Annotated in this window: 94 protein-coding genes, 3 tRNA genes and 2 pseudogenes (1 of these 99 only partly in view); 51 read left to right on the forward strand and 48 right to left on the reverse strand. The window is 65.7% G+C overall.

The annotated features are described in order from the left end of the window. The 3 genes from LRR16_RS00530 to LRR16_RS00540 form a co-directional block, all read right to left on the reverse strand. On the reverse strand, positions 1 to 171 hold the 5' end (the start) of the coding sequence (locus LRR16_RS00530) for an aldolase (protein ID WP_232204348.1). 609 nt of this gene lie to the left of the window's left edge; only the first 171 of its 780 coding nucleotides appear in the window; its start codon is at positions 169 to 171; its stop codon lies off the left edge, out of view. A 98-nt stretch (positions 172 to 269) separates the two neighbouring features. Beyond that, the gene (locus LRR16_RS00535; protein ID WP_232204349.1) at positions 270 to 1,163 is read right to left on the reverse strand and encodes a LysR family transcriptional regulator; all 894 of its coding nucleotides are present in this window, start codon (positions 1,161 to 1,163) and stop codon (positions 270 to 272) included. Between the two features lie 86 nt (positions 1,164 to 1,249). Continuing rightward, on the reverse strand, positions 1,250 to 2,275 hold the full coding sequence (locus LRR16_RS00540; protein WP_232204350.1) for a GlxA family transcriptional regulator: 1,026 nt from the start codon (positions 2,273 to 2,275) through the stop codon (positions 1,250 to 1,252). A 78-nt stretch (positions 2,276 to 2,353) separates the two neighbouring features. Here LRR16_RS00540 and LRR16_RS00545 point away from each other — a divergent pair, with 78 nt between their 5' ends. Continuing rightward, on the forward strand, positions 2,354 to 3,046 hold the full coding sequence (locus LRR16_RS00545) for a DJ-1/PfpI family protein (protein ID WP_232204351.1): 693 nt from the start codon (positions 2,354 to 2,356) through the stop codon (positions 3,044 to 3,046). Next, complete coding sequence (locus tag LRR16_RS00550) at positions 3,043 to 4,032, forward strand: tripartite tricarboxylate transporter substrate binding protein (protein ID WP_232204352.1); 990 nt, start codon at positions 3,043 to 3,045, stop codon at positions 4,030 to 4,032. Before LRR16_RS00545 ends, LRR16_RS00550 begins: the two co-directional genes overlap by 4 nt. A 51-nt stretch (positions 4,033 to 4,083) precedes the next feature. Here LRR16_RS00550 and LRR16_RS00555 read toward each other — a convergent pair whose 3' ends face one another. From LRR16_RS00555 to LRR16_RS00570, 4 genes are all read right to left on the reverse strand, one after another. Continuing rightward, positions 4,084 to 4,398, reverse strand: coding sequence for a non-heme iron oxygenase ferredoxin subunit (locus tag LRR16_RS00555; protein ID WP_232204353.1), 315 nt, complete (start codon positions 4,396 to 4,398; stop codon positions 4,084 to 4,086). Positions 4,399 to 4,412: 14 nt separating this feature from the next. After that, complete coding sequence (locus tag LRR16_RS00560) at positions 4,413 to 4,883, reverse strand: aromatic-ring-hydroxylating dioxygenase subunit beta (protein ID WP_232204704.1); 471 nt, start codon at positions 4,881 to 4,883, stop codon at positions 4,413 to 4,415. 2 nt (positions 4,884 to 4,885) lie between these two features. Beyond that, a complete protein-coding gene (locus tag LRR16_RS00565) occupies positions 4,886 to 6,139 on the reverse strand; it encodes an aromatic ring-hydroxylating dioxygenase subunit alpha (protein WP_232204354.1) in 1,254 nt (417 codons plus the stop codon). A gap of 63 nt (positions 6,140 to 6,202) precedes the next feature. Further along, complete coding sequence (locus LRR16_RS00570; protein ID WP_232204355.1) at positions 6,203 to 7,198, reverse strand: 2Fe-2S iron-sulfur cluster-binding protein; 996 nt, start codon at positions 7,196 to 7,198, stop codon at positions 6,203 to 6,205. 139 nt (positions 7,199 to 7,337) lie between these two features. Here LRR16_RS00570 and LRR16_RS00575 point away from each other — a divergent pair, with 139 nt between their 5' ends. The 6 genes from LRR16_RS00575 to LRR16_RS00600 all read left to right on the forward strand — a co-directional run bounded on the left by LRR16_RS00575 (position 7,338) and on the right by LRR16_RS00600 (position 22,911). Next, positions 7,338 to 8,243 carry a LysR family transcriptional regulator gene (locus LRR16_RS00575; protein WP_232204356.1) on the forward strand — a complete coding sequence of 302 codons (906 nt, stop codon included), beginning with the start codon at positions 7,338 to 7,340 and terminating at the stop codon, positions 8,241 to 8,243. Positions 8,244 to 8,747: 504 nt separating this feature from the next. After that, positions 8,748 to 19,421: a hemagglutinin repeat-containing protein gene (locus LRR16_RS00580; RefSeq protein WP_232204357.1), complete on the forward strand. Its 10,674-nt coding sequence runs from the start codon at positions 8,748 to 8,750 to the stop codon at positions 19,419 to 19,421. Further along, positions 19,418 to 19,675, forward strand: a complete 258-nt coding sequence (locus LRR16_RS00585) for a hypothetical protein (protein ID WP_232204358.1) — start codon at positions 19,418 to 19,420, stop codon at positions 19,673 to 19,675. The genes LRR16_RS00580 and LRR16_RS00585 overlap by 4 nt, the downstream gene beginning before the upstream one ends. Before the next feature lie 251 nt (positions 19,676 to 19,926). Next, positions 19,927 to 21,702 carry a ShlB/FhaC/HecB family hemolysin secretion/activation protein gene (locus LRR16_RS00590; protein WP_232204359.1) on the forward strand — a complete coding sequence of 592 codons (1,776 nt, stop codon included), beginning with the start codon at positions 19,927 to 19,929 and terminating at the stop codon, positions 21,700 to 21,702. A 48-nt stretch (positions 21,703 to 21,750) separates the two neighbouring features. Next, the gene (locus LRR16_RS00595) at positions 21,751 to 22,350 is read left to right on the forward strand and encodes a hypothetical protein (RefSeq protein WP_232204360.1); all 600 of its coding nucleotides are present in this window, start codon (positions 21,751 to 21,753) and stop codon (positions 22,348 to 22,350) included. Between the two features lie 12 nt (positions 22,351 to 22,362). Then, positions 22,363 to 22,911, forward strand: a complete 549-nt coding sequence (locus LRR16_RS00600; RefSeq protein ID WP_232204361.1) for an AAA family ATPase — start codon at positions 22,363 to 22,365, stop codon at positions 22,909 to 22,911. A 300-nt stretch (positions 22,912 to 23,211) separates the two neighbouring features. Here LRR16_RS00600 and LRR16_RS00605 read toward each other — a convergent pair whose 3' ends face one another. Next, the gene (locus tag LRR16_RS00605) at positions 23,212 to 24,327 is read right to left on the reverse strand and encodes a restriction endonuclease (RefSeq protein WP_232204362.1); all 1,116 of its coding nucleotides are present in this window, start codon (positions 24,325 to 24,327) and stop codon (positions 23,212 to 23,214) included. Positions 24,328 to 24,783: 456 nt separating this feature from the next. Between LRR16_RS00605 and LRR16_RS00610 the strand changes: the two genes are divergently transcribed. Then, entirely contained in the window at positions 24,784 to 25,461 is a 678-nt protein-coding gene (locus LRR16_RS00610) for an alpha/beta hydrolase (RefSeq protein ID WP_232204364.1), read from the forward strand. 19 nt (positions 25,462 to 25,480) lie between these two features. Here the strand turns inward: LRR16_RS00610 and LRR16_RS00615 are convergent, their stop codons facing one another. Beyond that, the gene (locus LRR16_RS00615) at positions 25,481 to 26,446 is read right to left on the reverse strand and encodes a LysR substrate-binding domain-containing protein (RefSeq protein WP_232204366.1); all 966 of its coding nucleotides are present in this window, start codon (positions 26,444 to 26,446) and stop codon (positions 25,481 to 25,483) included. 105 nt (positions 26,447 to 26,551) lie between these two features. Continuing rightward, entirely contained in the window at positions 26,552 to 28,387 is a 1,836-nt protein-coding gene (locus LRR16_RS00620; RefSeq protein ID WP_232204368.1) for a CocE/NonD family hydrolase, read from the reverse strand. A 389-nt stretch (positions 28,388 to 28,776) separates the two neighbouring features. Between LRR16_RS00620 and LRR16_RS00625 the strand changes: the two genes are divergently transcribed. Then, on the forward strand, positions 28,777 to 29,748 hold the full coding sequence (locus LRR16_RS00625) for a tripartite tricarboxylate transporter substrate binding protein (RefSeq protein WP_232204370.1): 972 nt from the start codon (positions 28,777 to 28,779) through the stop codon (positions 29,746 to 29,748). Positions 29,749 to 29,837: 89 nt separating this feature from the next. On the opposite strand, the gene LRR16_RS00630 is transcribed toward LRR16_RS00625, so the two are convergent. Together LRR16_RS00630 and LRR16_RS00635 are read right to left on the reverse strand one after the other, a co-directional pair. Beyond that, positions 29,838 to 30,362, reverse strand: coding sequence for a YtxH domain-containing protein (locus tag LRR16_RS00630; RefSeq protein WP_006575534.1), 525 nt, complete (start codon positions 30,360 to 30,362; stop codon positions 29,838 to 29,840). A 389-nt stretch (positions 30,363 to 30,751) separates the two neighbouring features. Further along, positions 30,752 to 30,828 (reverse strand) — tRNA-Val (locus tag LRR16_RS00635). A gap of 151 nt (positions 30,829 to 30,979) precedes the next feature. Between LRR16_RS00635 and xth the strand changes: the two are divergent. From xth to LRR16_RS00650, 3 genes and pseudogenes are all read left to right on the forward strand, one after another. Further along, a pseudogene (gene xth, locus LRR16_RS00640) lies at positions 30,980 to 31,783 on the forward strand (exodeoxyribonuclease III); the annotation flags it as partial. A gap of 212 nt (positions 31,784 to 31,995) precedes the next feature. Continuing rightward, positions 31,996 to 33,135: a MerR family transcriptional regulator gene (locus tag LRR16_RS00645; protein ID WP_232204374.1), complete on the forward strand. Its 1,140-nt coding sequence runs from the start codon at positions 31,996 to 31,998 to the stop codon at positions 33,133 to 33,135. 120 nt (positions 33,136 to 33,255) lie between these two features. Continuing rightward, positions 33,256 to 34,146, forward strand: a complete 891-nt coding sequence (locus LRR16_RS00650; RefSeq protein ID WP_232204378.1) for an SAM-dependent methyltransferase — start codon at positions 33,256 to 33,258, stop codon at positions 34,144 to 34,146. Between the two features lie 52 nt (positions 34,147 to 34,198). On the opposite strand, the gene LRR16_RS00655 is transcribed toward LRR16_RS00650, so the two are convergent. Together LRR16_RS00655 and LRR16_RS00660 are read right to left on the reverse strand one after the other, a co-directional pair. Continuing rightward, on the reverse strand, positions 34,199 to 35,053 hold the full coding sequence (locus tag LRR16_RS00655) for a D-amino acid aminotransferase (RefSeq protein WP_232204385.1): 855 nt from the start codon (positions 35,051 to 35,053) through the stop codon (positions 34,199 to 34,201). 377 nt (positions 35,054 to 35,430) lie between these two features. After that, positions 35,431 to 36,465: an alpha/beta hydrolase gene (locus LRR16_RS00660; RefSeq protein WP_064576251.1), complete on the reverse strand. Its 1,035-nt coding sequence runs from the start codon at positions 36,463 to 36,465 to the stop codon at positions 35,431 to 35,433. Between the two features lie 210 nt (positions 36,466 to 36,675). Between LRR16_RS00660 and LRR16_RS00665 the strand changes: the two genes are divergently transcribed. The 5 genes from LRR16_RS00665 (at position 36,676) to LRR16_RS00685 (ending at position 44,574) form a co-directional block, all read left to right on the forward strand. After that, a complete protein-coding gene (locus LRR16_RS00665) occupies positions 36,676 to 38,682 on the forward strand; it encodes an alkaline phosphatase (protein WP_232204389.1) in 2,007 nt (668 codons plus the stop codon). A 255-nt stretch (positions 38,683 to 38,937) separates the two neighbouring features. Next, on the forward strand, positions 38,938 to 41,640 hold the full coding sequence (locus tag LRR16_RS00670; RefSeq protein ID WP_232204399.1) for a pitrilysin family protein: 2,703 nt from the start codon (positions 38,938 to 38,940) through the stop codon (positions 41,638 to 41,640). 144 nt (positions 41,641 to 41,784) lie between these two features. Continuing rightward, positions 41,785 to 42,516 (forward strand): glutathione peroxidase, encoded by a 732-nt coding sequence (locus LRR16_RS00675; RefSeq protein ID WP_232204400.1) that lies wholly within the window; start codon positions 41,785 to 41,787, stop codon positions 42,514 to 42,516. Positions 42,517 to 42,665: 149 nt separating this feature from the next. Further along, on the forward strand, positions 42,666 to 44,066 hold the full coding sequence (locus tag LRR16_RS00680) for a dihydrolipoyl dehydrogenase (protein WP_232204401.1): 1,401 nt from the start codon (positions 42,666 to 42,668) through the stop codon (positions 44,064 to 44,066). Positions 44,067 to 44,271: 205 nt separating this feature from the next. Next, a complete protein-coding gene (locus LRR16_RS00685) occupies positions 44,272 to 44,574 on the forward strand; it encodes an H-NS family nucleoid-associated regulatory protein (RefSeq protein ID WP_006575547.1) in 303 nt (100 codons plus the stop codon). Positions 44,575 to 44,853: 279 nt separating this feature from the next. On the opposite strand, the gene LRR16_RS00690 is transcribed toward LRR16_RS00685, so the two are convergent. After that, on the reverse strand, positions 44,854 to 45,183 hold the full coding sequence (locus LRR16_RS00690; protein ID WP_232204402.1) for a DUF2917 domain-containing protein: 330 nt from the start codon (positions 45,181 to 45,183) through the stop codon (positions 44,854 to 44,856). A gap of 203 nt (positions 45,184 to 45,386) precedes the next feature. Between LRR16_RS00690 and LRR16_RS00695 the strand changes: the two genes are divergently transcribed. Beyond that, on the forward strand, positions 45,387 to 46,307 hold the full coding sequence (locus tag LRR16_RS00695; RefSeq protein WP_064576387.1) for a LysR substrate-binding domain-containing protein: 921 nt from the start codon (positions 45,387 to 45,389) through the stop codon (positions 46,305 to 46,307). Positions 46,308 to 46,331: 24 nt separating this feature from the next. Here the strand turns inward: LRR16_RS00695 and LRR16_RS00700 are convergent, their stop codons facing one another. Beyond that, positions 46,332 to 47,420 (reverse strand): porin, encoded by a 1,089-nt coding sequence (locus tag LRR16_RS00700; RefSeq protein ID WP_232204404.1) that lies wholly within the window; start codon positions 47,418 to 47,420, stop codon positions 46,332 to 46,334. A gap of 237 nt (positions 47,421 to 47,657) precedes the next feature. Beyond that, a complete protein-coding gene (locus tag LRR16_RS00705; protein ID WP_232204406.1) occupies positions 47,658 to 48,581 on the reverse strand; it encodes a LysR family transcriptional regulator in 924 nt (307 codons plus the stop codon). A 206-nt stretch (positions 48,582 to 48,787) separates the two neighbouring features. Here LRR16_RS00705 and LRR16_RS00710 point away from each other — a divergent pair, with 206 nt between their 5' ends. Together LRR16_RS00710 and LRR16_RS00715 are read left to right on the forward strand one after the other, a co-directional pair. Beyond that, positions 48,788 to 49,213 (forward strand): OsmC family protein, encoded by a 426-nt coding sequence (locus LRR16_RS00710; RefSeq protein ID WP_006575552.1) that lies wholly within the window; start codon positions 48,788 to 48,790, stop codon positions 49,211 to 49,213. A 144-nt stretch (positions 49,214 to 49,357) separates the two neighbouring features. Further along, entirely contained in the window at positions 49,358 to 50,095 is a 738-nt protein-coding gene (locus LRR16_RS00715) for a BON domain-containing protein (protein ID WP_006575553.1), read from the forward strand. 54 nt (positions 50,096 to 50,149) lie between these two features. Here the strand turns inward: LRR16_RS00715 and LRR16_RS00720 are convergent, their stop codons facing one another. Then, the gene (locus LRR16_RS00720; RefSeq protein ID WP_232204705.1) at positions 50,150 to 51,178 is read right to left on the reverse strand and encodes a GlxA family transcriptional regulator; all 1,029 of its coding nucleotides are present in this window, start codon (positions 51,176 to 51,178) and stop codon (positions 50,150 to 50,152) included. Positions 51,179 to 51,453: 275 nt separating this feature from the next. Between LRR16_RS00720 and LRR16_RS00725 the strand changes: the two genes are divergently transcribed. From LRR16_RS00725 to LRR16_RS00755, 7 genes are all read left to right on the forward strand, one after another. Further along, a complete protein-coding gene (locus LRR16_RS00725) occupies positions 51,454 to 52,734 on the forward strand; it encodes a M20/M25/M40 family metallo-hydrolase (protein ID WP_023263270.1) in 1,281 nt (426 codons plus the stop codon). A gap of 277 nt (positions 52,735 to 53,011) precedes the next feature. Beyond that, positions 53,012 to 54,187 (forward strand): hypothetical protein, encoded by a 1,176-nt coding sequence (locus LRR16_RS00730; RefSeq protein WP_006575556.1) that lies wholly within the window; start codon positions 53,012 to 53,014, stop codon positions 54,185 to 54,187. Between the two features lie 84 nt (positions 54,188 to 54,271). Continuing rightward, entirely contained in the window at positions 54,272 to 55,021 is a 750-nt protein-coding gene (locus LRR16_RS00735) for a DUF892 family protein (protein ID WP_006575557.1), read from the forward strand. A gap of 82 nt (positions 55,022 to 55,103) precedes the next feature. Beyond that, a complete protein-coding gene (locus LRR16_RS00740; RefSeq protein ID WP_006575558.1) occupies positions 55,104 to 55,427 on the forward strand; it encodes a hypothetical protein in 324 nt (107 codons plus the stop codon). Further along, on the forward strand, positions 55,424 to 55,702 hold the full coding sequence (locus tag LRR16_RS00745; protein ID WP_006575559.1) for a DUF2795 domain-containing protein: 279 nt from the start codon (positions 55,424 to 55,426) through the stop codon (positions 55,700 to 55,702). The genes LRR16_RS00740 and LRR16_RS00745 overlap by 4 nt, the downstream gene beginning before the upstream one ends. Before the next feature lie 152 nt (positions 55,703 to 55,854). Further along, positions 55,855 to 56,100, forward strand: coding sequence for a type II toxin-antitoxin system Phd/YefM family antitoxin (locus LRR16_RS00750; protein ID WP_174779809.1), 246 nt, complete (start codon positions 55,855 to 55,857; stop codon positions 56,098 to 56,100). After that, a complete protein-coding gene (locus LRR16_RS00755; RefSeq protein ID WP_232204408.1) occupies positions 56,097 to 56,483 on the forward strand; it encodes a type II toxin-antitoxin system VapC family toxin in 387 nt (128 codons plus the stop codon). The genes LRR16_RS00750 and LRR16_RS00755 overlap by 4 nt, the downstream gene beginning before the upstream one ends. A gap of 30 nt (positions 56,484 to 56,513) precedes the next feature. On the opposite strand, the gene LRR16_RS00760 is transcribed toward LRR16_RS00755, so the two are convergent. Beyond that, positions 56,514 to 57,479, reverse strand: a complete 966-nt coding sequence (locus LRR16_RS00760; protein WP_064576263.1) for a LysR family transcriptional regulator — start codon at positions 57,477 to 57,479, stop codon at positions 56,514 to 56,516. Between the two features lie 317 nt (positions 57,480 to 57,796). On the opposite strand from LRR16_RS00760, the gene LRR16_RS00765 reads away from it, so the two are divergent. The 4 genes from LRR16_RS00765 (at position 57,797) to LRR16_RS00780 (ending at position 65,225) form a co-directional block, all read left to right on the forward strand. Continuing rightward, positions 57,797 to 58,717, forward strand: a complete 921-nt coding sequence (locus LRR16_RS00765; RefSeq protein ID WP_006575562.1) for an alpha/beta hydrolase — start codon at positions 57,797 to 57,799, stop codon at positions 58,715 to 58,717. A 193-nt stretch (positions 58,718 to 58,910) separates the two neighbouring features. After that, positions 58,911 to 60,158 (forward strand): efflux RND transporter periplasmic adaptor subunit, encoded by a 1,248-nt coding sequence (locus LRR16_RS00770; protein WP_006575563.1) that lies wholly within the window; start codon positions 58,911 to 58,913, stop codon positions 60,156 to 60,158. A gap of 251 nt (positions 60,159 to 60,409) precedes the next feature. Next, positions 60,410 to 63,610, forward strand: a complete 3,201-nt coding sequence (locus LRR16_RS00775) for an efflux RND transporter permease subunit (protein WP_232204410.1) — start codon at positions 60,410 to 60,412, stop codon at positions 63,608 to 63,610. Positions 63,611 to 63,737: 127 nt separating this feature from the next. Beyond that, entirely contained in the window at positions 63,738 to 65,225 is a 1,488-nt protein-coding gene (locus LRR16_RS00780) for an efflux transporter outer membrane subunit (RefSeq protein ID WP_064576265.1), read from the forward strand. A 98-nt stretch (positions 65,226 to 65,323) separates the two neighbouring features. On the opposite strand, the gene LRR16_RS00785 is transcribed toward LRR16_RS00780, so the two are convergent. Continuing rightward, a complete protein-coding gene (locus LRR16_RS00785) occupies positions 65,324 to 66,085 on the reverse strand; it encodes an SDR family NAD(P)-dependent oxidoreductase (protein WP_006576615.1) in 762 nt (253 codons plus the stop codon). A 148-nt stretch (positions 66,086 to 66,233) separates the two neighbouring features. Between LRR16_RS00785 and LRR16_RS00790 the strand changes: the two genes are divergently transcribed. Both LRR16_RS00790 and LRR16_RS00795 read left to right on the forward strand, forming a co-directional pair. Beyond that, a complete protein-coding gene (locus tag LRR16_RS00790; RefSeq protein WP_006576616.1) occupies positions 66,234 to 67,169 on the forward strand; it encodes a LysR family transcriptional regulator in 936 nt (311 codons plus the stop codon). A gap of 68 nt (positions 67,170 to 67,237) precedes the next feature. Then, a complete protein-coding gene (locus LRR16_RS00795) occupies positions 67,238 to 68,182 on the forward strand; it encodes a cation diffusion facilitator family transporter (protein ID WP_006576617.1) in 945 nt (314 codons plus the stop codon). On the opposite strand, the gene LRR16_RS00800 is transcribed toward LRR16_RS00795, so the two are convergent. Beyond that, positions 68,179 to 68,391 (reverse strand): DUF3820 family protein, encoded by a 213-nt coding sequence (locus tag LRR16_RS00800; RefSeq protein ID WP_006576618.1) that lies wholly within the window; start codon positions 68,389 to 68,391, stop codon positions 68,179 to 68,181. The two genes, LRR16_RS00795 and LRR16_RS00800, sit on opposite strands and share 4 nt — an antisense overlap. Positions 68,392 to 68,522: 131 nt before the next feature. On the opposite strand from LRR16_RS00800, the gene LRR16_RS24460 reads away from it, so the two are divergent. Then, positions 68,523 to 68,924, forward strand: coding sequence for a nucleotidyltransferase domain-containing protein (locus LRR16_RS24460; RefSeq protein ID WP_369118716.1), 402 nt, complete (start codon positions 68,523 to 68,525; stop codon positions 68,922 to 68,924). After that, the gene (locus LRR16_RS00810; protein ID WP_232204416.1) at positions 68,824 to 69,330 is read left to right on the forward strand and encodes a DNA-binding protein; all 507 of its coding nucleotides are present in this window, start codon (positions 68,824 to 68,826) and stop codon (positions 69,328 to 69,330) included. Before LRR16_RS24460 ends, LRR16_RS00810 begins: the two co-directional genes overlap by 101 nt. On the opposite strand, the gene LRR16_RS00815 is transcribed toward LRR16_RS00810, so the two are convergent. Continuing rightward, positions 69,299 to 70,489 (reverse strand): MFS transporter, encoded by a 1,191-nt coding sequence (locus tag LRR16_RS00815; RefSeq protein WP_064576388.1) that lies wholly within the window; start codon positions 70,487 to 70,489, stop codon positions 69,299 to 69,301. The genes LRR16_RS00810 and LRR16_RS00815 overlap by 32 nt on opposite strands. Before the next feature lie 166 nt (positions 70,490 to 70,655). Between LRR16_RS00815 and LRR16_RS00820 the strand changes: the two genes are divergently transcribed. Next, complete coding sequence (locus LRR16_RS00820) at positions 70,656 to 71,582, forward strand: LysR family transcriptional regulator (RefSeq protein ID WP_174779816.1); 927 nt, start codon at positions 70,656 to 70,658, stop codon at positions 71,580 to 71,582. A gap of 115 nt (positions 71,583 to 71,697) precedes the next feature. Here the strand turns inward: LRR16_RS00820 and LRR16_RS00825 are convergent, their stop codons facing one another. The 11 genes and pseudogenes from LRR16_RS00825 to LRR16_RS00875 form a co-directional block, all read right to left on the reverse strand. Then, a complete protein-coding gene (locus LRR16_RS00825) occupies positions 71,698 to 72,051 on the reverse strand; it encodes a hypothetical protein (RefSeq protein WP_006576622.1) in 354 nt (117 codons plus the stop codon). Between the two features lie 145 nt (positions 72,052 to 72,196). Next, a complete protein-coding gene (locus LRR16_RS00830) occupies positions 72,197 to 73,945 on the reverse strand; it encodes an FAD-dependent oxidoreductase (RefSeq protein ID WP_232204418.1) in 1,749 nt (582 codons plus the stop codon). A 23-nt stretch (positions 73,946 to 73,968) separates the two neighbouring features. After that, on the reverse strand, positions 73,969 to 76,194 hold the full coding sequence (locus LRR16_RS00835) for a xanthine dehydrogenase family protein molybdopterin-binding subunit (protein WP_232204425.1): 2,226 nt from the start codon (positions 76,192 to 76,194) through the stop codon (positions 73,969 to 73,971). 51 nt (positions 76,195 to 76,245) lie between these two features. After that, positions 76,246 to 77,229 (reverse strand): xanthine dehydrogenase family protein subunit M, encoded by a 984-nt coding sequence (locus LRR16_RS00840; protein WP_232204427.1) that lies wholly within the window; start codon positions 77,227 to 77,229, stop codon positions 76,246 to 76,248. Continuing rightward, entirely contained in the window at positions 77,229 to 77,909 is a 681-nt protein-coding gene (locus LRR16_RS00845; protein WP_006576624.1) for a (2Fe-2S)-binding protein, read from the reverse strand. Before LRR16_RS00845 ends, LRR16_RS00840 begins: the two co-directional genes overlap by 1 nt. Before the next feature lie 201 nt (positions 77,910 to 78,110). Further along, the gene (locus tag LRR16_RS00850) at positions 78,111 to 80,813 is read right to left on the reverse strand and encodes an ATP-binding protein (RefSeq protein WP_370646741.1); all 2,703 of its coding nucleotides are present in this window, start codon (positions 80,811 to 80,813) and stop codon (positions 78,111 to 78,113) included. Then, positions 80,705 to 81,085: a response regulator transcription factor gene (locus tag LRR16_RS00855; RefSeq protein ID WP_006576626.1), complete on the reverse strand. Its 381-nt coding sequence runs from the start codon at positions 81,083 to 81,085 to the stop codon at positions 80,705 to 80,707. The genes LRR16_RS00850 and LRR16_RS00855 overlap by 109 nt, the downstream gene beginning before the upstream one ends. Positions 81,086 to 81,115: 30 nt before the next feature. After that, positions 81,116 to 81,784, reverse strand: coding sequence for a response regulator transcription factor (locus LRR16_RS00860; RefSeq protein WP_174779823.1), 669 nt, complete (start codon positions 81,782 to 81,784; stop codon positions 81,116 to 81,118). Positions 81,785 to 81,803: 19 nt separating this feature from the next. After that, a complete protein-coding gene (locus LRR16_RS00865) occupies positions 81,804 to 85,760 on the reverse strand; it encodes an ATP-binding protein (protein ID WP_232204428.1) in 3,957 nt (1,318 codons plus the stop codon). A 189-nt stretch (positions 85,761 to 85,949) separates the two neighbouring features. Continuing rightward, positions 85,950 to 87,446, reverse strand: a pseudogene (locus tag LRR16_RS24465) (serine/threonine protein kinase); the annotation flags it as partial. 68 nt (positions 87,447 to 87,514) lie between these two features. Then, entirely contained in the window at positions 87,515 to 88,363 is an 849-nt protein-coding gene (locus tag LRR16_RS00875; protein ID WP_232204431.1) for a hypothetical protein, read from the reverse strand. A gap of 231 nt (positions 88,364 to 88,594) precedes the next feature. On the opposite strand from LRR16_RS00875, the gene LRR16_RS00880 reads away from it, so the two are divergent. Then, positions 88,595 to 89,644, forward strand: a complete 1,050-nt coding sequence (locus LRR16_RS00880; protein ID WP_232204433.1) for an AraC family transcriptional regulator — start codon at positions 88,595 to 88,597, stop codon at positions 89,642 to 89,644. 262 nt (positions 89,645 to 89,906) lie between these two features. Then, a complete protein-coding gene (locus LRR16_RS00885) occupies positions 89,907 to 92,762 on the forward strand; it encodes a winged helix-turn-helix domain-containing protein (RefSeq protein WP_232204435.1) in 2,856 nt (951 codons plus the stop codon). A 12-nt stretch (positions 92,763 to 92,774) separates the two neighbouring features. Here LRR16_RS00885 and LRR16_RS00890 read toward each other — a convergent pair whose 3' ends face one another. The 3 genes from LRR16_RS00890 to LRR16_RS00900 form a co-directional block, all read right to left on the reverse strand. After that, positions 92,775 to 93,368 (reverse strand): AAA family ATPase, encoded by a 594-nt coding sequence (locus LRR16_RS00890; RefSeq protein WP_174780824.1) that lies wholly within the window; start codon positions 93,366 to 93,368, stop codon positions 92,775 to 92,777. A gap of 73 nt (positions 93,369 to 93,441) precedes the next feature. Beyond that, entirely contained in the window at positions 93,442 to 93,894 is a 453-nt protein-coding gene (locus LRR16_RS00895) for a M23 family metallopeptidase (protein WP_157071884.1), read from the reverse strand. Between the two features lie 139 nt (positions 93,895 to 94,033). After that, positions 94,034 to 94,435, reverse strand: a complete 402-nt coding sequence (locus LRR16_RS00900) for an OsmC family protein (RefSeq protein WP_232204437.1) — start codon at positions 94,433 to 94,435, stop codon at positions 94,034 to 94,036. On the opposite strand from LRR16_RS00900, the gene LRR16_RS00905 reads away from it, so the two are divergent. After that, positions 94,434 to 94,916, forward strand: a complete 483-nt coding sequence (locus LRR16_RS00905; protein WP_232204448.1) for a hypothetical protein — start codon at positions 94,434 to 94,436, stop codon at positions 94,914 to 94,916. The two genes, LRR16_RS00900 and LRR16_RS00905, sit on opposite strands and share 2 nt — an antisense overlap. A 325-nt stretch (positions 94,917 to 95,241) precedes the next feature. Here the strand turns inward: LRR16_RS00905 and LRR16_RS00910 are convergent, their stop codons facing one another. From LRR16_RS00910 to LRR16_RS00930, 5 genes are all read right to left on the reverse strand, one after another. After that, complete coding sequence (locus LRR16_RS00910) at positions 95,242 to 97,458, reverse strand: amylo-alpha-1,6-glucosidase (protein WP_023263282.1); 2,217 nt, start codon at positions 97,456 to 97,458, stop codon at positions 95,242 to 95,244. Positions 97,459 to 97,477: 19 nt separating this feature from the next. Next, positions 97,478 to 98,596, reverse strand: a complete 1,119-nt coding sequence (locus tag LRR16_RS00915; protein WP_006576637.1) for a glycosyltransferase family 4 protein — start codon at positions 98,594 to 98,596, stop codon at positions 97,478 to 97,480. A 255-nt stretch (positions 98,597 to 98,851) separates the two neighbouring features. Next, complete coding sequence (locus LRR16_RS00920; protein ID WP_232204450.1) at positions 98,852 to 99,346, reverse strand: GFA family protein; 495 nt, start codon at positions 99,344 to 99,346, stop codon at positions 98,852 to 98,854. A gap of 161 nt (positions 99,347 to 99,507) precedes the next feature. Continuing rightward, positions 99,508 to 99,584, reverse strand: a tRNA-Asp gene (locus tag LRR16_RS00925). A 37-nt stretch (positions 99,585 to 99,621) separates the two neighbouring features. Then, a tRNA-Glu gene (locus LRR16_RS00930) sits at positions 99,622 to 99,697 on the reverse strand. A gap of 155 nt (positions 99,698 to 99,852) precedes the next feature. On the opposite strand from LRR16_RS00930, the gene LRR16_RS00935 reads away from it, so the two are divergent. From LRR16_RS00935 to LRR16_RS00945, 3 genes are all read left to right on the forward strand, one after another. Then, complete coding sequence (locus LRR16_RS00935; RefSeq protein ID WP_197498343.1) at positions 99,853 to 100,248, forward strand: TM2 domain-containing protein; 396 nt, start codon at positions 99,853 to 99,855, stop codon at positions 100,246 to 100,248. A 38-nt stretch (positions 100,249 to 100,286) separates the two neighbouring features. Next, positions 100,287 to 100,754, forward strand: a complete 468-nt coding sequence (locus LRR16_RS00940; RefSeq protein WP_232204452.1) for a DUF2127 domain-containing protein — start codon at positions 100,287 to 100,289, stop codon at positions 100,752 to 100,754. 165 nt (positions 100,755 to 100,919) lie between these two features. Further along, on the forward strand, positions 100,920 to 101,516 hold the full coding sequence (locus LRR16_RS00945; RefSeq protein ID WP_232204707.1) for a phosphatidylcholine/phosphatidylserine synthase: 597 nt from the start codon (positions 100,920 to 100,922) through the stop codon (positions 101,514 to 101,516). An 85-nt stretch (positions 101,517 to 101,601) separates the two neighbouring features. On the opposite strand, the gene LRR16_RS00950 is transcribed toward LRR16_RS00945, so the two are convergent. From LRR16_RS00950 to LRR16_RS00965, 4 genes are all read right to left on the reverse strand, one after another. Continuing rightward, entirely contained in the window at positions 101,602 to 103,095 is a 1,494-nt protein-coding gene (locus tag LRR16_RS00950; protein ID WP_232204454.1) for an aldehyde dehydrogenase family protein, read from the reverse strand. Positions 103,096 to 103,234: 139 nt separating this feature from the next. Then, complete coding sequence (locus tag LRR16_RS00955; RefSeq protein ID WP_370646728.1) at positions 103,235 to 105,052, reverse strand: hybrid sensor histidine kinase/response regulator; 1,818 nt, start codon at positions 105,050 to 105,052, stop codon at positions 103,235 to 103,237. After that, on the reverse strand, positions 105,049 to 105,699 hold the full coding sequence (locus LRR16_RS00960; RefSeq protein WP_043436556.1) for a response regulator transcription factor: 651 nt from the start codon (positions 105,697 to 105,699) through the stop codon (positions 105,049 to 105,051). The genes LRR16_RS00955 and LRR16_RS00960 overlap by 4 nt, the downstream gene beginning before the upstream one ends. 321 nt (positions 105,700 to 106,020) lie before the next feature. Further along, positions 106,021 to 106,701 (reverse strand): flavodoxin family protein, encoded by a 681-nt coding sequence (locus LRR16_RS00965; protein WP_370646729.1) that lies wholly within the window; start codon positions 106,699 to 106,701, stop codon positions 106,021 to 106,023. A gap of 134 nt (positions 106,702 to 106,835) precedes the next feature. On the opposite strand from LRR16_RS00965, the gene LRR16_RS00970 reads away from it, so the two are divergent. The 8 genes from LRR16_RS00970 to LRR16_RS01005 all read left to right on the forward strand — a co-directional run bounded on the left by LRR16_RS00970 (position 106,836) and on the right by LRR16_RS01005 (position 113,003). After that, on the forward strand, positions 106,836 to 107,720 hold the full coding sequence (locus LRR16_RS00970; protein ID WP_232204463.1) for a LysR substrate-binding domain-containing protein: 885 nt from the start codon (positions 106,836 to 106,838) through the stop codon (positions 107,718 to 107,720). Positions 107,721 to 107,835: 115 nt separating this feature from the next. Then, a complete protein-coding gene (locus LRR16_RS00975; RefSeq protein ID WP_232204709.1) occupies positions 107,836 to 108,624 on the forward strand; it encodes an alpha/beta hydrolase in 789 nt (262 codons plus the stop codon). Between the two features lie 103 nt (positions 108,625 to 108,727). After that, positions 108,728 to 109,093 carry a glyoxalase superfamily protein gene (locus LRR16_RS00980; protein ID WP_232204465.1) on the forward strand — a complete coding sequence of 122 codons (366 nt, stop codon included), beginning with the start codon at positions 108,728 to 108,730 and terminating at the stop codon, positions 109,091 to 109,093. A 124-nt stretch (positions 109,094 to 109,217) separates the two neighbouring features. Beyond that, positions 109,218 to 109,895, forward strand: a complete 678-nt coding sequence (locus tag LRR16_RS00985) for a response regulator transcription factor (protein WP_231906481.1) — start codon at positions 109,218 to 109,220, stop codon at positions 109,893 to 109,895. Next, positions 109,892 to 111,718 carry a hybrid sensor histidine kinase/response regulator gene (locus tag LRR16_RS00990; RefSeq protein WP_232204467.1) on the forward strand — a complete coding sequence of 609 codons (1,827 nt, stop codon included), beginning with the start codon at positions 109,892 to 109,894 and terminating at the stop codon, positions 111,716 to 111,718. The genes LRR16_RS00985 and LRR16_RS00990 overlap by 4 nt, the downstream gene beginning before the upstream one ends. Before the next feature lie 58 nt (positions 111,719 to 111,776). Next, on the forward strand, positions 111,777 to 112,283 hold the full coding sequence (locus LRR16_RS00995; RefSeq protein WP_006576650.1) for a GNAT family N-acetyltransferase: 507 nt from the start codon (positions 111,777 to 111,779) through the stop codon (positions 112,281 to 112,283). Between the two features lie 32 nt (positions 112,284 to 112,315). Then, positions 112,316 to 112,708, forward strand: coding sequence for a GFA family protein (locus LRR16_RS01000; protein WP_232204469.1), 393 nt, complete (start codon positions 112,316 to 112,318; stop codon positions 112,706 to 112,708). Positions 112,709 to 112,823: 115 nt separating this feature from the next. Further along, positions 112,824 to 113,003 carry a hypothetical protein gene (locus LRR16_RS01005; RefSeq protein WP_064576286.1) on the forward strand — a complete coding sequence of 60 codons (180 nt, stop codon included), beginning with the start codon at positions 112,824 to 112,826 and terminating at the stop codon, positions 113,001 to 113,003. A 13-nt stretch (positions 113,004 to 113,016) separates the two neighbouring features. On the opposite strand, the gene LRR16_RS01010 is transcribed toward LRR16_RS01005, so the two are convergent. The 3 genes from LRR16_RS01010 to LRR16_RS01020 all read right to left on the reverse strand — a co-directional run bounded on the left by LRR16_RS01010 (position 113,017) and on the right by LRR16_RS01020 (position 114,966). Next, positions 113,017 to 113,919 carry an NAD(P)/FAD-dependent oxidoreductase gene (locus tag LRR16_RS01010; RefSeq protein ID WP_232204471.1) on the reverse strand — a complete coding sequence of 301 codons (903 nt, stop codon included), beginning with the start codon at positions 113,917 to 113,919 and terminating at the stop codon, positions 113,017 to 113,019. Then, positions 113,909 to 114,373, reverse strand: coding sequence for an Rrf2 family transcriptional regulator (locus LRR16_RS01015; protein WP_232204473.1), 465 nt, complete (start codon positions 114,371 to 114,373; stop codon positions 113,909 to 113,911). Before LRR16_RS01015 ends, LRR16_RS01010 begins: the two co-directional genes overlap by 11 nt. Before the next feature lie 191 nt (positions 114,374 to 114,564). Next, positions 114,565 to 114,966 (reverse strand): cupin domain-containing protein, encoded by a 402-nt coding sequence (locus tag LRR16_RS01020; protein ID WP_232204475.1) that lies wholly within the window; start codon positions 114,964 to 114,966, stop codon positions 114,565 to 114,567. Positions 114,967 to 115,014: the final 48 nt, after the last annotated feature.

The following is a 115,014-nucleotide window of genomic DNA, read 5'->3' on the forward strand; positions in this document are numbered from 1 at the left end:
ACGGACGCTGATTTGTCCGGCCAGTCCGGCTTCCTGTTCTGTCATGGCGAGGATGCGGCAGGCATAGGCCATGGTTTCCTGCACGCTGCGCTCGACGGCGTGCAGGTGCTGCGCCATGTCGCGTGTCGCGCGGGCATCGAAATAGGCCTTTTCTCTGAAGGCGGTGCTCATACTGTCTCCTGGTCATGGATGGATGCGGAACGCTGTCGTTCCAGGAGCGAGTATGAAAAGCGAACGCCATGGGAGCCATGCAGCTCAGCTCATAGCTGCTATTCCAGCGGATTGGGCGGCAGTTTGGCCGAGATGCGCATGGCGCAATCGAGCAGATCGGCAGTCAGCGGCAGCGGCTGACGGTCGGCGCGCAGGATGGCGACGACGCGGCGATGCAGCGAGGGCCGTTGTATCGGCACCTTGCGCAAGCCATAGTCCGTCAGCAGCTTCTCGGGAATGCGGTTGGGCGGGATGCACGCGCCGACGCCGGAAGAAACCAGCCTGAGCATGGCATCGATCGTTTCGGCTTCGGCCACGAATTCCGGATTCAGTCCGCTGCTGTGAATCATGCGGCGAAGGGCGTAGTGCGGCGGAAATCCGACCAGCCGCAAGGCCGAGTCGGTCAGGTCGCTGGCCTGCAATGTCGACGTGTCCCGCACGATCAGGCACATGGCATCGTCGAACAACACATGCGATACCAGCCCACCGGAATCGACGGCGGCATCGTAGACGAAGCCCAGGTCCACCTTGCCCGCCTCGACCAGCGAGACAACTTCCGGAGAGCTGCGGCCCAGCAGCGACAGGTTGACGCTCGGATGGGTGCTGACGAAGGCCGCGACCACGTCCGCGGTGAAGTAGTAGCTCAACGTATGCACGGTGGCCAGCCGAACCGTGCCCTGGCTGACGCCATGCCGCAGGCGAATGGCGTCGACGGCGCGATCGATGGCGCCATAGGCCGGCAGGACCGCCTCCTGCAGTTGCCGCCCCGCCTCGGTCAGCTCGACGCCGCGTCCGGTGCGCACAAACAGCGGCTTGCCGAGGCTGGTTTCCAGGGCGGCAAGCTGCTTGCTGATGCCGGACTGCGTCTGATCCAGTTGCTCGGCGGCCTTCGACAGCGATTTGAGTTCCGCGATCCGGAGGAAATAGCGCAGTTGGCGGTCCATGGCTTCCATGGCCGCCGTGTGCGCCGGCAAGGGCCGGGCTGTCTCTCGGGGTTTGTCAGCAGCGGGGCGGTTGGCGTCAGGCAGGCGGCCCGCTGTTATGCGGTCTCGCGGCGATTCCCGCTCGTGGCCCGCACGATGCTCGACGGCAGACAGCCGGCGACCCGCAGGAACGACCGGCGCATCGCCTGCTCGGAAGTGAAGCCGCTGCGGCGTGCGACTTCCTTCAGCGAGGCTGCGGTCGTTTTGAGCATCGCCGTTGCATGTTCGACGCGAATACGCTCCAGCGCCGCCGATGGCGATTCCTGGGTCTGCTCCATGAATTTGCGATAGAACGATCGCACCGAATGTCCGCTGTATTCGGCCATGTCCTCGGCGCGCCATGGCTCCGCCGGCCGCGCCGCGATCTGCGCAAGCAGCTCCCCGAAGGCCCCGGCGCTGCTGGTTTGCAGGCGCAGCGCATCGCTGTATTGCGCCTGACCGCCAGGCCGGCGCATGTGCACGACCAAGCGTTTGGCAACGGCCGCGGCGCAGCTGGTGCCGGCATCCTCTTCGATGAGCGCGAGTGCCAGATCGATCCCCGCGGAAACGCCCGCGGAGGTGTAGACGTTGCCATCGCGCAGGTAGATCGGGACCGGGTCGACCCGCACGCCCGGATAGGCGCGGGCAAGCCGGTCAGCCGCACGCCAATGAGTGCAGGCGGCACGTCCTTCCAGCAGTCCGCTGGATGCCAGCAAGAACGCGCCCGTACAGACCGAGCAGACCCGCCGCGCGCTTGCCGCCAACGCGGTCAACGCGTGGCGCAACGCCGGTTCGTCGCAGGCCGTGTCGACGCCCGGTCCGCCGGGCACCATCAGGGTATCGACCGGCAGCGACAGCTCGCTCCAGGGTTCGGTCAGCACGGCCAGCGGTCCGGTGCCCTTCACCGGGCCACCCATTGTGCTGACGATGCGGACGTCGTAGGCGGGGCCCCGCTCGCCCGCGGCGGTCACGAAGGCCTGCACCGGGCCGGCGAGGTCAATTGCCTGGAAGCCGGGGTAAACCAGCAGGGCGACCACCGGTGACGCCGACTTCGGCGCGGGCACGGCGGCTGGCAGCGGTTGAGGGCAAGTTGGCAGGGCCATGGGGAAGGGCGCTCCTAGTATGACTGGACGTCGTGTCCGCTGAAGCAAGCGTCGCCACGCGTTCTTGGGAGCTATCCGATGCTGGTGAATTTTGCGTTATTCGAAGGTGTCACACAACTGGACCTGACGGGGCCGTATGAAGTCCTGGTTCGCGCGCCGGGCTTTCAATGCGAGCTGGTCGCCAAGCAGGCCGCACCGGTTCGGTCCGATCGTGGCCTGATGCTGGTGCCGACCACGATCATCGCGCAGGCCTCGCCTTGCGACCTGCTGGTCGTGCCCGGCGGCCCGGGCACCGATGCCGCCCTGGTCGATCCCGAGTGGATCGCGTTCGTGCGTGAGCAGGCCGAGCAGGCGCGTTGGGTGTTCGGCATCTGCACGGGATCGCTGCTGCTCGGCGCGGCGGGTTTGCTGCACGGGCGTCGCGCCTCCGGCCACTGGCTGGCCCGCGATCTGCTGACTCAGTTCGACGCCATCCCGATGGACGACCGCACCACCATCGACGGCAAGTACTTCACGTCCGGTGGCGTGACCGCGGGCATCGACATGGCCTTGCGCGTGGTCGCCAACGTGCTCGACCAGGAGGCGGCCGAGCAGATCCAATTGCAGATCGAGTACGACCCCGAACCTCCTTTCGTTGGCGGCACGCCATTTACCGCTCGGCCGGAGATCATCGCCCGCTGCAGGAGTGCGGGCGCGCAGCGGCGCAGACTGCGCGAGGTCGCCGTACAGGAAGCCGCGCAGCGGCTGGCCCTCGAATGGAGCCGGCAATGAACGCCGCGGCCATCCGTCTTCGCCGTGCCGCCGTTGTCGTCGCTGCGATCGCGGGCATGTTCCATGGCGCGGCAGCACGCGCGGAGGCGTACCCGGCTCGGCCGGTGACCATTGTGGTGCCGTATGCAGCCGGAGGACCGATGGACCTCGTGGCGCGCCAACTCGCGGTGGTTCTGAAGGACCGGCTCGGCACCACCGTAGTGGTCGAGAATCAGGGCGGGGCCGGAGGCACGATCGGATCGCAGCGAGTCGCGCGCGCTGCTGCCGACGGCTACACGCTGCTGCTGCATCATGTCGGGCTCGCGACCGTGCCGGCGCTGTATCCGTCGCTGAAGCTCGATCCGCGGCGTGACCTGGTGCCGCTGGCGCTGGTATCGGAAGTGCCGATGATGATCGTCGTCCCATCGGGTTCATCGATAGCGGGAATCGAACACCTCGCATCCAGGAGTCGTGGCGGCCAACTGAACTGGGGAACCGCGGGGCCCGGCTCGGCCTCGTCGCTTTGCATGCGGCTGGTCGGGGCAGCGATGCGCGGCCGCGATACCGAGATCGCCTACAAGGGCACAGGGCCTGCGCTGATCGACCTGATGGCAGGACGCGTCGATGCGATGTGCGATCTGGTCACCAACCTGAAGCCGATGCTCGATAGCGGCAAGGTCGCCGCAATCGCAACGGTGTCGGAACGCCGCAATCCCTTGTTCCCCTCAGTGCCTTCGCTCGTCGAGCAAGGCTTGCCAGTGGCCAGTTTCGCGGTGTGGTACGGGTTGTTCGCCCCGTCCGGCACATCCACGGCGGTCGTGCAGGCATTGCGCCGTGCCAGTGAGGCGGCGGTGGGCGATGCTGCGTACCGCACGGCGCTGGCCGGCGCCGGGGCCGCTGTACCGAACGCCGGCGACGCTACGGGGAATCGACTCGGTGAGCGGTTGCTGCAGGACATAGCCCGGTTGCGCCCTTTGCTGACGGCTGCCGCGGAGGGCCGTCAATAGGGAAGCCGGGGACGCCGTCCCGCGAGTCGAGGCGGCAATCGTTGGCAGCGGCTATCCCAGATCGACCAGGACCTTCCCTCCCTCGATGCGCACCGGATAGCTGCGAATGTTTTCCGTCACAGGCGCGCACACCGCCGCGCCGGTCCGCACATCGAACTTGCCCTGATGCAGCGGACATTCGATCTCGTGTCCATCGAGAAAGCCGTCGCACAGCCGCGCGTGTCCATGCGTGCAGAGATTGTCGGTGGCATAGATTTCGCCATCGACGGCGTAGAGTGCAATCTCCCGTCCGGCCACTTCGACAGCGATCACGTCGTCCTGCGGCACGCTGGAAAGTGGGGCCGCTTCGGTCCAGGTTTCGGTCATCGTTCGCTCCAGGATCAAATCGGATAGATCAGCGAGTTTGGAATTATCTCGCTGTCGAAGATGCAAAGCCGCGAGGCGAAACGCAGGCCGCCCGGCGTGCGCACCACCGTGTCCAGATAGCGGCCGGTGTTCAGCACATCGGTCAGCTGATCGGGCTTGGTGCGCAGCACCGCGTAATTGGCCTCGGACACGATGCGCTCGCCGTCGGCGCTGCGCACCAGCGGTGCGCCGACGATGTGGCGCTGGTAGTAGGGATCGTGGAACAGCGTCTCCCGAATGCCGTAAATGCGATCCCGCAGCATGGCCTTGCTTTCGAACGACAGCGTCGCCAGCGGCAGGCCGCGTTCGTGGTTTTCGCGCGGCTGGACCCTGTAGAGGCAGTCGTCGGTGAAGAACTCAGGCCAGCGGTCCCAGTCGCCGTTGTCGACGACGCTGGCGTAGTCGGCGTACAAGGTCAGCAGCGCGTGGTAGTCGGCGAATTCCATCGTCATACCTCCATCACCTTGCGCCAGTAGGCGTACATACCGCGAATCAGCGTCTCGGTGACCATGTGGTCGGTGTTCTCCGCGGTGAGGCCGCCGAGTTCGGCGAGCACGCGGTGCCAGGGCTTCTGCGCGAAGCCTTGCTGCGAGCATTCGATCGCTTCGCCGTCGTCGGCCGAGACGAAGCCGGCGGGGCCGAACAGATTGGCCTGGCGTAGCCGGCGTCGCGTCATGGCTTCATCGTCGTCCTCGAAGCCGAAGTGGGTCCAGACGAAGTCGAACGCATCGGGTCCTCTCGGCTGGATATGCCGCGTCGATACCGAATTGACTTGCTGCTGGAAGATGACGCTGGGGAATATCGTCATCATCACGGCCGTGGGTTCGCCCCACCAGGGCTCGTGCACGATGTCGAGCAAGCGGTCGTCCTGCAAGGCCATCTGGTCCTTGAAGCTTGAGACACCGGTGGTGACCTCGCTTTTTCCGCCCTGTCCGCGTGTGGAAACCATCGCGGCATGACGCAAATGCGGATCCATCACGAGGCGTGCCTTGTTGTCCGCGCGCCAGAGGCCGAAGGTCACGAACCACGTATGCAGCAGTCCCGGATGGTACGGGTCCTTGATGTTCTCCTGCATCAGCTTCCAGTTGCCTGGAATGCGCTGTTTGTTGTAGCCGAGCAGCTTCAACTTGCGCCCGCTGAACAGGCGGTCGAAGTAGCCGAGGATGTCCGGGCCGAGGTAGGTCTCCAGCGATTCAACGTCGTGATCGAACGACGCGAATACCACGCCGCCGCGCGTGGCCACCTTCAATTTGGTCAGGCCGTGTTGCTCCGGCCGGAAGTCGGCGGGCATGCCCCCATTGACCTTGCCGTCCTGCTTGACACCGCGACGAAACGGCACGCCCTGTAGATTCCCTTTCAGGTCGTAGTTCCACTGGTGATACGGGCAGTGGAAGTCCTTGCGGTTGCCGCTGCGCTCGCGGCAGAACTTCATGCCGCGATGCGCGCAGACGTTTTCGACCACGTTGATATCGCCGTCCGCATCGCGTATCACGATGACGGAGCGCTCGCCAATCGCGGTGCGCTTGAAATCGCCGGGATTCTGTATCTCGGCTTCGAGGGCGACGTAGTTCCAATGACCGCGATAGAAGCAGCGCTCCAGTTCCCGCTGGTAGAGCTGCTGGTCGGTATAGACGCGGAACGGGATGCGGCTGATGCCGTCGTCGGGCCATATCGGCTCGGTGCATGCGGCGTGGATATTCATGTTTGGTCTCCCTATTTTTTTGGTCCGGTTTTCCCGGCGCCCATTTCTGAAGCGATCGAATCGTCAACCGCCCGACGCGTAGAAAGCATCGGCGTAGATGTGCTCCGTGCGGACGCCGCGATCGCGCAGCAGTACCGTTGCGGCTTCGACCATCGGCGGCGCGCCACACAGGTATGCCCGCCAGCCGGTCAGGTCGCCGTAGTCCTGCTCGACCGCCTCCGTAACAAGCCCGGTACGCAGATCGCGGTCGCTGCCCGGCAAAGTCGACACCACATCGATGCGCAGGCGAGGATGCCGCTGGGCAAGCTCGTTCAACCAATCGAATCCGTAGGCATCCCGCGGCGATCGAATGCCGAAGTACAAATGGATCGGGTTGGTCAGCCCGGCCGCAATGGCGCCGCGCACAATGGCGAGCACCGGCGCGAGGCCTGTCCCTCCGGCAATGCAAAGAATCGGATCGTCATTGCGCGTGCGCAGATACGAGGTGCCTAGCGGCCCGCTGACGCGAACGGTGTCGCCCACCTTCAGCCGATCGCAGATATATCTGGTGACGCGACCGTCCGGAACCATGCGCACATGGAATTCCAGTTCGCCTTCACCCGGCAGCCGCGCCATCGAATAGGGGCGGATATGGTGCGGCGTGAACTGCAGCATCGCGTATTGGCCCGGGGAGAACGACAGCGGCTTGGCCGGTGCGAGCCGGATCAGCTTGATGTCGTGCGTCAGGTCTGCGAGCGCCGTCACCGTGCTCCTCACGATGCGAGCGGGGTGGACGACGATCTCGTCCGGCTCAGGGATCTCGATGGTGCAGGGGCCCATCACCACGGACTGGCAGGCCAGCAGAGGGCGAGGGTCTTGCTTGCCGATGCCGCCGTTGCTGGTATTGCCATCGACGGCGTGACGCACATCGCCCTCGACCAGCCGACAGCGGCATGTGCCGCAGCGTCCCGCCATGCAGCTGTACGAGATTGGCACGCCATGCTGCTGGAGGGCGGTCAGCAAGTTCTCGCCCTGCGGTACATCGAGACGCTGTCCGTGGGGAAGGACGCGCACTTCCATATCGTCTCCGGTTCGTTGTTGTTGTTCTCGTTCTCGTACTGTCCGGCCCCCATCTTCGGGCATCGGCACAGATAAACCAATAGAATCCGCCTTATATGACCCATTCACCAAAGTGATAATGAAAAAGGAGGGGGGAGACATGCGGCTGCAAGACGTCGATCTGAATCTGCTCGTCGTGTTCGAGCACCTGCTGCGATTGCGTACGGTATCGGGCACCGCGCGCGAACTGGGCCTGACGCAACCGGCCGTCAGCAATGCGCTCGCGCGACTGCGGCGAATCTTCGACGACCAGTTGTTCGTACGCAGCGCCAAGGGGATGCTGCCGACGCCAGTGGCTGAGGATCTTGCCGAACCGGTCGCCTATGCACTGGACGCGTTGCAGTCGGCCTTGAACCGCAAGGTCGCCTTCGATCCGCTGCGCAGCGATCGCCGATTCCAGCTGGCAATGACCGATATCGGCGAAGTGCATTTCATCCCCAGGCTGATGAGCGCATTGCGGGAGCGCGCTCCCGGCGTGTCGATCGCGACCGTGCGCAATACCGCGATCAACCTGGCAGAGGCAATGAGCTTGGGGCAGGTCGATCTCGCATTGGGCCACCTGCCCGAGCTGCCATCGGAGTTCTACCAGCGCCGGCTGTTTCGCCAGCGCTATGTCTGCATGTTCCGCGCGGGCCATGCGCTGGACAAACGCATCGTGCGGCTACAGGACTTCGAGCGTGCCGACCATGTGGTGGTAACGGCCGCAGGCACTGGCCACGCGCGCGTCGATGAAATCCTGGCCAAGCTCGGAGTACGACGCAACATCCGCCTGCGCGTACCGCACTTCGTCGCACTGGCCGATATCGTCGCCACCACGGACCTGGTGGCCACCGTCACCGAGAAGTTCGCAGAGCGCAGCGCGGCATATTTCGGTCTCAAATCGATCCGCCATCCGGTCGATCTCCCGGATATCCAGATCAATCTGTTCTGGCATGGACGCTATCACCGCGATCCCGGCAATCAGTGGTTGCGGGATTTGATTTTTGAGTTGTTTGCGGAGGGGTGAGGCGGCGTGCCGACTGTCGGTCCAATGGGCAGGCCGCTGAATGGAACTCGTCCCCACTTCGGTAGGGATCAATTTCATATCCAATGGACCGTTAATCAACCGGTGACAACGCGATCTGCCGGTTGGATGTGCGTAGGAAGCGAATCAATAAAACAGACCCGCCAGTTCCGCTGCGCACTTGTATAACGCCGATGTTGCGTAATCCCACTCATTGGGGGTGTCGCCTTCCGGTGCCTTGCGCGACCATTCCGCGCTTGCTTGTTACCCACGCTGTTCTTCCCGTATTCCCCTGCTTGGGTTCTACGTCGCGGCGTGTGTCAATAGGAATGCGCAGATAGTAAGAAACTTTATTAACTGAGTTAAAAAATACTAAATTCGTCGTTTAATTAGAAATCGAGAAATTCCTCTAATTCGACGGAAATCCTAAAGAATCAATCTTTGACATCTGGCCTGCGAGTTCCTCGCTATAGTGCGCCAGCCAATCTCTTCCGCATCGTCATCTCCATGAACCGCCGCTGCTATCGCCTCGTCTTCAATCAACATCGCCGCATGCTGATGGCGGTCGAGGAGTCTGCCGCCGGCATGGGCAAGGGACGCCACGGCGCATCGCGCGCGGAACGCGCCACGGCTAATGGCGGGACGCATCAGGTCGTCGCGCGCTTCGGGTTGCCCGCGGTGACATTGGCGGCGTGGCTTGTTTGGGGACTGCCGGTGCATGTCCGGGCGCAGGTGGTGGCGGATCCTAACGCCGGTGCTCACCGGCCCACGGTCGTACAGACCGCCAATGGCCTGAATCAGGTCAATATCACTCGCCCATCCGCGGCAGGGGTGTCGACCAATGCGTTCACGCAGTTCGATGTTCCCCGTGCGGGGGTCATCCTGAACAACTCGCCGGAGATCATTGCGACGCAGCAGGCCGGCTATATCAACGGCAACCCGAACCTGTTGCCCGGCGGGTCCGCGCGCATCATCGTCAATCAGGTCACCAGCGCGTTGCCCAGCCAGTTGCGCGGATACCTGGAAGTCGCGGGTCCACGCAGCGAGGTCATCGTCGCCAATCCAAACGGCATCCTGGTGGATGGCGCAGGATTCATCAATACCAGTCGAGCCACGTTGACCACCGGAGTGCCGATGTTTGGGGGTAGCGGTAGCCTGGATGCGTATCGGGTTACCGGCGGGCAGATCAGCATCGATGGCGCCGGCCTGAATGCCGCCAACGTCGACCAGGTTGATCTGATCGCGCGCGCGGTGAGGACGAACGCAGCGCTCTACGCCAATCAGTTGAACATCGTCGCCGGCGCAAATCGCGTGGAACGCGGAACGTTGGCGACGACGCGCATCGAAGGCGTCGGCGGGGCGACCGCGCTTGGCATCGACGTCAGCCAGCTGGGCGGCATGTATGCCAACAAGATCCTTCTGGCGTCCACCGAACTGGGGGTCGGCGTTTCCAACCGAGGCGTCGTGGCGGCGCAGGCCGGCGAGCTGACGCTGACGACCGAAGGCCGACTGGTATTGGGAGGACAAACGAACGCGGGCGGTAGTCTTGTCGCCCGAGCGCGCGACGGGATCGATAACAGCGGCACCACTTATGGTGCTGGCGCCGTGTCGATGGAGACTGGCGGCGCATTGTCGAACAGTGGAATGCTGGCGGCGCGGCAAGGACTCGCCGTCAATGCCGGCGGTGTATCTTCCAGCGGCACGCTCGGCGCTGGCGTCGGCAGCAATGGATCCGTGGGGACGGACGGTGACCTGACTATCGTGTCGACCGGCGCGCTATCTGCGACGGGCCGAAATGTGGCTGGCGGCAGTGTCACGCTGCAAGGTAGCGCCTTGAATCTGGCCGGCAGTCAGACGGCCGGCAATCGTAACGTGAACCTGACCGCAGCCGGTGGCAATCTCGATCTTGCCGGCGCGGCGACAAGCGCCGGCGGTCGTATCGACGTCCAGGCGCAAGGTGCCCTGATCAACGATCGCGGCCGACTATCGAGCGGGAATGCCGTCACGGTGACCGCCGGCGCAGTATCGAATCAGTCCGGTCAGATTCTGGCGCAAGGGCCGATGATCATCCGGTCCAATGGAGCAACCAATAACACCCAAGGGGCGCTGCAATCCGCTGGTGCTCTGACAATCTCTACTGCGAACTCGCTCGATAACGCCGCAGGCCGGATTGTCTCCGTCAACGGCGATGGCTTGTCGATCGATGCCGGCACAATCGTCAATGCCGGCGGCAACACCGCGACCGGCGAAGAAGGGGGCGTGATCGGAAGCAACGGCAACGTTCGCCTTGCCGCCCAGTCGCTGGGCAACCATGGCCGGATCGAAGCAAGCGGTGACGCCAGCCTTGTCGCCGGTTCGCTGAGTAACGACAGCGGAAGCATAGCGGCGGGCGGCGCATTGACCGCCGATGTCACCGGCTCGCTGACGAACCGTGGCGGCAAGCTGGTAGCGGCGACCGCGACCGTCTTGGCCAATGCGTTGGACAACTCGGCCGGTCGCATAGAGGCGGCCCATGTAGCGATTGAGACAAAGGGTGACCTTGCCAATCGTGGCGGCGTCATCAGCCAGTACGGGCAGGGCGACACCAGGGTTGGCGCGGGTGGGGTGCTGGACAACAGCGGCGGGACCTTCGCGACAAACGGCCAGAACCTGACTATAGCCGCCGGTGCCGTCGACAACAGCGGCGGCAAGATCGAGCAAGCTGGTACGGGCGCGCTGATGTTGTCCAGTGCGGGCCTGGTCCGAAATGAACAAGGCACGATTCAGACCAATGGATCTCTGCTGACGCAGGCGGGCGCGATCGGCAATCGGACTGGCACGCTGTACGGGCAAGCCGGTCTCGTACTGCGCAGCAATGCAGATATCGACAACACCGGCGGCGACATCCAGACTGCGGGAGATTTGACGGTCTCCGGAAGCGGTGCGCTGAGCAATGCCAATGGCATGTTGGCCGCAAACGGCATGCACAGCGCGATGGCGGTGTCCGCGAACGGCATCGACAACAGCGCTGGCCGACTGGTCAATGCCGGCGACGGCGCCACGGCGGTGACGTCGAACGGCGATCTCGGTAACAACGGCGGGGTGCTCGGCGGCAACGGCGACACGACGATCGTTGCGCAGAGCCTCGCCAATGCCTCTGGAGGCAAACTCACATCGGCAGGTGCGCTCGCCCTCGAGGTCGCACGAAATCTGGACAACCGGGGCGGCACGCTGTATGGGCAGACACGGCTGCGGATTTCCAGCGGTGGGGACTTGGACAATCGTGGTGGCAACACGCAAACCGCCGGCGACCTTTCCGTCGCGGCGGGTGGTGCGCTGGTGAACGCGGCCGGCACGCTGGTCACCAACGGCTCACGCAGCACCATGCTGGTGTCAGCGGATCGTCTCGACAATAGTGGCGGCAAGCTGACCAACGCCGGCGATGGCGCCACGACGTTGACCGTCGCGGGATTGCTGGGCAACGCCGCCGGTGTGCTCGGCGGCAATGGCGATACTTCTGTTGCTGCACAAGGGCTCGTCAATACGTCGGGCGCCAGCCTGGTGGCAGGTCGAACGATGACGCTGGACGTCGATGAGAACGTCGACAATCGCGGCGGCTCGATATACGGGCAGACCGGCCTCAGTGTCAGCAACGGTGGCGTCTTCGACAACACCGGCGGCGATGTGGAAACCAATGGAAACCTCGTCGTCACGGTCGGCGGTGCATTGAACAACACGGATGGCACGCTGGCGGCAAACGGGGTCCACGGTGCCATGGCAGTATCGGCTTCGAGCATCGACAATAGCCGCGGCAAACTTGCCAATGCAGGCGACAGCACGACCACCGTGACGGCGACAGGTACGCTGACCAACGGTCGGGGCGTACTGGGCGGCAATGGCGACACCACCATCGCGGCGCGTGAACTGGTCAATACCGATAACGGCAGCGTCATCGCCGCCCGTGCTCTGAAACTGGAGATCAAACAGTCGCTGAACAATCGTGGTGGAGCGCTGTTCGGGCAGACTGGCCTGACCCTGAGCACGGGTGCTGGCATCGACAATGCCGCGGGCGATATTGAGACTAGCGGCGATCTCGCCATTACCGCGCTCGGTGCAATCAGCAACGTCGGCGGTACGCTCGCCGCCAATGGTCAGCACAGCGCCATGACCGTGTCTGCGGCCGGTATCGACAATAGCGGTGGGAAGCTCGTCAATGCAGGTGATGGAGCGACGGAAGTCGCTTCCGTGGGCGCGCTGGCGAACACGGCCGGGGTGCTTGGAGGCAACGGCAATACCACTGTGACCGCGAACGGCCTGATCAATACGTCGGGCGGCAACATCGTCGCAGGTAAAGACCTGGCTTTGCATGTCGTGCAGAACGCCAATAACAGCGGCGGTACGCTCTATGGCCAGACGGGTTTGGTCGCATCAAGCGGTGCGGGCTTCGACAACAGCCACGGCGATATACAGACTACGGGCGACATGACGCTGTCGGCGGGCGGCGCGCTGTCGAACGCGGGCGGCACCCTTTCCGCCAATGGACAACACGGCGCCATGTCGGTATCCGCAGCATCCGTGGACAACAACGCCGGACGGGTGGTCAACGCGGGCGACGGTACAACGAACGTCAATACCGCCGGTGTCATCTCCAATTACGCAGGGGTGCTTGGCGGGAATGGCAACACCACGATAGCCGCGCAAGACCTCCTCAATACCGGTGGCGGCAATGTGACCGCGGGCCGTGATCTCGCGCTTCACGTCGCGCGTACCGTCGACAATCGCGGGGGAACCGTCTACGGCGGCACTGCGCTGTCGTTGTCGCAGGCAAGCGCTTCCCTTGACAACCAGGGTGGCACATTGCTGGGCGGGCAGGATGTCATCGTCAAGGTTGCTTCGGTAGGTAATGCCGGCGGTATTGTTCGTGCCAATCGTGATATCGGTGTCGAAGGCGCCGTTGGCGGCAGCGGCGAAATGACGGCAGGCCGCAATCTGACGCTGGCCGTGACGGGCGACTACCTGAACGATGCGGCCAACAAGCTGAAGGCAGATGGCGAACTTCGTCTATCCAGCACAGGCACGCTGACCAACACCGGCACACTGGCTGCCGCCGGCAATCTCTCGGTGACGGGCACGAATGTCGTGAACGGCGCTGACGCTGTCCTCACAGGTGCATCCACCACGGTCAATGCGGGCAATGCGATAGCGAACGCGGGCCGCATTGATGGCGACACCGTGCATACCACCAGCGCCTCGCTCGACAATACCGGCACGATCATCGGCTATACGGTGCAGGTCCAGGCAGGCGACATCCTCAACAACGGACCCGCGGCCATCATCGCGGCCGCGCAGGACCTCAGGCTCTACGCCGGCAATTCGGTATCGAACCTGGACGGCGCGACGATCTATAGCGCAGGCAACCTGCAGATCGGTCGCGATGGCACGCGCGACGGTAGCGGGATGCTCGCGAACCAGACCGGATCGCTGCTGAATCGGTCGGCCACGATTGAGGCGGATGGAGATGTGGATATTGCCGCGCGGTCGGTGACGAATTCGCGTGCAAGCGTGGTGACGGAGGCGGGCACGTCGACGTCTACGACTCAGACGCTCAAGGCATGGCTGGCTGGCTTGCCAGACTTCGAGTTGACGGGGCACCAGAGCATTACCTTCCCACAATGGCGATGGCCTGGTGGCGCCGCAAAGATCAGCGCGGCAATGATGCAGGCGCTGCGGAACCCGATCACGATTGAAGTACCGAAAGCCGATGTCACGAACGTTGATACGGCCAACAAGACCCTTTCATTTACGAAGGCACCGATCGAGGAGTTCTACAACAGGGCGCCCAAGATTTGCGACGACAATAACTGCCAGCCTTGGGAAGAGGTTCTGACGCGGCCGCTCACAACTCAATCGACACAGCATTACGAGTCTATCGAAGACACAGGCGCCAGCTACAAGATAACGTTCTGGCCGGACTACGACCCCGCCCGCCATATTCGACCCGATCAAGTTCGGATTCGCTTCGACCTCGGAGTCGACAATCACGACTACAGCGAGATCGAGCGAACCACCACGACCTCGGTCAGTACGGATCGCCTCGTCAGCGCGACCGCAGCTGGCATTGTCCGAGCACAAGGCGCCATCCGCATCAATAGCGATGGCGGCGCCATCCTGAACCAGTCGTCCACGATGGCGGCCGGCGGCGATCTGGTCCGCCGCGCCATCGGTGGCTCCGTCGGCGACATCGGCACGGCGCTGCAGCAAACCACCACCACGACCGACACCTCGACTTTCTATTGGCATCAGAAGTCGGGCGGCAATAGCGACACCAAGGTGGTGCCCTATCCGACCATTCCCGTCGCTTCGACAACGGTCATGGCACTCCCGGCGATTGCATCGTCCAACCAGTCGGTGCAGACGACGGCCCGCGATGTATCGGTGACAACGGTGGATCGTGTGGGCAACACAGTGACCGGTAGTGGTGTCGCCGGAGCCGGGAAGACGAACGGTGGTGTTTCGGGTGGAAACGCGACCGCTGGCAGCGTCAGCGGCGGTGATACGACGGCCGGCGGTGTCACCGGCGGGAACATGAGTGGCGGCAATGTCAGTGGTGGCGGAGCAGTAGGAGGCCAGGTTGGCGGTGTATCCGGTCAAGCGGTCCGTCCGCAGACCGTTGGTACGGCGCAGGGCGGTCTTCCCAACCTGACGCTCCCGACGAACGGATTGTTCCGGATCCAGCCTGCACCCAACGCAACTTACCTCGTTGCCACTGATCCTCGTTTCACCCAGTACAAGTCCTTCATCTCCAGCGACTACATGCTGGGCGAACTTGGGCTGGATCCCCACAAGGTGCAGAAGCGGCTTGGCGACGGTTTTTATGAAGAGAAGCTGATACGCGACCAAGTGACGCAGCTCACTGGCCGAACCTTCCTGGCCGGCTATTCCGACCAGATGGAAGAGTACAAGGCGCTGATGAACAATGGCGTCGCTTACGCCAAGGCGTTTGGGCTGACGCCGGGGATTGGGCTGTCCGACGAACAGATGCAGCAGCTGACGACGGACATGATCTGGCTCGTTTCCCAGGACGTGACGCTATCCGATGGGACCACCCAATCGGTGCTGGTGCCGAAGCTCTATCTGGCGCAGGCGAATACGGTCAATCTGAACGACACCGGCGCCTTGGTGACCGGCAAAACCGTTTCCATCGACGCCAGCGGCAATGCCGACAATAGCGGACGCATCGTCGGCGACGTCGCAACCCAGGTCCTTGGCAATAACATCGTCAACCGCGGCACCATCGGTGGTGCCGGCAGCAACACCGTAGTCCAGGCGGCGCTCGACGTTCTGAACAAGGGCGGAACCATCACGGGCAAGGACGTCGTAGTTAGCGCGGGCCGCGACGTGGTCAATGAAACGCACGCCATCACGGCCTTGCGGACGCTTTCCAACGGCTACAGCGCCGGCGGCACCGGCATCGGGTCCGTTGCTTCCATCTCGGCCAGCGGCACGACCGCCGTACTGGCGGGGCGCGACATCAATATGAGCGGCGGCCGCGTGGACGCAGGCGAGAATGCGCTGCTTGCAGCCGGCCGGGACCTGAACATCGGAACCGTAGCGCTTGGCACCACCCAGGACGCCGTGTCGCGCGGCGGACAGAGCTACAGCCACGATCAGGTCGTGACGAACGCCGGAAGCACGCTTCACGCAGGGGAAAATCTTGTTGCGGTCGCAGGACGCGATGCCACGCTCAGTGGTTCAGAGATTCAGGCAGGCGGCAATGCGTCGCTGCTCGCCGGACGCGATACGACGGTGACCGCGGTGATGGACACTCACAGGCATAGCGAAGGATCGCTGGGCGGCAAGGGCGCGCAGTATACGCAGTCCTCGTATGACGAGACTGCGCGGGGAAGCGCCGTGCAGGCAGGTGGCAATGCCACCTTGGCGGCTGGGCAATCCGCGCTCGCCTCCGCGATGCTGCAGAGCAATGGCATCTCGCCGATCCTCGATACCAACAACGAAACCAGCAGCGGCAATCTTTCGGTGCTCGGATCCAGCGTAACGACGGGTGGTGAGTCTGGCGGTGGTGGTGTGGCACAACTGATCGCCATCGGCGACGTGACCGTCGGCACGGTCAATGAGACGCATCAATCGGATAGTTGGTCCGAAAGCAAGAAGTCCGGTTTCCTTTCCAAATCGAAGACCACGAAAGAGAGCAGCCAGCGCGACAGCATTGCGGTTGGCTCGATAGTGTCTGCAGATAGCGTAGAGGGCAGCGCCGGCCGCGATATGGTCATTAACGGTTCTACCGTCGCGGCGACAAACGACGTGACGCTGAACGCCGGCCGGGATCTGTCGATCACAAGTGCCGAGAGCACCAGTTCCAGCTACAACTTCGAGCACACTACCAAGTCGGGCTTTGGCGCTACCGGCTCCGGCCTGTCCTATGGCAAGCGCGATCAAAAGGACACGATCAATCAAAGCTCGATGACGCAGACCGGTAGCCTGGTGGGCAGTACGGACGGGAGCGTCCAGATGTCCGCAGGCAATACGTTGAAGGTCAGCGGCAGCGAACTGATTGCAGCGAAGGACATTTCTGGGATCGCGGCCGACGTCACCATCGAGGCAGCCAAGGGAACTCGGCATCATGATGAAACCCATGAGGTGAAACAAAGCGGTTTCACCCTTGGCGTTTCGGGCGGGGCAATCGGCTCGGCAATCAGCGCTGGCCAGAAAATCAACTCGGCGAGCCAGAGCAAGGATGGTCGCGCCTCGGCGCTATGGGGAATCGCGGCCGCACGCGATGTGTTTGATGCGGGCAATGTTCTTCCGGCCGGAAAGAACCCGACCGAAGGGGCGGCGATTACGCTTTCCTGGGGTAAAAGCCATAGCAAGCAAACGTTCACTGAGGACAGCACGACCCATACCGGCTCCAGCGTGACCGCAGGCGGCAATACAACGTTCGTCGCGACAGGCGTGGACGCTGGCGGCAATCGCACCGCCGGCAATATCAACATTGTCGGTTCGGACGTATCTGCCACCAATGTCGCGTTGGGTGCAAAGAACGAAGTCAACATCGTGTCGGCGACCGACACGGCGGAGAGCCACAGCACCAACAAGTCGAGCAGCGGCAGCATTGGCATTTCCTACGGCGCGCAGGGATTCGGCGTGTCAGCGTCCGCCTCGAAGGCCAAAGGAAATTCGGACAGCGTTAGCACAACACAGGTCAACAGCCACATCAGCGGTACCGATTCCGTCGCGATCGTATCCGGCGGCGATACCAATATCCTGGGTGGCGTCGTCACCGGCGGTAAAGTTGCGGCCAATGTTGGCGGCGACCTGAACCTGCAAAGCCGTCAGGACACCGAGGAGGTCCACGCCCGGCAGGAAAGCAAGGGCGGTGGCTTCAGCATTAGCCAGGGCGGTGGGTCAGCCAGTTTCTCGGCGTCCAAGGGCAAGGCTGACGGTAGCTACGCCAATGTCACCGAACAAACAGCCATTCGGGCTGGTGACGGCGGGTTCGATATCACGGTCAAGGGCAACACGGATCTTGATGGTGCGGTGATCTCCAGTACGGCGACTGCTGACAAGAACAGCTTGACCACTGGAACGCTGTCGTGGAACGACGTACGCAACCACTCGGACTTCAGCGCTACGTCTTTCGGACTCTCGGCCGGTGGCGCTTTCGGAGGCCCGGTGGGTCAAAGCAAGAGCGGTCCGACGTCGGGGAAAAACACCGGTGGCATCAGCCCAATGATCCCGCAGAGTGACAGCGGCAGCCAGGAAGGTCTCGCGCAAGCCGGGGTTTCCGCCGGGACCATTACGATTACCGATACGGCGAATCAGAAGCAGGACGTCGCGACGCTGAATCGGGATACCGCTTCCACGAACTCGACAGTGGGCAAGAACCCGGATTTGGCCAATGTATTGAGCGAGCAGGCCGACATGATGGCCGCCGCACAGGCGGCCGGTGAAGCCGTAGCGCGCACGGTAGGCGATATCGCGAACAGCAAGCAGAAGGACGCGCAGCTCGCCCTGAAGAAGGCTGAACAGGCTTACCAAGAGGATCCTAGCGATGCCAATCGCGCCGCCATCGCCGAAGCGCAAGCCGCCGTTGACGGTTGGAAAGAGGGCGGGCAGTATCGCGCGGCGTTGCATTCGGCCGGTGGTGCCTTGATCGCCGGGATCGGAGGCGGCAGTGCATTGGCGGGTGCGGCCGGAGCGGGGTTGTCATCGTTGGCGGCGCCGAAGCTCGCCGAACTTGGAAACACTGTGGCCGGCAGTATCGGAACGGGTAATGCCGATCTGAATGAAGCGCTGGGCAATCTGGCTGCCAACATTGCTGCCGGAGGTTTGGGGGCCGCCGTGGGAGGCGGAACGGGTGCCGCGACCGGCGCGAATGTGGATCGGTATAACCGGCAGCTGCACCCGGAGGAGAAAGAGCTAGCAAAGAAGATGGCTGCCAACAGTGGCGGTCGGTACACTCCCGAGCAGATCGAGGCGCAGATGCGCTTATCCAATTTGGTCGATATGAACGGTAACGTAATCGAATCTGGTAGGGCGGACACGATCAATGCCGCTACAACAAAGGTCGCGGACGCCGCCGTGACATGGCTACCTGTTCCTGGAACGACGTCGATCACAGAGTCCCAAGTCAATGCCAATCCGGAACTAATCGCCTTTATCGTTGCACAACAGAAGCAGATGATCGGTGATATTCCGTATGCTAGCCGCCAGGACTATAACGATGTAAAGCTCTACACCAATACACCGTCGCAGTTGCCGACGAGCCGTTGTGGTGCTGGGCAGGCAGACTGTGCTGCGGGTTTGCCAAGATCGATGAGTGAGGCGGAACTTCAGCGGCGGCGCACTGCGGTGGCCGAGGGGGCGGATTGGACATCCACCCAGTTGGGCCGTGCGGGTGCTACTGCAACCGCTATAGCTGGCTCCCCGTTTGTCAATCCTGCGATTAGGGCAGCCGCTGAAGGAGTTGGGCTAGGGTTACAGCTCGGTGCCTTTGGCGCCAGTGTAATAGAACAATTGGCGCGGCCAGATGTTGGGCAGACAGTTGTGGACGGAGGGCTTGGCGTCGCCGTCGATCGCGTTACTGGTATGGTCCCTTCCCTTGCACCTGTAATTAACGAAATCGGCGAGCGTGTGAAAGCTACGGATGCAGCGCATAAATTGCGGGATGGATTGAACAAATGAAATTGCAAGTTGATGGAAAATTAAAAGGATGGATCATGACAGTCCTGGTTGTTCTGGGATTGTTGATAATATTCCTAGCGATAAAGGTTGTTCCTGCCGGGGTGTGGAGGATAGTAGTTGCTTCGCTAGGCTTGGCAATAGCCGCCATCGGCGGATATGCGGCAAAAGCACAGGTCCTTGGCCTTCGTCCATTTGGAGAGCCTGCTTGGCGGAAGGCAAAACGCACGTACGTGGACAATGAAGACAATGCTTGATTGAGATATCAAATCTCGTTCTTGTGAGAAAGTCATACGTGGTCTGGAGATTTTTTGGGGAAAAAAATTTCATCCGACTAATCTAATGTATTGGCTGTCATGACTCTGACCATGGAAATAAAGAAACTAGACCATCGTCGGACTTGGACGAATTATGTTCCTATCGGGGAATAAGACAGAGCGAAAAGTGATGTCTCGACGTGGCCGAGATATCGTGAAAAGCACCGCATGCCCCGCTGCATCCAGTATTCATGAAGCTCCAAAAGAAATCTGTTCCTACTGCGCGTTGGATATGCATCACGGGCGCAATCGCCATGTCTCAGTTAGGTCACGGGCAAGCGCTTCCTGCTAACCCGCCCCCGTCAGCAGTCCAAACGGTAGCCGAGCAAGAGCAACGCATCCGCCAACAACAGGAAGCGCGTGAACGAGCTCAGACGGTGGATTCTCCCGGCGTACGCGCGGCTGAGGCGGCACCAGTCGAATTCCCAACTCTGCCGGACGAGACGCCGTGCTTCCGCATCGACAACTTCGTTCTCGATGTTCCCGGCGATCTGCCGGCACCTGTACGGGAACAGGGCGCCTCGAGTTTGCCGCAGGACCCCTTCGCATTCGCCCGCACCTGGCTCGACCACTACAAGGGTAACTGCGTCGGCAAGCATGGCGTCGACCTGCTGATCAAAGGCGTCTCGCAAGCCATCCTCGAGCGCGGTTACGTGACCAGCCGTGTGCTGGTGCCAGAGCAGGACCTGAGCACCGGAACGCTCCGTTTGACGTTGATACCAGGCGTCATTGGCGAATTGCGCTTTGCCGAGCCGGACCTATGGGCCACGTGGAGGAGCGCGTTTCCAACTCGTAGCGGTGAGCTGCTGAACTTGCGCGATCTCGAACAAGGGCTCGAGCAAATGAAGCGCGTCGCGAGCCAGGACGTCGATATGCAGGTCGTGCCGACTGCAACGCCTGGAGTCAGTGATGTCGTTATCGCGGTCAAGCGAAGCAAACGTTGGACGGTGGTCGCGTCCGTCGACGACTCGGGCAGCCGTTCGACCGGCAAGCGACAAGGCAATGTCAGCCTCGCCATCGACAACCCGTTGGGCCTGAACGATCTGTTCAACGTGGGCTATTCCCATGATCTCGAATTCGGCGACAAGGCTCGTGGCACCAAAGGTTGGAATGGCTTTTATTCCGTACCGTGGGGCTATTGGACCGCGACACTGTCTGCCTACGGTAGCGACTATTTTCAACAGGTCGCCGGCGTCAATCAGACGTTCGTGTTCAGTGGCGAGTCCCAGAACGTGGACCTCAAGCTGCATCGGGTGATTCGCCGCTCGCAGAACGACGTGTTGGGTCTGCAATGGCGGTTAACGCGCCGCTTTGGCAAAAGCTACATCGAAGACACCGAGATCGCGCAACAACGGCGCAACAACACCGTGGCGGAATTCGGCATCACCGACCGGCACTACTTTGGCGCTGCACAACTGGACGCCAGCCTTCTGTATCGGCAAGGTGTTGGCGGCTTCGGATCGCAAGCCGGCACGCTGGCGGCGCAAGGCGGACCGACCTGGCAGTTCAAGATGGCGGTGGCCGATATCAACCTTTCCGTGCCGTTCAAGCTGGGTCAGCAGTCGATGCGGTATGTGACCACATTCCGTGGTCAGTTCACCAACGACCGCTTGTACTTCGTCGATGCCATTACGATTGGCAGCCGCTATACCGTGCGCGGTTTCGATGGAGAGAACTTGCTGGCGGGCGATCGTGGCTTCTACTGGCGCAACGAGCTGCAGCTTCCGGTCGCGAATACTGGGCAGGCGCTCTATGCGGGACTGGACTACGGCCGCGTATTCGGGCCTTCGACTGCCGCATTGATCGGCACTCAACTTGCGGGCGCCGTACTCGGATTGCGCGGCGGCGTAGGAACCGGATTGGGAGCGTTCTCCTACGACGTGTTCGTCGGTACGCCCGTGTACAAGCCAACGGCTTTCCATACGGCCGGCGTCACCGGCGGATTTCAATTGGTGTATCAGTACTAGGCACCGCTTTCCAATCCGACATTTCTATTTCCATTCCACAGTTCCATCATGAAAAGCAACCACGCAAAGCGGATCGGCGCACTTGTCTTGACTGTCGGCGGAGCGCTTCTCCTGACTTCGTGTTCCCTGATACCCCAGCCGAAACGATACCTGTCCGAAAAGGCCGTTGACTACAACCCGGCCGATTCGGCCCGGGTTCGGTTTTACGTGGAGGCGGGAGTTTCTGCCTCATATCGCGCCGAATCGACATGCTACTCGGGATGGTATGAGGAGGACAGCAAGCGCGTGGCCGTTACCGGCACAGGACTCTTTGACAGCTGGAAGTATTCGTCACACAGTACGACGATTGGGATGCCGCAAAGCCCGCGTCCCTGGATGCGTTTCGAAGGACTCGTTTTCAAATCTGCGATCAACGAATATGTCGTAAAGGGCGCGAAGCCGCTCACGATCTCCATGTCGGAAACGTCGCAGAATTGGCGGTGCGATCCGCCCTCCGTATCGTTCGTGCCAGAGCCTGGCAAAGACTATGACGTCTTCATGTCGACCCAATATAGACGGTGCTGGATCGATATCCGCGAGATCGACGCCGAGGGCAAGGATGTTCCAATCAAGCCGAACGAGGCATCGCGCTGCAGCGCCACTTCCTGAGCCCGTTGTCCGATGATCGATCCCGCTTTCCCCAAAATCCTGATCATCACCGGCCTGATGGCCGCCGGCAAATCGTCGGTCGCGCAGGCCATCGCGGAACGCCTGCCAAAGTCCGTCCACCTGCGTGGCGATACGTTCCGCAAGATGATCGTGAACGGACGGGCGGAAGTGACACCGGAACCCTCTCCAGAGTCCTTGCAACAGCTCTCGTTGCGCCACCGCCTTGCATGCGACGCCTGTGAGGCCTATGCCGACGCCGGTTTTACCGTGATCTATCAGGACGTGATACTTGGCGAATATCTAAGCGAAGTCTGCACGAGGCTGTCCCGCTGGTCGCCGGGTGTACTGGTGCTGAACCCTTCGTTGGATGTGGTCGCGCAGCGCGATGCCGAGCGGCGCAAGACAGCGTATGCCGGCGATTGGACGCCGGCCTCGCTGGCCGCGGGGCTTCAACATACACCGCGTATCGGCTTGTGGCTCGACACCTCGGCCATGACGGTGGAGCAGACCGCCGACTTCGTATTGGGACACGCGGCGGAAACCACGGCCGGAAGGCGTTAGGACGCGAGCGTTACCGCCGTCATCGGGATCTCGCCATAACTGTCGTTTGTCATCGCACGGAAGAGACGCGTGCTTGCGGATCAACCGCTTACAGGAACCCTCGCCACTCCGTTGCCAGCAGGGTTGTCGTATATCGGAGAATCTGTCTCCCTTCGCCATCGTGTATGTGCGTTTTGTGCCTGGACCAGGAACGGTCAGTCGCTCTGCTTGAATGACGGCTTGCGACCCTTTTATGCCCCTTGGCGAAATCGCCCCAAAGTCCGATGCTTAGCAAGCAACGGACATCCTAGCTGGAGTCCACTACTCGGTGGCGTTGAGCGGTTGCGCAACCAAGGACAGTCGTGGCTTGCGCCCTTCAGTTTCCACGACAACGCGAAGCAATTGTCCGGTCACCGCAGTTTTATCGGCCATCTTGTCACCAATTCCAACCCAAGGCGAGCAATAGACCCTAAGAAGCGACCCATTCTGTAATGGCTGCTCCGCAGGGGTAGCTTTGCCGTCGCTCAATCCAACAGTTTGGAAAACGATGCCGGTGTCACCCACGCGTCGGCGAGCAATTAAACGTTGATCTGAGACGTAGCTCTCCACCATTACGGCGAAGTCCAGCTCCTCACCTCGATCAATGTTGATTGCGGACTGGCTGATATGCGCCCGAAACAAAAAACCTATACGCTCAATTCGTGCTGCCAACTTTGGGAGTCGCAATTGGTGAAATTCGGTCCTCGTAAAATCTAGCTCACAACGCGCCTTGATTTCAAGGGTCAGTTGCTTTCCGCCGTCGAAGACACCTATTGATTTGCCAAGGGCCGTGAGTATGATGCCGTGCGCATCGCCAAGAATTCCGACGAGGTTTGGTCCCCGCTCTCCAGTCCTTACAGAAAAGAGATCGAAGTCTGGATCGAGAGCCTTGTCTGCACTGAGCTCAATCCCGAGCTCCATTGGCCCCGGAGGGGCATCGATAAGCATAATCGCTTGCGCTGCAAGCCGAATGTTTTGAAATTCGGCTGCATTGACGTGCAGGTCCAACGAGATGTGACGTCCTGGTAGGCCCCATTCCTCGGAAGTGAGGTCCCTGACCACAAAGAGTTCGATCCCCTTCCCCTTGGCGTACGCTATTGCCCCCTCTTCGAAGCCGGTTGTCGTAAAGATCGCTCCGTTATTCGCGCCCAATGCTTCAATGCTGGATGCGAGAACATCAATGCGATCGCGACCTACCGGCTCCTTCCAGCGTTTGCATTCAACGAGTGTTGTGAACTGGTGGAAGCGCGACCTTCTAGTGATTTTCACATCTGTCTGGCGCTTGGCTCCGTAACGATCTATTTCTGTTACGTCACGTTGTACCGTGACATCACCGTCCCCTTCATATAGATCGTTTACAAAGGATTCAAACAAGGCCCAGTCGTAGTACTTGCTCATGAAACCGGAAGAATCCATTTTCCTCTCTCTATTTGGAAGTGCGCTATCGCGAGCGCCAACAGGCGTTAGCCAGATCAACTTCGAACGGGATCGGTATGCACAATGGCGATGATAGCAACCATACGCCGCTAGGTGCCCGTCCGACGTGCGACGCAAAGCGGACGGTCATTGGTCCTTGTCTGGATGACCCAAAGTGGCCGGAAGGAGTCACACGCAGCCGACGGCGTACTTAGGCCAATCCGACGGCCTTCGCCGCGCGGCACGAGAAGCCTCCTTGACCAAGAGCGATAGCGAAGTCTGTGAAGTGCGACGAAGTACGCGCTCGCCTTGGTGGAAAAGCTCTCAGATCCCGTGGCAAACGACAATAGGCGCCCAAAGCCCGCGTTTCCCAATTGCCTTACCATGCGGTCATTGCAAAGCGGACCCTCTCCGCATCCAAACGACCGAAGACACACCATGGCATTGACAATCACCCCCGGAACGACGACCCGCATCCTGATTCGCGGCGAGGCAGGCGATATCGAACTGCTGATCGATGCACCAAAGGAAGTGCTGCAGGGCATTGCCGTTGTCGGCCACCCGCATCCGATGCAAGGCGGTACGGCCGACCACAAGGTGCCGCACCAATTGGCGCGCGAATTGACCGCCCACGGTTTTCTGGCGGTCAGGCCAAACTTCCGCGGCGTTGGCGGAACCGAGGGCGCGCACGATGCCGGTGTCGGAGAGACCAACGACATGCTGGCGGTAGTCGGCCATCTGCGCGAGCAATACCCGGATCTGCCTCTGGCGCTGGCGGGATTCTCGTTCGGGGCCTTCGTTGCCGCGCTGGCATCGGTGCAGCTCACCGAGCGCGGCATCACGATCGATCATTTGATATTGACCGGAATGCCGTCCGGCCCCGTCGCGAATCACCGCACCTATGACACGCCGCCGGTGCAAGCCAACGCGCTGGTGGTTCATGGGGAGAATGACGAACGAGTCGCGCTGTCGGCCATCTTCGATTGGGCCCGCCCGCAGCAGTTGCCGGTCGTGGTGGTGCCGGGTGCGGACCATTTCTTTTCCGGCAAGCTGCCCGTACTGAGGCGCCAGGTCGCCAGCTATCTGGAGCGTCCAGCCTCGTCCCCCGAGGCGTGAATCCACTGTCGGCCGGCGCCTAGCCCGGCAAGGCGCCGCCGATCAACCTGACCCCCTTCCACTGACCGCTCTCGACCATCTGCGACACGATGGCCTGCAGCGCGGCCTCGACGCTGCGGCACGCCAGGCTCAGGCTCGCCGACGACGACAGGCACAGGCTGACGCGCCGCTCCAGCGTTGCGTCGGAGATAGACATCGCGGCGAGCTGGTCCTCTTCGTCGCCGGCCAGCGCCGACCACGGCAGGATGGTCCACCCCAGCCCTTCGCGCACCGCGGACAGCAGCACCGATACCGCGCTGGTTTCCGCGACGAGGCGGCATTGCAGTCCGGCGCTGACCAGCGCGCGATCGCACAGCACGCGGACCGAATTGGGAAAGCTCGGCAGCAGCAGCGGAAGCGCCGCGGCCTGCGCCAGCGTGATGGCGTGCGGATGCCCGGCAATCGGCCGGCCGACCAGCATCAACTGCTCGTCGAGCAGCGGGGTCGATTGCATGTTGGGGCGCTGCTGCACGTCCATCGCGACGGCGAGGTCGAGCTTCTGCAGCGCCAACGATTCCGCGAGGTCCGCGCTTGAGCCTTCGACGATTTCCAGGGTGATATCGGGGAAGTGCTCGGTCACATGCCGCAGCAGCGGCAATGCAAGCACGCGCGAGGTGCTGGTCGGCAGGCCGACGGTGACGTGGCCGCATGGTACGTCGCGGCCATGCTGCACCGCGGCTTTCGCCTCTTCCATCTGCCGCAGCACCATCTTGGCGTGGCGGTAGAGGATATGGCCGGTGTCCGTCGGTCTCGTGCCAGAGGGGCCGCGTACCAGCAATCTGGCGTCGAGTTCGGCTTCGAGGTTGGCGACGTGCTGGCTCAGCGAGGGCTGGGCGATATGGAGTGCATCGGCCGCGGCGGTGATGCTCTCCAGTTCGACGATGCGCGCGAAATAGCGCAGCTGCTTCAGGTCCATATTCGGCAAGGCGGTGGCGTGGTGGCCCACGCCAAACGGTCGAGAATGCGGCCGAATCGATGGCGGGGCACGCCGGCAATGTAGCATCCGCCGGCGTCCCGCGGCCTGTTCCGACAGTGGGGACCTACCGCAGGACTAGCCGCGAATCGGCAGGTCGAGATACGACGCCAGTTCGCCGCCGATCCGGATCGACAGCCGCGGCGGGCGCCCGTGCGGCACCTGCGGGAAATGCCCGCGGTCCGCGCCGGCGATCGACAGGCGCAGCCGGCTGCCGGCGGCCAGCGTCCAGGCGACGGGCAGCATCGCGAAGTGCAGGCGCTCGGTCTGCCCCGGTACCAGACGCGCCGCGTCGGCCTTTGTGAACGTGCGGTAGGGCCATGTCGTGCGGTATTCCGACGGGCACGGCGCGGTCTTGCGATGCAGCGCACGCAGCATGCCTTCGGTGATATAGCGCACCCGTCCGGACGCCTCGACCTCGGACAGGAACACATGCAGCGCGGCATCGGGCTGCGAACTGGCCAGGCCGATGTTCAGCACGACATGGCCGGCGATGGCCAGCGGCGCGGTGAGCAACGCGCCATCGAAGGACAGCAGGTCCCGCTGCCGCTCGCTCCAGTCCGGGTAATAGTCCTCGATATTGGCCGCGCCGAGCCGCTCATAACGGGTTTGACGGCCCGTTGACCAATTGAAGCTGGCCATGGTGTCCCGGTCCGATTCCGTGGCCGGACATGCGGGCGTCAGGCCTTCCGCATCGGCCGCCAGATACAGCCGCTGCGTGTCCTCGACCGGCGGCCATATCGGCGCTGCGTGCCATTGCTCGTCGTGCACGCTGTAGTAGTGGACTCGCGCTTCGTGCTCGAGGCCCGTCGGCAATTGCATCAGATGATGATCGAAGAAGCGCAATATCTCGGCCAGCAGCGGGAAGTCGGATGCCGCGCGGCTGCGCCATGGCGAGATATTGGTGCGCGCACCGTGATCCCACGGGCCCAACAGCAGCCGGCTGTCGTGATTGGGCAGCGACAGGAAGCGGGTGATCGCGCCATTCGCATAGCCGCCGCCGTCGTACCAGCCCGAGACCGAATACACCGCGACATCCTGCGCAATGCCGTCGAGATAGCGGTAAGGACTGCAGCTGCCCGAATCGAGCGCCGGATCGTGCTGCGTGGCGCCATCGCGGAAGGCGAACTCCGGCGCCAGATCGGCCAGCGCGAAGTTGTTGCGATGCTGCGCGATGGCCGCCTGCACCAGGCTGCCGTCGGTGTCCGCGTTGACGCGTTCGGGGCCATCGAAGCGTGGATCGTTGAAGTACGGATAGCGGGCCAGCAGCGCCCGGTCGTCCTGATCGAGCGCAACCATCAGTTCGTCGTAGGCCTGCACCCACACCTTGGACAGCAGGCCGCCGGGGTACAGCTGCTCGCTGTAGATATCGGAGACCGCGAACAGCGGCGCGATGGCCTTGACCGCGGGGTGGCCGGTGCTGGCCAGGAAGCAGGCCGCGGCGCCCAGATACGAGATGCCGGTCGAACCGATACGGCCATTGGACCAGGGCTGCGCCACGATCCAGTCGGCGATCTCGAAATAGTCGTCCCGCTCGGTCGGCGAGCGCAGCGCGTCGCGCGTGCCGAAGCTCGCGCCGGTGCCGCGCACGTCGACCACCACCACCGCATAGCCCTTGGGCACGAAGGCATCGCGGTACTTGGCGGTGTTCGGACTCGGTTCCGCGCCCGGCTCGCGCAGCCGGAAACGGCGGAAATAGGGAGTGAAGATGACGATGGTGGGATAAGGGTCCGGCGAGCCTTCGGCCTCCAGTGGCTGTGGCACGAAGACATCGACGGCGAGCTGGCATCCGTCGCGCATCGTCACATAACAGGACAGCGGATGATCCGGAATGGCGAAGCGCGAAGGGCGCGTTTCGAGATAGGCGCTGGCCGGCATTTTCCAGGCATTGCCGCGGAGATCGATATCGGACATGAAACTTGCGTTGAAGTCGGTGGGTTCGCGGCAATGGTAAGCAGCGCCCCGGAAGCCGCGGAAAGACGAAATGTCGATGGGGACATAGGGCTGGGCTATGGCATGCTGCGCCGCGGCACCTTGGTTCGTCTATCGCCGCGTCGGGATGCCCCATGACAGGGCCGAACGCCGGCGCGAAATCGCATGACGTGCACCGTGGCGATTCGCCATGCCCCCGGGGAGGGCAGGCGGCGGTCCGTCATAGGATCGACCTATGACGGCATCGAGATTCCGTATTGGTTCGCTCCCGCGCGAATTCTTACCATCGCTCTACGAGCCGGATCGAGGCGCGCCGATGTGAACGCCGCCATCGACACCATTTCTATTCGCATGACTGGGGAGAACTGCAGATGTACCGTTCCTTGATGGGCGCCGCGATGGCGGCCCTGATGACGCTGTCCGGCGCCGCCGTCGCGCAGGACGCCTATCCCAACCGTCCTGTCCGGCTGATCGTGCCGCAGTCGGCGGGCTCGGGCGGCGATGTGGTGGCACGGATGCTGGGCGACAAGCTCAGCCAGGAGCTGGGCCAGTCCGTGGTGGTCGACAATCGCGCCGGCGCTAACGGCATCATCGGTACGTCGTTCGTGGCCAAGCAGCCGGCGGACGGCTATACGCTGCTGCTGACCGGTGTGTCGCAGGTCAGCTTCAATCAGCATCTGTACAAGTCGCTGCCCTACGATCCGCAGAAGGACTTCACCTTCATTGCGCCGGTGGTCGATACGCCGTTCGTGCTGGTGATCAGCAAGGCCAGCGGCATCACGTCGATGGCGCAGTTCATCGAGAAGGCTAAAACCAAGCCCGGTGGGCTGACCTTCGGCAGCGCTGGCGTCGGCAATTCCACGCATCTGGCGATGGAGATGCTGGCCGACAAGGCGGGCATCAAGCTGACGCATGCCGCCTACAAGGGGTCGGGTCCGGCGCTGACCGGCGTGATCGCCGGCGAAGTCGATGCGATGGTCAGCGTGGTCGGTTCGGCGCTGCCGCAGATCACCGGTGGCAACGTGGTGCCGGTGGCGATCGTCGGGCAGAAGCGTGCGAAGGAGTTGCCCAACGTGCCGACCGTCAAGGAAGCGGGCCTGGACGTGCCGGTGATGCCGGGATGGTATGCGTTGCTCGGGCCGGCCAATATGGACGCCAAGGTGGTGGCTCGGCTCAATGCCTCGGTGCAGGCCTTCCTGGCCGATCCGCAGGTCAAGAGCAAGCTGGCTTCGCTCTATCTGGAGCCGCTGTCCGGTTCGGCCGACGCGATCAAGCAGCGCGCCGTGACGGACGCCAAGGTCTGGGGCGAGTTCATCAAGCGGCGGGGGATTCAGAACTCGTGATCGAAAACCTGTGGCGTTGAGCCAGCAGGCGTCGACGGCAGCCTGTCGCCCTCGCGAGCGCGGGGACGACAGGAGCTTCTGCGATACCGCTAACTCTGCAGCTCCGGCACGTTGCCCGCTTCGTCGTGCACGGTCAGGCGATCGTCGATGTCCTGCACCCCGGCGACCCCGCGTACCGCGGCCAGCAGTGCCTCGTGCTCGGACGACAGGATGTGCCCGCTCAACCATACGCGTCCGCCGACTACCGCGACGTCGATGGCGCCGGGATGGCCGACCAGGCGGCCCATTTCCGCGCGAACCCGCTCGGCAATGGTGTCGTCATCGGCCGCGTGCTTCCCCAGGCCGGTCGCGCTGCGTACCTTCGCCGCGATGCCCTGCATCCGGTCGGTGATCCGTTTGGCCTGCTTCTCCGCCAGATCCTGCATGTCGTGGCGGCTTGCCTCGGCCTTGTCGCGCAGCTCGGCGCGGCGCCGGCGACCCGACTGCGGATCGAACAGGTACATGATCGCGGCGCCAACCGCCGCCGCGACGGCAAACGGCAGCAGCCCCGGCCTGTTGCCGTGCATGTCGCGCTGCGTGCCTTCCCGCCGCTCCTCGTGCATTCCGTCGTTCATTTGCGCCTCCTTGGGAACAATGGCTTCACGCCCCGCCCGGCGGCGGGGGCGCGCTTAATGCGCCGAGCATCAGCTGTGCCAGTCCGAGCGCGCGCGAGGAGGGCCGGGCAGGCCGCGTCCATCGCATGGCGAGCGGGATCGGCAGGCCCGCGCAAATGCGAACTTACAGCGGCGTGTAATTCGGAAAGGCGAGCGAAACGGAAAACGACGTAGCCAATGCACGTGGCGTAATGGCGTCATGCAGCCGGCGTGATGCCAAGCGTTACGGCAACGAGTGAAGGGAACGGAAACGGCTGATTGGAAAACCGGGATGCGGAACGCGATCTCGGTGGGCAAGGTCGTCGCCGGCGCCGGATAGCTATGCCTCCGGCGCCGTCGTCGATTTGCGTTGGTAGGCTCGATTGGACTCGAACCAACGACCCCCACCATGTCAAGGTGGTGCTCTAACCAGCTGAGCTACGAGCCTGTGGAAGGCGCGGATTATAGAGAAGCTTTTGCGGACGCACAAGCCCGTCGGGCAAAAAATGCAGCGGGGCGTTTTCCGCTGTGGGACGCCGCCCGATTGCCGCGGCAGCGCGGCTCTCCTAAAAAGGGAGCATTGGCAAGCCAATCCGTCCATCGCCATGCTGAAAATCGCCACGTTCAATATCAATGGCATTCGCGCCCGCCTGCCGGCATTGCTGGAATGGCTGGAGCGCGAGGCACCGGATGTCGTCTGCCTGCAGGAATTGAAGACCGCCGATTCCGGTTTTCCGGCCGATGCCATTCGTGCCGCCGGATATGGCGCGATCTGGCACGGCGAGAAATCGTGGAACGGCGTGGCAATCCTGTCGCGCGGGACCGATCCGATCGAAAGCCGGCGCGGGCTGCCCGGCGACGACAGCGACAAGCAGAGCCGCTACATCGAGGCCGCGGTGCATGGCGTGCTGGTCGGCTGTCTGTATCTGCCCAACGGCAACCCGCAGCCGGGACCGAAATTCGAGTACAAGCTCGCCTGGTTCGAACGGCTGCTGAAGTATGCGGCCACGCTGTACGACAGCGGCCATCCTGTCGTGCTGGCCGGCGACTACAACGTGGTGCCGACCGACGAGGACATCTATAACCCGCGCTCCTGGCTCAAGGACGCGTTGCTGCAGCCCGAAAGCCGCGCCTGTTATCGGCGCCTGCTCGAGCAGGGATGGGTCGATGCCTTGCGCGCAAACTATCCGCACGAACGGATCTACACGTTCTGGGATTACTTTCGGCAGCACTGGCAAACCAATTCGGGTCTGCGCATCGACCATCTGCTGCTGAATGCGACGCTGGCGCCGGCGCTGCGCGAGGCGGGCGTCGATCGCTGGGTCCGCGGCGCGCCCCAGGCGAGCGATCATGCGCCGGCCTGGATCACGCTGGACGTTGGCGGCGCCGCGGGCGGGCGCAGGGTATCGGCGAAGACGGCGACGAAATCGCCGGGCGGCGCACCGGCTGCGAAGAAGGTGACCGCTGCAAAGAAGGTGAGCGCTGCGAAGAAGGTGAGCGCTGCGAAGAAGGTGACCGCCGTGAAGAAGACCATCGCGGCGAACAAAACCACTGCTGCAAAGAGGCCTGCCGCCAAGAAGGCCAGCGGCGCGAGGCAAAGCGCGACTAAGCGACAATGACGCCCGTCGCGGCCACGGGGCCGTGTCCATGTCGTTTGTCGATTCACCTTCCGCTCGCTTTGCCCATGCTTCTGAAAGTCGGCACGCTCGCCAAGCAAACCGGCCTGACCGTCCGCGCCCTGCATCACTACGATCGCATCGGGCTGCTCAAGCCGTCGGGCCGCTCCGCGGCGGGCTATCGTCTCTACAACCGCGACGACGTGGCCCGCTTGCACGCAATCCAGGTGTTGCGGCAGTCAGGCCTGTCGCTGGCCGCGATCGACGCGTTGCTGGCGGGCGAGGGGCCGCCGCGTCATCGCATCGTCACGCAGCAGATCGAAGCGCTCGATCGCGAGATCGCGCGGGCGACCGAGCTGCGCGGGCGCCTGGTGCTGCTGCAGACCGTGCTGGCCGCGGGCGGCGAGCCGGAGATCGAGCACTGGCTGGCGGCCCTGCGCCAGATGCGCGCCTATCGCCAATATTTCAGCGAGGCGGAACTCGAAACCATCTTTCGCCAGTGGATTGCCACCGAGGCGGAATGGCAGCCGCTGCTGGATGAAGTCCGCGAGGCCATGGCACAGCAGTGGCCCGCGGACGCGATCGGCACGCAAGCGCTGGCCGCGCGCTGGATGCATCTGGCCATGCGATGGATGCAGGGCGATATGGAGCGGGCCGTCCGTTGGGGCGAAATGATCAAGCAGGCCGCGCAACAGGGCTTTGGCGGCATCGACGCGGTGATGGTCGCTTATATGGAGTCGGCCGTCGCACTGCGGATGGCGGCGTGGCTACGGCATCTGTCGCCGGACGAACTGGCGCGGCTCGACAAGCGCCTAGAACCCGAATGGCAGGCCCTGGCGCAGCGGGCCCGCGCGCTGATCGCGGCCGGCACCGATCCTTCGGCGGCCGCGAGCCGCACGTTGCTGCACGATTGGGACGCGCTGGTCGATCGCATGGTTGGATACGATGCGGGGCTACGGGAAAAGCTGCTGAAGGCCTATCGCGACGAGCCGCTGCTGCAGATCGGGCATATGGTCGATGCCGAGGTGCGGGAGTTTTTCGAGGCGGTGCGCGCGCACGCCGGCGAGGCGGGGCGCGGCGGCGCTGACGGTCGGCACCGACGGTCGGCGCTGAAGATCGGCGCTGAAGATCGGCGCTGAAGATCGGCGCTGAGAAGCAGTTCAAGCCATGACATGACGGCACCCGCCACGGGTGCGGGGGTTGACCCTGACGTGCACGTCAGGGTCTATGCTGCCCGGCTTTCGCAGCAGGAGCCGATCATGTCCCAAACCGAAACGACCGCGCTGGCCCAAGGCCGGCCTAGCACGACCGCCCTGATGATGGCCATCGCGCGCGCCGCCCACCAGTTGCTCGACGAGCCGATCGTGCTCCCCGATGCCATCGCCTTGCCGATCCTCGGCCCCGAGCTCGAGCGTGGTGTCCGCGACGATCCCTATCGTTATAACGACCCGATGGCGCGTCCGATGCGCGCGGCCGTGGTCGCGCGCGCGATGGTGGCCGACGCCGAACTGGCCGAGGCCTCGCGGGCTGGCGTGCGGCAATGCGTGGTGCTCGGCGCGGGCCTCGACACGCTGGCGTGGCGGGTGCCCGCCGCGGCCGACGGCATGCGCTTCTTCGAGGTCGACCATCCGGCGACGCAGGCGTGGAAGCAGGGGTTGATGCGGCAGGCCGGACTGAGCATGCCGGACTGGGCGACATCCGTGCCCGCCGACCTTCAGCATGCCTCGTTGCAACGCGTGCTGGAAGAAGCCGGCTTTCGCGGCGACCGGCCCGCCTGCTTCGTGTGGCTGGGCGTGACGCCGTATCTGACCGACTCCGCGATCGAAGCGACGCTGCGCTATGTCGCCAGCCTGCCGCCGGGCACCCGCATCGTGTTCGACTATCGCGTCGATGCCACCATATTGCCGCCGTTCGAACGCGTGATGGCCGAGCATATGGCTGGGCAAGTGGCTGCGCTGGGCGAGCCATGGCTGTCCGAATTCATGCCGGAGCAGTTGGCGCAACAGCTGACCGCGATGGGCTTTGGCAGCGTGACGGACCTCGACGCGCCGGCGCTGAATGCGCGTTACTTCGCCCGCCGCAAGGACGGGCTGCAGACCGCGGGCGGCGGCCTGCGCGTGCTGTGTGCCCGCGTCGGGGACGAGCGATAGCAGGGCGCGATACGAACGGAGACGGCTGGCGCCGCGCCCCGTCGCATCGGCTTCAGGCCGTCTTGGCCTCTTGATAAGCGGCGTACAGGCGCTTGAATACCGGTCCCGGCGCGCCGCTGCCGATGGTCTTGCCGTCGATCGTCACCACCGGAAGGATCTCCTTGCTGGCCGACGACAGCAGGACTTCGTCGGCGGCAAATACCTCGTCGCGGGTGACCGGGCGCGACACCAGCGGAATCTCGAAGCGTGCGCACAGCTCTTCGATCAGGCCATAGCGGATGCCCTCGAGGATCAGATTGTCCTTGGGCGGCGCGGCGACGGTGCCATGCTTGACGACCCAGACGTTGGACGCCGAGGCCTCGGTCAGCATGCCGTCGCGGAACTGGATGGCCTCGGTGACGCCATGCTCGGCGGCATTCTGCGCGGCGAGCACATTGCCCAGCAGCGACGTCGACTTGATCTGGCAGTGCAGCCAGCGCTTGTCCTCCATCGTGACGCAGGCGACCCCACGCTCGGTCGCCGCGGCCGGCGGCAGCGACATCGGATTGGTCATGATGAAGACGGTCGGCGTGACCTCCTTCGGGAACGCGTGCATGCGCTTGGCGACGCCGCGCGTGACCTGGATATAGATCATCTGGTCCGGCATCGGATTGGCCTGCATCACGCGCGCGATCAGCGCCGACCATTGGCCCTGGTCATGCGGATTCGGAATACCGATCGCGTCGAGGCTGCGCGCGAGCCGCGCCAGATGCTGTGCCGCGCGGAACGGCTTGCCGGCGTAGACCGGGATCACCTCGTAGACGCCGTCGCCAAAGATAAAGCCGCGGTCGAGCACGGGAATGCGCGCCTCGGACAGTGGCGTCAATTCGCCGTTCAGATAAACGATGGCGTCGGAGCTGGAATTCATGGTCTGAATGGGATCGAAGTGAGAGGAACAGCGTTCAGGCATTGTTCCACAACGGGTCGCGGGCAGTCATGCCGAATCCGCATAACGTCGGAGCCCCGGCCCCGCCGCCCAGGCCGCCCCGAAAGCAAGCTCGGCCTTGCTTGTAGGACGAATCCTTGCCGTAATCAGCCATGCGCCGACGGCGCCGCCAGGTCCCCTACGGAATACTCCGGGGAAAACGACTGACAGCGTGGCGCCGTGCTCACCTTCGTGCTGCTGACCCTCGCCGCGATCGGACTGATCGCGATCGTGATCTACCTGTCCAGATGACTGGTGGACGGACGACCGGTGTCGTGCGCGTGGGCACGAGCCAGCGCCGGGCGCGCTTGCAGCGGGCTTCAGCTGGCGCCGTCGGTGCGCAGCGGCGCGGCCGCGACAGGCAGGCCCGGCGGCTCCAGGCCACCACCGCTGTCGTTGGCGGCGGTGTGCTCGGTTGGGGGCGCGGGCGTTGGCGTTGGCGTTTCGTCGAGCCGATTGCCATGCGCGTCGAGGTCGGGCCGGCGCGCAAACAGCAGCGCAAAGTCGCTGAGCGCCTGCCACGTGCTCTGGTGCGCAATGATGTCCGAATGATTGCTGCCGGGGATGGTCTCCACCGCCACCGGTCCCGGCCACGCCGCCATCAGGCGCTCGGAGCATTCATGCGGAACCACGTCGTCGACCTCGGCGAGCAGCACCTTGGTCCGCTGTACCACCTTCTTGCAGTGCGAGATCGAATCGAAGTGATGACGCATCAGCTGACGCAGCGGCACCAGCGGGAAACGCTTGCGCACGAGCTCCAGCAGCGAATCGTAGGGCGTAATCAACTGCAGGCTCTCGAAGTCCTGCAGGTCCGCCAGCTGGATCGCGACCCCCGTGCCCAGGCTGCGGCCCACCACATGCACGCGCGTCCCCGGCAACACGCGGCGCAGGTGCAGCAGGAACTGGCTGGCGTCGGCAACCGCGGCGGCCTCCGAGGGGCTGCCGTCGGAATGGCCCAGGCCCCGATAGTCGAACGTGGCAAAGCCGACCTCGGCCGGCAGCCAATGTAGAAATTGCATGGTCTCGAGCACGTCTTCGCCGCGACCTGGCAAATAGAACAACAGATCGGTGACGGCACAGTGCGCGTCGCCGCGATACACGTAGCCGCGCAGCATGCCGCCTGGAATGGTGTGCGAATAGGCGGTAATGCCCTCCGGCAGCTCGCGCGGCGGGCGCCGGCGCGCGTCGAACAGCAGGCGGCCCTGGTTGATGCCGAGGTAGGTCCAGTAGCTCAAGAAGCCGGCGGCCGTCAGCACGGCGGCGGCGCCGATGGTCTTGTAGGGCAGGTGCGTCAGGACCTGACGAAACAAGTAGCGATTCGCATTGCGGTTTGGGGTGCGTTTCTGTTCTTCCATGAGGCGCACCTTATACGAATTCGGCCCCGCGCGGCAAATCGACGCCAAATGCGGGGCGGATAGCGGCAATTGCCGGCAGTACCTGATTTGAGCGGACCCGCGCGTTGCAGCATCGCATCGGCATTGGTGCCATGCCCTCGCGATAGGCGGATCGATTTCCTATGCTGCCTGTGTCCCCTCACCTGTCCCTGTCCTGACATGGAGAACAACATGGATCGTCGCCAGTTCTTGAAATGGGGAAGCTTCATCACCGTCTCGGTCGCCACCACGGGGTTGGCCGGCTGCGGCGGTGGCGATGACAATCCCGATCCGCCCGAACCGGACCTGTTCGACTTCCGCCACGGGGTCGCCTCGGGGGATCCCCGCCCCGACAGCGTCGTGCTGTGGACGCGCGTCGAGGGCGACAACGGCAGGCGTCACGTCAATGTGCGCCTGCAGGTGTCGACCCAGGAGGACTTCTCCACGCTGGTCGTCAACGACCTGTTGCGTGCACTGCCGGATTGGGATTACACGCTGCGCACCAAGGTCACCGGCCTGAACGCCGCCACCACCTACTACTACCGCTTCCGCGTCGGCAGCCGTTTCAGTCCCGTCGGCCGCACGCGCACCGCCCCTGCGGCCGGCACGCCGCTGTCGCAGCTGAAGTTCGCCTTCGTCAGCTGCCAGGACTGGAGCATCAACCACTGGGCCGGCATGGAGGAGCTCGCCCAGCAGGACCTCGATTTCATCGTGCATACCGGCGACTACATCTATGAGGCCGTGGCCGACGGCGCGCCGGTCAACCTGGTCGAAAGCCGCCATACGCCGCTGTCGCTGCCCAATGGCACCACGCTGCCGAGCGGCTTCCGCTACGCGACCACGCTGGAGGACTACCGCTATCTGTACAAGGCCTACCGCAGCGATGCGCGGCTGCAGGCGCTGCATGCGCGCTTCCCGATGATCGCGATCTGGGACGACCATGAGTTCTCCGACGACTGCTGGCAGGACCGCCAGAGCTATGACGCCGACGACGACCAGACGCCGCAGACCGCGCGGCGGCGCAGCGCCAACCAGGCGTGGTTCGAGTACCTGCCGGCCGACGTGACGCTGGACCTGAACAACCCGTCGTTCCAGAACATCCAGATCTATCGCGCCTTCACCTTTGGCAATCTGGCGACGCTGCTGATGACCGACGAGCGGCTGTATCGCGCCGACCATCTGATCTCGGAGGCCAATGCCGGCGGCGATGTCGGCAGCCGCTTCTTCATCCGGCGCGACACGCTGAAAGCCGCCGAGGACGCGAAGATCGCCGCGGCGGGCGGTGCACTGACGCCGGTGTCGATGCTGGGCGATGCGCAGCGTGCCTGGTGGCAGGACCGTATCGGCGGCGCGGCGACGACCTGGAAACTGTGGGGCAATCAGGTCTCGCTGCTGCGCATGCAGGCCGATCTGACCGAAGCCATCGCGGAGCTGATGGTGCTGCGGCTGATCGCGAGCAATACGGCGCTGACACCGCTGCGCGACCAGATGGAGACGGCGCTGACAGCGGACCTGCGCGCGGCGGTATCGTCGGGGACCTATCCGAACAACGTCGCCTACGCCAATCTGCGGCAACTGCTGTCGACGCAGGCGGGCATCGACGCCGCCAACTTCGACGCCAATATCAAGCCGACGCTCGACAGCCGCCTGCCGCCGGCCTCGCTGCTGGCCACCTACGTGCTGAACGCCGACCAGTGGGATGGCTACGACGCCGAGCGCCGCAACCTGATGGCGTTCCTGAAGACGAACAACGTGCGCAATGTGGTGGCGCTGACCGGCGACATCCACGCGTTCTTTGCCGGCGTGGTGATGGACGACTACGATGCGGCGACACCGACGCCGGTGATGGTCGACCTGGTCGGCGCAGGGCTGTCCAGCAATACGCTGATGAGCACGTACAAGAGCGTGGTCGACAACGATCCGCGCCTCGCCGAAATCAAGGCGCTGATCTACGAGGAGGTCAGCGGCGCCGTGGTCAACACGCTGAATCGCACGCTGCAGCATTTCAATCCGTGGATGCGCTACGTGGAGACCAACGTCACCGGCTATGCGATCGTCACGCTGACGCCGGACCGGCTCAATTGCGCGTTCCATATCCTGAAGGGACTGGTCGACGGCAATGCGCCGCCGCAGCCGGCGACGGCCAGCGTCACGACGGTGGAGGTGCCGGCGGGCTCGGCGGTGGTCAACGTGGTGTAGCGCACCACGCCGCCGTGGCTCCCCTCTCCCTTTCGCGGGAGAGGGGAGCAGTACGACTCGGGATGTCGCGCGTCACGCGCTTTGGTACGATGCCCTCGTTGCCCGAGCCACCACGGAGTCCCCATGCGTCGCAGCGTTGCAGGCCGGGTTCTGCCCGCCGTCATAGTGGCCGCGTTGTGCGGCGCCAGCCTTGCGCATGCCGCGCGCTCGTCGTCACCGGCCGATCAGGCGCCGGTGCCGCCCGTGGTGCCGTCCATGCCGGCCCAGCCCACGCCGGTCGCCACCGCGGAAGGCATCACCGAGTACCGCCTGCCCAACGGGTTGCGCGTACTGCTCGCTCCCGAGGCGGCGCAGCCGACCACCACGGTCAATATCACCTATCTGGTCGGGAGCCGGCACGAGAGCTACGGCGAAAGCGGCATGGCGCACCTGCTCGAGCACCTGCTGTTCAAGGGCACGCCGAGCCTGCCCGACGGCGCGACCGGCCGGCAGATGGCCAGCCGGGGCATGCAATTCAATGGCACCACCGCGTACGATCGGACCAACTACTTCGCCACCTTCGCGGCCAGCGAGGAAAACCTGGACTGGCTGCTGCGGATGGAGGCGGACCGGATGGTCAACAGCACGATCTCGCGCAGCGCGCTCGACAGCGAGATGACGGTGGTGCGCAACGAGCTGGAGCGCGGCGAGAACAGCCCGACCGGGGTGCTGCTGCGGCAGCTGGCCGCCAGCGCCTATCACTGGCACAACTACGGCAAGGCGCCGATCGGCGCGCGCAGCGATATCGAGCACGTCGGCATCGACGCGCTGCAGGCCTTCTATCGCCGCTACTACCAGCCCGACAATGCGGTGCTGGTGATCACCGGGCAATTCGATCCGCAGCGCGCGCTGGCCAGCGTGAGCCGCTATTTCGGCGCAATTCCCCGGCCCGCCCGTGTGCTGGCGGAGCAGTACACCGTCGAGCCGCCGCAGGAAGGGCCGCGCGAGATCCTGCTGCAGCGGCCCGGCGATATCCAGGTCGTGGCCGCGCAGTATCACATCGGCCCAGGCGCGCATCCGGATACTGCGGCGATGACGCTGCTGGTCGATATCCTGACCGCGATTCCGGGAGGACGCCTGTACCACGGACTGGTCGAGCAGAAGAAGGCGGCGTCGCAGACTGGCTTTGTGCGGGCGTTGAAGCAGCCGGGCAGCGTGGTGTTCCTGGCGCAGGTCGGCAAGGCGCAGCCGCTGGAGCCGGCGCGCAGCGGGCTGCTGGAGCTGGTCGAAGGCATCGCCGCGCGGCCGATCACGCAAGAGGAGCTCGACCGCGCGCAGCGGCGTGCGCGCAATGGCTACGAACGGATGCTGAACGATCCGGCCAGCTATGGCGTGGCGCTGTCGGAGGCCATTGCCAAGGGCGATTGGCGGCTGATGCTGATTGCCCGCGATCAGATCGAGCGCGTGACGCTCGACGACGTCAACCGCGTGGCACGCCACTATCTGCAGCGCGCCAACCGCACGCTGGGCCAGTTCATTCCCGTCGACGTGCCCGGCTACGTGGCGATTCCCCCGGCGCCCGACCTCGCCGAGCTGACGCGCGACTATCGGGGCAAGCCCGGCGCGGCCCCGGTCGCGCCGTTCGCTCCCACGCCCGCCAATATCGAGGCGCATACGGTGCGCGCCACGCTGCCGAACGGCATGGCGATGGCGATGTTGCCCAAGCCCGCGCGGGGGCAGCGTGTGCAGGGCCAACTGGTGCTGCGCATGGGCGATGTGCAGAGCCTGCGCGGGCTGGACGCCGTGGGCACGCTGACCGCCGGCATGCTGATGCGCGGCGCCGGCGGGCGCGATCGCCAGCAGTTGATCGATGCGTTTGAGGCGCTGAGGGCGACGGTCGGCGTCTCCGGCGATGCCGAACGCGTGACCGTCGGCTTCCAGGCGCCGCGCGAGCACCTGCCGCAGGTCCTGACGCTGCTGCGCGACGTGCTGCGCGAACCGAGCCTGCCGCTGGCGGAATTCGAGGTGCTGCGCGCCAGCACGATCGCCGGCATCCAGAGCCAGGTACGGCAGCCCGAAGCCCTGGCCCCGGTCGTGCTGGGGCGGCACGGCAATCCCTATCCGAAGGGCGATCCGCGCTATGTGCCCACGCTCGAGGAATCGATTGCGGAATTGCGCGCGGTCCGGCTCGAGCAGGTGCGGGACTTCCATCGGCGTTTCTACGGCGCCAGCCATGCGCAGTTCGCGCTGGTCGGCGACTTCGATGCCGCGGCCGTGCGGCAGCAGGTGGAGGCCCTGTTCGGCGACTGGAATGCGCCGATGCCGTTCGCGCGTGTGGAGCGCGATTTCGTGCCGCTGCATCCGGCGAGCCTGGCCGTGCCGACGCCGCACAAGGCCAACGCCAGCTTCATCGCGGCGCTGCCGATCGGCATGACGATGGACCATCCCGACTATGCGGCGCTGGCGATCGCCAACCGGATCTTCGGCGGCAGCTCGATGAAGAGCCGGCTGGCCGATCGCCTGCGCCAGCAGGAGGGCATCAGCTACGGCGCCACCAGCTATCTGCGGATCGGCGCGCTCGACACCGCGGGGCGCTTCGGCATCCAGGCCTCCTTTGCGCCGCAGAACCTGCCGCGGCTGAAGGCTGGCGTGCAGCGCGAATTGCGGCGATTCCTGCGCGAAGGCGTGACCGGGGACGAACTGGCCGAGGCCAAGAGTGGGCTGCGGCAACAGGGGCTGGTCACCCGCAGCCGCGACGAGGCGCTGGCCTCGATGCTGGCCTATCAATTGTTCGTCGGCCAGACCATGGCGTTTACGGAGCAACTGGAGGCCCGCATCGAGCAGGCCACGGTCGAGCAGGTCAATGCGGCGATCCGGCGCTATCTGGACCCGGACCGCTTCGTCGAGGTCTATGCCGGCGCCTGGCCAGACGCCCGCGGGGCAGAGGACACGGGCAAAGTCGCGGCGGGTGGTCTATAGCTTTATATAATGACGTCTGTTTAAATGATAAATTGTACAAATCGAGGGGGCATCGCCAGAATGGGGCCTTCGCTGCGAAACACAGAGCACGCAGCACAAGAATCTGAACCCTGACACTGACCATCCAACCAAGGAGCGATCCCAATGCTGCAATCCCGTGAAGGCCAACGCGTCCCCAACGTCACATTCCGCGTCCGCGAGAACAATGAATGGAAGAACCTGAGCACCGCGGAGCTGTTCGACAACAAGACCGTCGTGGTCTTCTCGCTGCCCGGCGCATTCACCCCGACCTGTTCGTCGACCCACCTGCCGCGCTACAACGAGCTGGCGCCCGTCTTCGCCAAGCACGGCGTCGACGCGATCCTGTGCGTCTCGGTCAATGACACCTTCGTGATGAACGAGTGGGCCAAGGACCAGGAATCCGAGAACATCGTGATGATCCCCGACGGCAACGGCGAATTCACCGACGGCATGGGCATGCTGGTGGACAAGACCGACCTCGGCTTCGGCAAGCGCAGCTGGCGCTATTCGATGCTGGTCAAGAACGGCGTGGTCGACAAGATGTTCATCGAGCCGGAGGAACCGGGCGACCCGTTCAAGGTCTCCGACGCCGACACGATGCTGGCCTACGTCGCCCCGGACGCCAAGAAGCCTGACCAGGTCGTGGTGTTCTCGAAGGAAGGCTGCCCGTTCTGCGCCAAGGCCAAGCAGCTGCTGGCGGACAACGGCTACCAGTACATCGACGTGCCGCTGGAACACAAGATCCGCGGCAAGGTGCTCGGCGCGGTGTCCGGCACGATGACCGCTCCCCAGGTGTTCATCAACGGCAAGCTGATCGGCGGCGCTGAGCAGGTCGAGCAGTATCTGGCTGCCTGATCTTCCGCAGCGCCTTTTTTCCCAATTCCACTGAATTTTCCGTGGCGCGGTCCGGCAGTCGCCGGACCCGATGGCGGCGTGCCGCCATCGGGTCCGTGGATTGAACCGCCCTGAATACAACGAACGTTTCTCCGAACAGGAATTTCGCCATGCAAACCATCGACACCGACATCGCCGTGATCGGCGCAGGCACCGCCGGCCTCGCCGCGTATCGCGCCGCCAGGGCCGCCGGCAAGCGCGCCGTGATCATCGAGGGCGGGGAATACGGCACCACCTGCGCCCGCGTCGGTTGCATGCCGTCGAAGCTGCTGATCGCGGCGGCCGAGGCCGCGCACGAGCTGCGCCATACCGCGCCGTTCGGCGTCCATGTCGATGGGCAGATCCGCATCGACGGCCGCGAGGTGATGGACCGGGTGCGGCGCGAACGCGATCGCTTCGTCGGCTTCGTCGTACGCGGCGTCGACAATATTCCGGAGCAGGACCGCCTGCGCGGCTATGCCCGCTTCATCGACAACACGGTGCTGCAGGTTGGCGACGATGCCGGCGGCACCGTGGTCCGCGCGAGCCGCGTGGTGATCGCCACCGGCTCGAGCCCGGCCGTGCCAGCGCCGTTCCGCGTGTTCGGTGACCGGCTGGTAGTCAACGACGACGTCTTTGACTGGCAGGATCTGCCGCGCCGCGTGGCGGTGTTCGGTCCCGGCGTGATCGGCCTTGAACTGGGGCAGGCGCTGTCGCGTCTGGGCGTGCAGGTGCGCGTGTTCGGCGTGCGCGGCGGCGTCGGTCCGTTGACCGACCCGGCGATTCGCGCCTACGCCGCCCAGGCCTTCCAGCAGGAGTTCTATCTGGATCCCGATGCCAACGTCACGGACATGGCGCGCGAAGGCGACGAGGCGGTGATCTCGTTCATCGACCGCGACGGCAATGCGGTGACCGAGCGCTTCGACCACGTGCTGGCCGCCACCGGCCGCCAGCCGAATGTCCGCAATCTCGGCCTGGAAAACACTGGCCTGGAGCTCGACGCCCGCGGCGTGCCGGTGTTCGACCCGGCCACGCTGCAGTGCGGCTCGGCCCCGATCTTCATCGCCGGCGACGCCAACGACGTGCTGCCGCTGCTGCACGAGGCCGCCGACGAGGGCAAGAGCGCCGGCGAAAACGCCGCCAGCTGGCCGCGGGTTTCCCCGGTGCCGCGCCGCGCGCCGATCGCGGTGGTGTTCTCGGACCCGCAACTGGCGATGGTCGGCCAGCGCTACGCCGACCTGCCGGCCGACAGCTTTGTCACCGGCGAGGTCAGCTTCGAGGACCAGGGGCGCAGCCGCGTGATGCTGAAGAATCGCGGGCTGATGCATGTCTATGCCGACAAGGCCAGCGGCCGTTTCCTCGGTGCCGAATGGATGGGCCCGCGCGCCGAACATATCGCGCATCTGCTGGCATGGGCATATCAACAGCAATTGACGATCGATCAGATGCTGGCGATGCCGTTCTATCACCCCGTGATCGAAGAGGGCCTGCGCACCGCGTTGCGCGATGCACAAGCCAAACTGCGTGCCTGAGCCGGGTAAATGCCGCCGTGGCGGCATTCCTTCCATTGCCGTTATGCGTGCTGCCGCGCATCCCCGCCTCGACATCGCGGGGGTGCGAATTATTATGTAATTGCCGAATATTGTGATTCTGTCTTATTGGATTACATTTTTTATGGTGACGCGAACATAACCGTGAGCTAGCATAACGGCACCCTACAACTGGCAAGGAATGACGATGGCGACTTACAAACAATTGCTGGCAGAAAAGGAAAAACTCGAAGCGCAACTTGAGGAAGCCAGGCAAACCGAAGTGGCGACGGTGATCGCCCAGATCCAGCAGCTGATGGAGGATTACGGTTTGACGGCAGAGGATCTCGCGCCGCGCCGCCGTGGCCGTCCTCGCAAGTCGGCAGCCCGCTCCGGCACGCCGGCCCCGGCCAAATATCGCGATCCGAAGACCGGCAAGACCTGGTCCGGCCGCGGCCGCGCACCGGCATGGCTGGGCAAGAATCGGGATCGTTTCCTGATCACCGAGTAAGGTTGTGCGTGCAAGACCGTGCGTGATTGCAATTCACCAACGGTAATGCGCCGAATGGCAATATCCGGCGCGAGCGATGTCCTGCCAGGGGACGCGATTGACGCGATTTGCCGCCGTGCCCCCGCATGATTCTGTGCGATAGCCGGTCCCGGGGGCGCAGCATACCTGTCCGTTTTTTGCGGGAATTCCTGTTTTTTGAACCGGTTCCGCCAGCCTGCTTGCAGCAAGACATTGCGACAAGACATTGCGACAAGACAATGCGCAAGCCATTGACGGCGCTTAATTAAGTCTCTTCTTACAATCGAGCCGATCCTCCGTATTGCGACGGGTCAACGCAATACGGGCCGGCCGCCGCCGAATTGCCGAAACGATAACGGTAACGGTGCGCGGCGCATCGAAACGCTCGCCTCGCGCCAATACGATATCCCGCGCCGCTTCCGTGCGATCGTCCGATTCGCAGGTCAACCATACCGACCCTTGCAGGCAAAGCACGGTGTATCCTTGGCCGATCACCAGCCGAAGCGGTTCGGCGCCGATTCTGTCAACGCGACCAATACGATCGATCCGGTCAATTCGGACAATGCCGTCGGGTCCGGCGAATGCATGCATGGCGATCTCCGTGCGTGCCCAGTAGCGGTGGGGCGCCATGTCATTGTGGTCGCGCGTCCGATAGCCTGGCCGGATGTTTCGGCATCCCCGGCATTCCGGCGCATCATGACCGGCGCCAATGACCGGCGCCAATGACCGCGCCAATGCGGCGCCAATGACGACGCCTGCGCTACCATGACTGCGCATATCCGCATCAACCAGCCATGACGAAGATCAGTCCGGCCGCTTCCCAGGCCTTGCGCGCCATGTCCCTCGACGCGCTGCGCGGATTTGACAGCGCGGCCCGTCATTTGAGCTTTACCGCAGCGGCGGACGAGCTGTGCCTGACGCAGTCGGCCATCAGCAAGCAGATCAAGAGCCTGGAGGACGGGCTGGGCGTGCCGCTGTTCCTGCGCGGGGCCAAGGGGTTGTCGTTGACGCCCGAGGGCCGTCTGCTGCAGCAGGCCGCCCGCGAGGCGATCGAACGGCTGGCCGGCACGGTCGAACGCCTGATCGCGCCGGAGCGCAGCGCGATCTCGGTGACCACCACGCCGTCGTTCGCCACGCTATGGCTGGTGCCGCGCCTGGCGCGGTTTCAGGCGGAGGCGCCTGATGTCGACGTGCGTGTGGACGCCTCGGAGGCGGTCGCCAATCTGGACCGGGACGGTTTTGATCTGGCCATCCGGCTGCGCTCGCCGGGACAGGCCGCCGCCGCGCTGCTGCGCGAGCGGTTGATGCTGGTTGCCGCGCCACCGGTCGCCGCGCGCATCCAGCGCGCCGGCGATATTCGCGGCGCGACGCTGCTGGTCTATCACGATCCCAATGCCCGCTTCGGCTGGATGTCCTGGGGCGAGTGGTATCGGCGCCTGGGGCTGACGGCCGCCGCCAGTCAGCCCTGCCTGTATTTCTCGCGCTACGAGCACGTCGTCGCCGCGGCCGCGGAAGGGGCGGGCATTGCGATCGGGCGCACACCGCTGATCCTGCCGCTGCTGGCTCGCGGCGAGCTGCAAGTGGTACTGCCGGAGGCCGGGATGGACGGCATGGAGTACCAGATCGTGCTTGCGGACCATGCACAGGCACGGCCCGCGGTGCACCGGTTCGAGGCCTGGTTGACGCGCGAACTGACGCGCGACGTCACCGGCTGACCGGAGACGCCGCGGCCCACGCCATCAGAAGCGGTGGCGCACACCCACCCCGTAGTTGTTGCCGTGGGACAGGCCGCCGACCTTGTCGTAGTAATAGGCGACATAGACATCGGTGCGCTTGGACAGGTTGTAGTCGTAGGCCACCGCCGCCGTATTGCGCTCGATATCGGCGACCTCGTTCTTGACCTTGCCGTAGGCATACGACAGCAGCAGGCTGCCGGCGCCGATCGGCACCGACGCGCCGATCTGTCCGTTGCTGTGCTTGATGTCGCCGGTCGCGCCGTCGATATCCGATCGGATGTGCTGGCCCTGCGCAAACAGCTTGACCACCTTGAAGTCGTAGCTGAGGCCGGCCTGCACGGCGTTCTGCTTGCGAAAGCCGACCATCGCGGCGGGCGAGGTCACGTCTCCCGGCGTGTTGTTGAACTTGACCTGCTGGAACGCGACGGTCGCGGCAAACGGCCCGTTGAAATACAGCACGTTGCCGCCCCACTTGTTCTTGCCGTTGTCGCCGGCCTGCTCGCCGAACGCATAGATCGCATTGAAGCTGAGCCCGCCGAACTTCGGCGACGAATAGACCAGCGAATTGCTCCACCCGGAATCGCCAATGATGCCCGGATCGTAGACCGTGCCGCCATTGCTGCTGACATAGGTGTGGAAGATGGTCGGCGAGAAGTGGTACGAATCGACCAGCGGATTGAACAGGATCGTCGACAGGAAATACGGCGTGGTATTTCGGCCGAGCCGGACGGTGCCGGCTGACTCGCTCTGCAGCCCGACGTAGGCGCTGCGCGTGAACATGCCGTCGGCATCGAACCGGCCCGCGCGGCCGCCGTCGGCCCGATAGAAGCCATTCAGATCGAAGATCGCCTTCAGGCCGTTGCCCAGATCCTCGGTGCCCTTGATGCCCCAATACGACGTCTGCATGCCGCCGGCACCGAGCACATAGGCGCGATCGCCGCCGACCGCCTTGTTGCTGCCGACGTAGGTGTCGATCTGCCCGTACAGCGTCACGCTGGACTGCGCCAGCACGCCCCCGCTCGCCAATGCCGCCACGGCGGCCACCATCGCGGCCGACAGCGCGCGCGCCGGCCGGAATATCGTCGTTGTCATGCGAACCTCCATCGTTGACCCTGATTTCTCTCGTGCTGCCTTCTATCGAGGCGTCGTTGTCGTGATGTCCCCGCTCGGCTGGCTCGGCCGATTTACCGGGGTGTTCGGAGCAGTGTGCGGAAATCGGGCGGGACCGACCACCATCATTTTTCGTGCGACGCGAGCACAAAATGTGTGCGGTGGCGGAACGAGCCGTGCAGAGTCCCGGACGAGATGGCGGGGACGGCGTCGCGCCCGTTATGCGGCCAACGTCAGCGGCGCGTGCAGGCCGCCGATGGCGGTCTTCAGATGCTCGGCGAATGCGGCGGCAGAGGGCGGCAGCGCGCGGCCCTTGCGAGCGGCCAGCACCAGCCGGCCCAGCGCCAGCTCGGGATCGCCGAGCGGCACCGCGGTCAGCGTGCCCTGCCGCGTCTCGCGCAGCGTGCCGGCATGGAACTGGAAGCAGATCGCATCGGTCTGCCGGACGAAACCCTTCAGCGTCTCGACCGTGGTCGCCTCGAGCATCACCGACAGATGCAGCCGATTGCGGGCGGCGATCGCTTCGATCAGACCGCGGCTGGCAAAGGTGGCCGGGCCGAGGGCCACCGGGAAGGCCGCGCAGTCGGCCAGCCGCAGCGTGCGCCGTGCGGCAAGCGGATGGTCGGGCCGCATCATCGCGCAGAACGGCTGTGGCGCGGCCGCGAGCTCCTGCAGCAGCGGACTGGCGGGGGGATCGTGCGCCAGCAGCAGGTCCGCTTCGTCCTGCTTCAGCGCTTGCATCAGCGCATCGGTCCCGCCGATCTGCACATGGAATTGCACGCCGCCATGGCGTGTCTGATAGCGGCCGATCGCGCCGGGCAGGAAATCGGTCGCCACCGACTCCGCCGAGGCGATCCGCACCGAGCCGCGCACCAAGCCGCGCAGCTGTGCCATCTGTGCCGCCGCCGTGTCCAGGTCGGCCAGGCTGCGCCGGATGGTGGCCACCAGCACTTCGCCGGCCGACGTCAGCCGCACGCCGCGCGGCAGCCGTTCGAACAGCGGCGTGCCGATCTGCTGTTCCACCTCGAGAATCTTGCGGTTCAGCGCGGTCGACGCGACATGCAGCTGTTCGGCCGCCTTGCGGATCGAGCCGCAGCGGGCCACGGTGTCGAGATACAGATAGACGCGGGGAGGGTGGAGCATCGGCTCGGGGGCGCGCGGCAGGAATCGGAACGATCACTGGCAAGCAAGGATCGTGCGCGGTCTCGAAGCCCTGGAGACAACACGGGCGTGGCCGCCCTGCGCTGGCCGATCTTCCGTTCGCATCCTATTGTGGGACGTGGTTGGGTCGGTCCGATCGTATGCGGGGCGGCCCGTGTCTCGTAACAACACTGACGGAGCGCATGGCTATGCAGAAGATTGGATCGGCAAGGTGGCAAGGCGGCATCAAGGACGGCGGCGGCACGATTTCGACCCAGAGCGGCGTGCTCAAGGATGCGCCATACGGCTTCAAGGCACGCTTCGAGGGCGGCCCCGGCACCAATCCGGAGGAGCTGATCGGGGCTGCCCATGCCGGCTGCTTTTCGATGGCCCTGTCGCTGATTCTCGGCGAGGCGGGCATGGTGCCGGACAGCATCGACACCAAGGCCACCGTCACGCTGGAAAAGGAGGGCGGCGGCTTCAGTATCACGGCCATCCATCTGGACGTGGCGGTGCGTATCCCCGGCGCGGACCAGGCCGCCTTCGACAAGTGCGCGCAGACCGCCAAGGAGAACTGCCCGGTGTCCAAGCTGATGAAGGCACCGATCACGATGAATGCCACCCTGAATGCCTGAGTACCCGCCCGCCGCCGTGCCGCGCCCAGGCGGCACGGCGGCGAGATTTCCCGGGAACCGGGCGCGCAACGCGCTTTCTATAATGGACAGGGCGCAGCGCCCCGCCATCCGGCGCTGCTGCCCGCCACCTCAGGAGGCAACATCATGCAGAGCAGCGAAGCGGTGCTCACGCAGGCCCGCGCGGCGCTGGCCAATCTGCCGTTCCACGGCCAGCATCTCCATCCCACCATCAATTTGCGCCTGTCCGACGGCGCACTGATTCTCGAGGGCGACGTCCCGGATATCGTCGCCAAGACCCGGGCCGCGGCCCGGATGCGCAAGATCGACGGCGTATCGTGCGTGATCGACCATCTGCGCGTGGCCAACGGCGCGGCGCCCGCCGGCGATGGCGAACTGCGCAACGCGGTCTGCGAGCGGCTGCTGCAGGCCGTGGATTTCCGCAGTTGCAAGATCTGCGTGCATGCCAAGGGCCGGCTGGAAACGCTGCGCGAGGCGGTCGGCGAGCGCAGCGGCTGGATCGAGGTCAATACGGTCGATGGCATCGTGACCTTGCGCGGACAGGTGATCAGCCTGTCCCATATGCGGCTCGCCGGCGTGCTCGCCTGGTGGTCGCCCGGGTGCCAGTGCGTGGTCAATGAACTCGAGATCGCGCCGGCGGAACGCGACAACGACGAGGAGATCACCGAGGCGCTGCGCCTGGTGCTCGAGTCGGATCCGCTGGTCAATGCGGACCAGATCGCCATTCGCACCGAGAACCGCGTGGTCACGCTGGAGGGCTATGCGGGCGAGGGCGCACGCCGCCAGGCCGAACGCGATGCCTGGTATCTGCACGGCGTCGAGGACGTCATCAACCGGATCGAACGCCGGCCAGATGCCGTCTGAGGGCGCAGCGAGCGTTACGCCAGGGTTTGGCGCTGCCATGGGCCCGGCCTATCGTCAGGCCGCGGTCCCTTCGCGCAGCCCGTCCTCCACGCGCCAGTAACGGCGCCGCGCGCGCAGCGCATAGCGGGCGCGATAGTCCGACATCGACATCCCGGTCGCGCGCTGGAACAGCCGCCGGAAGGTCGCTGCATCGCTGTAGCCGCACGCTTCGGCGATCGCCTGCGTGCCGTGCAGCGAGACCTCCAGCAGTGTCTTCGCCCGCTCGATTCGCAGCGCATGCAGGTAGGCCAGCGGCGTCATGCCGGTAACCTGGCGGAAATGCCGCAGCAAGGTCCGCTCGCTGACCGCGGCCGCGCCCGCCACCTCGGCCAACCGGTATGGCGCGCCGATATGGTCCCGCAGCCAGCGCCTGGCGCGGAATACCGGGCTGTCGGCGGTCGGGGTGAGCCAGCGCTGCGCCGTCAGCGCCGGCGTCAGCAGCTGGCGTTCAGCCTGCAGCAGCAGCACGCGGGCACTGGCCTGGGCCAGGTCGGGATCGTGCAGATGGCCGAGCACGCGCAGCATGAATTCGGTCTGCAGGGCCGGCGCCACGCTGTGGAAGACGCGGCCGTGCACGCCCATCGGTTCGTCGTCGGTGAAGTCGCACAGCCGGTAGCGGCGCGCCATCCAGCTCTGGTAAAGCCACGGTGCGCCGATGCGGGCGCCGTCGAGCAGTCCCAGTTCGGCGGCATAGGCGATGCCGTTGAACGACGCCGCGATCCAGCCGCCCGCCTGCGCATGCCGCTCCACCAGCTTGAGCACCGCGCGTTGCTGTTCGAACAATTCGCCGAGATGCGGCGCGTTGCGCGCCATCACGCCGGGGATCACCAGCAGTGAACGGGTTTCGCCCTGTTTGCGGCCGCGCTCGGCTGCGCGCGAGCGGCGGCGTGAGCGGACCAGACCCGGTACCGGCATCGGCAAGGCCCGTCCCGTTTCGCCGATGACCTGCCAGCTGAGCCCGCACTCGCGTCCCGGGCGCTGCAATTGCGCGATGCCGCTGGCCGTGCGCAGGACGTCGAGCGCGGCGAACAGCGAGCCCGGCATGGCATGGGGCAGCCACAGCAGCCGCACATGCAATGCCGGCGCCGGGCGGTCCGTCGCCGGTAGCGGGCCCAGTTCGGGGAAATTCGGCGCAGACGCGTCGTCGTCGGGGCAGGGCGGTGGAGGCGCTGGCATGGCGGGATCGACATCGGAAATGGCGATATTGGTCCTCCCCGATGCGGCGGACAAGCCCTAGCATCCCGGATTGACTCCCGGCACAACGCGGCCCCTTGCCGCCAACAACATTCGCTATCCGGGCCTTCACCTCAGGAGACTTCATGCAGCCACGCCTGCAACCCGCCGTACGCCGCCTCGCCGCGGCAGCCCTGTTCGCTTGCGCCGCCGGTGCTGCCACCATCGCAGGCCCCGCCCAGGCCGCGCCCGATGCGACGCTGCTCGAGGCGGCCCGCGCCGCGCAGCCGAAACTGATCGAATCGCTGAAGGAGATGGTGTCGATCGAATCGGGCAGCCGCAACGCGGCCGGATTGGCGCAGATGGCGGCGTATGCCGAAAGGCGGCTGGCGGCGCTGGGCGCAACCACCGAGCGCGTCAAGCCGAAAAGCGGGGACAGTCCGATCGTCAAAGGCACGCTGACGGGCAACGGCAAGGCGCGCATCATGCTGATCGCGCATATGGACACGATCTATCCGCCCAATACGCTGGCCACGCAGCCGATCCGCCAGGATGGCAACAAGCTGTACGGGCCCGGCATCGCCGACGACAAGGGGGGCATCGCGGTGATCCTGCACGCGCTGGAAATCCTGCAGGCGAGCGGCTGGCGTGACTACGCGCGCATCACGGTGCTGCTGAACGCCGACGAGGAAATCGGCTCGGAGGGCTCGGGCGAGCTGATCGCCGCGCTCGGCGAGCAGCACGACGTGGTGTTGTCGTGCGAGCCGACCGCGGCCAAGGCCGTGGTCAAGGCCGAGGCGCTGCTGCTTGGCGCCAGCGGCACCGCCAGTGCGACGATGGAGGTCAAGGGACGCGCCGCGCATGCCGGCGCCGCGCCCGAGCACGGCCGCAACGCACTGCTCGAACTCGCCCATCAGTTGCAGCAGACCCGTGATATCGCCAAGTCGGTTCCCGGCACGCAGCTGAACTGGACCGGCGCGCAGGCGGGCGTCGTGCGCAACCAGATTCCCGAGGTCGCGGTGGCGACCGCCGACGTGCGCACCACCGTCAAGGACGGTCCGCAGAAGCTGAAGGCCGCGCTCGAGCGCAAGGTCGCGGAGAGCCGGCTGGTTCCCGATACGCACACCACGGTGTCGATGGAAGAGGGCCGTCCGCCCTTCGTCGTCAACGAAAAGGGCCGCGCGCTGGCCAAGCGGGCGCAGCAGATCTACGCCGAACTGGACGGCCGTCAGCTTGCGCTGGCGGAAGGAACCGGCGGCGGCACCGACGCGGGCTACGCCGCGCTGTCGGGCAAGCCCGCGGTGGTCGAGAGTTTTGGACTGGCCGGCTTCGGCTATCACGCGCGCGACGAGTACATCGAGATCGACTCGATCGTGCCGCGGCTGTATCTGATGACGCGCATGCTGCAGGAAATCGGCAGGCAATAGCGCTGCGCTTTCAATTGGCGGCAATCTGAATCCCGCGTCATTCCGATCTTTTCAATGCGCCCGCCGGCAATAACCGGCGGGCGCATTTTTTCTTGCGCAATGCCACAGAACCCGCCAACGCAAGTTTTGCAAGGCGTGCAGGGAATGTCTGTCGGATTCACAACGTGGGGCGCGTGCTGGCGCGGAATTGGATCGGCACGCCCGTTGCTAGAGCTAGGAACGCGTCGCCGGCGGCTCACCGCACGGCGTCTTTCGCTCACCCCACAACGGAGTTTCCATGGACACCTTGACCGATCTGCTGGATGCCAAGGGCTGCCCGCTGGGCCAGCAACATTTCACTTGGAAGGACCTGGTCCAGGCGCCGATCAGCAAGCTGGACGATGACGCATTCACCCGCGTCCGCATCATTCTGATGAATGGCATCGAATCCGATGCGCTGCGGCTCAAGCACATCATGTCGCGCTGCAATCGGGAATTGCGGATTCCGCTCGCGCAAATCCGCCGCGTCGAGCATCACCAGGCCACGATGATCAACTGGCTGATCGGCGCCGATCATTCCCCGCTGGAGACGACGATCGCCTATGAACAAGTGGCCATCGAGGTCACCGCGGCGGTCGCGCAGACCGAGCCCGATCCGTACCAGGCGCAGGCCTATCGCTTCGGCCTGCTCGAGGACTTCGATCATCTGTACCGCTATAGCGCGCTGCTCGACCGGCTCGAAGGCAAGGACGCGAATGCGATCACGCAGGGCCATACCGACATCGTGCCGGGACGCTCGACCTGGGTCGAACACCGCGCGCCGCAGGACGACGTGCGCGAGAGCTACGACCGCGCCAACGCCGCGCTGATCACCAAGATCCACGCCGCGATGATCACCGCGGCCGAGTACCAGACCCACGACTACTACATGAACATCGGGCCGCTGTTCTCCGACCCGCTGGCGCGCCAGCTGTACGCCGAGATCGCATCGATCGAGGAACAGCACGTGACCCAGTACGGCTCGCTGATGGATCCCGATGAAAGCATGATCGAGAAGTGGGTGATCCACGAAGCGATGGAGGCCTACAACTACTACAGCTGCGTGCAGCAGGAGAGCAATCCGCGCATCAAGGCGATCTGGGAACGCTTCCTCGACTACGAGCTGGGCCATCTGCATGTCGCCTGCGAAATGCTCAAGCGCCACGAGAATCGTGACCCCGCAGAGATCCTGTCCGGACCGCTGCCCAAGCCGATCGACTTCGCCAGCCAACGCGATTTCGTGCGCAAGGTGCTGGCGGACGAGGTCGACCTGCGTGCCAACGGCATGGACTTCGTGCCGCTCGACAAGGACAGCCCCGCCTCGATCGAATACCGCCGCGTGATGAATGCCGACGGCTCGCCGTCGCAGCTGGTTTCCGCCGGCTATGTCTGGACGCCCGGCACCGAACTGGCGCGGATGCACACCGCCGCCTGAGGCGATCGCTGAAGCCGCCACGAAGCCGCCACGAAGCCATCTCGCTGGACCAGCGAACTGGACAACCGAAACTGGAGAGAACGCATGCAACAGACCACCCAGATGGGCGTCAACCGCACCGGCGCGCAGATGTCGCCGATCGACACCGAGACCATGGAGCGTTATGCCGAGAACATGGGGCCGGACAGCGGGATCGACGACATGAACGTACCGGCCGAATCGCAGCCGGCCGCCGAGGTGCGTGCCCAATATATTGACGAGGCAGACCCGGTCGGTTCGGTGCCGCTGCCCGGTACGCTCAAGGGCGCGATGAGCACGACGATGGACAAGCTGACCGGCAATCGTCCAGAGGTGCTGATCGACAAGCTCGGCGAGCGCCTGGCGTTCGAACGCACCGGCACGCGCCTCTACGAGCTGATGATCGCCAAGTGCAAGGAGATGGATACCAGCGCGGTCGATCCCGACGTGCTCGGCACGCTGATGCATTTCCATGATGAAGAGGCCGAGCACTTCGCGATGGTCGACGAGACCATGCGGGCGATCGGCGCAGACCCGACTGCGGTCACGCCTTGCGCCGACGTGGCAGGCGTCACCGCCATGGGAGTACTGCAGACCATCGCCGATCCTCGCACGAACTTCGCGCAATGCCTCAATGCGCTGCTGACCGCGGAGATGACCGACAACGCGGGTTGGGAATTGCTGATCAAGCTTGCGACCGAGACCGGCCATACCGAGATGGCACAGAAGTTCCAGCAGGCGCTGACGGAGGAGGAGCAGCATATGGCCACGATCCGGCAGTGGCTGGAGCGTGCAGTCATCACGGAAGCGACGTAAGACGAGCGCACCAGCACCAGCACCAGCACCAGCGCCGGTTGCCGCGGCGGACCCGCGGCACCGCCCGCCTGAAGGAGGGCGCATGAAGGAAATGTTCTATCGCGACCATCTGATCGCCGCGCACGCGGTGCCGGTCGGCGCCAGCGCGGGCGTGCGCTACGGCTACCAGGGCGAGATCCTGCCGGCCGGCGCGCGCGCGGCCACGACGCAGGAGGACTTGCCGGCGTCCTTCGCCTCCGATGTCGAGACGGCGTTCGACAACGCGGCCACCGCGATCGAGGCCTGCCTGCTCGAGGGCCGGCGGCTGATCGATATCCGGCTCGACGGCGCCGACACGCCGGCGGCATCGTCCGACCCGGCCCGGGCCCCCGGCTCGGGCAATAGCAACCAGAGGAGCATGCAATGACCCAGAAGCAGACCGACCAAGGCAAGAGCGGATCGAGCGGCAAGGGTGCCGCCCAGGGTGGCAAGGGCGGTGAAGGCGGACGCGAGGAGCCGAGCCCGATCGACGTGCAGAAGTCCCTGAAGGGCATCGATTTTCCCGCCACCAAGGACGACATCCTCTCGCGCGCCCGCGACGGCGGCGCCAGCGAAGAGGTCATGGCCGAACTGGAGCAACTGCCGGAGCGCGACTACGATTCCCCGGCGGAGATCTCGCGGGAGTTGGGCAAGCTGCATTGAAGCTGATGCGCTTGACGCGCGGCATGGGCGGTGGAGCGCGAAGGTGAGGCTCAGGTACACCTTCTGCTGCGACTTTTCGCAAAGGCGCGCTGCGGTCTTGCGGCGCGCTCATCGATTGTCTAGATTGGCCCGTCTACCGTGGAGGGGCCAGCATGCGCACGATCAACCTGGATGAAGCTTCCGCCGACTTGCCGCATCTCGTTGAGATGGCGGCGCAAGGGGAGTCGTTTGTCATCGCGAAAGGCGGCAAGCCAATGGTCAGGGTCGTTCCGGTCCAGGCCATCCATCGCTCCGGTGAAAAGCGGATCGGCATTCTGCAGGATCGGTTCAACGTTCCCGAGGATTTCGACCGGCTGTGCAGTGATGAAATCGAAGTACTCTTCACTGGCCGGATATGAAGCTGCTTTTCGATACGCATATCTTGCTGTGGGCGTTGATCAAGCCCGGACGTCTTCCGACCGGTGCGCGCCTGCTGATCGAAGACGAGTTCAATGAACCGGTGTTCAGCGCGGCAAGCATATGGGAGATCGCGATCAAGGCGTCGTTGTGTCGCCGCAGCTTCGATGTCGATCCCAGGATCATGCGGCGCGGTCTGCTCGAAAGCGGCTATCGAGAATTGCCGATCATCTCCGAGCACGCCATGGTTTTGGAGGACCTGCCGCTGTTGCACAAGGATCCGTTCGATCGCGTGCTGGTTGCCCAGGCCATCGTGGAAGACATGGCCCTCATTACCGCGGATCCAGTGGCCGCACGTTATCCCGGCCCGGTGCGACACGTGTGACACTGGACCGAAGAGAGCCCAGACGGGTCCTTACGACACCGCCTCCAACACTGGCGCCACTACCGGCCGCGGTCCGGGAAACGAATCGCGATAGCCCATTTCCGGATCGCGCGCGAATATTTCGGCGGCCCAATCGACGAAGACGCGGACCTTGGCCGACAGGTTCCGGTTTTGCGGATACATGGCCGAGATCGGCATGACTTCTTCCTGCCAATCGCCCATGATTTCAACGAGTCGGCCGCTTTCCAGATACGGTTGGGCCATCACACGGGAAATGACGGCGATACCGTGGCCTTCCAGCGCGCAGCCGATATAGACCTCGGGATCGTTGGTCGAGATCGCCGACGGTAGCAGCAATTCATGGCGTTCGTCGCCGCGCGTCAGGATCCATGGCATTTCGCGGCCGGTGCGCGACGACAGGTAATTGATCGCGCGATGCTGCATCAATTCATCCGGCGTGGTCGGCGTGCCGTGCTGCTTCAGATAAATAGGCGAGGCGTAGAAAGCCAGGCGCAATTGGCCGATTCGCCGCGCCACCATCGTATCGTCGACGGTATCGCCGACCCGAATGACCACGTCGACGCCTTCCTTCAGCAGATCGATCGGTTTGCCATTGATCGTCAGTTCGACCTTCAGGTCCGGATAGCGCGCGAAGAACTCATGCAGATTGGGCACCAAGGCCAGCCGCGCCAGCCCGCCGACCGTATCGACCCGCAGCGTGCCGCGCGGGGTCTGGTTCTGATGCGTCAGCGATTGCTCGGCTTCGTCGACATCGGCCAGAATGCGGACGCACCGTTCGTAATAGGCGGCGCCTTCCGACGTCACGCTGATCCGGCGCGTGGTCCGGTGCAACAGCTTGACGCCCAGATGCGTTTCCAGATTCTGGATCAGCCGCGTCAGCGTGGCCTTGGGCAAATCGAGCGATTCTGCCGCGCGCGCGAAACTACCGACATCGACGACGCGGGTAAAGGCTTGCATTGAGACGAAGCGGTCCATGGCGGCTATCCAATAAGAAAGCCATAGCGAGCGGACAGTGCCGCGCGGCTGGCGAGGGCGAATGTTACTCACTCTGCGAGACGTATGCACGGTAGGGTCTTTCATTGGCATAACCGCAACAGTGGAGCGGTTATTGGCCGAATGGGGACGATCTACCGGAACGAACCCGGGGCCGGCGCGATTATTCCATCCGCAGAATAGTGCGTTGGCAAACTGCGCCTTTATCCCGCCTACGTCAATCACCATAATTCGGTGCAACGCAACATGCAAACCATGCGTCGAGCCGTTTCCGGCGGCCGCGCAACGGAACCCAGACCATGACCAAGCCGACGCAAGATACCGCTTCCCAGCCCGCCAAGGCCGGCGCCGCGGCGCGTGTGGTGCGGCATGAGATCGCCAGCGGCGAGCGCACCATTGCTGTGCACGTGTGTTATCCCGCCGGATATCCGACCGCGTGGGCGCCGTCTCCGCTGCCATGGTTGCTCTATCTGCATGCCGGCAGCTTTGTCGACGGCGGCATCGAGAAGGCGGCCCATCTGACCCGCCAGTTGGCCGGCGCGGTCCCGGCGGTAGTGGTCGCGCCCGAATACTCGCTGGCTCCGGACCATCCGTTCCCGGCTGCACCGGAAGACGCCTTCAATACCGCCGAATGGGTATTGCGCCAGGCGCGCCGGCTCAAGGTCGACAAGATGCGTTTCTCGCTGGTGGGCGAGGAAGCGGGCGGCAATCTGGCGATTGCGGTGGCGCAGATGCTGCGCGATCGCGGCCTGCCGGCGCCGCGCGCGCAATGGCTGATCCGCCCGGTCACCGACCCCTGCCTGCAGCACGCCTCCTGCGCCGGCCAGGCGCACGTGCCGCTGGAAACGCTGCAGCGCATGGCCGTTTGCTATCGCGATTACCTGCCGACGCCCGCGGCGTCGGTCCATCCCTACGCCGCGCCGGCGCATGCGATGCGTCTGGCCGGTCTGCCGCCGACGCTGATCCAGGTGGCCGAGCTCGATGCCCTGCGGCCGGAAGGCGAGGCCTTCGGTCGCAAGCTGCTCGACCGCGGCGTGGCGGCGGAAACCCGAATCATGCCCGGCGCCTGTGGCGCCGGTGTCGAAGCATCCCACGACCGATGTCAGGTATGGGTCGATGAAGGCGCGCGCTTTCTGCGAGAACGTTTCGCGGACAGCGACGAAGCCTCGCCACAGGCCGAACGCCGGCCGGCAGCCAAGCCTTCCGGTTGGGCGCCGTGACGTGCCCGCGGCCGCGCCGGTGCTGACACGCTAGCGCGGACCGCCATTCGAGAAGTCAGCCGCGTGTGAATGTCTCCGGACCCCGCGTCGGCGCCCCAGGGTTTGCATACCCGCAAGGCGTCGAACGGGCCCGGCGGGCGGCGTTCGTCCTTTTGCTTTTCCGGTTGAAGAAAACCCGAAACGGAGTGAAGAAATGAAGCTGCAATCCCGACGTAGCCTGATCGCCGTCGCCATCGTGATCGTGCTGGGCACCGGCCTGGCCACCACGGTCCTGCGCCCCTGGCATGCCGGCGAGGCACAAGCCGTGCCGAGCCCCGCCCCAAGCGCGGCGGCGGTCGATGTCGCCGCCGCCATCGGCAAGACCATCACCGAGTGGGACGAATTCTCGGGCCGCCTGGAGGCGATCGATCGCGTCGAGGTGCGGCCGCGCGTCGGCGGCACCATCGACGCGGTGCACTTCCGCGAAGGCGCGATGGTCAAGAAGGGCGATCTGCTGTTCACCATCGACCCGCGTCCTTACGCGGCCGAGGTGGCACGCGCCGAAGCCGCGCTGGCCGCCGCGCAGGTACGCGCCAGCCATGCGCAGAGCGAGCAGGTGCGGGCGCAGCGGCTGCTGGACGACAACGCGATCTCGCGCCGCGAATTCGACGAACGGATCCACGCGGCGCGCGAGGCGAACGCCAACGTGCGCGCCGCGCAGGCGGCGCTCGATTCCGCCAGGCTGAACCTGGCCTACACCCGCATCACCTCGCCGGTGACCGGCCGCGTCTCGCGCGCCGAGATCACGGTGGGCAATCTGGTCGCGCCGGGCGCCAATTCCCCGGCGCTGACCACGGTGGTGTCGGTGTCGCCGGTGTACGCCAGCTTCGAGATCGACGAGCAGAGCTATCTGCGCTACACCGCGCCGGGCGCCGCGGGCGGCGCCAACGGCAAGGGCATGGCGGTCTATCTGGGCCTGGCCAACGAGGAAGGCCATCCACACGAGGGCCGCATCCAGTCGGTCGACAACCGGCTCGATCCGCGCAGCGGCACGATCCGCGTACGGGCGGTGTTCGACAACCCGGACGGACGCCTGCTGCCGGGGTTGTACGCCAAGGTCAAGCTTGGCGGCAATGCGCCGCATGACGCGGTGCTGATCAACGACCGTGCGATCGGCACCGACCAGGGCAAGAAGTTCGTGCTGGTGGTCGACAAGGACAACAAGCTGAACTATCGCGAAGTCCAGATGGGGCCCAACTATGACGGTCTGCGCGTGATCCGGTCCGGCCTGAAGGCGGGCGAGGTCATCGTGGTCAATGGCCTGCAGCGCGTGCGGCCGGGCGACACGGTTGCGCCGACGCCGGTGCGCATGGCGCTCAAGCGCGAGCTCGAGCGGGGCAATGCCACCGAGAAGAGCGCGGACAACCAGCCCGAGCAGGCGAAGAAGGAGTCGGTCGGATGATAGAGAACCTGCACGCCGCCGGCGCCTGACGATCCGGTACTCCCCTCTCCCGCCTGCGGGAGAGGGGTTGGGGAGAGGGCAGGGCAGTCGGTGAACCGACCGCGCCATTGCCAGCGCATGGCCCTCCCCCCGGCCCTCTCCCGCAAGCGGGAGAGGGAGGACACCGATCCCGCGCCATTTCAACGCCCATATGCTTTTCCATGGCGTCCCGAGCGGACCGCCAGGGGGCTCCCTTTTTATCGAGACCCGTCATGAACCTCTCGAAATTCTTTATCGACCGGCCGATTTTCGCCGGCGTGCTATCGGTGCTGATCTTCCTGATCGGTGCGATCGCTATGTTCAAGCTGCCGATTTCCGAGTATCCGGAAGTCGTGCCGCCGTCCGTCGTGGTGCGCGCGCAGTATCCCGGCGCGAACCCGAAGGTGATCGCCGAAACGGTGGCCTCGCCGCTCGAAGAGCAGATCAACGGCGTCGAAGACATGCTGTACATGTCCTCGCAGTCCAACAGCGACGGCCTGCTGACGCTGACCGTGACCTTCAAGCTGGGCACCGACCCGGACAAGGCACAGCAGCTGGTGCAGAACCGCGTGTCGCAGGCCGAGCCGCGCCTGCCCGAGGACGTGCGCCGGCTCGGCATCACGACCGTCAAGAGCTCGCCCGACCTGACCATGGTGGTCCACCTGGTCTCGCCGAACGATCGCTATGACATGACCTACCTGCGCAACTACGCGGTGATCAACGTCAAGGATCGTCTGGCCCGTATCCAGGGCGTGGGCCAGGTGCAGCTGTTCGGCTCGGGCGACTACGCGATGCGCGTCTGGCTCGATCCCGAGAAGATGGCCGAGCGCCAGCTCGCCGCCAGCGACGTGGTGCGCGCGATCCGCGAGCAGAACGTGCAGGTGGCGGCCGGCGTGATCGGCGCCTCGCCGTCGCTGCCGGGCACCGACCTGCAACTGTCGGTCAACGCCCAGGGCCGCCTGAACTCCGAGGAGGAGTTTGGCGGCATCATCGTGCGCACCTCGCCGGACGGCGGCGTGACCTATCTGCGCGATGTCGCCCGCATCGAGCTGGGCGCGTCCGAATACGCGCTGCGCTCGCTGCTCGACAACAAGCCGGCGGTCGCGATTCCGATCTTCCAGGCGCCGGGCTCGAACGCGATCCAGATTTCGGACGACGTGCGCAAGACCATGGAAGAGCTCAAGGAGAACTTCCCGGACGGCGTCGACTACAGCATCGTCTACGATCCGACGCAGTTCGTGCGGCACAGTATCGAGGCGGTCACGCACACGCTGTTCGAGGCGATCGCACTGGTGGTGCTGGTCGTGATCCTGTTCCTGCAGACCTGGCGCGCATCGATCATCCCGCTGCTGGCGGTGCCGGTATCGATCGTCGGCACGTTCGGTCTGATGTACGCGTTCGGCTTCTCGATCAATGCGCTGTCGCTGTTCGGTCTCGTGCTGGCGATCGGTATCGTGGTCGACGATGCGATCGTGGTGGTCGAGAACGTCGAGCGCAATATCGAGCAGGGTCTGTCGCCGAAGGAAGCCACCTACCAGGCGATGCGCGAAGTCAGCGGCCCGATCATCGCGATCGCGCTGGTGCTGTGCGCCGTCTTCGTGCCGCTGGCGTTCATGACGGGCCTGACCGGCCAGTTCTACAAGCAGTTCGCGCTGACGATCTCGATCTCGACGATCATCTCGGCATTCAACTCGCTGACGCTGTCGCCGGCGCTGTCCGCGCTGCTGCTGCGCAGCCATGACGCACCGAAGGACTGGCTGTCGCGGGCGATGGACCGCGTGCTGGGCGGCTTCTTCAAGCGCTTCAACCGCTTCTTCGGCGCCAGCTCCGAGCGCTACGGACAGGGTGTCAAGGGCGTGGTCCGCCGCAAGGGCGCGGTGTTCGGCGTCTATGCCGTGATGCTGGTGCTGACCTGGGGCATCTTCCAGCTGGTACCGAAGGGCTTCGTGCCGGCGCAGGACAAGCAGTACCTGGTCAGCTTCGCCAAGCTGCCTGACGGCGCGACGCTGGACCGCACCGAGGACGTGATTCGCCGCATGTCCGAGATCGCGCTGAAGCATCCGGGCGTGGAATCGGCGGTGGCGTTCCCGGGCCTGTCGATCAATGGGTTCACCAACAGCCCGAGCGCCGGCATCGTGTTCGCCACGCTCAAGCCGTTCGAGGAGCGCAAGTCCGAAGACCTGAGCGGCAACGCCATCGCGGCGCAGCTGAACCACCAGTACGGAGCGATCCAGGACGCGTTCATCGCGGTGTTCCCGCCGCCCCCGGTGCAGGGTCTGGGCACCATCGGCGGCTTCAAGCTGATGATCGAGGACCGGGCCGCGCTGGGCTACGACGCGCTGTTTGCCGCGACCAATGCGTTCGCCACCAAGGCGCGCGCCACGCCGGAACTGGCCGGCATCTTCAGCAACTACCAGGTCAACGTGCCGCAGCTGGACGTTCAGCTAGACCGCGTCAAGGCCAAGCAGCTCGGCGTGCCGGTGACGGACGTGTTCGACACGCTGCAGACCTATCTCGGTTCTGCCTACGTCAACGACTTCAACAAGTTCGGCCGTACCTATCAGGTCAAGGTCCAGGCGGATGCCAGCTACCGCCAGCATGCCGAGGACATCCTGCAGCTGAAGACGCGCAACGCCGCCGGCGAGATGGTGCCGCTGTCGTCGCTGGTGCAGGTCAAGCAGAGCTTCGGCCCGGACAGCGTGGTGCGGTACAACGGCTTTACCGCCGCGGACATGAACGGCGGACCGGCGCCCGGCTTCTCTTCGGGCCAGGCGCAGGCCGCGGCCGAGCGCATCGCCGCGGAGACGCTGCCGAAGGGCATCAAGTTCGAATGGACCGAGCTGACCTATCAGGACATCCTGGCCGGCAACGCGGGTGTGTGGATCTTCCCGCTGTGCGTGCTGCTGGTGTTCCTGGTGCTGGCCGCGCAGTACGAGAGCCTGACGCTGCCGCTGGCGGTGATCCTGATCGTGCCGCTGTCGTTGCTGGCCGCGCTGACCGGGGTCTGGCTGACGCGGGGGGACAACAACATCTTCACGCAGATCGGCTTCATCGTGCTGGTCGGGTTGTCGGCGAAGAACTCGATCCTGATCGTGGAGTTTGCCCGCGAGCTGGAGCATCAGGGCCGCACCATCGTGCAGGCCGCGATCGAGGCGAGCCGCCTGCGTCTGCGCCCGATCCTGATGACCTCGTTCGCTTTCATCATGGGCGTGGTGCCGCTGGTGGTGTCGACCGGTGCCGGCGCGGAGATGCGCCACGCGATGGGCGTGGCCGTGTTCGCCGGCATGCTGGGCGTGACGTTCTTTGGCCTGTTCCTGACGCCGGTGTTCTACGTGGCGCTGCGCAAGCTCGCCACGCGCGGCAAGGCCGAGCCGGAGCCGGCGCCCGAGGCGCAACCGGAACGCACGGTGGCATTGGCCGAACCGCAGCATTGAGCGCATGCCGCGGGGTTGCTCCCCTCTCCCGCAAGCGGGAGAGGGAGCACGCCGGCGGCAAGCCACGAACTGAAGAGCGACGACGAGCCGACTGCAAGTCGACAACGAAGAATTCGAGGATGAACAAATGACAGCAAACCTGCAATCGTGGATGCCGCGGCTGGCCACGCTGGCCGCCGCGCTGGTGCTGGCAGGCTGCTCGCTGGCGCCGACCTACAAGGTGCCGGAAACCGCGACCATGCCGGCCTTCAAGGAGGCCGAGGCCGCGCAGGCCGAAGGCGCGCAATGGAAAGTGGCCACACCCGCCGAGGGTGCCGAACGCGGCCAATGGTGGAAGCTGTTCGGCGATGCGGAGCTCGACCGCCTGATCGAAGCGGCCAACAGCAATAACCAGGACCTGGCCGCGGCCGCGGCGCGGGTCAAGCAGGCGCGCGCGTTCACCGGCGTGGCCGAGGCCGATCTGTATCCGCAACTGAGTGTGGGTCTCGATCCGACCCGGTCGCAGCCGTCGGCCGCGTCGCTCGGCTTGCCCGACGGCACGCCGGTATCGCCGCGCACCGTGCTGCGTGCACGCGCCATCGCCAGCTACGAGCTCGACCTGTTCGGCCGTGTAGCCGACAGCGTGCGCGCCGCGCGTGCCGAGGGCGAGGCCGCCGAGGACCTGTTCCGCTCGGTGCAGCTGACACTGCAGGCCGATGTCGCGCAGGCCTATTTCACGCTGCGCACCCTCGATGCCGAGCGTCAGCTGCTGCGCGCCACCATCGCGCTGCGCGAGGACGCGGTGCGCCTGCTCAAGCGCCGTTTCGATGCCGGCGAAACCACCGACCTGGACCCGGCACGCGCCGAAGCGGAGCTTGGCACCGCGCGTGCCGATCTGGCCGACGTCGAACGCCGTCGCGCCAATCAGGAGCATGCGTTGGCGGTGCTGACCGGCGTGCCGCCGGCCCAGTTCGCACTGGCCGAGCGGCCCTTCGACGCTGCGCCGGTCGCGATTCCGGCCGGCCTGCCGTCCGAACTGCTCGAGCGCCGGCCCGACATCGCACAGGCCGAGCGTCTGATGGCCGCGGCGAACGCCCGCATCGGCGTCGCCAAGTCGGCCTTCTTCCCGCGCATTTCGCTGACCGGCGTGTTCGGCTTCGAGTCCAGCGAGCTGTCCAACCTGTTCCGCTGGTCCTCGCGTGCGTGGCTGCTCGGTCCGCTGATCGGCTCGACCATCGCGGCGCCGATCTTCGACGGCGGCCGCAACCGCGCCAATCTGGCGGCGGCACGCGCCCAGCATGAGGAAGCGGTGGCAGCCTACCGGCAGACCGTGCTGGTGGCGTTCCGCGAGGTGGAGGACGGGCTGGCCGACGTCCGCTGGCTGTCGCAGCAGGCGAGCGCGCTCGACAGCGCGCTGGCCGGCGCACGCCGCGCCCAGCGGATCTCGCGCAGCCGCTACGACGCCGGCGCGGTCGACTATCTGACCGTGATCGATGCGGACCGTACCGTGCTGCAATCGCAGCGCGCGGCCAATCAGGTGGCGGGCCTGCGCGCCGCCGCGACGGTGGCGCTGGTGCGGAGCCTGGGCGGCGGATGGGGGCCGGTGCAGGCGCCGAGCGACGCGGCGGCACGTTGATCGTGGCGAGGCAATAACGCAGAACGGCCGCTGCCAGCGTGGAGCAGGCAGCGGCCATGCCGCAACAAGAGGCCGGTCTTTCACCGGCCTTTTTTTCATCAAAGCATCATGCCGCCCGAGGCCTCGACGCGTTGCGCGTTGATCCAGCCAGTACCGGGTGCGAACAATGCCGCCACGACGGCGCCGATGTCGTCCGGCTTGCCGGGCCGGCCCAATGCGGTCACGGACGATACGAAGGCATTGACCTCCGCGTTGTCGCGCACGGCGCCCCCGCTGAAATCGGTCTCGATGGCACCGGGCGCCAGCGTGTTGACGCTGATGCCGCGCTCGCCCAGCTCCTTGGCCAGATAGCGCGTCAGCACTTCGACGCCGCCCTTCATCGTCGCGTAGGCCGAGTAACCCGGCAGCGCAAAGCGCGCCAGGCCGGTCGACACATTGAGGATGCGCCCGCCGTCCGCAATCAGCGGCAGCAAGGCCTGCGTCAGGAAGAACGGTGCCTTCAGATGGATGCGCATCAGTTCGTCGAACTGGTCTTCGGTGGTTTCGGCAAAGCTCGCATGCAGGCCGATGCCGGCGTTGTTCAACAGGAAGTCGAAACGGTTGCGGCCCCAGCCGGCCAGTACGGACTCGACCTGCGCGGCGAAGCCGGCGAAGGTCCGGCTGTCGCCGACGTCCAGTTGCAGCGCGGCGGCGCGCCGGCCCAGCCCCTCGATTTCCGCGACGGCACGCTCGGCCTCGGCACGATGGCCCCGGTAGGTCAGGATCACGTCGGTGCCCTGGCGGGCGAGGTGGATCGCGGCATTGCGGCCGAGGCCGCGGCTGCCGCCGGTGATCACGGCGATGGTGGAGGTAGTGGTCATCAAGTGGACTCCGGTGGAAGTTCGGGTTTGCGTTCGGATGCGGCGGCGCCGCATGTGTCCACTTTATTGATTCGACCGGAGCGCATAAACTGCCGCCATGTGGCAGCTATGTTTGCAATACGTAAACAATTGACCAACGATCCGGCCCATGGATTCCCTCGACACGCTGCGCATCGTTCTGCGCGTCGCCGAACTCGGCGGTTTCGCCCGGGCCGCGGACAGCCTCGCGCTGTCCAAGGCCGCGGTATCGATCGCCGTGCAGCGGCTGGAGGCCAGCCTTGGCACGCAACTCTTCCATCGGACCACGCGCCGGGTCCAGCTGACCGCGGACGGGCAGGCGTTCTACGAGCGTGCGCGGGATCTGCTCGATGACATGGACGAGTTGCACGGGATGTTCCAGCGAGACGGTGGCGCGCTGAAGGGCCGCTTGCGTGTCGACATGCCGGCGGGCATGGCATCGCGCTTCGTGATTCCGCGACTGCCGGAATTCCTCGACCGGTATCCCGAGCTTTCGATCGAGATCAGCGGCACCGACCGTCGCGTCGATGTCGTGCGCGAAGGCTTCGACTGCGTGGTTCGCGTCGGCACGCTCGACGACAGCAGCCTCGTGGCGCGGCCCCTGGGGGCGATACGGCTGATCAACTGCGCCAGTCCGGACTATCTGCGTCGCCATGGCACGCCGCGCAGCATCGAGGATCTTCGCGATCATCGGCTGGTGCACTACGCCGGCACGTTGGGGCAGCGCCCGGTCGGATTCGAATATCCGGACGGCGGCGGCCATGCGGCATTGCCGATGGCGGGCAGCGTCACCGTCAACAACGGCGCCGCCTACGAAGCCGCGGCCGTGGCAGGGCTTGGCATCATCCAGGTACCCGCCATGGCGATGCAGTCAAGGCTGGCCGCAGGAGAGCTGGTCGAAGTCCTGCCGGGCTGTCCACCGCCGCCGATGCCCGTGACACTGCTCTATGCGCAGCGGCGCAACCTGCCGCGGCGCGTGCGCGTCTTCATGGATTGGATCGCACAGGTCCTCGAACCGCATCTCGAACCGATGCCGTCAAGCCCGCGCAGCGCCTTGCCGGCATGAGCCGTTGGTGTCCGGCGACGGCAGCCTGCTTGGTGAACTGCACACGCCGCTGCGGTACAGTCGAGGCCATGAGCAAGCCCCGTCCCACCGAGCCCACCCACGACCCTGGCGATGCCGCGCTGCGGCAGCGCGCCGCGCGCCGCAGCACGCTGGTCAGCGTCGCGGTCAATCTGGTGCTGACCGCGGCCCAGGCCATCACCGGCATCCTGGCCGGCTCGCAGGCGCTGCTGGCCGATGCCGTCCATTCGCTGTCGGACATGCTGTCCGATTTCATCGTGCTGTTCGCCGGCATACACAGCGGCAAGGGGCCCGACGAAGACCATCAGTACGGGCACCAACGCTTCGAGAACGCGGCTTCGCTGGCGCTTGGCGTGCTGCTGCTGGCCGTCGGCGCCGGCATGCTGTGGTCGGCCGCCGGCAAGGTGGACCCCGCCGCGGACACGCCGCCGGTCGGCATGGTGGCGCTGTGGGTGGCGCTCGGCACGCTGGTGTTGAAGGAATCGCTGTTCCGCTATCTGCTGGCGGTCGCGCACCGCGTTCGCTCGAGCATGCTGGCGGCGAACGCGTGGCATTCGCGCTCGGACGCCGCGTCGTCCCTGGTGGTCGCGCTCGGCATCGGTGGCAGCCTGCTCGGCTACCGCTGGCTCGACCCCGTCGCCGCGATGGTGGTCGGGCTGATGATCATCCGCATGGGCTGGCGTTTCGGCTGGAACGCGATGCAGGACCTGATGGACCGCGGCGCCGATGCCCACACCGTCGAGGCCATCCGGCACAGCCTGTTGTCGACCCCCGGCGTGCTGGGCGTGCATGACCTGCGCACCCGCAAGATGGGCGACCTGATCCTGGTCGACGTGCACCTGGAGATGGAGGCGATGCTGACCGTCGAGCAGGGCCATGCCATCGCAATGGAGGCCCGCCGGCGCGCGATGGAGAATCGCGACGTGCTCGACGTGATGACCCACATGGACCCGGTCCGCCGCGGCGGCGCCACGATGGACCGCGCGGCCGGCTAGCGCTTGCGCAGCGGCGCAAGCAGATGCGACAGGCCGTTGTGGTCGAGCTCCTGCATCAACGCCAGCAGCCGCCCGATTTCGCCGGGCGGAAATCCTTCGCGCGCAAACCAGTTCAGGTAGTTGCCCGGCAGGTCGGCGATCAGCCGGCCCTTGTATTTGCCGAACGGCATGGTGCGGGTAACGAGGAGTTGGAGGTCTTCGGGTTGCATGGCGGCTGCGAGCAGTTCGGCCGGGATGGGAACGCTTGTCGAACTGTTCGGGTGAGTCGGCGAGAACTACAATCGTATCCGACATGCCATCCATGGAACCGTCCACCACCTCGATCGCAGCCCAGCAGGCGATGCATGTCGCCCTGCTAGGCGCTCTCGGCCGCTGCCACGGCGCCATCGATGCCGCCTTTGTATTCGGCTCGTTGGCACGCGGTGCTGCGGCTCCTGGCAGCGATGTCGACGTCTTCATCGTCGGCGACATCGATTTCAGAGAAGTCGTACGGCTTTTCTATCCGGTCGAAGGTACGCTCGGTCGTGATGTCAATCCCGTGGTATTGACAGCGCGGGCATGGCGGACTCGGGTAAGCGAGCGTGATCCCTTTCTCTCCGACGTGCTGACCAGGCCGAAGTTGTTCCTGATCGGAAGCGAGCATGTCCTTGCAGAACTTGGTGGGGATCAGTCTCGACGCGGTGGTCCCGGATCGGAGGCACATCCAGCGACTTCTGGCCGCGGTCAGGCGAAATCTCGCTGATGCCCATATCGAGGGTCTGAGCAACGAGAACCGCTTCGATGTCGCCTACAAGGCGATCATGCAACTCTCCATGCTTGTGTTGCATGCCTGCGGATACCGTACGCTGACTAGCCGCTCTGGGCATCATCGTACGGCGATCCAGGCTTTGCAAGTGGCCATGGGACTACCGGTTGAACGACTGATCGTGCTGGACACCTTGCGCAAGCAGCGCAATGCCACGGACTACTCCGGAGATACCTTGCCTCCCGCACTGGTAGTCGAATGCATCGAGGCAGGCAAGGCATTGCTTGGCGACGTCTTGCACTGGCTGCATGCCGAGAAGTCGGAATTGCTCTCCCAGGGCAGCAAGGACCCGAGGCGACTCTGCAGTGCCATCAACCAGCTTCGACCCCCGCCGCAGCCGTAGGCAGCGACGGACGAGTCCGCTCCAGCTGCACGCTCCAGGCCGCGACCGCCAGTGCCGATAGCGGGGCCAGCGCGGCGACCCAGGGCAGGGCGGTCAGGCCCGGTCCGTGGTCGATCACCATGCCGCCGAGCCAGGCGCCGAGTGCATTGCCGAGATTGAAGGCGGCGATGTTGAAGCTCGATGCCAGATTCTGGCCCGGGCCGCGCGCGTGCCGCAGCACGCGCAGTTGCAGCGGCGACACCGTGGCGAAGGCGGCGATGCCCAGGATGCCGACGAAGGCGACCACCGCGAACTGGTTGTGGATGGCGAAGGTCATCAGCGCCAGCACCGAGGCGAGTGACGTCAGTGTGGCGAGCACCGCGGCGACCGGACGGCGGTCGGCCAGCCGGCCGCCGAGCAGGTTGCCGACGATCATGCCGGCGCCGAACAGCAGCAGGATCGGCGACACCGCCGCCTCGCCATAGCCGGCCACCTTGGTCAGCAGCGGCTGCACGTAGGTGATCACCGCGAAGATGCCGATGGCCTGCAGGATCGTCATGGCAAGGCCCAGCATCACCTGCGGGCGCACCATGGTCGCCAGTTCGTCCTTCAGCGAGGCCGGCGCGCTGTGGTCGCGGCTGGCCTTGACCAGCAGGCCGATCACGGCCAGCGACACCAGTCCGATCAGCGTCATCGCCCAGAAGGTCGAGCGCCAGCCCAGATGCAGTCCGAGCCAGGCGCCTGCCGGCATGCCGAGCAGCGTCGCCAGCGTCAGGCCGGAGAACATCACCGAGATTGCCGAGGCGCGGCGATCTTCCGGCACCAGGCCGGTCGCCACTACGGCGCCGACGCCAAAGAAGGTGCCATGCGTCAGCGACGTGATCACGCGGGCGATCATCAGCGTGGTGTAGTCCGGCGCCAGTGCGCAGGCCGCATTGCCGACGGTGTAGATCACCATCAGCGCCAGCAGCACCGCCTTGCGCGGCATGCGCCGGGTCAGCAGCGTCAGGATCGGCGCGCCGGCGGCGACGCCGAACGCGTAGCCGGACACCAGCATGCCGGCCGAGGCAATGGACACGTGCAGATCGGCGCTGACCTGCAGCAGCAGGCCCATGATCACGAATTCGGCGCAGCCGATGCCGAAGGAGCCGGCGGTCAGCGCGTAGAGGGCCAGCGGCATGCCGGCGCGCGCGGGCCTGGCAGTGGGGTTGTTATTGGGCGGGATGGTGGCGGTAGGCGGGGCGGCCATGACAACTCTCCTATTGGAAGGTCCGCAGTTTGCCCGCCCCCATCTTTTTGAAAAACCGGCGGTATCATGAATCAGTTTCAATATTTGATTGATAGTCATGGACCGTATCGGCGATATCGCGCTGTTCCTGCGCGTGCTGGACCTCGGCTCGATCAGCGCAGCGGCGCGCAGTCTCGACCTGTCGGTGGCCGTGGCGAGCCAGCGCCTGAAGCGGCTGGAACAGGATCTGGGCGTGCGGCTGCTGCATCGGACCACCCGCCGGCTGCACGCGACGCCCGAAGGCGCGGCGCTTGCCGAGCAGGGCCGGGGGCTCGTCGAGGAACTGGAGGCGCTTGGCAGTTCGTTGCGCCGGGCCGGTGGCGAGGTCACCGGTACGCTGCGGGTGACCACGGCGTCGTCGTTCGGGCGCCAGTACCTGTCGCCGTTGTTGCCCGAATTCATGGCGCGGCATCCGCAACTGCGGCTGAACATCCATCTGGACGACCGCGTGGTGGATCTGGTCAGCGCCGGCTTCGATCTGGCGGTGCGCATCGGCGCGCTCGACGATTCGACGCTGGTGGCCCGCAAGCTCGCCAACAATCGGCGGCTGCTGTGCGCGTCCCCGGAATATCTGCGCCGTCATGGCACGCCGCGCACGCCCGACGACCTGTCCCGGCACGAATGCCTGGTGCTGGTAGGAAGCCAGGGGCGGCAGGACCTGTGGCGGCTGGAGGACCCCGACGGCCGCGAGATCGCGGTACGGGTACGAGGCCGGATCGAGGCCAATACCGGCGAATTGCTGTCGGACGCGGCGCTGGGCGGGCTCGGCATCGCGCTGCATTCGTACTGGCATGTCTGCGCGATGCTGCGGGCCGGCCAGCTGGTGCAGGTGTTGCCGGACTACCAGATCGCCGACACCGGCATCTATGCGGTGATGCCGCAGAGACGGCTGGTGCCGCCCCGTGTGCGGGCACTGGTTGATTTCCTGGCCGAGCGCTTCGGCGATGTTCCGCCGTGGGAACGCGGCGACAGCCGCGGAGGCTGAACCGAAACGGATGCGCGCCCGCGATCCTTCAACAAAAGCCGGTGGCGCGCGGCGGCGGCCACGCCATGGACCGGACGAGCCGGTCGTGGGCTGGTCGCCACCGCCAACACACTTGTCACGATTTCAGCTTCGATTTGCCGCCCTTGTGCGCGCCGTCCGAATAGGGATTGCGCGGACCGCTCCTGGCGCCGTCGCTGTAAGGATTGCGCGCACCGGCCCTGGCACCCTGGCTGTACGGGTTGCGCGCGCCGGCCTTGGGCCCCTTGGCCTTGCCGTTCGATGCGAGCGTCGAGCGCTGCTCGGTACGGGCGCCCTGCGTGTACGGGTCGAATCGGTCCGAACGCGCGCCCTGCGTATAAGGATCGAATCGGTCCGAACGTGCGCCCTGCGAGTAGGGATCGCGTGCGCCGGTGGTCTGTGCGTTGGCCGATGACATCGCGCCGAACGTCACCATGGCGGCGATCGCCATGCCAACGAGTCCGCGCGTGGAAGCCGTTGAAATCGGCGCCGTCGTCTGCGAAGGGAAAGGTCTTTTCAGCATCATCTACCTCATCGTCTGGCGCCGCGATTGCCGGCGCGGATTGCATGGAACAGTGGATCCGTTCCACGTTGGGTCATGCGCGGGCCGCTGTCGCGGTCAGCGCATGGTCGCTCAGGAAGCGGTGAATCTGGGACACGACGGCGGCCCCCTCGCCAACGGCCGAGGCGACACGCTTGGTCGATCCAGAACGCACGTCGCCGATCGCAAAGACGCCTGCCGCACTGGTCTGCAGCGGCAGCTCCGCGCTCGAAGGCGATGGCAGGTCGGCGCCGGTCAGCACGAAGCCCTTGCTGTCCAGCGCGATGCCGCAGGGGCCCAGCCAGCCCGTCTTGGGATCGGCGCCGATGAAGACGAACAGATGGCGCGCCGACATGGCACCTTCGATGCCGCCGGCGCCGCGGTAGTGCACGCGTTCGAGCCTTCCCTCGCCCTCGAGCTGCGTCAGCTCGGTCCGGGTATGCACGGTGACGTTCGGCAGCGAGCCGATGCGATCGACCAGGTAGCGCGACATGCCGAGCGCGAGACTCGCGCCCCGGATAAAGATGTGCACGTGTTCGGCGTGGCTGGCGAGGAAGACGGCGGCCTGCCCCGCGGAGTTGCCGCCTCCGAGCAGCAGCACCGGCTCCTTGCGGCAGAGCCTGGCTTCCACCGGCGTGGCCCAGTAGTAGACCCCCGAACATTCGAGGCTGGCCAGATTGCCCAGATCGGGACGCCGGTATTCGGCGCCGCTGGCGATCACCACGGTGCGCGCGCTGATGCGCCGGCCATCGGCGAGCTCGACACAGCGCGGATGCCGGTCACAGTGCAGCGACGTGACCTCGCATGGAATGCCGATATGCGCGCCGAACTTCTGCGCCTGCACGAACGCCCGGCCGGCCAGCGCCTGGCCCGTGATGCCGGTGGGAAAGCCCAGGTAGTTCTCGATGCGGGCGCTGGTGCCCGCCTGCCCGCCGGGCGCACGGCAATCGAGCACGGCGACCGACAGCCCTTCGGAAGCGGCGTAGACGGCTGCGGCCAATCCGCCGGGTCCGGCGCCGACGATGGCCACGTCATAGACATGGGCCGGGTCGAAGTCCGGAATCAGGCCCAGGCAGGAGGCCAGGTGGCGCTCGTCCGGATTGCGCAGCACCCGGCCATCGGGGCATACCACCAGCGGGAACTCGTCGTGTCTTGGCGTCAGCCGGGCCAGCAGCGCGATGGCGTCGGCATCCTGCTCGGCATCGAGCGTGGTATGCGGAAAGGCATTGCGCCGAAGGAAGTTCTGCAAGCCCCGGGTTCGCGCATCGCCCGGCCGACCGAGCAGGACGACGCCGTGGCCGCGCTCGAGCACCAGCACCCGTCGCAGGATCAGCGCCCGGATGATGGTCTCGCCGATGTCCGCCTCGTTGATCATCAGCTTGCTCAGTTCGTCGGGACGCAGCAGCACCGCTTCGACATCCTCGACCACGCAGGCATCGACGACGGCCGGCTTGTTCGACAGCTGCGTGACATCCGAGGTGAACTCCCCGCGGCGGCTATAGACGTGGATGGTCTGCCCGGCGCGCAATCCATCGCGGCCGGAGATCCGCACCTTGCCCGACAACAGCAGGAACACGCCGGGGCATGGACTGCCGGCCCGGTACAGATAGTCGCCGGCGGCGAAGTGGCACAGCGAGCCGAAGCGGCGCACCCGTTCGATGTCGGCGTCCGCCAGCACCGGAAACATCTGGTGAAAGCGCGGATGATCGCGCACGCCGCCATCGGCTACCAGCGCGCCGTCATCGTCTTGCGCCTCGACCTGCTGTCGCGCGCCTGCTGCGTCGGGCGGGACCGTCGGATCCATGCCTGCTCCTGGTTGGCCGCCCGCTACGCCCGGGCCGGCAGGTCCATCAGCTTTTCCATCGTGATCGGCAGATCGCGGATCCGTTTGCCGGTCGCATGGTGGACCGCGTTGGCAACCGCCGCCGCCAACCCCGTGATGCCGATTTCGCCGATTCCGCGCGCGCCGAACTCGTTGAACGCGAGGTCCGGATAGTCGAGCAGGATCACGTCGATCTCCGGCTGGTCCGCGTGCACCGGCATCACGTATTCCGCGCAGTTGTTGTTGCCCGGAATGCCGTTGCGCTCGTCGAATTCCGTCGCTTCGAACAGCGCCATGCCGACCCCCATCACGATCGCGCCCTCGACCTGATTGCGCGCCATGACGGGGTTGATGACGCGGCCGACATCGATCGCGCTGACGACCCGCGCGACGCGCAGCCGCGAAATGCCCGGGTCCCACCGCACTTCGACGAAATGGGCGCCGAAGGACATGAAGGACACCTTGTCGGTCGGCGTGCCGCCCGTATGCGCATGGCCTTCGGCATTGGCGAAGCGCCGGGCGCGAAGCACGTCGGCAAAGTCGATCGCCCGCTTGCCATCGGTCAGCTGCCCCTTGCGCATGCGCAGCGCTTCCGGCTTGACGCCGGCGAACTCGCCGCCGGGCTGCGTGGCGATGTCGCCCAGTTGCGCGATGGCGTTGCGCGTCGCCTCGGCGATCGCCGGCAATACGCTGGCGGTCGCCCACGACCCCCCGGAGACCGGCGCGGCGGGGAACGAGGAGTCGCCCAGCTTGACTTCGATCCTGTCCAGGCCGAGCCCCGTCAGCTCGCTGACGGTCTGCGCCGCAATCGTGTAGGTGCCGGTGCCGATGTCCTGGATCGCGCAGAAGGCGATCGCGGTACCGTCGTCACGCAGCTGCACGCGCGCCTGCGCCGGCGTACGCCACGCGTCCCAGTTGCAGACCGCGACGCCATATCCGGCGATCTCGTTGCCGACCCGCATGGAGCCGATGCGCGGATTGCGCCTGGTCCAGCCGATCTTGTCGGCGCCCTTGGCAATGGCCTCGCGCAAATGATTGCTGGACCATGGCAGATTCAGGCTTTCGTCGCGCGTGGACAGATTGGCGAGCCGGAACTGGACCGGGTCGGTGCCGCAGGCCAGCGCCAGTTCGTCGATCGCCGATTCGAGCGCGAACAGCCCGGGGGCCGCGCCGGGCGCCCGCATCGACGTGGGGGCGCCGCGGTGCACCTCGGCAGTGTGGTGGCTGACCAGGACGTTCGGGCACGCGTAAATGCTGCTTGTCATGCCGCCGCAGTTCTCGACGTACTGCTCGATGAAGGACGTCGTATTGATCGACTCGTGCCGGATCGACGTGATCCGGCCTTTCGCGTCGGCGGCCAGCCGCAGCCGCTGCTTCGTCTCCGGCCGGTGTCCCGTCGCGGTAAACATCTGCGCCCGCGGCACCACCAGCTTGACCGGCCGGCCCGTCATCCGGGCCGCCGCGCTGGCCGCCACCGAATGCGGCCACAGGAACAGCTTGCAGCCGAAGCCGGAGCCGATGAACGGCGCTTCGACCGTGACGTACTCGGGCGGCAGTCCGAAGATCTGCGCCAGCGTGTTGCGATGGACCGTGACGCCCTGGGATGCCTCGTAGACCCGCAGGCGGCCGCCGTCCCACCAGGCGACGGTGGCGTTCATCTCCATCGGATTGTGGCTCTCGACCGGCGTGTGGTAAGTCGCATCGACCCTGACCGGCGACTGGTCGAAGACCGCCGCCGCCGACCCGCGTGCGTGTCCACGCCCGCCGTCCCGCGGCTTGCCGGCGGCGAGCGCCTGTTCGAGGTTCGCCAGCGCTTTCGTCTGCTGGTAGCTGACCTTTACCTTGTAGGCCGCTTCCCGCGCGTGCTCGAAGGTATCGGCGATGACCAGCGCGACAAACTGGCCGGCGTAGTGGATGGTCGCGTCCTCGAACGGCAGCCGATGCTCGTCGGTGATGGCCGTCGTCAGGATCGCCGTTGCCGAGATCGGATTCTTCGGAATGCGATGCAGCGGCAGGAAGCGATTGTGATGAAGGACATCGACCACGCCTGGCGTGCGCATGGCTTCGCTGACGTCGATGTGTTCGATGCGGCCGCTGGCGATGGTGCTGAAGACGCCGTAGGCGTACAACATGCCCGGCAAGCGCCGGTCGGCGGTATAGGGGGCGGCGCCGGTCAGCTTGAGGCGGCCATCGATACGGCGCGGCGAGGCGCCAATGGCGTTGGTAGTCACGCGGATCTCCGGAAACAGGATGGGCTGCGGATCGATAGGTGGCAACGGGCGCTACGCGAGCAGGGTCGACAGGTTGCGGGACACCGCCTGCTGGCCGAGCAGGATCTTGAAGCCGTTCTGCCCGTACGATTTGGCCCCGATCATCGCCGCCGCCGCGGCCGACTGGATCAGCGCCGGCGTCGGCGTCTGGCCGCGCAATACCGCCTCGGCGCCTTCGGCGCGCCACGGCTTGGTGCTGACGCCGCCCAGCGCAATGCGGATATCGCGCACGGCGTTGCCGTCCATCACCAGCACGATGGCGCTCGATGCCAGCGCAAACTGATACGAGGTACGGTCGCGCAGCTTCAGGTAGGCGGACCGGCTTTGCGCCAGCGGCGGGTCGAGCGTGACGTGCGTAATCAGCTCGCCGGGCTGGATCGCATGCTCCTTCCACGGCTCGCTGCCTGGCAGAAGGTGGAACTGCGCGAACGGCACCTCGCGTCTTCCATTCGGACCCTGCAGCTGGATCGTCGCGCCGATCGCCACCATGGCCACGCACATGTCGGACGGATGAGCGGCAATGCAGTGTTCACTGCCGCCGAGCACGGCATGGACATTGCGATTCAGCCCTTCGATCGCAGGGCATCCCGACCCCGGCGTGCGCTTGTTGCACGGCGAGACGCCATCGCGGAAGTAGCCGCAGCGCACGCGCTGCATGATGTTGCCCGCCGTGGTGGCCTTGTTGCGCAGCTGGGTACTGGCGCCGGACAGCAGGGCCTGGGACAGCACCGGATAGTGGCGCTGGATGTGGGAGTGCCGCGCCAGTTCCGTATTGCTGACCATGGCGCCGATGCGCACGCGGCCGTCCGCGCCCACTTCGATCTGGTCGAGCCCGAGCCGGTGGATGTCGACCAGCCGGGCAGGTCGCGTGATGTCAAGCTTCATCAGGTCCAGCAGCGTGGTGCCGCCGGCAAGATAGACCGTGTCGCCGGCACCGGCATGCAGCGCGATCGCTTCGTCGATGCTGCCCGCGCGCGAGAATTCGAAGTTGCGCATCAGCTCTCTCCTCGCAGTTTGCCGCGCGCGTCCTGAATCGCCGTGACGATGTTGCGGTAGGCACCGCAGCGGCAGATGTTGCCGCTCATCGCTTCGCGCAGCGATGCGTCGTCGGCGGGGATACGCTTGTCGCCGATCACGCCGACGGCGCACATGATCTGGCCCGCCGTGCAGTAGCCGCACTGGTAGGCGTCGTGTTCCCAGAACGCCTGTTGCACCGGATGCAGCCGTTCGCCTTGCGACAGGCCCTCGATCGTGGTGATGTCGTCGCCCTGGTGCATCACGGCGAGGGACAGGCACGCATTGACGGGCACGCCGTTGACGTGCAGCGTGCAGGCGCCGCATTGGCCGTGGTCGCAGCCCTTCTTGGTGCCAGTCAGGCCCAATTGATCGCGCAGTACGTCGAGCAGGATCGCGTTGTTGGCCACGGAAAGCGTGTGCGTTTTTCCGTTGACCTTCAGCGTCAGCGCACGCGCATCGGCGGCTTCGCGGCCGGCAGGGCCACCGGCAGGGCCGCCGCTGGGCGCCGCGGATGCCGTCGGGATCCAGCCGACACTGGCTGCGCCGACGCCGGATGCGCCGACCGATTGCAGGAAACGTCGCCGCGTCAGTCGTGGCTTCAACGCGCCGGTCGCGTCGTCGAGCTGGTGCTCGCCGTCGTGGTTTGCTGTATCGCCCATGGGCCTGATCTCCGGGTGGGGGAAGGAGGAGATTTCATGGTAGTGGGCGGTGGGGCGTTGCGGACGCGGTCCGCGCGACAAGACCCAATGCATGCCGATTCGGGCCAAACCAGGCCGATACAAGCGCAATACAAGCGCAATACAAGCGCGCAATACAAGGCCAGCGCAACGAGTCTGCCGTGGACCCGCCGCCCGCCGGCTTCAGCGGGCCGGAACGAGGAAGCGGAACGTCGCGCCTCGCGGCAGATTCGGCAAGGCGCAGATCTGTCCGCCGAACGCTTCCACGATCGACCGGCATATCGCCAGGCCGACGCCGAGCCCGCGCGGCTTCGTCGTAAAGAAGGCTTCGAAGCAGTCCTTGCCGTCGGCCGTCGGCAGTCCTGGTCCGGTGTCCCGAATCTCGACCATCACGCGGCCCATCGGGTCGAGTCCGCTGAGGACGCGCAGTTCGCGCGGATGTCCAGCGGCGTCGGCATCCATCGCTTCGACGGCATTGATCAGCAGATTCAGCACGACCTGCTGCAACTGCGTGCGATCGGCGGCCGCGAACAGCGGGCCCGGATGCAGCGCCAGCACGATGCCGATGCCCTTGCTGTCGGCCTCGGCGGCGACCAGCGACAGCGTCTGGTCGATGACCGCATTGATATCCACCGCTTCGACACGCGCCGGTGCCTTTCTCATCAGGGCCCGCGTGCGGTCCAGAATGTCGGTCGCCCTTGCGCTGTCGCGCATCACGCGCTCGAGCGCGCGTACGGTGGCCTCGATGTTCGGCGGGTTTGCCGCGAGCCAGCGCAATCCGGCATTGGCGCTGGTGACCAGTCCGGCCAGCGGCTGCTTGACGTCGTGCGCGATCCATGCCGACAGATGGCCCATCGTGACCAGCCGGTTGGTGTGGGCCAGCTCCGCATGCAGCATCCGATTGCGGCGTTCGATGGCGAGCGCCCGCGCCTCGGCCTGCTTCTGCTGGCTCAGGTCCAGCACGATGGCGATCCCTTGCTGAACGGACTCGTCGAAGGCGGTCGCGCCCATCAGGACCGGAAGCCGGGTGCCGTCCTTGCGAAAGTACTCTTTCTCGATGGGACGCAGCGCGCCGGTCCGCCGGATTTCGTCCATTTCAAGAACGACCTGGTCGCGCCATTCCGGCGGCGTCATCTCGAACCAGTTCATCGCGCCGTTTTCGACATCCTCGCGGCTGTAGCCGACCATGTTCAGGAAGGCCTGATTGGCGTCGAGCAGGCGGCCGTCGAGATCCCACAGCACGATGCCGATGACGTCGACCTCGAACAGCCGGCGCAGCCTGTATTCGCGGTTCTGCAGATCGGCGTACAGCCGCGCGTTCTCCAGCGACAAGGCGGCCAGCGTCGCAAGAAGTTCGAGCAGGTCCAGCCGGGCCTGCGCGAAGACGCGGGCCATCAGGTTGTTCTCCAGATACAGCGCCGCCTTCAGCATGGCATGCGCGACGACCGGCAGGCACAGTACCGATCTGACGCGATGAAGGGCCACGTGGGGGTCGTGCTGAAAGCGGCTGTCGGCGGCGGCGTCGTCGACGAGGACCGTTTCACCGGTTCGCAATGCAAAGCGGATCAGGCCTTCCGGTACCGCGGCGCTCCATTTGCCGTCGTCGGGCAGGCTCACCCGGGTCCCTTCGCCGTCGATGGTGACTTCCGCAGCCAGCGAAAGGGTATCGTCCCTCGACAGCAGAAGCACCGCACGTGCTGCGCCCGCGTGCTGGGCCAGCGTCTGCATCAGGGTGATGGTCAGGCGCTCGGTCGTGCCGTCGCCATAGACCGCGCCCGGCTCTATCCCGTCGCCTGTCTGCGGATCGGTCTGCCCGGACGCGCCTGCACGCGCCTGAACCGCCAATCCGTCCGGCAGCCGGGCACGGGCCCGCGGATGGAACCGACGGAGCAGCCTGACCTTGGCCTCGGCGCCCCAGCGACCATAGCAGTCCAGCGCGTCGTCGATGTAGGCGGTGGCGATCCGGCCGAGCCCACGGGTTGCATAGAAGCGGCTGGCCAGTTCGCGTGCGAGTCCTTCGATCAGCAACGAGCCGTGCAGCCGGGCCGCGCGCGCGCTGTCGTCGTACAGCTGTTCCGCCGCCAGCCCGTCGCCATCGAGGTCCGCGATCTCGGCGCTCAGCAACAGATGGCGACAGGCGGCCATCGCCGTGCCCGTGGCCCGCGCCCAATCGGCGATCAGCGCCCGATGCCGGGCCAGGCGCGCGCGCAGGGGCTCGGCGTTCCGCGTGGTGACATTGCGCAGGGTCGCGCAGATCGCCAGCGCGGTGAAGAAGTGGCATTCGGCCTGTTCCGGGTGGTCGGCATCGAAGGCATCCGGATTGTGCCCGGATCGCTCGCCAAACACGGCTGCAGCGGCAGCCAGAGCGGCGTTGGGGTCGCCCGCCAGGTAGTGGAGCATGACCTTGCTGGCCCAATAGGAATGAACCAGCAAGGTCATGCCCGAACCGGCGACGCTGCTTTCGAAGCGCCGGCCATCGAAGGCGCCATCGTTGAAGTCCGCGAGATGGCAGGTCTTTCCCATCAGGCATGCAAACGTCCGCTCCGGGACCTCCACCAGCTTCGCGGACTCGGACGATCCCGAGGCCCGTGCCAGTTCGAGGTAAGCGAGGACTTCGTCGTAGTCCCGTTGCAGCGCGTGGCCGCGCATCAGCAGATACATGCCGATCCGGTTCGCCAGCCGGCAGGCAAGGCCGGCATCGCCGCTTGCCGCTGCTTGCCTTGTCGCCTGGCGCAGCAGGTCGACGGGCTCGTACTCTGGTACGGATGTCGAGGCGATCATCGTCTGGAGCCAATGGCGTGCTCGACGGCGCTCAACAACTGCTGGGCCTCGAATGGCTTGCGCAGTATCCGTACCGAATCCGGCGGCAGCGCATGCGTACCGCATTCGGCTGGATCGTGTGCCGTCATCAATACCACCTGCAGGCCCGGCCGCCTTTGCTGCAGGATCGCGGCAAGCTGCCATCCGTTGATCACCGGCATGCGAATGTCCGAGATCAGGCATGCGATGGCATCGAGATAGGGGCACTCCAGCAACGCGGTGGCCGTTGCAAAGCACAGCGTGGCGTGGCCTACGGAGGCAAGAAGGTCGGAAATCGACTCGACGATCGTCGGGTCGTCGTCGATCACGGCAACCACTGAGTCCGGCGCGAATACCATTGCCTTTACCTTTGCTTTTCCAGCAGGCCGCTATCCGCGGGAATGGTCCGCCTGCGGATTGCCGCGTCGAACCGGCGCGACGTCCTGGCAGCCGAAGGCATTGAGCTGTACCGACATGCGAACCAGCTCGGCGAAGGAGCCGGCGGCCATCTTGCGCATCACTTGCCGCCGATGGATTTGCAGCGTGACCTCGCTGATGCCCAGCTGCGCCGCCGCCTGCTTGTTCAGCAGGCCGCTGACCGCCAATGCGAAGACTTCGCGCTCGCGGGGTGTCAGCAGTGCATGGCGCCGGAGCAGGTCCGCCACTTCGGTGCGCTGTGCCAGCGTCTGCCGGTGTTTGGCGAGCGCGGCTGCCACGGCGGTAACCAGTTGATCGTCGCTGAACGGCTTGGACAGGAAGTCGATGGCACCGGCGCGCATCGCGCGCACCGTCATCGGGATGTCGCCATGGCCGGAGATGAATACGATCGGCGGATGCGCGCCGCCGGCCAGCTCGCATTGCAGGTCCAGGCCATTGATGTCCGGCAGCCTGACATCGAGAACCAGGCAGGACGGCGTCTGCGGCCGCTCGCAGGCGATGTACTCCTGCGCGGACCGGCATGCCACCACGCCCATCCCCATGGACTTCAACAGGTCCGTGGTGGCTTCCAGTACCGAGGGGTCGTCGTCGATGACGAATACTGTGCTGTCCCGATTCATGTCCGTTCCATGGCGGTTGTCATTGTGGCGGCGGCGCGCCCTGCGGCGCACCGGTCTCGGTGGCGGCCCGTGGCAGCACCACGCGCAGGATGGCGCCATGCGGCCGGTTCGACGTCGCCGCGATGTGGCCGCCGAACGCTTCCACGATCGATCGGCAGATCGACAGGCCCATGCCGAGCGCGCCGCGCTTGGTCGTGACGAAGGCGTCGAAGCAGTCGCGGCCGTTCAGCGACGGAAAGCCGGGGCCAGTATCGCGAACCTCGATCAGATAACCGTCCGGATGATCGCCGTCCGTCAGCACCGTCAATGTGCGGGCAGCCTCGGACGCGCCGCTCATGGCATCGATCGCGTTGACCAGCAGGTTCAGCATGACTTGCTGCAGCTGTACCCGGTCCGCGGTGGGCCGCATCGGCGAGCGGCCGAACGTGGTCTCGATCGCGATGCCCTTGCGAACCGCCTCCGGCGCGATCAATGAGATCGTCGTGGCAGCCACCTCATTGATATCGACCGCTTCCGCGGCGGGAGCGACCTTCCTGACCAGTTCCCGTGTCCGGTCAAGGACTTCGGCCGCATGCATGCCGCCGCCAACGATGCGCTGCATCGCATCCCGGGCCTTGTCCAGGTGCGGCGTTTCTGCCGCAAGCTCGGCCAGTGCCGCCATGCCGCTGGCGGCGATGTCCGCGAGCGGACGCTTGACGTCGTGCGCGATCCAGTCGGACACTTGGCCGATCGTGGCGAGGCGGTTGGCATGGGCCAGCTCGACATGCAGCTCGCGGCTGCGCCTTTCGCTGTCCAGCGCCCGCTGCTCCGCGGCCTTGCGGTCCGACAGGTCCAGCACGAAGGCGACGCCGCTGCGCGCTTCGTCGAACATGGCCGCGCCGATCAGGATCGGGACGCGCGTGCCGTCCTTGCGGATGTACTGTTTCTCCCAAGGCGCCATCGCGCCTGTTTCCCGCAGCTGCTGCAGCTTTGCCGACATCTGGGTTCGCCATTCCGGCGGGGTCATCTCGCGCCAGCTGATGCCGCCCCGCTCGACATCGGACCGGTCATAGCCGGTCATCGCCAGAAACGCATCGTTGGCGTAGGTGACGTTGCCATTCAGGTCCCAGAACAGGATCCCGATGACGTCGGATTCCACCAGCAGCCGCAGCCGCGCTTCCCGCTTTTCCAGCTCGGCATACAGTCTGGCGTTCTCGATCGCGGCGGCAGCATGCGTGGCCAGTATCTCGAGGATGTCGAGCCGCGTCGCGCGGAATGCGCCCGGGGTGTCGTTGTGCGCAAGATAGAGCACGGTCATCTGCCCACCGAAGCCCGCTATCGGCAGGCACAGCACCGAGCGCAGGCCTTGGCGGGCCACGGCCGGCTCGCCGGCAAACCGCTCGTCGCCGCGGGCATCGTCCACGATCAACGTCTTGCCGCGCTTGACCAGATGCCGGAGGATCGCTTCGGGCCAGCGCCGCGGCGCGTCGCCATTGCCGAGGTCGACCGCCACGCCGTCCGCGGCGAAGCGGGCCGAAGCCATGGTCTCCACCTCGTTCGAATGATGCAGGCGAAGCAGCGCCCCGCATTGCGCCCCCGTGGACTCGAGCACGGCGCGCATCACCGTCACCAGCAGCCTGTCGAGCGCGAAATCGTCGTTGACCGGCGACGGCCGCTTGACGAAATCGGTAAAGCTGAACTGGTGCAGCGGCATCATTGCCGTCGGAGCCGGCTCCGCTGCATCCGCCGTGAATCGACTGGCGATCGGATGGGCACGTTGCAATTGATCCACCTTGGCCCGGGCGCCCCACTGCCAGTAGGCCTCGATGGCGTCGTGCAGGTAGATGGCCGCGATGCGTTCGAGCCCTCGCTCCTGGTAAAAGCGCGCGGCCAGCTCGGCCGCCAGCGCCAGGACATGCCTGAATCCGTTCTTGCCGGCGGCCCGTGCACTGCGTTCGTACAGCTGGCCGGCTTCCAGCGTGCGACCTTCGATCCGGGCGATCTCGGCGCCCAGCAGCAGGTGCTTGTCGGTGAAGGTGCGCGATTGCGATTCGGCGGCCCATTTGCGGATCGTCAGATAGTGCTCGTCGAGCTGCGCGCGCAGCGCCGGACGCCGCTCCTCGGGTGCCGAATTCCAGGCGGCCGCGGCGGCCAGCCCGGTATAAAACCGGTACTCGAGATGGCGGACCAGGTGGATCTGGCCGGGCGGCCCTTGCTGGAATCGCTTCGATGCCGCGAGCGCCGCGTCGTACTGGCCGGCCAGATAGAGCAGCATGGTCATCGACGTCCAGTAGAGTTGGGAGACGACATTCAGCCGCGGTCCGCGGACGTCGGCTTCGAACGCGGCGCCGTCGAAGTCGTCACCCGTAAAGTCAGTCAAGCTACGGGTCTGTCCGCGCAGGCAGGCAATGGTGCGCTCCAGTGTCGTCAGCAGCGCGATGCCGTCCTGGAATCCGGTTTCCCGCGCAAAACCGAGGTAGGCAAGGCACATCCGGGCGTCCTCCGCAAGATCGCGGCCCTGCATGAACCGATGGATGGCGCAGTGGAAGGCGGAGAAGCAGGCGAAATAGATGTCGCCCGCCTCGATGCCCTTCTGGTAGGCCAGGCGCGACCATTCGGCGCTTTTCTCCAGCGGCTGCGTCCAGGCCGCCGTCAATGCCATCGTATTGAACGTCCTGGAAGTTTCACGGCTGGTGGCGGCCTGGGCGGCTTGCGCGGCCCGCTCGCATGCGTCCAGGGCCAGGCGATATCCCTCGCGGTAGCGCCCCAGCGCGGGGCCCATCAGCAATCCGAACAGCGCGAATCCCTGGTTGGACGAGCGGGCCGATCCATGGTCGAGGCTCAGCGTCACCATGTTGCAGATCACGACGATGGCCAGCCTGAAGTCGGTGAAGCTGGCCGCCGGCCACGTATCGGCGAGCAGCCGCATCGACATCAGCCGCAGCGGATCGGTCATGGCCGGCAAGCCGGCGATCGACCGCACGGCATGCTCGTCGAACCGGCGCCAGGCCGATTCGAGGGCGAGGTGCACGTCGTCGGCGCAGGGATGGGCGTCCAGCGGGATGCCGAGCCGGTTCAGTGCCGCGACCGCCGTGTCGACGGCCAGATCGTTCTCCGAGCTGACCATGTGCAACTCGATCTTCAGGCGATTGGCCGCGGCGATCTCCAGTTCGGTGCGGGCGAGCTTGAACAGCTCGCCGATCATGGCCTTTGCCTCGGCCACGCCGCCGGCAAGGAAGCGGCATTCGGCATGTTCGAGGGCGAGCTCGTATGCCAGGGCGCGCTGATCGCGTTCATCGGCGCTGGCCAGTTGAGCGCGGCCGGTCGCCAGGTAGTCGCATGCCGCCGCGTAGGCGGTGGAGGCCCTTGCCTTGCGGCCGGCGCGCAGATTCAGCGCCGCAACGTGCGGCCGTTGCGCCGCCGAGATCGGTCCGCCGCGATTCAGATGGCCGACGATCTCAAAAAGGTGGTCGTCGAGATCTCCGTCCGTCGTGTTGTTCAGCAGCAGCATCCCGATGCGCCGATGCATCTGGTTCCTGGCGGCATCCGGTTGCAGCGCATAGGCGGCCTCGTGGACGCGGTCGTGAGCGAAGGCGTACTCGCTCGAATACCGCAGCACCAGTCCGAGCGCGATCGCTTCCTCGAGATGGCGGCGGACGTCCTTCTCGCTGGCCGACAGTGCTATGGCCAGCTTGTACGCCGGCGTCCGGCTTCCCATGCAGGCCAGCACCGTGACCGCGTGGAGCGACGCCTCGGAAAGGCGTGTCAAACGCTCGACCATCAGACCGACGATGTTGTCGGCGATCTCGCGCCGGCGAATTCGCTCGAGGTCCCAGCCCCAGCCGCGGCTCGGGACGTCATAGACCAGCAGGCCATCGTCCGCCAGCGCGGCGACGAACTGCACGATGAAGAACGGATTGTCGCCAGTCTTGTCCAGGATGCACGCACTCAGTGCGGACACCGCGCTGACAGGACATTTCACCGCGTCGGCGATCATCTGCGCGACCTGCGCCTTGCCGATGCCGCGCAGCGAAATATCCAGCGGCGGGCTGGGCTGGGCGTGAAGTTCATCGAGCAGGCTGGCGAGTTCCGGCCGGCCTTCCACTTCGTTGCTGCGGTACGAGCCGATCAGCAGCAGGTTGGCCATGTCGGGATGCGTTGCCAGGTCGCGAAACAGGTCCAGCGTCGCGGTGTCCAGCCACTGCAGATCGTCCAGGAACAGAACCAGCGGATGCCCGGGACGGGCGAATACCCCGATGAAGCTGCGGAACACGCGCAGGAAGCGCGCGCGCGCCTCGGTGCCGGAAAGCTCCGAGATCTCCGGCTGCGGGCCGAGCAGATGCTTCAAGTCGGGGATCAGGTCGACGATCAGGCCGCCATGGCCGCCCAGCGCCGCCTGCAGCGGCGCACGCCAGGCCTGCAGCTCATGCTCGGCCTTGCCGAGCAGCTCGCGGACCAGAGGCTGGAGTGCTTGGGCCACGGCTGTGTACGGCTCGGCGCGCTTGTACTGGTCGAACTTGCCGATCGCGAAGGGGGCGGTCGACGCCGCGAGGGTCTTGCGCAATGCGTCGATCAGCGCGGACTTGCCGATACCGGAATAGCCGGAGACCAGCACCACCCGGCGCTCGCCCGCATTGGCGACGTCGGCATAAGCGGCTTCGAGCTGCGCCAGCTCGGCGTCGCGGCCATAGAGTCCTTCGCGGAAGCGGAATCGTTCGGGCGATTCGCCCGCCCCGGGGGGAAACGGCCGAATCGTCCGGTCGGCCTCCCATTGCGCCAGGCAACGGGCAAGATCGGATGCCAGCCCGCTCGCGCTCTGGTAGCGGTCGCACGGGCTCTTGCCGAGCAGTTTCATCACGATGTCGGAGAGCTGCGCCGGCACGGATTCACGCCGGTGCATGGGCGGAGCCGGTTGCCTGGCCAGATGGCCATGGATCCATTCCGCCGGGCTCGATGCGGTCAGGGGCAACGTGCCCGTGAGCAGTTCGTAAAGCGTGACGCCCAGCGAGTACAGGTCGCTTCGTTGGTCGACGCGCCGATGGATGCGGCCGGTCTGCTCCGGTGCCATATAGGCGAACGTGCCGAACGTTGGGGCTTCGTCTCCCGGATCCTGGCCGGGCGGCACCGCGATGCCGAAGCCGGTCAGGCGGGCGGTGCCCGTCGCCGCATCGAACACGACGTTTCCCGTACGGATATCCCGGTGAAGCCATCCCGCCTGGTGCATCTTCGAAACGGCGGTGGCCAGCGCGATCGCGATGGCCAGGAATCGCTCGATGGCCAGCGCCGGCCCGGCCAGCCGCGACGCGATGTCGCCGCCCGGATCGTGCAGCAGCAGTGCGCCGCTCTGCTCGACGAAGGCAAGCGGAACGACCGCCCATTCGCCATCGAGCCGCTCCTTCAGCCGGTCTTCGTGGCGCAGGCGGGCGCAATCCGGCTTGCGGCCGGGGCGGCCGACCGCTTCGACCACCAGCAGCGCAGATGCAAGGGGCTTCGCAGGGGAGGGGTGTCCGCGATAGATCCGGCGATCGGGCTCGTCGGACAGCAGTTCGATGTGGCCACCGAACCAGTCGCCAGCTGGGCGCGGGTCATGCATCGCGACGATCTCCGTGCACGTCCTGTCTCCCTTGTCGGACTGGTCCGCGTAGTCGTGTAGCCGCGGCCAGCGCGGCCGTCGGGGTGCCATATGATCGCGCGAACCGTGCCGACTATCCAGCCCGCGGTATGCCGCTCGACATCATACAAAGCCATGATTTACGTGCGGGCCCAAATGCTGTTGCCTGCGGGCCCTTGGACAGGGCGCGGAGGCGCTGCCTCTGCGCCGAGACACCCGGCGGCGTCGATCCTGCCGCTGGCGATCGCCGTCGCGGCAAGGCGGTCGGTCCAGTGGCCGCTGACGATCAGGCCGCCACGATGCGCGAGCCGGACGCCCGCCGCGAACGGCTGGCAACAGGTGGCGTGGCCGGACCCTGTGGCCTGAAGGTGGACATAGGCCAGGGCTTCGGTGCCGACCGCGCGTACGGCCGCCTGCGCACGCGCCAGTTCCGCCGCCGTCGTCGGCAGGCTCAAGGCCAGCCCGACGCGGTCCGGCGGCCATGTGTTCAGCAGCGCCTGGACCGCGTCGCGCAGGAAGCCGCTGTCGGCCGACGTCCGGCCGATCCGATCCGGCCACGTACCGAGCGTCGCGGCAAGCTCGACCCCATCGAAGCCCGCGTCGATGGCCTGCTCCGCCGCGGTACGGTACGCGTCGAGCGCCGCATCGATCTGGTCCTCGTTCAGCGGCAAGTCGACCGCACCGGCCGATGCGCCGATGCGCGCCACGGCAATGCCGCCTGCCGCATGGATCGAACGCGTGGTCTCGAGCCAGCCATTGACCTCGCCGGCGCAGGCGATCCCCCTTGTCAGCGGATGACCCTGTCCGGCCAGCGCGCCGTCGGCCAGCGCGCAGACCCTCAATCGGCCTTCGGCGGTTCCGTGGCTGTCGGCCTGGCGGGCGCAGCGGACAGGGTCCGCCGGGGCGCCGACCATGAAGATCCGGTGTCGCAGGCGTAGCGCGCCCAGGGTCAATGGCAGGAGCAGGGCTCGAAATGGTTCGGCGGTCATGGTGGGGTGAGGCAGTGCCGCGGGGACACCGTTGATGTTGGTCCAGCGGTGCGGCAGGGGCGAGTTATTCGTTGCTAAGAATCGCCCGGCATGGCCGCGGGCCGGCGGGAGTTGGGGCGGGCAGGGATCAGGCGCCCGCAGCGTTCTTAGCAAGTCTTAACTCGCGTTATGCGCAGGCGCCGACAAGAATGACCGCAATGCATTTCTGTCTCCACTGAGCCACAGATCCCCATGAATACGCCGCCAGCCGCCACGTTTGGCCTTGCCGCAAGGCGCGTTCCGCCGCCTCCGACCGCCCGCGCCGCGAGCTCGCTGCTCGAGCCCGGCGTCGCGCGACATGTGATGGACAACGGGGTGCCGGGGCGCGGCGCTCCGTTGTCACCGGGCGCCCGGGTTCAGGCACGGCGGGGGGCAAGCTGGCTGATGCCGGTCACGGTGTGGGAGTCCTCCGTGGATGGCGAGGCCGCGCCCGTACCGCCGCCTGTAGACGGCCATATCCTGGAGTGGCATTTGTCGGCCTCCACCGTGCAGCGGGTGTTGCCGTCCGGCCACATCATCGAAACGCTGCCGCCGAACGGCTTCCTGCTCCGCCCGATGGGTCTGTCGCTGCGGGTGAAGACGGCTGGCCCGACCTGCTACGTCCATTTCCATCTGGCCGACTCCTTTCTGCGTACCGTCGCCGTGGACTGGCTCGGCGATGCGGCCGACTGCGACGGCTTGCTTTGCTGCGGGCAACTGATGAGAAGCGATGCTCAGCTTGTGTCGATGCTCGATGTGTATTTGCGCCGCGCGCTGGACCCTGACGAAGCGCCGACCCGGCTCGAAATGGACAGTCGCGCCCACCTGATTGCGTTGCAGGTCCTGCGGCGCCATTCCACGCTGGTCGAGGGGCAGCTCCGCGCCAGGCGCGGCGGCCTGGCGCCCCATCAGTTGAAGAAGGCCTGCGAGCTGATGACGCGCGATCTCGCCGAGGATATTCCGCTGAGCGTGCTGGCTGGCGAGATCGGCGTTTCGTACCATCACTTCTGCCACGCCTTCAAGATGTCCACCGGACAGCCGCCACGGCAATGGCTGGTCGAGCGCAGGGTCGAGGCCGCGTGCGAACTGTTGCGGACCACGCGCATGACGGTGACCGAGATTGCCGCTGCCGTCGGATATGACGACCAGAACCAGCTGCTGCGCGTGTTTCGCAGCAGGCGCGGGACCACTCCCGGCGCGTATCGGCGCGAATTCCAGGATGTCGCCGGCACCGCGGCCGTGGCCATGACCGTGGCCGCATGACGGCTTGAGGCCGAGCATGGAATCGGCTCGCTCGCCGCGAGCGCCCTGCAATGTGTCATACAATCGCCCGCTTTTTCGCCGGGCATGCCTTTGCCTCACCCGATTGGACTAATAGAAAGCTGTGATTCCGGCGCGCGCCCGCGTCACGGTATCTTCGCGCTGGAAGCCGTCATCGAGTCGGGGACGCAATGGTCGGGCGATTTCAATTCCTTGTTCCGGGAGCGAACGGCGCTGCCCTGATGGCGCGGCAGGGGCCATAGCCATGGCGCCCGAGGCGACGCTGAACTTCGGCCCTTTCAGCCTGCTCCCGCGTCAGCGCGTATTGCTGGAAGGCGGGGTGCCGGTACGGCTCGGCAGCCGCGCGTTCGATCTGCTGGTGACGCTGGTGGAGCGGGCTGGCGAAATCGTTCCGAACGCCGAACTGATGGCGCGCGTCTGGCCGAATGTGATCGTCGAATCCGGCGCGCTCCGGGTCCATCTGGCCGGCCTGCGCAAGGCGCTTGGCGATGGCCGGCAGGCACATCGCTACATCGTCAACGTGCCGATGCAGGGCTACTGCTTCGTTGCGCAGGTCACGCCGGGAAGCGCGCCGGATTTGCCGGCAACGACTGCCTCCGAAGCAGGCGGAGCGGGCGGGATGGCCGGTGCAGGCGGCCCGATACCCACGGCAACAGGCACCGTGCCGGCCCCGCATGCGCCGATGGCGATGCCGCTGCCCGCGCAGGTAGCGCGCGTGATCGGCCGGGACGAGGTCGTCGCCGAACTGGTGCGGGAGCTGCCGCAGCGGCGGTGCGTCACGGTGACCGGACCGGCCGGAATGGGCAAGACCACGGTCGCACTCGCCGCGGCAAGGCAGCTTTCCCCTTCGTTTGACCAGCACGCGGTATTCGTCAATCTGGCGCCGCTCAAGGACGCCTCGCTGGTCACCAACACCGTTACCGCCGCGCTCGGGATTTCCGCGCCCGGTGCGGCATCCTTGCACGTCCTGCTGACCCATCTGCGGGACCGTCGCGTCCTGATCGTGCTGGACAATTGCGAGCATGTGATCGAGTCCGCCGCGGAACTGGCCGAGGCGCTGCTGACAGGCGCGCCTGGCGTCCATTTGCTGATGACCAGCCGCGAGCCGCTGCGCATCCACGGCGAATGGGTCCAGCGGCTCGGCTCGCTCAGCGTACCTCCCATGCTGGAAAAGCTCAGCGTGCAACAGACACTCGGCTATGCGTCGGCGGACCTGTTCGTCGAGCGCGTCAGGGCCAGCCTTGATTCGTTCGAGCTATGCGAAGCCGATCTGCCGGCCCTTGGCCGGATTTGCCGCGCGCTCGACGGCATACCGCTGGCACTTGAACTGGCGGCCGCGGGGGTGGACCGGCTCGGCATGCGCGGCGTGGCTGCCCATCTCGACGATCGGCTCGGCCTGCTGACCCGTGGACGCCGCACCGCGCTGCCGCGCCACCAGACTCTGCGGGCGGCGCTGGACTGGAGCTATGCGCTGCTGCCCGAACCGGAGCGCTGCCTGCTGCGAAGCCTGTCGATCTTCCGTGGCCGGTTTACCGCGGAAGGGGCCAGGGCCCTGATGGACGGCTGCGCGATGGCCGGCGATGTCGACGAGCATCTTTACAACCTGGTCAGCAAGTCGCTGCTGATGTCGGACGTCAGTGGGGAGGTCGCGCAGTACTGGCTGCTGGAGACCACGCGCGAGTATGGGCTGGCGCAGATGGAAAGCCATGGCGAAACGGCCAGGGTGTCGCGCCTGCATGCCGGCCACATGGTGCAGCTCGCCGACGCGGCCGAACGCGCGAGGCCGCATCAGCCGCAGGGCGAATGGCTGGCGCGCCATGCCTACCTGCTCGACGACTTTCGCTTCGCGCTGCACTGGAGCCTGTCCGAGCGCGGGGATCTGAACATCGGCGCCGCGCTGGCCGGCGCCTCCGCGCCGCTGTGGTACGCGCTGTCCCATATGGCCGAATACCTGTCGCTGGTCGAGCGACTGCTCGAACTGCTGCCCGGTACGGACGCGCTCGACCCCGCTCGCGAGATCGCGGTGCGCGAGGCCCACGGCCATGCACTGTGGAACAGCCGTGGTGCAGGACCCGCTGCCATCGCGACCTTCGAGCGTGCGCTGGAGCTTGCGCAGCGGACCAATTCGATTCCAGACCAGCTGCATGCGTTATGGGGCCTGTGGCTGGTCAGCAATTCGTTGGGGGACTATCCGCTGACCGTCCGCCGGGCCAATCAGTACGGGGAGCTGGCTCCGCTGACCGGCAATCCGGCCGACGCGGTGGTGCATGACAGGATGATGACGCTGAGCATGCATTTCACCGGCCAGCATGCCAGGGCGAACTTCCACGCGCGGCGGGTGCTGGCACAACCGTTGAACGTCAATGTCAGCGCGCGGCGCAGCGGCTTCCAGTTCGACCAGCGCGTGGCGGCGCTGATGACGCTGGCGCGCATCCTGTGGCTACAGGGTTTTCCGGACAGCGCGCTCGATCATGCGGAAGGAGCGGTCGAGCGGGCGCTGAACATCAACCATTCGCTGTCGCTGTGCTTTGCCATCTCGGTGGGGTGCGGGCCGGTGGCGTTCTGGAGCGGTGACGGCGAGCGGGCCGAGCGCTATACCGCTCTGTTGCGCAAACGCGCGGCGGAGTACGCACTGACGTTCTGGGGCCATTTCGGCGAAGGCTATGCGCTGGTGCTCGGCCGTCGTCGCGGCGAGGTGGACCACGCCGACGTTCCGGCAAATTGGCCGCGATCGCTTCGGGACACGCTCTGCACACTCGACGCGGACCTGGTCCAGACGGCGGATTTCGAACGCGGCCGGACCGGGGTGGTACCGTGGATCTCCCCCGAGCTGTTGCGGATCGAGGGCGAACGCCTGCGCCGTCTTGGCGATGCCGAGGCCGCGGAGCGATCGATGCGGGCGGGCCTGGCGATGGCCGACGAACACGGCGCCCGGTCCCTGTCGCTGCGCTGCGCGATGAGTCTGGCGGACCTTCTGGCTGATGTCGGATCGCGCGGCCCGGCGATCGACGTGCTGGCGCCGGTGTATGAAGCCTTCACCGAGGGATTCGGCACGGCGGATCTGCGGGCCGCCTCGTGCCTGTTGAAGCGGCTGGCGTGAGGGCGCCGGCGGTCAGGCGATCGCGCTGGCGCCGATGCTGTCGAGCACGAAGCGGACGCGGGTGGCCACGTCGGCTCGCGGCAGTTCGATCAGCGTATAGCCGCAATCGCGATACGCCTGCGCGACGGCATCAAAGGTGCGCTCGGCTTCGTCCAGCGATTGCTTGCGCTCCGCGTCCTGCCGATAGATTTCCGGCCACGGCGGTGCGATGAAGACCTGTTGCCGATAGCGGAATGCGGCGGCGGCCCGCAGCAGATGCTCCGGCACCGGCAGTTCGCACAGCCGCAGATAGCCGATGACGTCCGGCACGCCGCGATCGAACAATACCGGGCCCGCTTGCCGCTGCCCCATGCGATAGGACCTCAGTTCCCAGCCGAGCATCGCCTCGGCGAAGGCCTGCCGGTCGCGCCACGGCAGCGCGGGGCCGTCGATCGCGACCTGATCCTGGATGATGCCGCGGCCCGCTTCTTCCGAGCGGGCGTAGCCTTGCTGCTCGAGCGCATCGATCAGCGTGCTCTTGCCCGAGCCCGGGCCGCCGGTGAAGACGATCAACCGGGCGGTATTGTCGGTGCCGCGGGCGGCGGCATGGCGGCCCGTCAGGCCCATGTCTTGTGCTGACATTGCTCCTTCCTCAAGTTGGGAGTATGGGGTGCTTCGGTTTGGCGCACTCGCGCCGAGACTACTTCGACGTGGCGATGCGCGCCGTCAACAGCGGGTAGGGATTGATCGCGCCGGCCGGCGTATAGATGCCGTAGTGCAGATGCGGCGGCGTACCGCGCGCGTTGCCGGTATTGCCGACATAGCCGAGCACGGTGCCCGGCATGACGCGATCGCCGGGCGCGATCTCGCCATAGCGGTCGAGGTGGGCGTAGTAGTGCATCTGCCGGCCCGGTCCCATGACCCAGACGACCTGGCCGCCGAGATTGTTGGTGCCGACGCGGGACACGATGCCTTCGGTCGCCGACACGACTTCGCGTCCGCGCGGCGCGAAGATGTCGATGCCCTGATGCCGGCGGCCGCCGGAGCGCGCGGCATTCCAGGTATCGCGCAACGCGTTGGCCGATACGCCGGCAACCGGCACCGGCAGCGCTTTCGGCGCCGGCATCGCGGCCAGGCGGATGCCGTAGACCATGCGATCCAGCACCGGCTGGACGCGCGGCCAGGCCCACCAGGCGGCGGCCGCCAAGGCCGCGATCCACAACCAGCCGGACCGCCTGCGCAGGATCGACACGGTGGTCAGTCCGTCGCGGTGGTCACCGGCCCGCGCGGAATCAGGCGGCCCTCGTGGTTGCAATCGACACGCCGGCCTGCAGCGTGCGCGTGACCGGCGTCTTGCCGGCGATTTCGAGCAGGCGTTCCCACTGCTCGTCGCTCAGCGATGCCGACGTCTGCAATGTGCGTTCGATCCGCGTATCGCCGTCGCGGTTCTTCAGCAGCGTCAGCTCGACGCGAAGATCCCCGAGGTCCCAGCCCTTGCGGTCCGCATACATCCGCAGCGTGATCGCGGTGCACGCGCCCAGCCCGGTCAGCACATAGTCGTACGGAGCCGGCCCGGCATCCTGTCCGCCGGCCCTGGCGGGTTCGTCGGACACCAGCTGATGCTTGCCGGTGGTGATTTCGTGCCGGTAATTCGGTCCGGCGGCGCGGACGCTGGCGTGGGAAACCGGGGTCATGAATGGGCTCCTGTCGGCGACTTCGAACGGCGAAGGGTCTGCGCAATGCCGCACCGCGGCGGCGCATGGCAGTGCTGCCTACACTATCACTTCGGGCTGGACCCGTACACTGGAACGCCGAAAGCCTGCGCCGGAAATCCAGCGGATTGCCATCGCCTTACCATTGGCGGCCCTCGCATATGTACGTGCATCGGGTCCCATGGACGCCGACACATATGCGGATATTGCCAGCGACCCAGGAGGCTTCCCAATGCCCGAAGTCGAAACTGGAGTACGAATATTTGTCCCCCAACACGGCAGCGATCTCGGCTTCCACGTCGTTGAAGTCCTTGCCGAGATACTTGTCAGCCTGGCGTACGAACTCCCTTCCACGGTCTGCCCAGGCATCTTGCTCTACGCGTGCCAGCCGATGTCGTTTGCGCTGCCACAAGATCCAGGCGGCAAGGCATCCGAGCGCCGCAGCTTCGATCAATATCAATGACATCAGGATTCTGCCGGGCCCACTGCGGGATCCAGCGTCGCGTTGACGGTGACTGGCGCATCGACCCGCCGGGCACCCCGTTCCCAACGGTGTCGGACGGCGCGGGAACGAAGACTCGGCGCGACCAACGGAACGCCGATGCATGCGGCGTTGAACAGAATCGCAAGAAAGGTCGATAGCAGCGGCCGCATTCCGGGCGGTGATTTCCTGGCATGGCAAGCTGCCAGTTTATCGCGGCTGCGCGCCATCAGAGCACCGCGCGCAGCCGTGCATCCTGCCATCGATGCCCGGCAACGACGCACCGTGTTCGGTTCAGGTGTGTGCCTCAATTCGTCGTCAACACCCGCACCGGCCCGCGCCGCTCCAGCATGTCGACGACGACATGCCGGCCCGAGCGCCGCAGCGCGACGTCGGCCGAGCCGCCGCCGACCGCGAGGTTGCGGAAGACCACCTCGTCGAGGAAGGCCGGCAGCGCCGGCTCGTCGAAGGTGATATGCACGCGTTCGGTGTCGAAGCCCAGCCCCAGGCTGGCCTGCAGCATGTACAGCGGCGCGGCCGCGGCCCAGGCCTGCGGGATGCAGGCGACCGGATAGAAGGTCGGGCCCTGCGTGCCCTGGCGCGGGAAGCCGCAGAACAGCTCGGGCAGGCGGCGCAGGTCGATATAGGTGGACGCCGCGAACAGGCCCTCGAAGATCCGTGCCGCCTCGCGATGGAAGCCGTAACGGGCCATGCCGCCGGCGATCAGCGCATTGTCGTGCGGCCAGACCGAGCCGTTGTGATAGCTCATCGGGTTGTAGCGCGCCTCGTTCGACGCGACGGTCCGCACGCCCCATCCGCAGAACGACGTTCCCGACATCAGCGTGCGGACCACCGCGGGCGCGCGCTCGGGAAACGCGATGCCGGTCAGCAGCGCATGGCCCGCGTTCGACGTGCGCACCCGGCAGGGCCGCTTGTCGCCATCGAGCGCGAGCACGTAGGTGCCAAGCGCCTCGTCGAAGAACGCCGCGTCGAAAGCCGCGCGCAGCGCCTCGGCGCGCGCGGCGCATTGGGTGGCGCGCTCCGTCATGCCAAGTTGCCCCGCAATGTCGGCGCCGGCCTGCCAGGCACCGTAGACGTAGGCCTGCACCTCGGCCAGTGCGATCGGTCCCTTGGCCAGCGTGCCGTCCGCATGGAACACCGAGTCCTGGCTGTCCTTCCAGCCCTGGTTGACCAGCCCTTCGGTGGTGCGCCTGCCGTACTCGACGAAGCCGTCGCCATCGCGGTCGCCATAGCGCTCGATCCACTGCAGCGCGGCCTCGAGGCTCGGCCACAGCCGCTGCAGCGTGCCCAGGTCTCCGGTGCGATGCAGATAGGCGCCGGCCAGCATCACGAACAGCGGCGTCGAATCGATGCTGCCGTAGTAGCGGCGGAACGGCACCTCGCCGAGTTCGGCCATCTCGCCGTGCCGTACCTCGTGAAGGATCTTGCCGGGCTCGGCATCGGCGGCGGCATCGTTGTCGGTGGCCTGATTGGCCGCCAGATAGCCGAGCACGCCGCGCGCGATATTCGGGTCCAGCCACAGCGTCTCCAGCGCCGTGATCAGCGCGTCGCGGCCGAACACGGTGCTGAACCACGGAATGCCGGCGTAAGGGTACGGACCTTGCGGCGTATCGGTGATCAGCATGTACAGGTCGGACACGCTGCGCCGGACGGCCTCGTTGAAGATCTCGTTCGACGTGACGATCGAGGCCGCGCGCGAGGCCGAGTTGCGCAACGCCCGCCTGGCATCGCGCAGCGCGCTGAAGAACGTGCAGCGCGTCTGCTGCGGAATCTCGCCGATGCCGCAGCGGATCTCGACGAACAGCAGCCGCGCCTCCTTCGGCTGCAGCTCCATCGTGAAGCGGGCGCAATTGCCGGTCAGCCGTGTCGGCGCCGGATCGAACAGCAGCGCGGTGTGCCGGCTCTGCTGGTCCAGTCCGGTATAGCCGAGGATGACCCGATTGTTGGTGATGCGGGCCGGATGGTGTTCGCCGCGGCGCTCGCGCTTCGAGCCGCGGACTTCGAACAGGTCGGCGAAATCCGCGGCAAACGCCAGTTCGAGCTGGATGCGGCGCGGCTTGTCGTCATAGTTGCGGATCAGCAGCCGCTCGTAGCACGTCGCATTCCACAGGAAGCGCGAGCGGCGCAGATGGAGCACGTCGTGTTCGACCGTTAGCTGGCCATCGCCGTCGAACAGATCGGGATTGGTCAGGTCGCAGGTCAGCGTCGCGTTGTCGTCGCGCAGCGTCGATGACAGCAGCATCGGCCGCGCGCCATCGATCGACAGGAACAGGTGCGACAGATGGCGGCAGTCCCGATGGAATACGCCCTCGGGACTGCCGGGACCGGACAGCGCATCGCCATTGTGGTCGAACACGGCGAAGGTATCGCCATGCTTGAGCGTGCGCGGCCTTCGTTCCTGCAGCGACGCGGCGGCCGGGATGAAGAACTGGGCGAGCTGGGTACCGCCGGGCCCGCTGGGCGCCGGCGCGTGGGTAGCGGCAACAGTGCTGGCGGTTGGCATCGTCGCGATCCTTTGCGGTTCAGGCGAGGGCACGCAGACCGACGCGATCGCTGCCGATCGCGTTGCCCACCGTTGCTCCCATGGCACGGCGCAGCAGCGCACCGGCGTTCAGGTCGGCCAGGCTGCGATAGATCTCGACATACCGCTGCGCCATTTGTTCCACGGTGAAGCGGCGCTCGAAGGTGGCGCGGATCCGGCCCCGGTCCAGTTCGTCGATGCGTCCGACCGCTTCCGCCGCCTGCTCGATGTCGTCGACGATAAAGCCGGTCACGCCCTCGTCGATGACTTCGGGCACCGAGCCGCAGCGATAGGCGATCACCGGTGTGCCGCAGGCCATCGCCTCGATCATCACCAGGCCGAACGGCTCCGGCCAATCGATCGGGAACAGCAACGCGCGGGCATTGCCGAGGAATTCGGCCTTCTGGTGCTCGTTGATTTCGCCGATGAACCTGACTTTCGGATGCGCGGCGATCATCGGCGCGATGACCTCGTCCCAATAGGCCTGGTCGGCCTTGTCGATCTTGGCGGCGATCTTCAGCGGCATGCCGGTACGCGCCGCGATCTCGATCGCGCGATCGGGCCGCTTTTCCGGCGAGATGCGGCCGAGGAAGGCCAGATAGCCCCCCTTCGGATCGGCGGTGAAGGGCAGCAGGTCGCGCGGCAGCCCATGGTGCACCGTGCCGACCCAGTTGACAGGCGGCATCGGCCGGCGCTGGTGGTCGGAGATCGACACCAGCGGAAATTCGGGAAACGCGCGATAGAACGGCGCCAGATCGGGCAGATCGAGCCGGCCATGCAGCGTGGTGACGGTGCGCTCGGCGATATCGCGGATCAGCGGGAAATGCAGCAGGTCGATGTGGAAGTGCAGCACATCGAAGTCGTCGGCACGCCGACGGACCTCGTCCAGCATCATGACGTGATAGGGGATCGGGTCTTTCACCCTGGGATCGAGCCGTAGCGCGATGTCGGAGCCGCGTACCAGCTTCGCGGCGGTCCTGGAGTCGCCGCTGGCGAACAGGGTCACGTCATGACCCTGGCGGACCAGCTCTTCGGTCAGATAGGACACGATGCGCTCGGTGCCGCCGTAGAGCTTGGGTGGGCAACGCTCGGCAAGCGGGGCGATCTGGGCAATCTTCATCAGCAAACCTCCTCTTCAAGCGAAGTTGACTGTCCGGAAGCCGCGCGGCCGCGATGGCCGGCGCGGCGTGGGTGCCGTTCCAGAGAAGACGGGCCGACGCCAAAATAGGGGCGGCTGTGTGACCTTCAAGAGCCCGCCTCCCCAAATTTTTTGGGCGGCGCAGCTGCGCCGCCCTTCTGGATTAGTTATATGCGATGCCGAAACGGTGTGAAGAGCGGGCCGCATGGCGGCTTTGCGCAAAGGGATGTTCGGTGTTCAGCGCTGGCCGTCGCCGAGACCATGACGGGCATGCCATTGCGCCAGCGACTCCTCGGGCCACTGGCCGCAATGGACATGGCCCTTGCCGCGCGGCACGTCGACCCAGGGCGCCGCAAAGTCCAGCGCCGCCTCGACGACCTCGGGCGGCTGCGGCAGCGGGGTATCGATCGCCGACGCATGCGGATGGACCAGCTCCGGCCAGCGCGGGTCCCATAGCCACAGCGGGCTGCCGCATTGCAGGCAGAAATGGCGCGATGCCGGCGAGCGGGTCGCGCGCTTGCCCGGCTCGCGCATCACGGCGTGATAGATGCCCAGATGCTTGCGGCCCCGTACGCGCAGCGTGTTGGCGTCGGCGCCCAGATTGATGGCATAACCGCCCGAGCCCGCCGTCTTGCGGCAGATCGAGCAATGGCAATGCATGAACGGGTAATACGAAGACGACTCGACGCTGAAATGCACCGCGCCGCAATGACAGGAGCCTTCCAGATGCATGGCGACCTCATCTTCCAGAGTGGTGGATCGAGGTTCCTATTGTGGAAGCTGATCGCTGGAATACCAATCGAATGCCAATCCGCAGGCCGGGATGCAGGGAAGGCGCCGCGCAAAACAAAAAGCCCGCCGATCTTGCGATCGGCGGGCTTTCTGCTTGTTGCTGGCGGAGTGGACGGGACTCGAACCCGCGACCCCCGGCGTGACAGGCCGGTATTCTAACCGACTGAACTACCACTCCTTGTCGGCATCCGGACGCCTTTGGCGACCGGTCAAGCTGGCGTCCCCTAGGGGATTCGAACCCCTGTACTCACCGTGAAAGGGTGATGTCCTAGGCCTCTAGACGAAGGGGACTGGAACCGTTTCGCTAACGCTGTGTTTTGCGTCGCGAGGGGCGCAAGTATAACCCCGTTTTTTTCGCGTGTGAAGCCTCTTCGATGCAATTGGCGAATTGGCGGGCAGGGTAGATGCCTATGGCATCATTCCGGCACGACAACATGAGGATGGACATGATTCAGGACACGCACAGCAAGCTGATCGGTTATTTGCTCTGGATCTTCGGATTCACCGGCTCGCATCGCTTCTACTATGGCAAACCGGTAACGGGCACGATCTGGTTCCTGACGCTGGGCCTGCTTGGCATCGGCTGGCTGATCGACCTGTTTCTGATTCCCGGCATGGACCGGGATGCCGACCGCCGTTTCACCTCCGGCCGCGTGGATTTCAATATCGCCTGGATCCTGCTGACCTTCCTCGGCATCTTCGGCGTGCATCGGATGTATATGCGCAAATGGCTGACCGGCCTGCTGTATCTGGTGACCGGCGGCTTCTTCCTGATCGGCGTGCTCTACGACTTCTGGACGCTCAACGATCAGGTGTCCGACAAGAACCGCGTGTTTTCCTGAGCGGCGGACCGATTCGAATGCGCACGGAGCGCTGACCGATGGCAGGCAGGCAAGGCACCCTCGGCCTGAAAGGCATCGCGCTGCTGGAGGCGGCCAAGGGCGCGCTGGTGGTGCTGGCCGGGATCGGCCTCGCGGCGCTGCTGCATCGCGACGCGCAGGCAGTGGCCGAAGCCATCGTCGCGCGGCTGCACCTGAATCCGGGCAGCCGCTATCCGACGATCTTCCTGTCGCTGGCCACGCATCCCGACGATCCCCGCCTGTGGGCCATCGGCGCGTCGGCCGCGGTCTATGCGGCGATGCGCTTCGCCGAGGCCTATGGGCTGTGGCACGAGCGCGCCTGGGCCCAATGGCTGGGCGTCTGGTCCGGCGCGATCTATATTCCGGTGGAACTTTACGAAGCGGCGCGGCATCCGACCTGGATACACATCGGCGTGGCCGTCGCCAACGTGGCGATCGTTGCCTATCTGGCCGCGAGCCTGGCCCGCCGTCGCGGCACGCCGCGATGACAGGCGCCTGATGCCGGCACGATATCTGCAACGCCTGTAACGGGAACGGCCCGGGGTTGCCAAGGGACGATCGAAGACCGACCACGCGAGGAGCCCGATATGCCTGAATCGAACGATCCGACCCGATCATCGGCCGATCCATCGGCAAGGCCGCGGCATTTCTCGATGATCCGCGAGCTGGCGCTGGCCGACGTCTTCACGCTGGCCAATGCGGGCTGCGGCATGGCGTCGGTGTTCTTCGCGATGTTCTACATCGACAGCCAGTCGCTGCGGCATTTCCTGATCGCGGCGGCCTTCGCGCCCGCGGCCTTCTTCTTCGACGTGATCGACGGCCGTGTCGCGCGCTGGCGCCATGCGCATTCGGCGCTGGGCCGCGAGCTCGATTCGCTGGCCGACATCATCTCGTTCGGCGTCGGTCCCGCGGCGCTGGCCTTTGCCGCCGGCATGCGCGGCGGCTGGGACCTGATTGCGCTGATCTATTTCGTCTGCTGCGGCGTCAGCCGGCTCGCGCGCTTCAATGTCACGGCCGAATCGCTGTCCGGGGCCAGCGGCAAGGTTTCCTATTTCGAGGGCACGCCGATCCCGACCAGCGTGGTGCTGACCGGCGTGCTGGCGCTGTGCGCCTGGCAGGGGCGCATCGGCGACGCGCTGTTCGGCGGTGCCTGGACGCTCGGTCCCGCGGTGCTGCATCCGCTCGTGCTGCTGTTCGTGCTGTCGGGCTCGCTGATGATCAGCAAGACGCTGCGGATTCCGAAGTTCTGAGGCGGCGATCGTCTATCGCAGGCCCTTATCGCAGCCCTTATCGCAGCCCTTATCGCAGCCCTTATTGCAGCTCCTATCGCAGCCGCTATCGCAGCGACAGCCACACGGTCTTCGGCTCCGTGAAGTTCTGCAGCGCCGCGTCGCCATGCTCGCGGCCCAGTCCCGAGTCGCCGGCCCCGCCCCACGGCAGCCGGACATCGGTATAGCCATAGGTATTGATCCAGACGGTGCCGGCTTTCAGCTCGCCGGCGACGCGGTGCACGCGGCCGATGTCGGCGCTCCAGACGCCGGCCGCCAGGCTGAACGCGGTCCCGTTGGCGATGCGGATCGCATCGGCCTCGTCGTCGAACGGAATCACGCTGGCCACCGGGCCGAAGATCTCTTCCTGCGAGATGCGCATCTCGTGCGCGACGTTGGCGAAAACCGTGGGCGCGACGAAGTAGCCGCGCTCGCCGACACGCATGCCGCCGGCCACCGCGGACGCGCCTTCCTGCTTGCCGATCTCGATATAGTCGAGCACCGTCTTCAGTTGCGCGCTGGACACCAGCGGACCCATCGTCGTATCGGGCAAGGCCGGCTCGCCGACGCGGATCGCGCGGGCCCGTTCGGCGAGCCGCTCGACCACCTCGTCGTAGACGGCGCGTTGCGCGAGGATGCGCGATCCCGCGGAGCAGACCTGGCCGGCGTTGAAGAAAATGCCTGACGCCGCGGCGCGTACCGCCGCGTCGAGATCCGCGTCGGCAAAGATGAGGTTGGCCGATTTGCCGCCCAGTTCGAGCGTGACGCGCTTGAAGTTGCCGGCCGCCCCCTGCATGATGCCGCGGCCCACGCCGGGCGAGCCGGTGAAGGTCACCTTGTCGACGCCGGGATGGCCGACCAGCGCATCGCCTACCACGCTGCCCTTGCCGGTGACGATATTGAGCACGCCGGGCGGCAGGCCCGCTTCGAGCGCCAGTTCACCGATGCGCAGTGCCGACAGCGGTGTGATTTCCGCGGGTTTGACGATCACGGTGCAACCGCATGCCAGCGCCGGCGCGATCTTCCACATGCCGATCATCAGCGGGAAATTCCACGGCACGATCGCGGCCACCACGCCGACCGGTTCGCGCACGGTATAGGTCAGCGCATCGGGGCGGGCCGGTATCACGTCGCCGTGGATCTTGTCGGCCCAGCCGGCGTAGTAGCGCACGGTGTCGATCACCGCCGGCATATCCTGCCGACGCACGGCGGCCAGCGGCTTGCCGGCGTCAAGGCTTTCCAGTGCGACCAGCTCGTCGCGATGGGCCTCGAGCAGATCGGCGAAGCGCTGCAGGATGCGGCCACGCTCGGCGGCACGCATGCGGCTCCAGCCCTTCAGCGCGCGGCGTGCGGTCTGCACCGCCAGATCGACCTCGGCCGGACTGCCTTGTGCGACCAGCGCGATCGGAGCCTCGGTGGCGGGATTGATGTCGGTCGAATAGGCCCCGGAAATGGGCGCGACGCGCTCGGCGCCGATCAGCAGATCGTGCCGCGGCAGCGCGGAAGAGTTGGGCCAGATCGGCGAACTCGGCGAACCAGGGGAGTGAAGCGGCGACGGCATGATGGCTCCTCACGGGATCGACCCGATGCATTGTCGATTCAGTGTCCGCAAGCCAGGAGCCAAAGTCCAATTAATAGATCGGATTGATTTATCAAAAAAACTTATCGAAGTGCAACGGCCGCATTGTTGCCGGTCGCGTCTAACCCCGCGCCATGTTTTCCGGCGCGACCAGCGCCACGATCGCCGCGTGCAACTCCGCGGCGACCACGGGCTTGTGCAGCAGTACCGTGCCACTCGCATGCACGCTGCGCAGCCGGTCGGCCGCGGTATCGCCGGTAATGATGATCGCCGGTACCGCTTCCCCCAACTGCTTGCGCAGCGCGGCCATGGCCTGCAGGCCATCCCGGTTTCCGCGCAGCCGATAGTCCGCGACGATCAGATTGGGCCGGAACGCCGGCAGGCAGGCCAGCGCATCGCGCTCGGACTCCGCTGCCCTGCAGTCGCATTGCCAGCCCGACAGCAATTCGGTCATCGCCAGCCGGATATGCGGATCGTCGTCGATGACCAGCGCGCGCACCGCGGGTAGCGGCTTCAGCGGTGCCGGGGCATCGCTTGGCAGTCGATGTACCAGCGCATCGATGCCGGCCGGCGGCAGCCAGACCCACGGCAGCGCCATGCGGAACACCGAACCGCGCCGCGGCGTCGACGCCAGCGTGACTTCGGTCGACATCGTCCGTGCCAGACCGCTGGCGATCGACAGTCCCAGCCCCAGGCCCTTGCGCTGATCGCGCTCGGGATTGCCGAGCTGATGGAACTCCTGAAAGATCGCCGCGTGCTGCGACGCCGGGATGCCGATCCCCGTATCCCATACCTCCACCACCGCGTGTTCGCCGCGCCGGCGGCAGCCCACCAGCACGCCGCCGCGCTCGGTATAGCGGATCGCATTGGCGATCAGATTGCGCAGCACCAGTTCGACCAGCGCCGGATCGGCAAACACGGCGCAGGTGGTCTCGCGCGTCCGGTAGACCAGGCCGCGCGCTTCCGCCAGCGGCGCGAATTCGCTTTCGAGCCGGTAGAGCAGCGGTTGCAGGCGGAACGCCATCGGCCGGGCCTGCACCACGCCGGCTTCGAGCTTGGAGAAGTCGAGCAAGGTGTTCAGCATCGCCCGCGCGGCATCCGACGCGGACTCGATATGCGTCAGCAGCTGGCGCTGCTTGTCGTCGAGCGCGGTGCGGCTCAGCGACACCAGGAACAGGCCCAGAGCATGCAGCGGCTGGCGCAGGTCGTGGCTGGCCGAGGCGAGGAATACCGACTTCGCGCGGCTTGCCTGTTCGGCCTCGCGCTGGGCCGATTCGGCGCGCGCGGTCTGTTCGCGCAGCTGGCCGATCAGTTCGATATTCTCGAAGCGCAGCGCGATCGAATGCCGCGCCACGCGCGCGTAATTGCGCGCGAAGATGATCAGCACGATCAGATAGAGCGGCGTTGCCAGGAACATCGGCAGATAGTCCGGGTCGCCGGTGGCCAGGAAACTGATCCATACCGGCAGGATCGCCGGCACGAAGAAGCCGACGGCGACCGGCAGGCAGGCCGAGAACACCGCGAGCGCAGCGGCGCTCATGCCCGCGATCAAGCACAGCACCGAAATGACGATGGGTGGCTGACGAACATCCAGATAGAGCAGGGCGATCAATCCCCACAACGCGCCGATGCAGGTCAGCAGCATCGTCATCCAGCGCGCGTAGTACGGCGCGCCGGCCTCGCTGGTGCGGGCCGGCATGCGATGGCGGCCGAGCACGCCGTAGGCGCAGGCCAGCGTCATCGCGGCCATCCATGGCCACGCCAGCGGACGATCGCCGGACAGCACCAGCCCCGCGGTCAGGAACCAGGATGCCAGTGCGCAGCCGACCATGGCGACGCTGAAGCTCTGGTCCAGCAGGTCCATCTGCGCGGCCAGCAGCCGGCCCTCGTCGAAGCGCGGCAGCAAGGGCAGCCGCCGGCGGCCGCTGGCGGGCTTCACCGCGCGGCCTGTATCAGGCCGCGCCGCTGGGCCTCGATGATGGCCTCGACGCGGCTGACCACGCCAAGGTGATCGAGGATGGCGGCGACATGCACGCGCACCGTGTTCTCCGACAGGCCGAGATGGTGCGCGATGATCTTGTTGGAGCGGCCCAGCGCCAGCTGGCCCAGCACCTCGAGCTGGCGCGGTGTCAGTTGGCTCGGCAGGTAGCGTGCCGCGCCGGTGGCGGACTGGCCCGGCACGATGGCGTCATCGGCCGCGCGGAAGAAGTAGCTGCCGCCCTGCAGGCAGCGGGCAATCGCCTGCTCGATCTGCGTGGCATCCGCCGATTTCGGCAGGAACCCGGCCACGTCCTTCAGCACGTCCGCGGGAATCGCATCGCGGCCGGACGTGCCGGAGACGATCAGGATGCGCGCCGCGGGGAAATGCCGGCGCAGCACCCGCACGCCCTCGATGCCGTTCAGGCCCGGCAGCTGGATGTCGAGCAGGATGATGTCGATCGCCGCGCCGGCATGATGTTGCACCGCCTCCATCACCGTGCCGGCCTCGGCGATCGCGGACACGCTCGGGCTGTCTGCCAGCAGCAGACGCAGTCCGGTTCGGAACAGCGTATGGTCGTCGATCAGCAGCAGGCGGGCATCGGGCATGGCGGTCGGGAATGGGCCGGTCATCGGCATCGCGCGGCGGGGCCGATGCGCGCCGATCGCGGCTGCCGGCCCTCGTCAGTGCTGGATTGGAATCGATTCCCGCTCGCTTGTCCATGCCCGCGATCGGACGCCGACTAGTCCGGATGGATTATTGGCGGGACGGGCGCATGGTGCGAGGATGCGCCCTGAGCGGAACCGCGACTCGCTCATACCACTTTGGAATACCCGCACCTCCCGGCTGCGGGTATTTTTTTGCCCGGGCCTTGTTCACCGATATGGCCGCCGTGCATGGCGGTCATTCGCGGCAATGATCCAGCCCCATCATGCCGCCTGGTCCAGTCGCCACACCCGCGTATCGCGCGGCGTATCGAAGCGATAGTCGCTGTAGGGGCGCGCAAACAGCTCCGTGCCGAGGCGCTCGGCCTGCGCCATCGCGTCGGTCGGATCGCGTACCACCTCGCCGCGGCGATTGCCGGTGCCGCGCACCACGCCTGCCAATTGCGAATCGGTATAGCGGGCATACTCCTGCAATTGATGGACGATGCCGAGTGCCGCGCCGGCATAGCTTTCCTCCGAGGCCAGCACGAGCCCCAGCCGCTTGCGGGCGAGCTTGGGCATCACGTTGGCGGAATCCGGATGCGAGGCGGCGTAGTAGCAGAACATCCGGTCGAAGAAGGCCTTGGTCTGCGCCGACAGGCCATACCAATAGATCGGCGAGCAGAACACCACGCCGGCCGCCGGCAGGAAGTCCTGCAGCAACAGATCGCGATAGCCGTCGTCGATGCCGCAGCTGCCATCGGAACGGCGGCATTGGCGGCAGTCGCGCAGCAGCCCGCCGATATGGTCGTCGAGAAAGCGCAGCTTGACCGGATGGCCGGCGTGCTCGGCGCCGCGCTGCACGGCCTGCGCCATCACCGCCGAATTGCCGTCCCGCCGGGGGCTGCCGACCAGGATCAATACCGAGCCGGCAGAAGGGGTTTGGGAGACAGTGGTGTCGGTCATCATGTTCCTTGCATTGTGGGGTAGCGACACGGCGACTGTAGGATGGCGGCTGCGGCGCGACAAACGAGCAATTCTCGCGTCGGATCAATTGGATTCATCCCAGCGTTTTGTGCGCATTTTTCGGAGCGCATTGCATGTTCGCTTCCTTGCCGATCGCCGCCCTGCGGGTATTCGAGTCCGCGGCGCGGCATCTGAGCTTCAAGGCCGCCGCGGCCGAGCTGTCGGTGACGCCGGCCGCGGTATCGCATCAAGTGCGCGGACTGGAGTCCTGCCTGGGTGTGGCGCTGTTTACGCGCTTGCCGCGCGGTGTCGCGCTGACGGTCGAAGGGGAGCGGCTGTTCCATCGAATGCATGGCGCGCTGCTCGATGTGGCACAAGCGATCGACGAGCTGCTGCCGCAGCCTGCGGCCGGGTCGCTGACGGTGACCACCACCATGTCGTTCGCGGCGCTGTGGCTGGTGCCGCGGCTCGGACGCTTCTATCAGGCTCATCCCGATGTGCATGTACGGATCGACAGCGACGGCGCGCCGGTCGACCTGCATCAGGACGCGCGCATCGACGTGGCGATCCGCTATGGCACCAGCGCCTGGCCCTCGCTGCTGAACGCGTGCCGCCTCGGCGAAACCTTCGGCGTCTATGGATCGCCGGCCCGGATCGCGGCGGCCGGCGTAGGGGCCCCCGAACTGATCACGGTTCGCTGGACCGATTCCACGCTGTACGACGATGGCTGGCAGGCGTGGTGCGATGCCGCCGGTGTGCGCTGGCTGCAGGATGGCGCGACGATGCGCGCCTACGAGGAAGAAAGCTATGCGCTGCAGGCCGCCGTCGCGGGACAGGGGCTGGTGCTGGCCAGTTCGATCATGGTATCCGACAGCGTGCGCAACGGGATGCTGCTGCCGTACCGGCCGGATATCACGGTAGCCGGTGCCGCCTATACGGCGCTGTGCGTGCCCGGACGCGAGCGCCATCCGCCGGTGCGCGCATTTCTCGCGTGGCTGGCGCGGGAATGGGCTGAATAGCGTCATATCATTCAGATCGTGGCGGTTCCGCCAGCGGCCCTGGGAGGAAAGCATGCCGATCGCAGCCCGACACCGTGGTGCCCTTGCCGCCCGCCTCGCAAGCGTGGCGCTCGGCATGGCGTGCATTGCCGGCATGGCCCCGACCGCATCGTTGGCGGCATTGCAGGACCACTTCCTGTACTTCCCGAGCAAGGCACCGGTGGCTGCGCTGGTGTCCGACGAATTGCGCGCCTGGCCGGCAGAGGACGACTTTCTGGGCCTGCTCGCTGAACCTGCTCGTCCGGCCCGTGCTACGGCGATCGTGTTTCATGGCAACGCCGGTCATGCCGGCCATCGCAAGGTCTATGCGGACGCGCTGGTGGCGCAGGGCGTGCGCGTGATCCTCGCGGAATATCCGGGCTACGGGCCGCGCGAGGGCCGGGTAGGCGAGGCCAGCTTCGTTGCCGATGCTCAGCGTATCGTCGAGCTGGCCCATTCCCGCTACGGCGCGCCGCTGCTGCTGATTGGCGAATCGCTCGGCGCCGGCGTGGTCGCCGCCGCCGCCGCGCAACAACGGGACAGGATTGCCGGCCTGATGCTGATTACGCCGTGGGACCGGCTGGCCCATATCGCCGCGCATCACTACGCCTGGCTGCCGACCACCTGGCTCTTGCGCGACCGCTACGACAGCGTCGCCAATCTCGCCGCATTCGATCGCCCGGTATTGGTGGTGGTCGCCGAGCGCGATCGGATCGTGCCGGCACGCTTTGGCCGCGCACTGCACGATGCGCTGGGCACCCGCCGCCAATTGCGCATCGTGCCGGGTGCCGACCACAACGACTGGTTCGATCGTGTCGATGGAGCGTGGTGGCGCCAGGCGCTCGCTTTCTTGCTCGAAGCCGGGCCCGCCGCCGCCGCTCCGTGAGCCGGGTTCATCAGCGCCAACGGTAATTGCATTAATGTTGGAACTTACGGATTTGGTCGCGCATTGGTTATGCTTCTGTCATTGCATTGAATGAACCAATCGGATGAAGCTCTCACCCGCCATTCCAATTCTGCGTATCTTCTCGGTGGAGAAGGCCAAGGAGTTCTATCTCGATTTCCTCGGATTTTCGGTCGACTGGGAGCATCGGTTCGAGGAAAGCCTGCCCCTGTACATGCAGATATCGCGCTCGGACTTGCTGCTGCATCTGAGTGAGCATCATGGCGATGGCGCGCCCGGAACGGCCGTTTTCCTGCGGGTCGACGACATTGACACGCTGCAGCGGGAATTGGCGGCGAAACCATACCGATATGCGCGGCCCGGCGTCGAAACGATGGACTGGGGCAAGGAAATGCAGGTGGTCGACCCCTTCGGTAATTCCCTTCGTTTCTGTCAGCTCATTCACGATTAATTAAATTTCGAACACCTACCGTAGTAGGGGTTGCGGGGCGCCGCGCAAATTCCGTTGTGCGAAATCAATTACACTGGCGCAAAAAATAAGCTTTATTTCGGCAGGGGTCAGGAGCCAAAGCTTGGTGAAGAGTCGAATTGCGTCGGGCATGGCCCCGGCGCGCCAGTCGTATGCCATCGTCGTCGACGACCATCCGCTGGTGGCGCGCGGTATTGCGGGATATCTGACAACGCATTGCGACTACGCGGTGGCGCACTATGCCGCGAATGCGCAGGAGTGCTTTCAACGGATCGATGACGACGGTCCTCCCAGCCTGCTGGTGGTCGATTTCTGGCTGCCCGGCGGCACCGCCCTGGCGCTGCTGCGAGAGGCCGCCGCAAAGCTGCCATCGTGCCGCCTGCTCGTGATGAGCGGCGATGAGGACGCGCGCGTGCAGATCAAGGCCATGGAGGCCGGCGCGCATGGCTTTCTGCGCAAAAGCGAGCCGCCGGAGACGTTCGCCCAGGCCGTAGCCGCGTTGCGCAAGGGGGGAACCTGGTTTCCCGCGATGCCGCCGGCGGAACTGACGCCGGCATTGCGGCGCGAACTGCCACTGAGTCCGCGTGATCTCGGCCTGACCGACCGGCAGGGCCAGGTTCTTGCATTGATGCTGCGCGGGCTGCCGAACAAGCAGATCGCCAAGGAACTGGCGATTTCCGAGCAGACCACCAAGGAACACGTGACGGCCATCCTGGGCAAGCTCGGTGTCAGCAATCGCGTCGAAGCCATCACGCTGCTGCACGGACGACGGCTCGAACCGTGAGCGAGCCGTTGTCGCCACCGCTGGGGCTGCGTCCCACCGCCGATTCGAGCGTCAGCCCGCGCGCCCGGGCGCGCCTGGTCGACATGACGTTCCAGCGGCTGGTCTTCAGCGTCAACGCCATCCCGTTCGTCGGCTTGCCGTTCGTTGCGTGGCTTCACGTCACCGGCAAGGACGCGCGTTCGCTGCTCGTCTGGACGCTGGCCTATTGCCTCGCGGCCGGCTGGATGCAGCTGGAGCGGCGCCACTATCAGCGCGAGCGGGCGCAGTCCGACGATGCCGTGATGGCCGAGCGCTGGCTGCCGGTGGTCAAGCGGATCGCGCTGGTTCACGGCCTGTGCCTGTCGATGGCGACGGTGTTGACCGCGGGACAGGTGACGTTCGACTTCGCGCTGCTGCTGCATATCAGCCTCGCCGCCATCCTGGCCGCCAACGCCACGCACCAGACGCCGATCCTGGGCGCCTTCCAGCGCTTTTTTTTCGCCTGCTGGGGCGTGGTCACCGTCAACGTGCCGTGGAGTTTTCCCGACCACTGGCAATTCGTGCTGCCGCTGACGCTGCTGTATGCGGTCGCGATCTATCGGCACGCGCTGATCGCCAATCAATTCTTCCGTCAGCAGGTGCAGCTCGAAGACGACGGCATCCGCCTCGCGGAAAGCTACCGGCTCGCCAAGGAGGCGGCCGAGGACGCGCTGCGAGCGAAGAACCTGTTCCTGACCACCGCCAGCCATGACCTTCGCCAGCCCGTTCATGCGATGGGCTTCCTGATCGAAGCGATCGCTCAGCGCAATCGCGATCCGGCGCTGATTCCGCCGCTGGACGATCTGCGGCGCAGCGTGCGATCGGTTCATCTGATGTTCAACTCGCTGCTCGACCTGTCGAAGATCGAGCAGGGCATGGCGATGCCGCGCAATGTGCCGGTGGCGCTCGCGCCGATCATGGAGGAGGTTGCGGCGCTGTTCCGCGAGGAGGCGCATAGCCGCGATCTCGATCTGCGCGTGCGCGTGCCGAAACAGGCGGCCGCGGTGCTGGCGGACGCCTCGTTATTGCGCCAGTCGCTGGTCAACCTGGTCCACAACGCGCTGCGGTACACGCAGCGGGGCGGCGTGCTGTTGTCCGCCCGGCGTCGCGGGGCGGACTGGCTGCTGGAAGTCTGGGATACCGGCATCGGCGTGGCCAACGAGGACAAGAGCCGCATCTATTCGCCGTACTATCGCAATGAATATGCATGGCGCATCGATAGCGCCGGCCATGGACTTGGATTGGCCGTGGTGGCCCGCTGCGCGACGCTGATGGGCGCCGCCTATGGGCTGACCTCGGTGGAACGCCGCGGCTCGCGCTTCTGGTTGCGCTTTCCCGCCGCGGATCCGGCGCAGGCCCATGTGCAGGAGATGACGACGGAGTCCCAGGCGCGGCCGACGAGCACGCTGCCGCCGCTGAGCGGCTGCTGCCTGATCGTCGAGGACGATCCGGTGGTTGTCAGGGCGTGGATGAGCCTGATGCAGGCATGGCACGTCGATGCCCGCTTCGCCGCATCGGCTACCGAGGCATTCGCGCTGCTCGACGGCGGACTGCGCCCGCAGGCGATCCTGTGCGACCAGCGCCTGCGTTCGGGCGAGAGCGGCTTCGAGGTGCTGAAAGACCTGCTGGAGCGCTGTCCCGACGCCAGCGGCGCGATGGTCAGCGGCGAATTCGATTCGCCGGCGTTGCTGCAGGCCGAACGCGAAGGCTATGTGGTGCTGCGCAAGCCGTTGGAGCCGGCGCAGTTGCATGCATTGCTGTATCAGTGGCTGCGGCGCGAAGAGGCGCTGCATCGTTCGTCGTGATTCGAAGGGGGGGCGATGCGGTGCTGCATCGCCGTCCAATTCCTTGCAGGCGGTCAACATGCCCATTCAGATCCGTGACGAAGTACCAGCCGACATCCCGACGATCGAGGCGGTCGTCGGCGAAGCATTTCGCAGCGCGACGCATGCCAGCGGCACCGAGCCGCTGATCGTCAATGCGCTGCGCGCGCGAGGACAGCTGTCGATTTCACTGGTCGCCACGGACGCCGACCAGATCGTCGGCCACGTTGCGGTGTCACCCGTTGCAATTTCCGACGGCAGCGAGAAATGGTATGGCCTGGGACCGATCGCGGTACTTCCCGCATGGCAGGGAAAGGGCGTCGGCTCCCTGCTGATGAACGCGGCACTGGACGCGCTGCGCCGGCAAGGCGCACGGGGCTGCGTGGTGCTCGGCGAGCCTGGCTACTACGGACGCTTCGGCTTCGTTTGCCGCGCCGATCTCGTCTTGCCCGACGTGCCGCCGGAATACTTCCAGGCGGTGCGCTTGGAAGGGGGCTGGCCGACGGGGACGGTGCAGTATGACGAGGCGTTTTGGGTGACCGGGTAGCGTGCGCGCGCCTGCGGCAACAGGAGCGAGACATGAAAGGAAGCTGCCTCTGCGGCGAGATCGAATATGAAGCCCGGGCATTGGCCGGTCAGATTGTCCATTGCCATTGCCGCAAATGCCGAAAGGCGCATGCCGCTTCCTTTGCCACGACGGCGAGGGTGGATCGGACCGATTTCCAGTGGCTGAAGGGAAAACCGTTTCTCGGCTCGTTCGAGTCATCGCCCGGCAAGTTGCGCCACTTCTGCAAGCAATGCGGCAGCCAGCTGATGGCTGAATGGATCCATCAGGATCAGGTCATCCTCCGCGTTGCGACGCTGGACGAAGATCCGGGCCAGCGGCCGGCCGCGCATATCTGGGTGTGCGAGCAGGCCGAGTGGTTGGCGGATACGGAACTGACGCGGTCATTCGACAAGGCACCGCACTGAGTTCTTGCGGTGGCTAGGTGTATGTTCGTGAAGATGGACGATCTGCCAGGTGCCAGCGCGGACGAGCCGCTGTTCACCTGCGTACAATGCCGGGCTCCACCCCTGAGATGATCCCGTGAAGAAAACTGACCTCGAAAAGAACAAAGGCCTGAAGATCGCCAACAGCATGAAGCAGGCAGGTGCCAAGCGCGGCGGCCCGGCACCTAAGACGGAGCGCCGCGGCGCGGCCGCCAAGACCGGACTGCTCGGCAAATTGCTGGGAAAGGCGGTGCCGCCGGAGAAGTCCGGCGATTGAAGCCACAGGCGGCTTAGCGCGCCCCAAACACCAGCGATTGGTGCACCGCCACCCCGGCCATCACCCCATCGGCGCTGGCGAACGTCGCGCTATGCATGCCGCGCGCGATATCGCCCGCGGCGTAGACGCCCGGGACCGTGGTGTTCTTTTGGGCGTCGGTCCGGATGATCGAACCGAACGGCACTTCCTCCATTTCGCAGCCAAGCTGATGCGCAATGTCGCTGTTCAGGCTGCTGCGGACGGCTAGATAAAGCGCATCGACAGCGGCGGTGCGGCCGTCGGTAAACTCGATTGCCGATAGCGCCGTGCCCTGGCCATGCAGCGCCTTGATCGGCGCCGTTTCGATCGATACGCCACGCTTCTCCAATTCCGCGAGCACGGTGTCGTCGGCGTTGTCGCCGCCATTCAGATAAAGCGTAGTCGGTCCCCATTCGGCAATCAGCATGGCCTGATGGACCGACATCGGCGACATGCTGAGCACGCCCAAGCGCTGGCCACTGAATTCGAAGCCATGGCAGTACGGGCAATGAATCACCGACTTGCCCCAGCGCTCCTTCAGCCCCGGCAGGTCGGGCAGTTCGTCCGAGATGCCATAGGCGAGCACCAGCCGGGCGCCTTCCACTACCTCTCCATTCGCCAGCGTCACCGAGAAGGCGCCCGATTGTCCGGACGCGCCGATGGCCTTGCCCTCGATAAACGTCGTGGTGGGATAGGCGGCGACCTGCTGCCGCGCGGTCGCGAGCAAGGCGCCGGGATTGCTGCCGTCCTGCGTGAGAAAGCCGTGCGAATGCGTGGCAAAGCGATTGCGCGGGGCGCCCGCATCGATGATGCAGACCGATCGTCTTGCCCGCGCGATATAGGTGGCGGCCGACAGGCCGGCGAAACTGCCGCCGATCACAATGGCGTCATACCGCATGGACGTGCTCCAGATCGTGGCGGCCGCCGCGGGCGACCATCCGTTGGTGGAAATCGGCGCTCAGCATGGCCAGCGTGACCTCGCCCAGCCGCGCCAGCAACAGCGCTTGCGCGTCGTTGAAGGCCTGGTCGAGCGCGGCATTGACGGCCTGCTCGACCAGGCAACCGGGCGACTCGGTCCGATTGCCGATGGCGAACAGCGAGGGGCAGCCGAGCGCGGTGTAGACGTCGCGCAGCGTGACCGTGGACAGGTCGCAGGCGAGCGTCCAGCCGCCGCCGTGTCCCTTTTCCGAGCGCACGTAGCCCTGCTCGCGCAGGCCCGCCATGACGCGGCGAATGACCACGGGATTGGTGTCCATCGCCTTGGCGAGGACCTCGGAGGTGACCGGACCATCGTGCTCGGCCATGTGCAACAGGACGTGGAGTACGCCTGAGAGTCTGCTATCGCGTTTCATGAAACTTATGGTGTTACATGAAATGCCGACTGTCAAGGGGCTGTTGCTGCGTTGGCAAGACCGCGGTCGCTATCTCGTCGTTCCCGCGAAAGCGGGAATCCAGCGTCGTTGCAAGCCACTGGATCCCCGCGTTCGCGGGGACGACAGTGCTTGTCGGCGATTCGACTACGTTCGGAATGCCTGCCGACAGATCAGATCCACTGGTCGTTCTGCACAGTCCGTTCGCCGCCTTCTTCACCGGTATTGCGCACGCCGCGCGGCTCGATCAGCAGCAATTTCACTTCTTCGGCGGCAAAGGGCTTGTGTTCGATGCCCTTGGGCACCACGGCCATCTGGCCGGCGTGCAGCACGATCGCGCCATCGCGAAGGTCGATCCGCAACTCGCCGTCGAGGACGATAAACGTCTCGTCGGTATCGGCGTGCGTATGCCAGATGAAATCGCCTTTGAGCTTGACGACCTTGAACTGGTAGTCATTCATTTCGGCGACGACGCGCGGCTGCCAGTGGCCGTCGATTTGCCCGATCTTGCCGATCAAATCGATGGCGGTGCCCTGGCCGCGGGTGGCCGGAGCCGCGTGATTGTTGGCTTGCATGAGTGCTCTCCATGGATGCGGAGAGCACAGCGTAGGCGGATGCTGCGG

This window comes from Cupriavidus sp. UGS-1, from assembly GCF_021213615.1.
Taxonomy (GTDB): Bacteria; Pseudomonadota; Gammaproteobacteria; order Burkholderiales; family Burkholderiaceae; genus Cupriavidus.

What these genes read in the sequence shown, in the direction of transcription:
- LRR16_RS01015 (WP_232204473.1), bottom strand. Translation starts at nt 114,373, where the DNA reads ATGAAACGCGATAGCAGACTCTCAGGCGTACTCCACGTCCTGTTGCAC.
- LRR16_RS00840 (WP_232204427.1), bottom strand. Translation starts at nt 77,229, where the DNA reads ATGCGCAACTTCGAATTCTCGCGCGCGGGCAGCATCGACGAAGCGATC.
- LRR16_RS00905 (WP_232204448.1), top strand. Translation starts at nt 94,434, where the DNA reads ATGAATGGGCTCCTGTCGGCGACTTCGAACGGCGAAGGGTCTGCGCAA.
- LRR16_RS01020 (WP_232204475.1), bottom strand. Translation starts at nt 114,966, where the DNA reads ATGCAAGCCAACAATCACGCGGCTCCGGCCACCCGCGGCCAGGGCACC.
- LRR16_RS00950 (WP_232204454.1), bottom strand. Translation starts at nt 103,095, where the DNA reads ATGCCGTCGCCGCTTCACTCCCCTGGTTCGCCGAGTTCGCCGATCTGG.
- LRR16_RS00720 (WP_232204705.1), bottom strand. Translation starts at nt 51,178, where the DNA reads ATGCCGGGCTCGCTGTTCGCCGCGCTCGACGTCCTGCGCACGGCCAGC.
- LRR16_RS00670 (WP_232204399.1), top strand. Translation starts at nt 38,938, where the DNA reads ATGCCGGCCCAGCCCACGCCGGTCGCCACCGCGGAAGGCATCACCGAG.
- LRR16_RS00910 (WP_023263282.1), bottom strand. Translation starts at nt 97,458, where the DNA reads ATGCCAACCGCCAGCACTGTTGCCGCTACCCACGCGCCGGCGCCCAGC.
- LRR16_RS00800 (WP_006576618.1), bottom strand. Translation starts at nt 68,391, where the DNA reads ATGCAACCCGAAGACCTCCAACTCCTCGTTACCCGCACCATGCCGTTC.
- LRR16_RS00620 (WP_232204368.1), bottom strand. Translation starts at nt 28,387, where the DNA reads ATGTCCGATATCGATCTCCGCGGCAATGCCTGGAAAATGCCGGCCAGC.
- LRR16_RS00745 (WP_006575559.1), top strand. Translation starts at nt 55,424, where the DNA reads ATGACCCAGAAGCAGACCGACCAAGGCAAGAGCGGATCGAGCGGCAAG.
- LRR16_RS00815 (WP_064576388.1), bottom strand. Translation starts at nt 70,489, where the DNA reads ATGCCGCTGGCCCTCTACGCGCTGACCGCCGGCTCCTTCGGCATCGGC.
- LRR16_RS00695 (WP_064576387.1), top strand. Translation starts at nt 45,387, where the DNA reads ATGACGAAGATCAGTCCGGCCGCTTCCCAGGCCTTGCGCGCCATGTCC.
- LRR16_RS00585 (WP_232204358.1), top strand. Translation starts at nt 19,418, where the DNA reads ATGAAATTGCAAGTTGATGGAAAATTAAAAGGATGGATCATGACAGTC.
- LRR16_RS00605 (WP_232204362.1), bottom strand. Translation starts at nt 24,327, where the DNA reads ATGAGCAAGTACTACGACTGGGCCTTGTTTGAATCCTTTGTAAACGAT.
- LRR16_RS00570 (WP_232204355.1), bottom strand. Translation starts at nt 7,198, where the DNA reads ATGGAAGTGCGCGTCCTTCCCCACGGACAGCGTCTCGATGTACCGCAG.
- LRR16_RS00680 (WP_232204401.1), top strand. Translation starts at nt 42,666, where the DNA reads ATGCAAACCATCGACACCGACATCGCCGTGATCGGCGCAGGCACCGCC.
- LRR16_RS00880 (WP_232204433.1), top strand. Translation starts at nt 88,595, where the DNA reads ATGAATACGCCGCCAGCCGCCACGTTTGGCCTTGCCGCAAGGCGCGTT.
- LRR16_RS00700 (WP_232204404.1), bottom strand. Translation starts at nt 47,420, where the DNA reads ATGACAACGACGATATTCCGGCCGGCGCGCGCGCTGTCGGCCGCGATG.
- LRR16_RS00675 (WP_232204400.1), top strand. Translation starts at nt 41,785, where the DNA reads ATGCTGCAATCCCGTGAAGGCCAACGCGTCCCCAACGTCACATTCCGC.
- LRR16_RS00960 (WP_043436556.1), bottom strand. Translation starts at nt 105,699, where the DNA reads ATGCCCGATGCCCGCCTGCTGCTGATCGACGACCATACGCTGTTCCGA.
- LRR16_RS00715 (WP_006575553.1), top strand. Translation starts at nt 49,358, where the DNA reads ATGCAGAGCAGCGAAGCGGTGCTCACGCAGGCCCGCGCGGCGCTGGCC.
- LRR16_RS00705 (WP_232204406.1), bottom strand. Translation starts at nt 48,581, where the DNA reads ATGCTCCACCCTCCCCGCGTCTATCTGTATCTCGACACCGTGGCCCGC.
- LRR16_RS00710 (WP_006575552.1), top strand. Translation starts at nt 48,788, where the DNA reads ATGCAGAAGATTGGATCGGCAAGGTGGCAAGGCGGCATCAAGGACGGC.
- LRR16_RS00625 (WP_232204370.1), top strand. Translation starts at nt 28,777, where the DNA reads ATGTACCGTTCCTTGATGGGCGCCGCGATGGCGGCCCTGATGACGCTG.
- LRR16_RS00650 (WP_232204378.1), top strand. Translation starts at nt 33,256, where the DNA reads ATGTCCCAAACCGAAACGACCGCGCTGGCCCAAGGCCGGCCTAGCACG.
- LRR16_RS00550 (WP_232204352.1), top strand. Translation starts at nt 3,043, where the DNA reads ATGAACGCCGCGGCCATCCGTCTTCGCCGTGCCGCCGTTGTCGTCGCT.
- LRR16_RS00730 (WP_006575556.1), top strand. Translation starts at nt 53,012, where the DNA reads ATGGACACCTTGACCGATCTGCTGGATGCCAAGGGCTGCCCGCTGGGC.
- LRR16_RS00600 (WP_232204361.1), top strand. Translation starts at nt 22,363, where the DNA reads ATGATCGATCCCGCTTTCCCCAAAATCCTGATCATCACCGGCCTGATG.
- LRR16_RS00725 (WP_023263270.1), top strand. Translation starts at nt 51,454, where the DNA reads ATGCAGCCACGCCTGCAACCCGCCGTACGCCGCCTCGCCGCGGCAGCC.
- LRR16_RS00575 (WP_232204356.1), top strand. Translation starts at nt 7,338, where the DNA reads ATGCGGCTGCAAGACGTCGATCTGAATCTGCTCGTCGTGTTCGAGCAC.
- LRR16_RS00665 (WP_232204389.1), top strand. Translation starts at nt 36,676, where the DNA reads ATGGATCGTCGCCAGTTCTTGAAATGGGGAAGCTTCATCACCGTCTCG.
- LRR16_RS00545 (WP_232204351.1), top strand. Translation starts at nt 2,354, where the DNA reads ATGCTGGTGAATTTTGCGTTATTCGAAGGTGTCACACAACTGGACCTG.
- LRR16_RS00740 (WP_006575558.1), top strand. Translation starts at nt 55,104, where the DNA reads ATGAAGGAAATGTTCTATCGCGACCATCTGATCGCCGCGCACGCGGTG.
- LRR16_RS24460 (WP_369118716.1), top strand. Translation starts at nt 68,523, where the DNA reads ATGCATGTCGCCCTGCTAGGCGCTCTCGGCCGCTGCCACGGCGCCATC.
- LRR16_RS00535 (WP_232204349.1), bottom strand. Translation starts at nt 1,163, where the DNA reads ATGGAAGCCATGGACCGCCAACTGCGCTATTTCCTCCGGATCGCGGAA.
- LRR16_RS00855 (WP_006576626.1), bottom strand. Translation starts at nt 81,085, where the DNA reads ATGGTATTCGCGCCGGACTCAGTGGTTGCCGTGATCGACGACGACCCG.
- LRR16_RS00820 (WP_174779816.1), top strand. Translation starts at nt 70,656, where the DNA reads ATGGACCGTATCGGCGATATCGCGCTGTTCCTGCGCGTGCTGGACCTC.
- LRR16_RS00795 (WP_006576617.1), top strand. Translation starts at nt 67,238, where the DNA reads ATGAGCAAGCCCCGTCCCACCGAGCCCACCCACGACCCTGGCGATGCC.
- LRR16_RS00900 (WP_232204437.1), bottom strand. Translation starts at nt 94,435, where the DNA reads ATGACCCCGGTTTCCCACGCCAGCGTCCGCGCCGCCGGACCGAATTAC.
- LRR16_RS00565 (WP_232204354.1), bottom strand. Translation starts at nt 6,139, where the DNA reads ATGAATATCCACGCCGCATGCACCGAGCCGATATGGCCCGACGACGGC.
- LRR16_RS00995 (WP_006576650.1), top strand. Translation starts at nt 111,777, where the DNA reads ATGCCCATTCAGATCCGTGACGAAGTACCAGCCGACATCCCGACGATC.
- LRR16_RS00630 (WP_006575534.1), bottom strand. Translation starts at nt 30,362, where the DNA reads ATGAACGACGGAATGCACGAGGAGCGGCGGGAAGGCACGCAGCGCGAC.
- LRR16_RS00915 (WP_006576637.1), bottom strand. Translation starts at nt 98,596, where the DNA reads ATGAAGATTGCCCAGATCGCCCCGCTTGCCGAGCGTTGCCCACCCAAG.
- LRR16_RS00875 (WP_232204431.1), bottom strand. Translation starts at nt 88,363, where the DNA reads ATGACCGCCGAACCATTTCGAGCCCTGCTCCTGCCATTGACCCTGGGC.
- LRR16_RS00940 (WP_232204452.1), top strand. Translation starts at nt 100,287, where the DNA reads ATGGCAGGCAGGCAAGGCACCCTCGGCCTGAAAGGCATCGCGCTGCTG.
- LRR16_RS00555 (WP_232204353.1), bottom strand. Translation starts at nt 4,398, where the DNA reads ATGACCGAAACCTGGACCGAAGCGGCCCCACTTTCCAGCGTGCCGCAG.
- LRR16_RS00895 (WP_157071884.1), bottom strand. Translation starts at nt 93,894, where the DNA reads ATGGTCTACGGCATCCGCCTGGCCGCGATGCCGGCGCCGAAAGCGCTG.
- LRR16_RS00890 (WP_174780824.1), bottom strand. Translation starts at nt 93,368, where the DNA reads ATGGGCCTGACGGGCCGCCATGCCGCCGCCCGCGGCACCGACAATACC.
- LRR16_RS00965 (WP_370646729.1), bottom strand. Translation starts at nt 106,701, where the DNA reads ATGACCGACACCACTGTCTCCCAAACCCCTTCTGCCGGCTCGGTATTG.
- LRR16_RS00580 (WP_232204357.1), top strand. Translation starts at nt 8,748, where the DNA reads ATGAACCGCCGCTGCTATCGCCTCGTCTTCAATCAACATCGCCGCATG.
- LRR16_RS00560 (WP_232204704.1), bottom strand. Translation starts at nt 4,883, where the DNA reads ATGGAATTCGCCGACTACCACGCGCTGCTGACCTTGTACGCCGACTAC.
- LRR16_RS00645 (WP_232204374.1), top strand. Translation starts at nt 31,996, where the DNA reads ATGACGCCCGTCGCGGCCACGGGGCCGTGTCCATGTCGTTTGTCGATT.
- LRR16_RS00885 (WP_232204435.1), top strand. Translation starts at nt 89,907, where the DNA reads ATGGCGCCCGAGGCGACGCTGAACTTCGGCCCTTTCAGCCTGCTCCCG.
- LRR16_RS00750 (WP_174779809.1), top strand. Translation starts at nt 55,855, where the DNA reads ATGCGCACGATCAACCTGGATGAAGCTTCCGCCGACTTGCCGCATCTC.
- LRR16_RS00765 (WP_006575562.1), top strand. Translation starts at nt 57,797, where the DNA reads ATGACCAAGCCGACGCAAGATACCGCTTCCCAGCCCGCCAAGGCCGGC.
- LRR16_RS00970 (WP_232204463.1), top strand. Translation starts at nt 106,836, where the DNA reads ATGTTCGCTTCCTTGCCGATCGCCGCCCTGCGGGTATTCGAGTCCGCG.
- LRR16_RS00920 (WP_232204450.1), bottom strand. Translation starts at nt 99,346, where the DNA reads ATGCATCTGGAAGGCTCCTGTCATTGCGGCGCGGTGCATTTCAGCGTC.
- LRR16_RS00865 (WP_232204428.1), bottom strand. Translation starts at nt 85,760, where the DNA reads ATGATCGCCGACGCGGTGAAATGTCCTGTCAGCGCGGTGTCCGCACTG.
- LRR16_RS00975 (WP_232204709.1), top strand. Translation starts at nt 107,836, where the DNA reads ATGGCGTGCATTGCCGGCATGGCCCCGACCGCATCGTTGGCGGCATTG.
- LRR16_RS00685 (WP_006575547.1), top strand. Translation starts at nt 44,272, where the DNA reads ATGGCGACTTACAAACAATTGCTGGCAGAAAAGGAAAAACTCGAAGCG.
- LRR16_RS00755 (WP_232204408.1), top strand. Translation starts at nt 56,097, where the DNA reads ATGAAGCTGCTTTTCGATACGCATATCTTGCTGTGGGCGTTGATCAAG.
- LRR16_RS00690 (WP_232204402.1), bottom strand. Translation starts at nt 45,183, where the DNA reads ATGCATGCATTCGCCGGACCCGACGGCATTGTCCGAATTGACCGGATC.
- LRR16_RS00860 (WP_174779823.1), bottom strand. Translation starts at nt 81,784, where the DNA reads ATGAATCGGGACAGCACAGTATTCGTCATCGACGACGACCCCTCGGTA.
- LRR16_RS00760 (WP_064576263.1), bottom strand. Translation starts at nt 57,479, where the DNA reads ATGGACCGCTTCGTCTCAATGCAAGCCTTTACCCGCGTCGTCGATGTC.
- LRR16_RS00790 (WP_006576616.1), top strand. Translation starts at nt 66,234, where the DNA reads ATGGATTCCCTCGACACGCTGCGCATCGTTCTGCGCGTCGCCGAACTC.
- LRR16_RS00595 (WP_232204360.1), top strand. Translation starts at nt 21,751, where the DNA reads ATGAAAAGCAACCACGCAAAGCGGATCGGCGCACTTGTCTTGACTGTC.
- LRR16_RS00845 (WP_006576624.1), bottom strand. Translation starts at nt 77,909, where the DNA reads ATGGGCGATACAGCAAACCACGACGGCGAGCACCAGCTCGACGACGCG.
- LRR16_RS00810 (WP_232204416.1), top strand. Translation starts at nt 68,824, where the DNA reads ATGTCCTTGCAGAACTTGGTGGGGATCAGTCTCGACGCGGTGGTCCCG.
- LRR16_RS00735 (WP_006575557.1), top strand. Translation starts at nt 54,272, where the DNA reads ATGCAACAGACCACCCAGATGGGCGTCAACCGCACCGGCGCGCAGATG.
- LRR16_RS00785 (WP_006576615.1), bottom strand. Translation starts at nt 66,085, where the DNA reads ATGACCACTACCTCCACCATCGCCGTGATCACCGGCGGCAGCCGCGGC.
- LRR16_RS00850 (WP_370646741.1), bottom strand. Translation starts at nt 80,813, where the DNA reads ATGCGGTACGCATGCGCTGCCGCCGGATTCGGTACGGATACTGCGCAA.
- LRR16_RS00780 (WP_064576265.1), top strand. Translation starts at nt 63,738, where the DNA reads ATGACAGCAAACCTGCAATCGTGGATGCCGCGGCTGGCCACGCTGGCC.
- LRR16_RS00825 (WP_006576622.1), bottom strand. Translation starts at nt 72,051, where the DNA reads ATGGCGATCGCCGCCATGGTGACGTTCGGCGCGATGTCATCGGCCAAC.
- LRR16_RS00590 (WP_232204359.1), top strand. Translation starts at nt 19,927, where the DNA reads ATGAAGCTCCAAAAGAAATCTGTTCCTACTGCGCGTTGGATATGCATC.
- LRR16_RS00830 (WP_232204418.1), bottom strand. Translation starts at nt 73,945, where the DNA reads ATGGATCCGACGGTCCCGCCCGACGCAGCAGGCGCGCGACAGCAGGTC.
- LRR16_RS00655 (WP_232204385.1), bottom strand. Translation starts at nt 35,053, where the DNA reads ATGAATTCCAGCTCCGACGCCATCGTTTATCTGAACGGCGAATTGACG.
- LRR16_RS00770 (WP_006575563.1), top strand. Translation starts at nt 58,911, where the DNA reads ATGAAGCTGCAATCCCGACGTAGCCTGATCGCCGTCGCCATCGTGATC.
- LRR16_RS00610 (WP_232204364.1), top strand. Translation starts at nt 24,784, where the DNA reads ATGGCATTGACAATCACCCCCGGAACGACGACCCGCATCCTGATTCGC.
- LRR16_RS00775 (WP_232204410.1), top strand. Translation starts at nt 60,410, where the DNA reads ATGAACCTCTCGAAATTCTTTATCGACCGGCCGATTTTCGCCGGCGTG.
- LRR16_RS00540 (WP_232204350.1), bottom strand. Translation starts at nt 2,275, where the DNA reads ATGGCCCTGCCAACTTGCCCTCAACCGCTGCCAGCCGCCGTGCCCGCG.
- LRR16_RS00935 (WP_197498343.1), top strand. Translation starts at nt 99,853, where the DNA reads ATGATTCAGGACACGCACAGCAAGCTGATCGGTTATTTGCTCTGGATC.
- LRR16_RS00945 (WP_232204707.1), top strand. Translation starts at nt 100,920, where the DNA reads ATGATCCGCGAGCTGGCGCTGGCCGACGTCTTCACGCTGGCCAATGCG.
- LRR16_RS01010 (WP_232204471.1), bottom strand. Translation starts at nt 113,919, where the DNA reads ATGCGGTATGACGCCATTGTGATCGGCGGCAGTTTCGCCGGCCTGTCG.
- LRR16_RS01000 (WP_232204469.1), top strand. Translation starts at nt 112,316, where the DNA reads ATGAAAGGAAGCTGCCTCTGCGGCGAGATCGAATATGAAGCCCGGGCA.
- LRR16_RS00660 (WP_064576251.1), bottom strand. Translation starts at nt 36,465, where the DNA reads ATGGAAGAACAGAAACGCACCCCAAACCGCAATGCGAATCGCTACTTG.
- LRR16_RS00980 (WP_232204465.1), top strand. Translation starts at nt 108,728, where the DNA reads ATGAAGCTCTCACCCGCCATTCCAATTCTGCGTATCTTCTCGGTGGAG.